The 112,877-nt window shown below is 65.9% G+C and carries 104 protein-coding genes, 1 tRNA gene, 1 pseudogene and 2 riboswitches (1 of these 108 cut by a window edge); of the genes and pseudogenes, 63 read left to right on the top strand and 43 right to left on the bottom strand.

Annotated elements, in window-relative coordinates; genetic code table 11:
- A protein-coding gene (tdh, locus tag LF63_RS10795; protein ID WP_043103707.1) for an L-threonine 3-dehydrogenase crosses the window boundary here: on the bottom strand, positions 1-839 show its 5' portion. It extends 184 nt beyond the left edge of the window; only the first 839 of its 1,023 coding nucleotides appear in the window; the start codon lies at positions 837-839; its stop codon lies off the left edge, out of view.
- A gap of 195 nt (positions 840-1,034) precedes the next feature.
- On the opposite strand from tdh, the gene LF63_RS10790 reads away from it, so the two are divergent.
- The 14 genes from LF63_RS10790 to LF63_RS10725 all read left to right on the top strand — a co-directional run bounded on the left by LF63_RS10790 (position 1,035) and on the right by LF63_RS10725 (position 20,210).
- Entirely contained in the window at positions 1,035-3,206 is a 2,172-nt protein-coding gene (locus LF63_RS10790; protein WP_043101697.1) for a S46 family peptidase, read from the top strand.
- Positions 3,207-3,285: 79 nt separating this feature from the next.
- Positions 3,286-4,230, top strand: a complete 945-nt coding sequence (gene miaA, locus LF63_RS10785) for a tRNA (adenosine(37)-N6)-dimethylallyltransferase MiaA (RefSeq protein WP_043103704.1) — start codon at positions 3,286-3,288, stop codon at positions 4,228-4,230.
- Between the two features lie 237 nt (positions 4,231-4,467).
- Positions 4,468-4,728, top strand: coding sequence for an RNA chaperone Hfq (gene hfq / locus LF63_RS10780; RefSeq protein WP_043101695.1), 261 nt, complete (start codon positions 4,468-4,470; stop codon positions 4,726-4,728).
- 124 nt (positions 4,729-4,852) lie between these two features.
- Positions 4,853-6,163: a ribosome rescue GTPase HflX gene (gene hflX / locus LF63_RS10775; RefSeq protein WP_043101693.1), complete on the top strand. Its 1,311-nt coding sequence runs from the start codon at positions 4,853-4,855 to the stop codon at positions 6,161-6,163.
- A 190-nt stretch (positions 6,164-6,353) separates the two neighbouring features.
- Positions 6,354-7,436, top strand: coding sequence for an FtsH protease activity modulator HflK (gene hflK, locus LF63_RS10770; protein ID WP_043101690.1), 1,083 nt, complete (start codon positions 6,354-6,356; stop codon positions 7,434-7,436).
- A complete protein-coding gene (gene hflC / locus LF63_RS10765; protein ID WP_043101688.1) occupies positions 7,433-8,302 on the top strand; it encodes a protease modulator HflC in 870 nt (289 codons plus the stop codon). The genes hflK and hflC overlap by 4 nt, the downstream gene beginning before the upstream one ends.
- A gap of 13 nt (positions 8,303-8,315) precedes the next feature.
- Positions 8,316-8,501 carry a DUF2065 domain-containing protein gene (locus tag LF63_RS10760; protein ID WP_043101686.1) on the top strand — a complete coding sequence of 62 codons (186 nt, stop codon included), beginning with the start codon at positions 8,316-8,318 and terminating at the stop codon, positions 8,499-8,501.
- Positions 8,502-8,757: 256 nt separating this feature from the next.
- Positions 8,758-10,050 (top strand): adenylosuccinate synthase, encoded by a 1,293-nt coding sequence (locus tag LF63_RS10755; protein ID WP_043101684.1) that lies wholly within the window; start codon positions 8,758-8,760, stop codon positions 10,048-10,050.
- 164 nt (positions 10,051-10,214) lie between these two features.
- On the top strand, positions 10,215-10,466 hold the full coding sequence (locus tag LF63_RS10750) for a helix-turn-helix domain-containing protein (RefSeq protein ID WP_043101682.1): 252 nt from the start codon (positions 10,215-10,217) through the stop codon (positions 10,464-10,466).
- 3 nt (positions 10,467-10,469) lie between these two features.
- Complete coding sequence (locus LF63_RS10745) at positions 10,470-11,819, top strand: type II toxin-antitoxin system HipA family toxin (protein ID WP_043101680.1); 1,350 nt, start codon at positions 10,470-10,472, stop codon at positions 11,817-11,819.
- A gap of 108 nt (positions 11,820-11,927) precedes the next feature.
- Positions 11,928-14,321 (top strand): type I restriction-modification system subunit M, encoded by a 2,394-nt coding sequence (locus tag LF63_RS10740; protein ID WP_043101678.1) that lies wholly within the window; start codon positions 11,928-11,930, stop codon positions 14,319-14,321.
- On the top strand, positions 14,318-15,607 hold the full coding sequence (locus LF63_RS10735; RefSeq protein ID WP_043101677.1) for a restriction endonuclease subunit S: 1,290 nt from the start codon (positions 14,318-14,320) through the stop codon (positions 15,605-15,607). Before LF63_RS10740 ends, LF63_RS10735 begins: the two co-directional genes overlap by 4 nt.
- Positions 15,608-15,617: 10 nt before the next feature.
- Positions 15,618-18,701: a type I restriction endonuclease subunit R gene (locus tag LF63_RS10730; protein ID WP_043101676.1), complete on the top strand. Its 3,084-nt coding sequence runs from the start codon at positions 15,618-15,620 to the stop codon at positions 18,699-18,701.
- A gap of 228 nt (positions 18,702-18,929) precedes the next feature.
- Complete coding sequence (locus LF63_RS10725; RefSeq protein ID WP_052394981.1) at positions 18,930-20,210, top strand: cation:proton antiporter; 1,281 nt, start codon at positions 18,930-18,932, stop codon at positions 20,208-20,210.
- Between the two features lie 352 nt (positions 20,211-20,562).
- Here the strand turns inward: LF63_RS10725 and LF63_RS10720 are convergent, their stop codons facing one another.
- The 3 genes from LF63_RS10720 to gcvP form a co-directional block, all read right to left on the bottom strand.
- Positions 20,563-20,994, bottom strand: a complete 432-nt coding sequence (locus LF63_RS10720; RefSeq protein WP_043101675.1) for a type II toxin-antitoxin system death-on-curing family toxin — start codon at positions 20,992-20,994, stop codon at positions 20,563-20,565.
- Positions 20,995-21,000: 6 nt separating this feature from the next.
- Positions 21,001-21,222, bottom strand: a complete 222-nt coding sequence (locus tag LF63_RS10715) for an AbrB/MazE/SpoVT family DNA-binding domain-containing protein (RefSeq protein WP_043101672.1) — start codon at positions 21,220-21,222, stop codon at positions 21,001-21,003.
- A 380-nt stretch (positions 21,223-21,602) separates the two neighbouring features.
- Entirely contained in the window at positions 21,603-24,476 is a 2,874-nt protein-coding gene (gcvP, locus tag LF63_RS10710; protein WP_043103701.1) for an aminomethyl-transferring glycine dehydrogenase, read from the bottom strand.
- Positions 24,477-24,607: 131 nt separating this feature from the next.
- Positions 24,608-24,704, bottom strand: a riboswitch (glycine riboswitch).
- A 29-nt stretch (positions 24,705-24,733) separates the two neighbouring features.
- Positions 24,734-24,818, bottom strand: a riboswitch (glycine riboswitch).
- A 131-nt stretch (positions 24,819-24,949) separates the two neighbouring features.
- On the opposite strand from gcvP, the gene LF63_RS10705 reads away from it, so the two are divergent.
- Complete coding sequence (locus LF63_RS10705) at positions 24,950-25,384, top strand: VOC family protein (RefSeq protein WP_043101670.1); 435 nt, start codon at positions 24,950-24,952, stop codon at positions 25,382-25,384.
- Between the two features lie 92 nt (positions 25,385-25,476).
- On the opposite strand, the gene LF63_RS10700 is transcribed toward LF63_RS10705, so the two are convergent.
- Positions 25,477-25,561 (bottom strand) — tRNA-Leu (locus LF63_RS10700).
- Positions 25,562-25,684: 123 nt separating this feature from the next.
- Between LF63_RS10700 and rnr the strand changes: the two genes are divergently transcribed.
- From rnr to LF63_RS10680, 4 genes are read left to right on the top strand one after another with little or no spacing between them, the layout of a single operon-like run.
- The gene (rnr, locus tag LF63_RS10695; RefSeq protein ID WP_052394979.1) at positions 25,685-28,144 is read left to right on the top strand and encodes a ribonuclease R; all 2,460 of its coding nucleotides are present in this window, start codon (positions 25,685-25,687) and stop codon (positions 28,142-28,144) included.
- The gene (gene rlmB / locus LF63_RS10690; protein ID WP_043101668.1) at positions 28,141-28,884 is read left to right on the top strand and encodes a 23S rRNA (guanosine(2251)-2'-O)-methyltransferase RlmB; all 744 of its coding nucleotides are present in this window, start codon (positions 28,141-28,143) and stop codon (positions 28,882-28,884) included. The genes rnr and rlmB overlap by 4 nt, the downstream gene beginning before the upstream one ends.
- 14 nt (positions 28,885-28,898) lie before the next feature.
- Complete coding sequence (locus LF63_RS10685) at positions 28,899-29,273, top strand: hypothetical protein (RefSeq protein WP_052394977.1); 375 nt, start codon at positions 28,899-28,901, stop codon at positions 29,271-29,273.
- A 14-nt stretch (positions 29,274-29,287) separates the two neighbouring features.
- A complete protein-coding gene (locus LF63_RS10680) occupies positions 29,288-29,575 on the top strand; it encodes a CBU_0592 family membrane protein (protein ID WP_043101667.1) in 288 nt (95 codons plus the stop codon).
- A 19-nt stretch (positions 29,576-29,594) separates the two neighbouring features.
- Here LF63_RS10680 and phoU read toward each other — a convergent pair whose 3' ends face one another.
- The 8 genes from phoU to LF63_RS10640 all read right to left on the bottom strand — a co-directional run bounded on the left by phoU (position 29,595) and on the right by LF63_RS10640 (position 35,862).
- On the bottom strand, positions 29,595-30,302 hold the full coding sequence (phoU, locus tag LF63_RS10675) for a phosphate signaling complex protein PhoU (protein ID WP_043101665.1): 708 nt from the start codon (positions 30,300-30,302) through the stop codon (positions 29,595-29,597).
- A gap of 47 nt (positions 30,303-30,349) precedes the next feature.
- Positions 30,350-31,162 (bottom strand): phosphate ABC transporter ATP-binding protein PstB, encoded by an 813-nt coding sequence (pstB, locus tag LF63_RS10670; RefSeq protein WP_043101662.1) that lies wholly within the window; start codon positions 31,160-31,162, stop codon positions 30,350-30,352.
- Positions 31,155-32,021 (bottom strand): phosphate ABC transporter permease PstA, encoded by an 867-nt coding sequence (gene pstA / locus LF63_RS10665; protein WP_043101661.1) that lies wholly within the window; start codon positions 32,019-32,021, stop codon positions 31,155-31,157. Before pstA ends, pstB begins: the two co-directional genes overlap by 8 nt.
- A 2-nt stretch (positions 32,022-32,023) precedes the next feature.
- The gene (gene pstC / locus LF63_RS10660) at positions 32,024-32,998 is read right to left on the bottom strand and encodes a phosphate ABC transporter permease subunit PstC (RefSeq protein ID WP_043101659.1); all 975 of its coding nucleotides are present in this window, start codon (positions 32,996-32,998) and stop codon (positions 32,024-32,026) included.
- 109 nt (positions 32,999-33,107) lie between these two features.
- On the bottom strand, positions 33,108-34,127 hold the full coding sequence (gene pstS, locus LF63_RS10655; protein WP_043101656.1) for a phosphate ABC transporter substrate-binding protein PstS: 1,020 nt from the start codon (positions 34,125-34,127) through the stop codon (positions 33,108-33,110).
- A gap of 216 nt (positions 34,128-34,343) precedes the next feature.
- Positions 34,344-34,634, bottom strand: a complete 291-nt coding sequence (locus tag LF63_RS10650; RefSeq protein ID WP_052394975.1) for an FmdB family zinc ribbon protein — start codon at positions 34,632-34,634, stop codon at positions 34,344-34,346.
- A gap of 20 nt (positions 34,635-34,654) precedes the next feature.
- Positions 34,655-35,314: a ribonuclease T gene (gene rnt / locus LF63_RS10645; protein ID WP_043101654.1), complete on the bottom strand. Its 660-nt coding sequence runs from the start codon at positions 35,312-35,314 to the stop codon at positions 34,655-34,657.
- 53 nt (positions 35,315-35,367) lie between these two features.
- Positions 35,368-35,862 carry a hypothetical protein gene (locus LF63_RS10640; RefSeq protein WP_043101652.1) on the bottom strand — a complete coding sequence of 165 codons (495 nt, stop codon included), beginning with the start codon at positions 35,860-35,862 and terminating at the stop codon, positions 35,368-35,370.
- Between the two features lie 268 nt (positions 35,863-36,130).
- On the opposite strand from LF63_RS10640, the gene LF63_RS10635 reads away from it, so the two are divergent.
- A complete protein-coding gene (locus LF63_RS10635) occupies positions 36,131-37,180 on the top strand; it encodes a porin (RefSeq protein ID WP_043101649.1) in 1,050 nt (349 codons plus the stop codon).
- Between the two features lie 115 nt (positions 37,181-37,295).
- On the opposite strand, the gene nth is transcribed toward LF63_RS10635, so the two are convergent.
- A complete protein-coding gene (nth, locus tag LF63_RS10630) occupies positions 37,296-37,937 on the bottom strand; it encodes an endonuclease III (RefSeq protein WP_043101646.1) in 642 nt (213 codons plus the stop codon).
- A 134-nt stretch (positions 37,938-38,071) separates the two neighbouring features.
- Here nth and LF63_RS15295 point away from each other — a divergent pair, with 134 nt between their 5' ends.
- Both LF63_RS15295 and LF63_RS10620 read left to right on the top strand, forming a co-directional pair.
- Positions 38,072-38,674 carry a TetR/AcrR family transcriptional regulator gene (locus tag LF63_RS15295; RefSeq protein WP_152569318.1) on the top strand — a complete coding sequence of 201 codons (603 nt, stop codon included), beginning with the start codon at positions 38,072-38,074 and terminating at the stop codon, positions 38,672-38,674.
- A complete protein-coding gene (locus LF63_RS10620; RefSeq protein WP_043101644.1) occupies positions 38,671-39,702 on the top strand; it encodes an SDR family oxidoreductase in 1,032 nt (343 codons plus the stop codon). The genes LF63_RS15295 and LF63_RS10620 overlap by 4 nt, the downstream gene beginning before the upstream one ends.
- Here LF63_RS10620 and LF63_RS10615 read toward each other — a convergent pair.
- A complete protein-coding gene (locus LF63_RS10615) occupies positions 39,699-40,337 on the bottom strand; it encodes an RnfABCDGE type electron transport complex subunit B (protein ID WP_043101643.1) in 639 nt (212 codons plus the stop codon). The genes LF63_RS10620 and LF63_RS10615 overlap by 4 nt on opposite strands.
- Before the next feature lie 67 nt (positions 40,338-40,404).
- Between LF63_RS10615 and LF63_RS10610 the strand changes: the two genes are divergently transcribed.
- Positions 40,405-40,692 (top strand): hypothetical protein, encoded by a 288-nt coding sequence (locus tag LF63_RS10610; RefSeq protein WP_043101642.1) that lies wholly within the window; start codon positions 40,405-40,407, stop codon positions 40,690-40,692.
- Between the two features lie 271 nt (positions 40,693-40,963).
- Here the strand turns inward: LF63_RS10610 and metG are convergent, their stop codons facing one another.
- Together metG and LF63_RS10600 are read right to left on the bottom strand one after the other, a co-directional pair.
- Positions 40,964-43,033: a methionine--tRNA ligase gene (gene metG, locus LF63_RS10605; RefSeq protein ID WP_043101640.1), complete on the bottom strand. Its 2,070-nt coding sequence runs from the start codon at positions 43,031-43,033 to the stop codon at positions 40,964-40,966.
- 152 nt (positions 43,034-43,185) lie between these two features.
- Complete coding sequence (locus LF63_RS10600; protein WP_081945183.1) at positions 43,186-43,707, bottom strand: DUF2147 domain-containing protein; 522 nt, start codon at positions 43,705-43,707, stop codon at positions 43,186-43,188.
- Positions 43,708-43,879: 172 nt separating this feature from the next.
- Here LF63_RS10600 and apbC point away from each other — a divergent pair, with 172 nt between their 5' ends.
- The 3 genes from apbC to LF63_RS10585 all read left to right on the top strand — a co-directional run bounded on the left by apbC (position 43,880) and on the right by LF63_RS10585 (position 46,194).
- Positions 43,880-44,977 (top strand): iron-sulfur cluster carrier protein ApbC, encoded by a 1,098-nt coding sequence (apbC, locus tag LF63_RS10595; protein WP_043101639.1) that lies wholly within the window; start codon positions 43,880-43,882, stop codon positions 44,975-44,977.
- A gap of 91 nt (positions 44,978-45,068) precedes the next feature.
- Positions 45,069-45,635 carry a dCTP deaminase gene (gene dcd, locus LF63_RS10590; RefSeq protein WP_043101638.1) on the top strand — a complete coding sequence of 189 codons (567 nt, stop codon included), beginning with the start codon at positions 45,069-45,071 and terminating at the stop codon, positions 45,633-45,635.
- A gap of 55 nt (positions 45,636-45,690) precedes the next feature.
- Positions 45,691-46,194, top strand: coding sequence for a hypothetical protein (locus LF63_RS10585; protein WP_043101636.1), 504 nt, complete (start codon positions 45,691-45,693; stop codon positions 46,192-46,194).
- A gap of 49 nt (positions 46,195-46,243) precedes the next feature.
- On the opposite strand, the gene LF63_RS10580 is transcribed toward LF63_RS10585, so the two are convergent.
- On the bottom strand, positions 46,244-46,657 hold the full coding sequence (locus LF63_RS10580; protein WP_043101634.1) for an HIT domain-containing protein: 414 nt from the start codon (positions 46,655-46,657) through the stop codon (positions 46,244-46,246).
- 35 nt (positions 46,658-46,692) lie between these two features.
- On the bottom strand, positions 46,693-48,810 hold the full coding sequence (locus tag LF63_RS10575; protein ID WP_152569317.1) for a diguanylate cyclase: 2,118 nt from the start codon (positions 48,808-48,810) through the stop codon (positions 46,693-46,695).
- Between the two features lie 114 nt (positions 48,811-48,924).
- On the opposite strand from LF63_RS10575, the gene rimO reads away from it, so the two are divergent.
- Entirely contained in the window at positions 48,925-50,241 is a 1,317-nt protein-coding gene (gene rimO / locus LF63_RS10570; protein ID WP_043101631.1) for a 30S ribosomal protein S12 methylthiotransferase RimO, read from the top strand.
- A gap of 111 nt (positions 50,242-50,352) precedes the next feature.
- Positions 50,353-50,874 carry a hypothetical protein gene (locus tag LF63_RS10565; RefSeq protein WP_152569316.1) on the top strand — a complete coding sequence of 174 codons (522 nt, stop codon included), beginning with the start codon at positions 50,353-50,355 and terminating at the stop codon, positions 50,872-50,874.
- A gap of 114 nt (positions 50,875-50,988) precedes the next feature.
- Here the strand turns inward: LF63_RS10565 and greB are convergent, their stop codons facing one another.
- From greB to LF63_RS10550, 3 genes are read right to left on the bottom strand one after another with little or no spacing between them, the layout of a single operon-like run.
- A complete protein-coding gene (gene greB / locus LF63_RS10560) occupies positions 50,989-51,489 on the bottom strand; it encodes a transcription elongation factor GreB (RefSeq protein WP_043101625.1) in 501 nt (166 codons plus the stop codon).
- Entirely contained in the window at positions 51,486-52,760 is a 1,275-nt protein-coding gene (locus LF63_RS10555; RefSeq protein ID WP_052394972.1) for a hypothetical protein, read from the bottom strand. The genes greB and LF63_RS10555 overlap by 4 nt, the downstream gene beginning before the upstream one ends.
- The gene (locus LF63_RS10550; protein WP_043101623.1) at positions 52,757-54,262 is read right to left on the bottom strand and encodes a helicase HerA-like domain-containing protein; all 1,506 of its coding nucleotides are present in this window, start codon (positions 54,260-54,262) and stop codon (positions 52,757-52,759) included. Before LF63_RS10550 ends, LF63_RS10555 begins: the two co-directional genes overlap by 4 nt.
- A 214-nt stretch (positions 54,263-54,476) precedes the next feature.
- Here LF63_RS10550 and LF63_RS10545 point away from each other — a divergent pair, with 214 nt between their 5' ends.
- Positions 54,477-55,901, top strand: a complete 1,425-nt coding sequence (locus LF63_RS10545) for a lytic transglycosylase domain-containing protein (RefSeq protein ID WP_235205307.1) — start codon at positions 54,477-54,479, stop codon at positions 55,899-55,901.
- 64 nt (positions 55,902-55,965) lie between these two features.
- Here the strand turns inward: LF63_RS10545 and LF63_RS10540 are convergent, their stop codons facing one another.
- Positions 55,966-56,412: a hypothetical protein gene (locus LF63_RS10540; protein WP_043101620.1), complete on the bottom strand. Its 447-nt coding sequence runs from the start codon at positions 56,410-56,412 to the stop codon at positions 55,966-55,968.
- A gap of 177 nt (positions 56,413-56,589) precedes the next feature.
- Positions 56,590-57,429: an archaetidylserine decarboxylase gene (gene asd / locus LF63_RS10535; protein ID WP_043101618.1), complete on the bottom strand. Its 840-nt coding sequence runs from the start codon at positions 57,427-57,429 to the stop codon at positions 56,590-56,592.
- Between the two features lie 138 nt (positions 57,430-57,567).
- On the opposite strand from asd, the gene prmB reads away from it, so the two are divergent.
- From prmB to LF63_RS10495, 9 genes and pseudogenes are all read left to right on the top strand, one after another.
- Entirely contained in the window at positions 57,568-58,497 is a 930-nt protein-coding gene (prmB, locus tag LF63_RS10530) for a 50S ribosomal protein L3 N(5)-glutamine methyltransferase (RefSeq protein WP_043101616.1), read from the top strand.
- Positions 58,498-58,560: 63 nt separating this feature from the next.
- Positions 58,561-59,649, top strand: a complete 1,089-nt coding sequence (gene aroC / locus LF63_RS10525; RefSeq protein ID WP_043101614.1) for a chorismate synthase — start codon at positions 58,561-58,563, stop codon at positions 59,647-59,649.
- 69 nt (positions 59,650-59,718) lie between these two features.
- Complete coding sequence (locus LF63_RS10520) at positions 59,719-60,747, top strand: aspartate-semialdehyde dehydrogenase (protein WP_043101611.1); 1,029 nt, start codon at positions 59,719-59,721, stop codon at positions 60,745-60,747.
- Complete coding sequence (locus LF63_RS10515) at positions 60,747-61,031, top strand: hypothetical protein (RefSeq protein WP_152569315.1); 285 nt, start codon at positions 60,747-60,749, stop codon at positions 61,029-61,031. Before LF63_RS10520 ends, LF63_RS10515 begins: the two co-directional genes overlap by 1 nt.
- Before the next feature lie 151 nt (positions 61,032-61,182).
- Positions 61,183-61,603 (top strand): annotated as a pseudogene (locus LF63_RS16500) (type IV pilus assembly protein FimV); the annotation flags it as partial.
- Between the two features lie 75 nt (positions 61,604-61,678).
- Positions 61,679-63,508 (top strand): FimV/HubP family polar landmark protein, encoded by a 1,830-nt coding sequence (locus tag LF63_RS10510; RefSeq protein ID WP_338047264.1) that lies wholly within the window; start codon positions 61,679-61,681, stop codon positions 63,506-63,508.
- 95 nt (positions 63,509-63,603) lie between these two features.
- A complete protein-coding gene (gene truA, locus LF63_RS10505) occupies positions 63,604-64,371 on the top strand; it encodes a tRNA pseudouridine(38-40) synthase TruA (protein ID WP_043101606.1) in 768 nt (255 codons plus the stop codon).
- A complete protein-coding gene (locus LF63_RS10500; protein WP_081945182.1) occupies positions 64,368-65,009 on the top strand; it encodes a phosphoribosylanthranilate isomerase in 642 nt (213 codons plus the stop codon). Before truA ends, LF63_RS10500 begins: the two co-directional genes overlap by 4 nt.
- Positions 65,006-66,028, top strand: a complete 1,023-nt coding sequence (locus LF63_RS10495; protein WP_043101604.1) for a cupin-like domain-containing protein — start codon at positions 65,006-65,008, stop codon at positions 66,026-66,028. Before LF63_RS10500 ends, LF63_RS10495 begins: the two co-directional genes overlap by 4 nt.
- Positions 66,029-66,034: 6 nt before the next feature.
- On the opposite strand, the gene LF63_RS10490 is transcribed toward LF63_RS10495, so the two are convergent.
- The gene (locus LF63_RS10490) at positions 66,035-66,928 is read right to left on the bottom strand and encodes a LysR family transcriptional regulator (RefSeq protein ID WP_043101601.1); all 894 of its coding nucleotides are present in this window, start codon (positions 66,926-66,928) and stop codon (positions 66,035-66,037) included.
- A gap of 122 nt (positions 66,929-67,050) precedes the next feature.
- On the opposite strand from LF63_RS10490, the gene trpB reads away from it, so the two are divergent.
- From trpB to LF63_RS15290, 4 genes are all read left to right on the top strand, one after another.
- Complete coding sequence (gene trpB, locus LF63_RS10485) at positions 67,051-68,259, top strand: tryptophan synthase subunit beta (RefSeq protein WP_043101599.1); 1,209 nt, start codon at positions 67,051-67,053, stop codon at positions 68,257-68,259.
- A 41-nt stretch (positions 68,260-68,300) separates the two neighbouring features.
- A complete protein-coding gene (gene trpA / locus LF63_RS10480; protein WP_221265648.1) occupies positions 68,301-69,068 on the top strand; it encodes a tryptophan synthase subunit alpha in 768 nt (255 codons plus the stop codon).
- Positions 69,069-69,122: 54 nt separating this feature from the next.
- The gene (gene accD, locus LF63_RS10475; protein ID WP_043101596.1) at positions 69,123-69,995 is read left to right on the top strand and encodes an acetyl-CoA carboxylase, carboxyltransferase subunit beta; all 873 of its coding nucleotides are present in this window, start codon (positions 69,123-69,125) and stop codon (positions 69,993-69,995) included.
- 319 nt (positions 69,996-70,314) lie between these two features.
- On the top strand, positions 70,315-71,331 hold the full coding sequence (locus LF63_RS15290; RefSeq protein WP_152569314.1) for a helix-turn-helix domain-containing protein: 1,017 nt from the start codon (positions 70,315-70,317) through the stop codon (positions 71,329-71,331).
- A 369-nt stretch (positions 71,332-71,700) separates the two neighbouring features.
- Here the strand turns inward: LF63_RS15290 and LF63_RS10465 are convergent, their stop codons facing one another.
- Positions 71,701-72,027: a hypothetical protein gene (locus tag LF63_RS10465; protein ID WP_043101595.1), complete on the bottom strand. Its 327-nt coding sequence runs from the start codon at positions 72,025-72,027 to the stop codon at positions 71,701-71,703.
- A 27-nt stretch (positions 72,028-72,054) separates the two neighbouring features.
- Here LF63_RS10465 and LF63_RS10460 point away from each other — a divergent pair, with 27 nt between their 5' ends.
- Both LF63_RS10460 and LF63_RS10455 read left to right on the top strand, forming a co-directional pair.
- Positions 72,055-75,300, top strand: a complete 3,246-nt coding sequence (locus LF63_RS10460; RefSeq protein ID WP_052394966.1) for a YadA family autotransporter adhesin — start codon at positions 72,055-72,057, stop codon at positions 75,298-75,300.
- Between the two features lie 170 nt (positions 75,301-75,470).
- On the top strand, positions 75,471-76,184 hold the full coding sequence (locus LF63_RS10455; protein ID WP_235205370.1) for an OmpA family protein: 714 nt from the start codon (positions 75,471-75,473) through the stop codon (positions 76,182-76,184).
- A gap of 45 nt (positions 76,185-76,229) precedes the next feature.
- Here LF63_RS10455 and LF63_RS16155 read toward each other — a convergent pair whose 3' ends face one another.
- Complete coding sequence (locus LF63_RS16155) at positions 76,230-77,366, bottom strand: hypothetical protein (RefSeq protein WP_052394963.1); 1,137 nt, start codon at positions 77,364-77,366, stop codon at positions 76,230-76,232.
- Between the two features lie 163 nt (positions 77,367-77,529).
- Here LF63_RS16155 and LF63_RS10445 point away from each other — a divergent pair, with 163 nt between their 5' ends.
- From LF63_RS10445 to LF63_RS10420, 7 genes are all read left to right on the top strand, one after another.
- Positions 77,530-77,961: a DUF4399 domain-containing protein gene (locus LF63_RS10445; RefSeq protein WP_043101594.1), complete on the top strand. Its 432-nt coding sequence runs from the start codon at positions 77,530-77,532 to the stop codon at positions 77,959-77,961.
- Positions 77,962-78,028: 67 nt separating this feature from the next.
- The gene (gene gltX / locus LF63_RS10440; protein WP_043101592.1) at positions 78,029-79,435 is read left to right on the top strand and encodes a glutamate--tRNA ligase; all 1,407 of its coding nucleotides are present in this window, start codon (positions 78,029-78,031) and stop codon (positions 79,433-79,435) included.
- Between the two features lie 18 nt (positions 79,436-79,453).
- On the top strand, positions 79,454-79,741 hold the full coding sequence (locus LF63_RS10435; protein ID WP_043101591.1) for a hypothetical protein: 288 nt from the start codon (positions 79,454-79,456) through the stop codon (positions 79,739-79,741).
- A gap of 34 nt (positions 79,742-79,775) precedes the next feature.
- Positions 79,776-80,249 carry a transcriptional repressor gene (locus LF63_RS10430; RefSeq protein ID WP_152569313.1) on the top strand — a complete coding sequence of 158 codons (474 nt, stop codon included), beginning with the start codon at positions 79,776-79,778 and terminating at the stop codon, positions 80,247-80,249.
- 349 nt (positions 80,250-80,598) lie between these two features.
- Positions 80,599-81,042, top strand: a complete 444-nt coding sequence (locus LF63_RS10425) for a MerC domain-containing protein (protein WP_052395234.1) — start codon at positions 80,599-80,601, stop codon at positions 81,040-81,042.
- 46 nt (positions 81,043-81,088) lie between these two features.
- On the top strand, positions 81,089-81,271 hold the full coding sequence (locus LF63_RS15570; RefSeq protein ID WP_235205306.1) for a 30S ribosomal protein THX: 183 nt from the start codon (positions 81,089-81,091) through the stop codon (positions 81,269-81,271).
- A 163-nt stretch (positions 81,272-81,434) separates the two neighbouring features.
- Positions 81,435-82,157, top strand: a complete 723-nt coding sequence (locus LF63_RS10420) for a hypothetical protein (protein WP_043101587.1) — start codon at positions 81,435-81,437, stop codon at positions 82,155-82,157.
- 54 nt (positions 82,158-82,211) lie between these two features.
- On the opposite strand, the gene hutI is transcribed toward LF63_RS10420, so the two are convergent.
- The 4 genes from hutI to LF63_RS10400 form a co-directional block, all read right to left on the bottom strand.
- Entirely contained in the window at positions 82,212-83,444 is a 1,233-nt protein-coding gene (gene hutI, locus LF63_RS10415; protein ID WP_043101585.1) for an imidazolonepropionase, read from the bottom strand.
- A 9-nt stretch (positions 83,445-83,453) separates the two neighbouring features.
- Positions 83,454-85,049 carry a chloride channel protein gene (locus LF63_RS10410; protein ID WP_081945180.1) on the bottom strand — a complete coding sequence of 532 codons (1,596 nt, stop codon included), beginning with the start codon at positions 85,047-85,049 and terminating at the stop codon, positions 83,454-83,456.
- 135 nt (positions 85,050-85,184) lie between these two features.
- Positions 85,185-85,433, bottom strand: coding sequence for a hypothetical protein (locus LF63_RS10405; protein WP_043101583.1), 249 nt, complete (start codon positions 85,431-85,433; stop codon positions 85,185-85,187).
- A 19-nt stretch (positions 85,434-85,452) separates the two neighbouring features.
- The gene (locus LF63_RS10400) at positions 85,453-87,036 is read right to left on the bottom strand and encodes a bifunctional GNAT family N-acetyltransferase/carbon-nitrogen hydrolase family protein (protein WP_043101580.1); all 1,584 of its coding nucleotides are present in this window, start codon (positions 87,034-87,036) and stop codon (positions 85,453-85,455) included.
- Positions 87,037-87,109: 73 nt separating this feature from the next.
- Between LF63_RS10400 and LF63_RS10395 the strand changes: the two genes are divergently transcribed.
- Positions 87,110-88,468, top strand: a complete 1,359-nt coding sequence (locus LF63_RS10395) for a formimidoylglutamate deiminase (RefSeq protein ID WP_043101577.1) — start codon at positions 87,110-87,112, stop codon at positions 88,466-88,468.
- On the opposite strand, the gene LF63_RS10390 is transcribed toward LF63_RS10395, so the two are convergent.
- Both LF63_RS10390 and LF63_RS10385 read right to left on the bottom strand, forming a co-directional pair.
- The gene (locus LF63_RS10390) at positions 88,458-89,117 is read right to left on the bottom strand and encodes a hypothetical protein (RefSeq protein ID WP_043101575.1); all 660 of its coding nucleotides are present in this window, start codon (positions 89,115-89,117) and stop codon (positions 88,458-88,460) included. The genes LF63_RS10395 and LF63_RS10390 overlap by 11 nt on opposite strands.
- A 73-nt stretch (positions 89,118-89,190) precedes the next feature.
- Positions 89,191-90,102: a LysR family transcriptional regulator gene (locus LF63_RS10385; RefSeq protein WP_043101573.1), complete on the bottom strand. Its 912-nt coding sequence runs from the start codon at positions 90,100-90,102 to the stop codon at positions 89,191-89,193.
- A 183-nt stretch (positions 90,103-90,285) separates the two neighbouring features.
- Between LF63_RS10385 and LF63_RS10380 the strand changes: the two genes are divergently transcribed.
- From LF63_RS10380 to LF63_RS10360, 5 genes are all read left to right on the top strand, one after another.
- On the top strand, positions 90,286-91,275 hold the full coding sequence (locus LF63_RS10380) for an aldo/keto reductase (protein ID WP_043101571.1): 990 nt from the start codon (positions 90,286-90,288) through the stop codon (positions 91,273-91,275).
- A gap of 477 nt (positions 91,276-91,752) precedes the next feature.
- On the top strand, positions 91,753-92,178 hold the full coding sequence (locus tag LF63_RS10375) for a YciI family protein (protein ID WP_043103677.1): 426 nt from the start codon (positions 91,753-91,755) through the stop codon (positions 92,176-92,178).
- 61 nt (positions 92,179-92,239) lie between these two features.
- On the top strand, positions 92,240-92,668 hold the full coding sequence (locus LF63_RS10370; RefSeq protein ID WP_043103675.1) for a VOC family protein: 429 nt from the start codon (positions 92,240-92,242) through the stop codon (positions 92,666-92,668).
- Between the two features lie 126 nt (positions 92,669-92,794).
- Positions 92,795-94,060 carry an RNA polymerase sigma factor gene (locus LF63_RS10365; protein WP_043101570.1) on the top strand — a complete coding sequence of 422 codons (1,266 nt, stop codon included), beginning with the start codon at positions 92,795-92,797 and terminating at the stop codon, positions 94,058-94,060.
- 33 nt (positions 94,061-94,093) lie between these two features.
- The gene (locus LF63_RS10360; protein ID WP_235205369.1) at positions 94,094-94,438 is read left to right on the top strand and encodes a YciI family protein; all 345 of its coding nucleotides are present in this window, start codon (positions 94,094-94,096) and stop codon (positions 94,436-94,438) included.
- Positions 94,439-94,489: 51 nt separating this feature from the next.
- On the opposite strand, the gene LF63_RS10355 is transcribed toward LF63_RS10360, so the two are convergent.
- The 3 genes from LF63_RS10355 to LF63_RS10345 form a co-directional block, all read right to left on the bottom strand.
- Positions 94,490-94,885 (bottom strand): DUF1428 domain-containing protein, encoded by a 396-nt coding sequence (locus LF63_RS10355; protein WP_052394960.1) that lies wholly within the window; start codon positions 94,883-94,885, stop codon positions 94,490-94,492.
- 94 nt (positions 94,886-94,979) lie between these two features.
- On the bottom strand, positions 94,980-96,449 hold the full coding sequence (locus tag LF63_RS10350; protein WP_043101568.1) for a DHA2 family efflux MFS transporter permease subunit: 1,470 nt from the start codon (positions 96,447-96,449) through the stop codon (positions 94,980-94,982).
- A 98-nt stretch (positions 96,450-96,547) separates the two neighbouring features.
- On the bottom strand, positions 96,548-97,147 hold the full coding sequence (locus LF63_RS10345; RefSeq protein WP_043101566.1) for a YceI family protein: 600 nt from the start codon (positions 97,145-97,147) through the stop codon (positions 96,548-96,550).
- A 153-nt stretch (positions 97,148-97,300) separates the two neighbouring features.
- Here LF63_RS10345 and LF63_RS10340 point away from each other — a divergent pair, with 153 nt between their 5' ends.
- The gene (locus tag LF63_RS10340) at positions 97,301-98,575 is read left to right on the top strand and encodes an MFS transporter (protein ID WP_200877547.1); all 1,275 of its coding nucleotides are present in this window, start codon (positions 97,301-97,303) and stop codon (positions 98,573-98,575) included.
- A 227-nt stretch (positions 98,576-98,802) separates the two neighbouring features.
- Positions 98,803-100,320: a SulP family inorganic anion transporter gene (locus LF63_RS10335; protein WP_043101564.1), complete on the top strand. Its 1,518-nt coding sequence runs from the start codon at positions 98,803-98,805 to the stop codon at positions 100,318-100,320.
- Positions 100,321-100,341: 21 nt separating this feature from the next.
- On the opposite strand, the gene LF63_RS10330 is transcribed toward LF63_RS10335, so the two are convergent.
- Positions 100,342-101,595 carry an alkaline phosphatase family protein gene (locus LF63_RS10330; protein WP_052395232.1) on the bottom strand — a complete coding sequence of 418 codons (1,254 nt, stop codon included), beginning with the start codon at positions 101,593-101,595 and terminating at the stop codon, positions 100,342-100,344.
- 45 nt (positions 101,596-101,640) lie between these two features.
- Here LF63_RS10330 and LF63_RS10325 point away from each other — a divergent pair, with 45 nt between their 5' ends.
- Complete coding sequence (locus tag LF63_RS10325; RefSeq protein WP_043101562.1) at positions 101,641-102,009, top strand: hypothetical protein; 369 nt, start codon at positions 101,641-101,643, stop codon at positions 102,007-102,009.
- Positions 102,010-102,081: 72 nt separating this feature from the next.
- Positions 102,082-103,752, top strand: a complete 1,671-nt coding sequence (hutU, locus tag LF63_RS10320; protein ID WP_043101560.1) for a urocanate hydratase — start codon at positions 102,082-102,084, stop codon at positions 103,750-103,752.
- A 13-nt stretch (positions 103,753-103,765) separates the two neighbouring features.
- Here the strand turns inward: hutU and LF63_RS15280 are convergent, their stop codons facing one another.
- Complete coding sequence (locus tag LF63_RS15280) at positions 103,766-104,950, bottom strand: GGDEF domain-containing protein (protein WP_052394955.1); 1,185 nt, start codon at positions 104,948-104,950, stop codon at positions 103,766-103,768.
- A gap of 310 nt (positions 104,951-105,260) precedes the next feature.
- Positions 105,261-105,824 carry a DUF1543 domain-containing protein gene (locus LF63_RS10310; protein ID WP_052394953.1) on the bottom strand — a complete coding sequence of 188 codons (564 nt, stop codon included), beginning with the start codon at positions 105,822-105,824 and terminating at the stop codon, positions 105,261-105,263.
- 265 nt (positions 105,825-106,089) lie between these two features.
- Here LF63_RS10310 and LF63_RS10305 point away from each other — a divergent pair, with 265 nt between their 5' ends.
- The gene (locus LF63_RS10305) at positions 106,090-106,431 is read left to right on the top strand and encodes a zinc ribbon domain-containing protein YjdM (RefSeq protein WP_043101558.1); all 342 of its coding nucleotides are present in this window, start codon (positions 106,090-106,092) and stop codon (positions 106,429-106,431) included.
- Between the two features lie 65 nt (positions 106,432-106,496).
- Here LF63_RS10305 and msrA read toward each other — a convergent pair whose 3' ends face one another.
- Positions 106,497-107,009: a peptide-methionine (S)-S-oxide reductase MsrA gene (gene msrA, locus LF63_RS10300; RefSeq protein ID WP_043101556.1), complete on the bottom strand. Its 513-nt coding sequence runs from the start codon at positions 107,007-107,009 to the stop codon at positions 106,497-106,499.
- Positions 107,006-107,470 (bottom strand): peptide-methionine (R)-S-oxide reductase MsrB, encoded by a 465-nt coding sequence (gene msrB / locus LF63_RS10295; protein WP_043101554.1) that lies wholly within the window; start codon positions 107,468-107,470, stop codon positions 107,006-107,008. Before msrB ends, msrA begins: the two co-directional genes overlap by 4 nt.
- A 292-nt stretch (positions 107,471-107,762) precedes the next feature.
- On the opposite strand from msrB, the gene LF63_RS10290 reads away from it, so the two are divergent.
- Positions 107,763-108,458, top strand: a complete 696-nt coding sequence (locus tag LF63_RS10290; protein WP_043101551.1) for a GNAT family N-acetyltransferase — start codon at positions 107,763-107,765, stop codon at positions 108,456-108,458.
- A gap of 34 nt (positions 108,459-108,492) precedes the next feature.
- On the opposite strand, the gene LF63_RS16375 is transcribed toward LF63_RS10290, so the two are convergent.
- Both LF63_RS16375 and LF63_RS10280 read right to left on the bottom strand, forming a co-directional pair.
- The gene (locus LF63_RS16375) at positions 108,493-111,801 is read right to left on the bottom strand and encodes a bifunctional diguanylate cyclase/phosphodiesterase (RefSeq protein ID WP_052394951.1); all 3,309 of its coding nucleotides are present in this window, start codon (positions 111,799-111,801) and stop codon (positions 108,493-108,495) included.
- Positions 111,802-112,018: 217 nt separating this feature from the next.
- Positions 112,019-112,786, bottom strand: a complete 768-nt coding sequence (locus tag LF63_RS10280) for a queuosine precursor transporter (RefSeq protein ID WP_043101549.1) — start codon at positions 112,784-112,786, stop codon at positions 112,019-112,021.
- Positions 112,787-112,877 lie beyond the last annotated feature (91 nt).

The raw sequence follows: 112,877 nt of genomic DNA, 5'->3' as shown, positions 1-112,877 counted from the left end.
AGGCCCTTGAAGATGATCTTGTCCCAGTCCACGCCCGCGCCCTTGGGCAGGATGCCGAGCAGGGCGATCTTGCCGCCGTGGTACATGCACTCGAGCATGTCGTTGAAGGCGTGCGGATTGCCGCTCATTTCCAGGCCGACGTCGAAGCCTTCCATGTGCAGGTCGGCGACGGCGTCCTTCAGGCGCGTCTTGGAGACGTTGACCACGCGCGTGGCGCCCATGTCGGCGGCCAGTTTCAGGCGGTAGTCGTTGACGTCGGTGACCACCACGTTGCGCGCACCGACGTGCTTGGCGATGCCCGCGGCGATGATGCCGATGGGGCCGGCGCCGGTGATCAGCACGTCCTCGCCGACCAGGTCGAATTCCAGCGCGCAGTGCGCGGCGTTGCCGTAGGGGTCGAAGAACGCGGCCAGCTCGGACGAGATCGGGTCGGGAATCGGCCACAGGTTGGAGGCCGGCACCGCCACGTACTCGGCGAACGCGCCGTTGCGGTTCACGCCGATGCCGACGGTGTGCGGACACAGGTGCTGACGGCCGGCGCGGCAGTTGCGGCAGTGACCGCAGACGATGTGACCCTCGGCCGACACGCGCTGACCGACCTCGTAGCCGGTCACGCCCGGTCCCATGTCGACGATGCGGCCGACGAACTCGTGGCCGATCACCAACCCCGGCTTGATGGTGCGCTGGCTCCACTCGTCCCACTTGTAGATGTGCAGGTCGGTGCCGCAGATTGCGGTCTTCTCCACCTTCACCAGCACTTCGTTCGGGCCGATCTCGGGAACCGGCACCTGTTCCATCCAGATGCCTTCGGCGGCTTCGCGCTTCACCAGCGCCTTCATCGTCTGCGACATGCAAAAAACCTCCTGCGTAAGCGGCCATTATACGTGGCCGCGCAATCCCCAGGCTGTTGATGTAAGTACATGACTTTACTCATGTTGTTTCGCAGGCGGCTTTCGGGCATAAGCCATGGTCCAGGCACGAGTCTGGCTTTTTGCAGCCGTCCCGCCGAAGGGACGCGAATTCAGGAGAATACTGTGCGACGACTGTTGATTGCGGCCGCGCTGACCGCGAGCCTAGGCATGACCCAAGCCGCCCATGCCGACGAAGGCATGTGGCAACCCGCCCAGTTGCCGAAGCTGGCCAAGACGCTGAGGGCCGAGGGCCTGAAGCTCGATCCGAAGACCCTGACCGATCTGACCGCCTACCCGATGGGCGCGGTGGTCAGCCTGGGCTTCTGCACCGGCTCGTTCGTGTCGCCGCAGGGCTTGATCGTGACCAACCACCACTGCGGCTACGGCACGCTGCAGTACAACTCGACCGACAAGAAGAACCTCATCAAGGACGGCTTCCTGGCCAAGACCAAGGCGGCCGAGTTGCCGGGCGATCCGAACCTGCACATCTACGTCACCGAGAGCATTCGCGACGTCACCGGCGACATCAAGGCGGCGATCAAGCCGGACATGAGTCCGCTGGATCGCTTCAACGCCATCGACACCGCCGAGAAGACCCTGGTCAAGCAGTGCGAGACCAGCGAGGACTTCCGCTGCGACGTGTACAGCTTCTACGGCGGCTACAGCTACCAGCTGATCAAGCAGCGCGAGATCAAGGACGTGCGCATGGTCTACGCGCCGCCCGAATCGATCGGCAAGTACGGCGGCGACGTCGACAACTGGATGTGGCCGCGCCACACCGGCGACTTCAGCTACCTGCGCGCCTACGTCGCGCCGGACGGCCATTCTGCCGCGTACAGCAAGGACAATGTGCCCTACCAGCCGAAGCATTGGCTGAAGGTCAATCCCAAGGGCCTGGAAGCCGGCGACTTCGCGATGGTGGTCGGTTATCCCGGCAGCACCAACCGCTACCGTCTGGCCGAGGAAGTGTCCGATGCCGTGAACTGGCGCTACCCGACGCTGCTGAAGGTCTACGGCGACCTGCTCGGCATCATCGAGAAGGCCGGCAAGGCCGATCCGAAGGTGGCGGTGACGTACGCCAGCACGGTGGCCAGCATCAACAACGGCCTGAAGAATTTCGAGGGCCAGCTGGCCGGTCTGAACAAGGCCGACGCCGTGGCGGCCAAGCGCGAGCGCGAGGCGAAGCTGGAGCAGTGGCTGGCCGCGCATCCGAGCGCCGAGAACCGCGCCCTGAGCGCCGACATCGGCAAGCTGCGCGAGCTGATCGCGCAGCAACGCGCCGATCGCGAGCGAGACCTCGACACCAACCTCGCCACGCGCGGCCTGCTGGGCACGGCGATCCGTCTGGTGCGTCTGGCCGACGAGCGCACCAAGCCCGACCTCGAACGCGACCAGGGCATGCAGAAGCGTGACGAGCCGCGCATCAAGGGCAGTCTGGAGCAACTGGCGAGGCGCATGGATCCGGGCGTCGATCAGCAGATGCTGGTGTACGGCCTGATGCGCTACGTGAAGCTGCCGGCCGATCAGCGCATGCACGGGCTCGATGCCTGGCTGGACGGCGCCAGCGACCAGGCCGCCATCGAGAAGAAGGTCGCCGCGCTGTACGCCGGCACCTCGATGACCACCACCGAAGGCCGCCTGAAGTGGTTCAACGCCGACTCGAAGCAGATCGCGGCCAGCGACGACCGCATGATCGAACTGGCGCGCGCGCTGATGCCGCAGATCAAGCAGCGCGAGCAACAGGACAAGGCCATCACCGGCCAGTTCCAGACCCTGCGTCCGCGCTACATGGAGGCGATGCTGGCGTGGAATCGTGCCGAGGGCCGTCCGATCTACCCCGACGCCAACAGCTCGCTGCGCGTCACTTTCGGCACCGTGCGCGGCTACAGCCCGAAGGACGCGGTCGAGTACCTGCCGTTCACCACGGCGGAGGGCATTCTCGAGAAGGACACCGGCAAGGAGCCGTTCGACGCGCCCAAGCCCGAGCTGGAGGCGATCCGCGCCAAGGCCTACGACGGCTATGCGTCCAAGCGCATCGGTTCGTTGCCGGTCGATTTCCTCACCGACGTCGACACCACCGGCGGCAACTCCGGTTCGCCGACGCTGGACGCGCATGGTCAGCTGGTCGGTCTACTGTTCGACGGCAACTGGGAATCGGTCAGCTCCGACTGGCTGTTCAACCCGAAGCTGACGCGCTCGATCCACGTCGACGTGCGCTACATGCTGTGGGTGATGCATCACCTCGATCACGCCGACAACCTGCTCGAGGAAATGGGCGTGCCGGCGAAGAAGTAGACGCGCGCGCTGCGCACCAGGAAACGGGCGGCGTTCGCGTCGCCCGTTTTTTGTGGGCGCATTGCCTACAATGCCGCGCATGTCCGCGCTCGATACCCGCCCGCTCGCCATCTTCCTGATGGGGCCGACCGCCACCGGCAAGACCGATCTTGCCTGTGCGCTCGCCGACGCGTTTCCGCTGTCGCTGATCAGCGTCGACTCGGCGCTGGTCTATCGCGGCCTGGACGTCGGCAGCGCGAAACCCGACGCCGCCACGCTGCAGCGCTATCCGCACGCGCTGATCGACATCCGCGATCCGGCGCAGCCGTACTCGGCCGCGGACTTCCGCGAAGATGCGCTGGACGCCATGCGCGCGGCGACCGAGATGGGCAGGGTGCCGCTGCTGGTGGGCGGTACGGGGCTGTATTTCCGCGCCTTGCAGCAGGGGCTGTCGCCGTTGCCGGAAGCCGACCCGGAGCTGCGCGCGCGGTTGCAGGCCGAGGCCGAACGCCAAGGCTGGCCCGCGCTGCACGCGCGGCTGCGCATGCTCGATCCAGCCGCGGCCGAGCGCATCGGCCCGCAGGACGCGCAGCGCTTATCGCGCGCGCTGGAAGTCATCGAACTCAGCGGGCGTCCGTTGAGCGATCTACAGCAGGGCGCGGACGCATCGCCGTTTCCGTGGCGCGTGCTGAAGCTGGCGCTGCTGCCGGCCGATCGCGCGAACCTGCACGCGCGCATCGCGCTGCGCGCCGAACGCATGCTCGAAGCGGGCCTGATCGATGAAGTCCGCGCGCTGCGCGCACGCGGCGATCTGCACCTCGAACTGCCGGCCATGCGCGCGGTCGGCTATCGCCAGACCTGGCAGTATCTGGACGGCACGTTCCCGCGTGACGAGCTGGCGTCGCGCATCGTCTTCGCCACGCGCCAGTTGGCCAAGCGACAGACCACCTGGCTGCGCCGCGTGTTGGATGCGCGCTGCCTCGATTCCGACCGACAAGACGTCGTTGAACAGGCGCACATCTCGCTGCGCGGCTTCCTTGGCTGATCGCACGCAAGTCGCGTGCTCATGGCATATCGAAATATGCCGAATTCGTGCTTGCACGAATTGGGACAAGGTTTAAGATTCTCGTCCGTACCCGTTTCGTTCGGCATCCGTACCGAGCGGAACGGGCGTGTTGCGGCCGGGGTCGCCGAAACGGTTTCGGTGCGCCATTTTTGCCCGGCCGCCCGCAACAGGTCCGATGCAGGTTCGCAGCATCGCGACCCAGGGGAGATAACAACAATGTCCAAAGGGCAATCCTTGCAAGACCCGTTCCTGAATGCGCTGCGTCGCGAGCGCGTTCCGGTGGCCGTGTACCTGGTCAACGGCATCAAGTTGCAAGGCACCATCGAATCGTTCGACCAGTTCGTGGTTCTGCTGCGCAACCAGGTCAGCCAGATGGTGTACAAGCACGCCATCTCCACAGTCGTGCCCAGCCGCAACGTGCGTCTGGACGATCACAACGGACAGAACGGTCAGGCCGACGAGTCCGACGGCGGCTGAACGCCCGCCATCGCGGTTCGCACCGCATTGCAGAAAGCGCCTCCCGCGAGGGGCGCCGGCGTTACACTAGGGGTTCCGCCGCCGACGTTCCGCGTCGCGGCACCGACCGTCAAGGTGAACCCCTCTGTTTGAACGCGAGAAAAAAGGCGAACGCGCCGTCGTCGTCCTGCCGCATGGTCGCGGCGACGTCGACAGCGCCAGTCGCGCCGATGAATTCGTCGAGCTGGTGCGCTCGGCCGGTGCCGAAGTACTGGCCCGGCTGGAAGCGCGCGTCGACCGCCCCAACCCCAAGTTCTACATCGGCACCGGCAAGGCCGACGAGCTGGCCGAGGTCGTGCGCGGCGTCGAGGCCGACCTGGTGCTGGTCGACCACACGCTGACGCCGGTACAGGAGCGCAACCTGGAAGCACATCTGAAGGCGCGCGTGGTCGACCGCGCGGGCCTGATTCTGGACATCTTCGCGCAGCGCGCACGCTCGCACGAAGGCAAGCTGGAAGTGGAACTGGCGCAGCTCAAGCACCTGGCCACGCGTCTGGTGCGCGGCTGGACCCATCTGGATACCCAGCGCGGCGGCGCCATCGGCAATCGCGGCCCCGGCGAAACGCAGCTGGAAACCGACCGTCGCCTGCTCGCCGCGCGGGTCAAGATGCTGACCCAGCGTCTGGCGAAGGTGAACACCCAGCGCGAGCAGCAGCGCCGTGCGCGCCTGCGCAACACGGTGCCGCGCGTGGCCCTGGTCGGCTACACCAACGCCGGCAAGTCGACGCTGTTCAACGTCATCACCACCGGCGGCGTGTATGCGGCCGATCAGCTGTTCGCGACGCTCGATCCGACCGTGCGTCGCATCGAGGATCTGTCCTGCGGTCCGGCCGTGATCGCCGACACCGTCGGTTTCATCCGCGAGTTGCCGCACGACCTGGTCGCTGCCTTCCGCGCCACGCTGTCGGAAGCGCGCGACGCCGACCTGCTGCTGCACGTCAGCGACGCGGCCGACGACGAACGCGAGCTGCTGGCGCGCGTGGTCGACGAGGTGCTGGAGGAAATCGGCGCCGGCGACGTGCCGCAACTGCGGGTGATGAACAAGATCGACCTGACCGACGGCGAGCCTTCGATCCAGCGCGACAGCGAGGGCGTGCCGCAGCAGGTGTCGCTGTCGGCGATGACGGGGCAGGGCCTGGACCTGCTGCGCCAGGCCCTGGGCGAACGGCTCGGCGGCGAGCGCATCCGTGCCGAACTGCAGCTGCCGCTCAGCGCCGGTCGCATGCACGCGCGCCTGACCGCGCTCGGCGCCATCGCCGAGGAGCATGTCGACGCCGACGGCTGGCAGCTGCGCATCGATGCGCCGCGCAGCGTATTGGCGCCGTTGGCTGGCGCCGGCGACGAGGCGTCGCGCGCGCTACGCGCGCTTATTGCGCCGCCGCAGGAACCGGCCTGAACCCGCCGCGAAAGGGGTTTGCAACGTCCCGATCTGGTACCATCCACACTGTTTCGCAGCCCCGGCGGGCGCATCGATCGCGGCCGCCGGATACGACACGACCGCAGCGATGCACGATCCCTTCACGACAAGCAGCCGGCGTGGACGCTATGCGCCGACTCACCGGCTGCCCGCAGGAGACGCCTGAACCATGGCCTGGAATGAACCTGGTGGCGGAAAGCGCGATCCCTGGGGCCGCAACAACGGCTCCGGCGGTGGCGGGGGCAAAGGCCCCGATTTCGAGCAATTCATCAAGCACTTGCGTGCGCGTTTCGGCCGCTTCGGCCGGGGCGGCGGCGGGCTGGTCACGATCATCGCCGCGCTGCTGCTGGCGTGGGTGGTGCTGTCCAGCTACACCGTGATCGACGCGCGCCAGGTCGGCGTGGTGCTGCGCTTCGGCCAGTACTCGCGCATGCTGCCGCCGGGCTTCCATCTGAAGCTGCCGTCGCCGATCGAGCAGGTCAGCAAGGTGTTCACCACCCAGGTGCGCTCGGTGTCCGACAAGGCCACCATGCTGACCAACGACGAGAACATCGTCTCGGTCGACTTCAACGTGCAGTACCAGGTCTCGGACGCGCGCAAGTTCCTGTTCTCGATGACCGACCCGGACGAGACGCTGCGCGAGGCCGCCGAGGCCGCGGTGCGCTCGGTGGTCGGCAACAACAACATGGACACGTTGCTGTCCGGACAGGGCGCCGAACTGGTCGCCAAGACCCGCGAAGCGCTGCAGCAGACGCTGGACGGCTATCAGTGCGGCATCGTGGTCACCGAGGTCAGCTTCCAGAACGTCTCGCCGCCCGATCAGGTGCGTGACGCCTTCGACGACGTCAACAAGGCGCGCGAAGACAAGCAGCGCATCGAGAACGAAGCGCAGGCCTACGCCAGCCAGGTGATTCCGGTCGCCCGCGGCGAAGTGGCGCGCATCGCCGCCGAAGCCGCCGGCTACAAGGCCGAGCGCATCGCCCGCGCCACCGGCGACACCGAGCGCTTCAAGCTGCTGCTGGCGCAGTACAAGGCCGCGCCGCAGGTCACCCGCGAGCGTCTGTGGCTGGAAACCATGGAAACCGTACTGGCCAACAATCCCAAGGTCATCGACGGCAGCAACGGTCGCAACATGATCTACCTGCCAGTGGACAAGCTGTTCGGCGCTCCCACGGACAGCAGTTCGCAACCGTCCAACGTCATCAAGGGCGCGACCATGCAGTCCGGCGCCGCCACGGGAGGTGACCAGTGAAAGTCGCCAGCGCCATCCTCGCCATCCTGATCGTGCTGGGACTGTGGAGTTCCGCCTTCGTCGTGCGCGAAGGCCAGAGCGCCATCGTCCTGCAGTTCGGTCGCATCGAACGCACCAACGATCAGCCCGGTCTGCACTTCAAGTGGCCGTTCCTGCAGCAGGTCATGCGCTTCGACGCGCGCATCCAGACCCTCGACGCGCAGCCGGAGCGCTACTTCACGCTGGAGAAGAAGAGCGTCAAGGTCGACTTCTACGTGAAGTGGCGCATCGCCAAGAACTCCACGTACTACCAGGCCACCGCCGGCGACATCACCCAGGCGCGTCAGCGTCTGGCGCCGATCGTCAAGGACGCACTGCGCTTCGAGGTCAACGCGCGTCCGCTGGACGAGCTGATCTCCGGCGGACGCAAGGACATCACCAAGCGCGTGCGCCAGCTCGCCGACGCCTCGACCCGCAAGTCGCTGGGCATCGAAGTGGTCGACGTGCGCATCAAGCAGATCGATCTGCCCAGCGAGGTCAGCGATTCGGTCTACAAGCGCATGCGCGCCGAGCGCACCAAGCTGGCCAACGAACTGCGTTCGACCGGCAAGGAGGCGGGCGAGAAGATTCGCGCCAATGCCGACCGTCAGCGTCAGGTGCTGATCGCCGACGCCAACCGCGACGCCGCCAAGGTGCGCGGCGAGGGCGACGCGACGGCGGCGCAGATCTACGCCAAGACCTACAGCCAGGACCCGCAGTTCTACAACTTCTACCGCAGCCTGCAGGCCTACCGTCACGCGTTTGCGAACGGCAAGGGCGTGCTGGTGCTGAAGTCCGACTCGGCGTTCATGCGCTTCTTCGACAACGAGGACGGCGGTAAGCGCTGATCGGCGCACCACGATGCCGAAGGATTTCTACGCCGCGTTGTGTCTGGTGCTCGTGTTCGAGGGCTTGATGCTGTTCGCGGCGCCCGCGGCCTGGCAGCGCATGGCGCGTCAGGCTGCGGAGATGGAACCGAAGACCCTGCGCCTGGTCGGCGCCGCGGCCCTCGCCATCGGCGTCATCGCGCTGCGGTTCGTGTTTTAACGGCCGTCGACCGGCAACGGAGAAGACAGAATGGGCATTCAGGCAGGCGCATCGCGACACGGTCGAGTCCGTTCGATGTCGGACGATGTTCGTTACAGCGCAGGATCCGAGGTTCGTCATCCCGGCGAAAGCCGGGACCTAGCGACTGCAGGATCGGACCACAAAGCCACCTAGGGCGGACACCGTCCGCCAAGCACGAAACACAATCTGAAACCGCCCCGCAACGGGCACTTCCAGTCAAAGCGAGAACATCGAGATGGGCAAGTCAGTCGTAATCCTGGGCGCGCAGTGGGGCGACGAAGGCAAAGGCAAGATCGTCGATCTGCTGACCGAGCGCGTCGGCGCCGTGGCCCGCTTCCAGGGCGGTCACAACGCCGGCCACACGCTGGTCATCGACGGCAAGAAGACCGTGCTGCACCTGATTCCGTCCGGCATCCTGCGCAAGGGCGTGAAGTGCCTGATCGGCAACGGCGTCGTGCTGTCGCCGGCCGCGCTGAAGAGCGAGATCGAGGAGCTGGAAGGCAACGGCGTCGAAGTGCGCTCGCGCCTGAAGATCAGCCCGGCCACGCCGCTCATCATGCCGTACCACATCGCCCTCGATCAGGCCCGCGAGAAGGCCGCCGGCGGCAAGGCCATCGGCACCACCGGCCGCGGTATCGGTCCGGCCTACGAAGACAAGGTCGCGCGCCGCTCCATCCGCGTCGCCGACCTGATGTACCCGAGCGAACTGCCGGAGAAGATCAAGACCGCCGTCGAGTACTACAACTTCGTGCTGACGCAGTGGCTCAAGGCCGAGCCGGTCGACGAAGCCAAGGTGCTGGAAGACGCGCTGGAGTGGGGCGAGTACCTGCGCCCGATGATCGACGACGTCGCCACCGTGCTGCACGACCTGCGCGCCGAAGGCGGCAACATTCTGTACGAAGGCGCGCAGGGCGCGCTGCTGGACATCGACCACGGCACCTACCCGTACGTCACCTCGTCCAACACCACCATCGGCGGTGCGCTCGCCGGCACCGGCGTTGGCGCGTGCGACATCGACTACGTGCTGGGCATCTGCAAGGCCTACGCCACCCGCGTCGGCGGCGGCCCGTTCCCGACCGAACTGCACGACGAAGTCGGCAAGACCATCGGCAAAGTCGGCAACGAATTCGGCGCCAGCACCGGCCGCCCGCGCCGCTGCGGCTGGATCGACCTGGTCGCGCTCAAGCGCGCCGTGCAGATCAACGCCATCAACGGCCTGGCCATCACCAAGCTCGACGTGCTCGACAGCGTCGACACCATCAAGGTCTGCATCGCCTACGAATACCGCGGCAAACGCCGCGAACTGGCCCCGCTGGACGCCGACGGCTGGGACGAGTGCAAGCCGGTCTACCTGGAATTCCCCGGCTGGGACCAGCCCACCTCCGGCGTGCGCGAATGGAGCAAGCTCCCCGCCGCCGCCCGCGCCTACCTGCGCGCCATCGAGGAGCTGTCCGGCTGCCGTCTTGCCCTGGTCGCCACCGGTGCGGATCGGGATGACACGATTGTGTTGGAAGATCCGTTTGCTTGAGATATGCATCCAGCGTGATACGAAAAAGCCCCGCTTCGGCGGGGCTTTTTCGTGGCGGCCTCTGGTGCGGCATTGCAGGGAGCGTAAATCAACGTTTATGTTGATATACGCATAATCAACCTGTAGATTGATTATGCCGTTATCAATGTAGAGGTTGACTTCTCATGGACGTCATTCGTGTGCCAGAGCAAGTCGGGGCTGTGCTGAGAGCAGCTCGATTGCAGCAGGGCATGACACAGATCGAAGTGGCCGAGAAAATGGGAATTTCTCCACAGGCCATGTCTCGACTGGAAAAGAACGCCGGTCGTGCTTCGTTCGATCGCATTCATCGACTTTGTCTGGTGCTTGGGCTGGAAGTGGTTCTCAGGCCCAAGAGCGACGCGGCCATGGCAAAGCACACGCCCTCGGAGTGGTAGCACATGGCTTCCCGGGTCAAAGCCCTCGATATATGGATGAATGGTCATCGCGTCGGGCGTTGGGATCGAGGTCGTGCAGGAACGGATCGTCTGACCTATGCGGCAACCTGGATGGCGTCGGCACATGGTCGGCCTCTGTCATTGTCCCTGCCGTTTGCGTTCGGTCACGACTCCGGCGAACCCGTGCCCATCCGGGGCGAGAGGGTCGCCGCGTATTTCGACAACCTCATCCCGGACAGCGAGCGCATTCTGCAGCGGATGCGCGAACGCTACGGCACGCGCTCGACCACCGCGTTTGATCTGCTAAGCGCCGTGGGGCGCGACTGTGCCGGCGCAGTGCAACTGGTGCCGGCCGATGAGGAACCGGACGGTGTGAAGCACATCGATGGGCAAACCCTGAACGACGCCGACGTCGCGAAACTGCTGCGCGATGTGCCCGCAACAAGCCGGTGGACACGAGAAGAAACCGAAGCGTTCCGACTGTCGATTGCCGGGGCACAGGAAAAGACCGCCTTGCTTCGCCACAAGGGGCGTTGGTGCATCCCGCACGGCGCGACGCCCAGCACGCATATCTTCAAGCTGCCCCTGGGCATCGTCGGCAACATGCAAGCCGACATGAAGGACTCGGTGGAGAACGAGTGGCTGTGCATGCAGTTGGCCGAAGAACTGGGATTGCCTGTTGCCAGGACAGAAATCGGCTGCTTCGAGGATCAGAATGTGCTGATCGTTGAGCGCTTCGACCGCAAGCTGTCCAGTGACGGCACATGGTGGCAGCGGATTCCTCAGGAAGACTTCTGCCAGGTCTTCGGCTTGCCGCCAACACGCAAGTACGAGGCAGACGGCGGCCCTGGCATGCAACGCATCATGGATACGTTGCAGGGTTCCGAACAGACCGCACAGGACCGCGCGACCTTCTTCCGCGCGCAACTGGTTTTCTGGCTGATGGCGGCAACTGATGGTCACGCCAAGAACTTCAGCATCCAGCATCTACCGGGAGGGGATTACCAACTGGCGCCGCTCTACGACATCATTTCCACTTACCCGATCCAGGGGCATGGGCCGAAGCACCTCGATCCACGAAGAGCTCGCTTGGCCATGGCAGTTCGAGGAAAAAATGCTCACTACTTGCTGCACGACATCCACCGCTGGCACTGGGTGTCCATGGCGGAAAGATTGGGTTTGCAGGGCGCAGAAGGCATGATCGATGAGCTGATCGATCAGGTTCCCAAGGCGATCCAAAGCGTCGCAAGTCGGTTGCCTACGGGGTTCCCCTCAAGCGTGCTCGGCGTGATTAGCGAAGGCATGTCCGTAGCTGCCAAGCGTATGGCGAATGAACCGGACAGGCGGTGTTGATGAAACCTTGGCCATGGGAACATGGCTCAGATTTTTGCGACTGTGTCCTTGAGTGATTACTTGATGCCACGGTGGTGCAGTAAAGAATCATAGGAATACCGGAACGCCATGAATCAGCAGTCCCACAACCAACTCGTTTCCTTCATCTGGCGCATCGCCGACGATTGCCTGCGCGATGTCTACGTGCGCGGCAAGTACCGCGACGTGATCCTGCCGATGGTCGTGCTGCGGCGTCTGGACACGCTCCTGGAACCGACCAAGGACGCTGTCCTGGAAGAAGTGCGCTACCAGAAGGAGGAGATGCAGGCGCTGGAGCTGGATGATGCGCCGTTGCGCGAAGCCTCGGGCTACGTGTTTTACAACACCAGTCCGTGGACGTTGAAGAAGCTGCACAGCACCGCCACCAACAACCAGCAGATCTTGCTGGCCAACATCGAGGACTACCTTGATGGCTTCAGCAGCAACGTCAAGGAGATCATCACCCGCTTCAAGCTGCTCGATCAGATGCGTCACATGGCGGACAAGCAGGTGCTGCTCGATGTCATCGAGAAATTCGTCTCGCCCTACATCAACCTCACGCCGCATGAGGTCGAAGACCCGGAGGGCAACACACTGCCGGCCCTGTCCAACCTGGGCATGGGCTATGTCTTCGAGGAGCTGATCCGAAAGTTCAACGAAGAGAACAACGAGGAGGCCGGCGAGCACTTCACGCCGCGCGAGGTGATCCACCTCATGACCCACCTCGTCTTCGACCCGATCAAGGATCAGCTGCCGCCGGTCATGACCATCTACGACCCCGCCTGCGGCAGCGGCGGCATGCTCACCGAGTCACAGAACTACATCAAGAACGCGGACGGCCCGATTCAGGCGCAGGGCGACGTCTATCTCTACGGCAAGGAAATCAACGACGAGACCTACGCCATCTGCAAGTCGGACATGATGATCAAGGGCAACAATCCCGAGAACATCCGTGTCGGCTCCACGCTTTCCACCGATGAATTCTCGGCCAACCGCTTCGACTTCATGCTGTCCAATCCGCCCTACGGCAAGAGCTGGAGCAGCGAGGTCAAATACATCAAGGACGGCAAGGACGTCATCGATCCGCGATTCCTGGTCGAGCTGGCCGACTACTGGGGCACCAAGGAAACCGCCGACGCGACACCGCGCACCTCGGACGGCCAGCTCCTGTTCCTGATGGAGATGGTCAACAAAATGAAACCGGTGGGCACCAGCCCGATCGGCTCGCGTATCGCCTCGGTCCACAACGGCTCCAGCCTGTTCACCGGCGACGCGGGCGGCGGTGAATCCAACATTCGCCGTCACATCATCGAGAACGACATGCTGGACACCATCATCCAGCTGCCCAACAACCTGTTCTACAACACCGGCATCACCACCTACATCTGGCTGCTGACCAACGCGAAGCCAGATGCGCGCAAGGGCAAGGTCCAGCTGATCGACGCCAACCTGTTGTACCGCAAGCTGCGCAAGAACCTGGGCGACAAGAACTGCGAATTCGCGCCCGAGCATATCAAGGAAATCACCGACGCCTACCTGGCCTTCGCGCCCATCGAGCGCGAAATCGATGCCAACAACGACCCCGTCGGTATCGCCGTAAAGGTGTTCGACAACGAGGACTTCGGCTACTACAAAGTCACCATCGAACGTCCTGACCGGCGCCGCGCCGCCTTCAGCGCCGAGCGCATCGCGCCCCTGCGCTTCGACAAGTCCCTGCGCGAGCCGATGGCATGGCTCTGGGCCGAGCATGGCGAAAAGGTCTACGAGTCCGGTTTTCTCAAGGGGCAGGTCAAGGGCATCACCCAGTGGTGCGAGGAGCAGGGCATCACCCTCAACGCCAAGCAGCGCGGCAAGCTGACCGACACCAAGCGCTGGACGAACCTGCGCGACCTGCTGGAAACCGCCACTGTGCTGATGGGCGACATCGGCACCGAGGAAACCGCCGACTTCAACGCCTTCCGTACCCGCGTGACCAAGGCGATCAAGGCCCGCAAGCTCAAGCTCTCTGCGCCTGAGAAGAACGCGATTCTCAACGCCGTCAGCTGGTACGACGAGGCTGCCGAAAAGGTCATCGCCAAGCGGCACAAGCTCTCAGGCGCCGATCTGGACGAACTGACCACTCATCTGGGCTGCGCCATCGGCGATCTGGCCGATTTCGGCTGGTACCGCCAGAAGGATGGCAGCTACATGACTTACGAAACCGCCACCGACCTGCGCGATGCGGAAAGCGTGCCGCTGAAGGACAGCATCCACCGCTACTTCCTGGCGGAGGTGAAGCCGCATGTAGAGGAAGCCTGGGTCAACCTTGATAGCGTGAAGATCGGCTACGAGATCAGCTTTAACAAGTACTTCTACCGACACAAACCACTACGCAGCCTGGACGAGGTGACGCGAGATATTCTGGCACTGGAGAAAAAGGCGGACGGGCTGATCGCGGATATCCTGGGTGTCGAAGTGGAATCGGAGCTGGAGTCAGCGGAATGAACCTTGCGGTTTATCCGAAACACAATAGCTTCAAACCATCGGGCTTCGACTGGATTGGAGATGTCCCAGTCCATTGGGACGTCGAGAAGATCGGCTCCATGTTGACGGCGGTTTCCGAGAAGAATCATCCTGACTTGCCGCTGTTGTCGATTACCCGCGAGCAGGGTGTGATCGAACGTGACGTCGACGATCAGGAGAGCAACCACAACTTCATTCCCGATGATCTAAGCGGCTATAAACTGCTTCGCAAAGGTCAGTTCGGAATGAACAAGATGAAGGCGTGGCAGGGGTCATATGGTGTCTCTGCGCATACCGGCATCGTTAGTCCCGCCTATTTCATTTTCGACTTTGTACGTGAGGTTGATCCGCACTTCTTCAACATTGCGATCCGCAGCAAGCTTTACGTTTCATATTTTGGCTCGGCATCTGATGGGGTTCGCGTTGGGCAATGGGATCTAAATCCAGCGCGCATGCGGCAAATCCCGATACTGCTACCCCAGCTCCCCGAGCAACGCGCCATCGCGTCGTTTCTGGATGACAAGTGCGCGAAGATCGATGAGGCCGTGCGGATCAAGGAGGAGCAGATCAAGCTCTTGCGCGAGCGCAGGCAGATCCTGATCCAGCAGGCCGTCACCCGCGGCCTGAACCCCGACGCCCCCATGAAGGACAGTGGCATCGACTGGATTGACCAGATTCCCGCGCATTGGGAAGTGAGGCGCTGCAAGTATCTCTTCCGGGAAGTGAATGAGCGGTCCGAGGAAGGCACCGAAGAGCTCCTATCCGTCTCGCATACAACTGGCGTGACGGCTCGCTCTGATAAGAACGTCTACATGTTTATGGCAGAGGATTACACGGGATCAAAACTCTGCCGGCCCGGAGATATCGTCATTAACACGATGTGGGCGTGGATGGGTGCCTTGGGCGTGTCCGATTTCACAGGGATCGTCAGTCCGTCATATGGCGTTTATCGTCCGTTGCGAAAAGACGCTTTCAATCGGCGTTTTCTGGAGTGGCTGATGCGTACAACGCCTTTCATCGAGCAATACAACAAGATTTCAACAGGCCTGCATTCGTCGCGCCTTAGGCTCTATCCCCACATGTTTTTGAGGCTGCCTATGGCGTTCCCGATCCGGGGCGAACAGGATGAAATTGTCATGCACGTAGAAGAGAAAGCCGGGAAAATCGAGCAGGCTATCTCAATCAAGGAAAGCCAGATCACCACGCTCAAGGAATATAAGACAACCCTGATCAACGCGGCGGTCACGGGCAAGATCAAGGTCATTTAAGGGGAAGGGCATGGTCAGCAACACCAAGGAAATCGCGCTGGAACAGGCCATCGAACGGCACCTGACCGGCACCACCACGGAGGAGCTGGCCACAGGCGGCACCGAGACCGGCCCCTACCGCATTGGCCGGCTCGCTGACTTCGACGCCGCTCTCGCGCTCGACACGCGCCTATTCTGGAAATTCCTGGAAGCGACCCAAGGCAAGGCGCTGGACAAGCTCAAGGACCGCCACCCCGCCGACTGGCAGGCCAAGATCCTTGGTCAGTTCGACAAACTGGTGAAGCGTAACGGCGTGCTGCACGTACTGAAAAAGGGCTTACCCGTTGACGACGCGCACTTCACTTTGATGTATCCGGCGCCTCTGGCCAGTTCTGCGCAAAGGGTTCACGACAACTTCGCTTCCAATATTTGGAGCGTGACCCGGCAGGTGCATCACAGTTTGGCGAACCCGAATGAATCGGTGGATATGGTGCTGTTCCTGAACGGCTTGCCCATTGTCACGCTGGAACTGAAGAACGCCTGGACCCATCAGACCGCCCGTTACCACGGGCAAAAGCAGTACCGCGAACGCGATGCGTCGCAGACGCTGTTGCATTTCGGCCGCACGCTGGTCCACATGACCGCCGATACGGACGAGGTCTGGATGACCACCAAGCTGGCGGGCGGCGCCACCTGGTTCCTGCCGTTCAACAAGGGCCACAACGAGGGCGCGGGCAATCCGCCCAACCCCAATGGCCACAAGACCGCGTATCTGTGGGAAGAGGTCTTCCAGCCCGGAAGCCTCGCCGGGATCATCCAGCACTTCGTGCTGTTGGATGGCGACAAGACTACCCCGCTGGCCAAGAAGGCTCTGATCTTCCCGCGCTACCACCAGCTCGACGTGGTGCGGCAGTTGTTGGGCCACGCTGCTGACCATGGGGTGGGTCAAAGCTACCTGATTCAGCACTCGGCCGGCTCTGGCAAGTCCAACAGCATCACCTGGACGGCCTATCAGCTGATCGAGACCTATCCGCAGCGCCTGGGATTGCCCGGTGCGCGAGCGCTGGATGCACCGCTGTTCGACAGCGTGATCGTGGTGACCGACCGCCGCCTGCTGGACAAGCAGCTGCGCGACAACATCAAGGATTTCTCCGAGGTGAAGAACATCGTCGCCCCGGCGATGCGCTCGGCCGATCTGAAAGCCGCGCTGGAGAACGGCAAGAAGATCATCATCACCACAATCCAGAAGTTCCCCTTCATCATCGACGGCATCGCCGATCTAAGCGATAGGCGCTTTGCTGTGATAATCGACGAGGCGCACAGTGGCCAGAGTGGCCTGACTCACGACAAGATGAATCAGGCCATGGGCGGCGGCGAAGATCCGGATGCGGTCGATCCGCAGGACAAGATTCTTGCCGCCATGCAGGCGCGCAAGATGCGCGGCAACGCGTCCTACTTTGCCTTCACCGCCACACCGAAAAACACCACGCTGGAAAAGTTCTGCACAAAGCAGCCCGACGGTAGCTTCAAACCTTTTCACCTGTACAGCATGAAGCAGGCGATCGAGGAAGGCTTCATCCTCGACGTGCTGACCAACTACACGACCTACAAAAGCTACTACGAGATCCAGAAGTCCATCGAGGACAATCCGCGCTTCGATACGGTCAAGGCACAGAAAAAACTGCGTGCCTATGTTGAACGCAGCCAGCAGACAATCAACACCAAGGCCGAAGTCATGGTGGAGCACTTCGTCGGCAACGTAGTGAACATCAAGAAGCTACGTGGCAAGGCCAGGGGCATGATTGTCACGCAGAACATCGAGACGGCGATCCGCTACTACAAAGCCGTCCAGGCCGAACTCGCGCGCCGCGGGAACCCGACCCAGGCGCTGATCGCGTTCTCCGGAGAGAAGGAAGTCGACGGCATCAAGTACACCGAGGCCGAGATGAATGGCTTCCCCGAAGACAAGACGCGGTTCTATTTCGACGGCTATGACGAACAGGGCAGGCCGATGAAATTGAATGGCCAGAACGTCGAAAACATGTTCCGGCTCCTGGTCGTGGCGAACAAGTATCTGACGGGGTTCGATCAGCCCAAGCTCTGCGTCATGTATGTCGACAAGAAGTTGCAGTACGTCCTGGCTGTGCAAGCACTGTCGCGTCTGAATCGTTCCGCGCCGAAGTTGGGTAAACGCACGGAAGACCTCTTCGTGCTCGATTTCTTCAATTCGACCGAGGACATCAAGAAAGCCTTCGATCCGTTCTTTACCGTGACGAGGCTGTCCGAAGCGACCGATGTGAATGTCTTGCACGATCTGAAGGCGACGCTTGACGAGACAGGTGTCTACGAATGGACCGAAGTGGAGGACTTTTGCACTCGATTCTTCGGCAACGAAGATGCGCAGAAGCTAAGTCCACTGATCGACACCGCAGCTGCACGTTTCAACGAGGAGCTGGAGTTCGAGGACAAGGAAAAGGTCGACTACAAGATCAAGGCCAAGCAGTTCTTGAAGATCTACGGTCAGATGGCGTCGATCATGCCATTTGAGGTACTTGCCTGGGAGCAGCTGTTCTGGTTCCTGAAGTTCCTTGTGCCGAAATTGAAGATCAAGGATCCCAACCAGGATGCGCTGGATGAACTCCTGGAGTCCGTTGACTTGTCCTCGTATGGTCTGCAGCGGACAAAGTTGAATCAAGCCATCGGGTTGGATGATTCAGAGTCCGAACTCGACCCGCAAAACCCCAACCCCAGGGGTTACCGCGGTGACGAAGTTCACGAAGATCCGCTGGATGACATTGTGCGAAGCTTCAATGAGCGCTGGTTCCAGGGCTGGAATGCGACGCCAGAAGAACAGCGAGTGAAGTTCTTCAGCATTGTAGAAAGCGTCCGGACACATCCGGATTTCGAGAAGAAGTTCAGCCAGAACATGGATCCGTATTCCCGGAAACTTGCATTCGACAAAATCATGAGGGATGTGATGCTTCATCGAAGGAAAGAGGAGCTTGAGCTTTATAAGCTCCATGCTCATGACGAAGCTTTCAGGCTGGCGTTGTATCACAGCGTGCAAGAGGCGCTAACAAGAGGAGCGCATGGTCATGCTTCTGGTTCTGACTGACGTGAAAGCATCGACATAGAGGCTTTCACATCAGCGTTCTAAGCCATGTCAGAAGCTTTTTTCGGAGACGGGAAGGCGAGCGATATCCAACTTTGGGATTTGGTTCTAACGTTGCGAAAGAGCTGCCAGGCCAATGGACATTGATCGAAAGAGTGGTGTCAGTGACAAATTTTCCCGACAGTTCGGTTGGCAGCATTCACCGAACTAAGCCGAATCCGGAGCACATACATGTTCAACATCGCTGTCGTCCTGCTGGTGATCACCGCGGGCGTGGCCTACATCAACCATCGCTTCGTGCGGTTGCCGACGGCGATCGGGGTGATGGTGATCGCGCTGGTCGGGTCGCTGGTGCTGGCGCTGCTCAGCGGGCTCGGGTTCGGCGGGCTGCATGCGTATGAGACGTCGTTGCTCCATGCCATCGATTTTCCCGAGGTGGTGCTGAAGGGGATGCTGTCGGTGCTGTTGTTCGCGGCGGCGCTGGGGGTGGATTTCAGCGATCTGCATGCATACCGCTGGCATGTGACGGCCTTGGCGGTGCTGGGCACGATGGCTTCGACGCTGCTGATTGGCGGGGCGGTGTGGCTGGCGTTGGGGTGGGCGGGGCTTTCGCTGTCGCTGCCGTATTGCCTGATTTTCGGGGCGCTGATTTCGCCGACCGATCCGGTCGCGGTGGCGGGCATCATCCGTACGGCCGGTGCGCCGCGCAGTCTGGACGTGATCATCAGCGGCGAGTCGCTGTTCAACGACGGCATCGGCGTGGTGCTGTTCACCATGCTGCTGGGCATGATCGCCGACGGCGGTGCGCCGGACTGGGGTCACGGCGCTGTGCTGCTGGCGCGCGAGGCGGGCGGCGGTCTCGTCTACGGACTCGTGCTGGGCTACATCATCTATCGTCTGCTGCGCACCATCGACAACTACCAGGTGGAGATTCTGATCACGCTGGCCGCGGTGCTGGGCGGCTATGCGCTGGCGCGCGAGCTGGAGGTGTCCGGGCCGCTAGCGATGGTGGTGGCCGGTCTGGTGGTCGGCGAGCACGGTCGCGAGTTCGGCATGTCCGAACTGACGCGCAAGCATCACGACGAGTTCTGGGAGCTGCTGGACTGGATGCTCAACTCGGTGCTGTTCGTGCTGATCGGGTTGGAGTTCGCGGCGGTGACGTTCTCGCTGCAGGTGTTGCTGGTGTCGGCCGGCATGATCGTGGTGGCGCTGCTGGCGCGACTGCTGTGCGCGGGTGCGCCGATGGCGGTGTTGTCACGCTACTTCAACATGCCGCGCGGTGCGTGGCAGGTGCTGACCTGGGGCGGGCTGCGCGGCGCGATCTCGATCGCGCTGGCGTTGTCGCTGCCGGTCGGCCCGTCGCGCGACCTTATCCTGGGCATGACGTATTACATCGTGGTGTTCTCGATCCTGGTGCAGGGGCTGAGCATCGGCAAGGTGGTGCGTTGGGCGACGCGCAAGGGGGCGGAAGCGGGCGAGGGTGAGTCGGTGCGAGAGACGGGTTCTTCCTGAGCTGATGCGCGGTGCGTCGCTTTCGGAAACCAGGGGAAATTCCTCGGCGCGTCATCATGGTGGAAGTCGGATTCCGTGTTTTTGCTGTCCGTGGCTCGAAAGTCACTGGGTTCCTGCTTTCGCAGGAATGACGGCCGTGGGGGCGACCGTGGGAGTGCTTGTGGTACGGGGTTTCGAGATGCTCTCGTGTCCATGTGCGGATGGCGTTTGGACGTGAGGTTGTCTATCCGCACATGGGTCTGTACGACTAGCGCTATGCCATGTCGTCGGGAAATGAGCCGTGTTTGACCTCACGCTGTTCCGTCGCTCGAACTGACCGAGAGTGATGGAGGGGCGTGCCCTGTCCCCGAGATCAGCCCGCGCGGTAGCGGGCAGGGGATTCGTGCACGCTGTCGTCGGTTTCCAGTTTCAGGTGATCGCGCAGCCATGCGGCGAAGTCCGCTTCGCTGAGGCTGCCTTCGGCCAGGCCGATGTATTGCGGATACAGCTCGAGATCGTCCGCCTCCAACCTTGCCCCATTGAGCATGATGAAGGTTTCGCATGCGACGGCGGCAGTGCGCTTGTTGCCGTCGATGAAAGGGTGGTTGCGCGACAACCCGAAGGCTAGACTCGCCGCAAGATCGGCCAGATCGGGCGGCGGATCGCCGTAGGAGTGCAACTGCTGGGGACGCGCCAGCGCCGAGTCCAGAAGGCTCGCGTCGCGCACGCCCGGATTGCCGCCGTGCTCAGCGAGTTGGCGTTCGTGAATCAACAGGGCGAACGGTTTCTTGATCCAGATGATCATGGCGGATCACTGGGCCAGTTTGTGCAGCAAGGTACGCCGCTTGCGCATGACTTCCTCGGCCACGTCCATCTGCGCCGCCAGCTCCGGGTCGTACGCAGTCAGCTTGATGCCGTCAGGTGTCTCCACGGCGTAGAGTTCGTCGCCTTTTTGCAGGCGCAGCCGGGCCAGCAGGTCCTTGGGCAGGATCACGCCGGAGGAGTTGCCGATGCTGGTGATCTTGAGTTTCATGGCGATGCCGCTCGTGAGAGTTATAACGGATGTTATACCTCAAGGTGCTAAGGGTAAAGTTTGATAGGCACGGCCTGGGATTCTTCCCACGCACATCAGGGGCATCGTCGTCGCACTGCAAGCACGACGCATCGTTCGTCATTCCTGCGGAGGCAGGAATCCAGTGACTTCAGTTGCGCGATGAAAGTTGAAGGGCAGAAAGGCGCTGGGTTACTCGCTTCGCTCGCCCCTCCGGGGCCGTCCTTCGGACGTTCTGCGCGCTACGCGCTTGTCCGGCGTTCGCCGGGATGACGGTGGGTGGGAAGTGGTACGAGTGAGCGGCACAAAAAACGCGGGCCCGAAGGCCCGCGCTGTCGGAAAGACTCCGAAGTGTAAAAAACTCACGCCTCGGTTTCGGCTTCCTTGTAGGCGTCCACTGGGATGCACTCGCAGAACACGTTCTTGTCGCCGTAGACGTTGTCGACGCGGGCGACCGGCGGCCAGTATTTCTGCTGCTTGAGCACGGCCAGCGGGAAGGCGGCCAGTTCGCGCGGGTAGGCGTGGGTCCATTCGCTGCCAGTGACCATGGTCGCGGTGTGCGGGGCGTTCTTGAGCGGGTTGTCGTCGCGGTCGAGGCGGCCGTCCTCGATGGCGCGAATTTCGTCGCGGATCTGGATCATGGCGTCGATGAAGCGGTCCAGTTCGTGCAGCGACTCGCTCTCGGTCGGCTCGACCATCAGCGTGCCGGCGACCGGGAAGCTCAGCGTCGGGGCGTGGAAACCGAAGTCGATCAGGCGCTTGGCGACGTCCTCGGCCTCGATGCCGACGCTGTCCTTGAACGGGCGCAGGTCGAGGATGCACTCGTGCGCGACCAGCTTCTTGCGGCCGGTGTAGAGCGTCTTGTAGTGCGGCGCGAGGCGCTTGGACACATAGTTGGCGTTCAGCAGCGCGACCTGGCTAGCCTTGCGCAGGCCGGCGGCGCCCATCATGGTGATGTACATCCAGGTGATGGGCAGGATCGAAGCGCTGCCGAAGGTGGCCTGGCTGACCATGCCGACGTCGCCCTCGCCACCGAACGCGCGCGGCAGGAACGGAGCCAGGTGCGACTTCACTGCGCACGGGCCGACGCCCGGACCGCCGCCGCCGTGCGGGATGCAGAAGGTCTTGTGCAGGTTGAGGTGGCTGACGTCCGAGCCCCACTTGCCGGGCTTGGCGAGGCCGACCAGCGCATTCATATTGGCGCCGTCGGTGTACACCTGGCCGCCGTGCGCATGCACGATCTCGCAGATTTCGACCACGTCTTCCTCGAACACGCCGTGCGTGGACGGGTAGGTCAGCATGATCGCGGCCAGATCGTCGGCGTGCTTCTCGGCCTGGGCGCGGATGTCCTCGACGTCGACGTTGCCGTTGGCGTCGCACTTGGTTACCACGACCTTCATGCCGCACATCTGCGCGGAGGCCGGGTTGGTGCCGTGCGCGGACTCGGGAATCAGGCACACGTTGCGATGGCCTTCGCCGCGCGAGCGATGCCAGGCGCGGATCGCCAGCAGGCCGGCGTACTCGCCCTGCGCGCCGGAGTTCGGTTGCAGGCTGACGGCGTCGTAGCCGGTGCATTCGGCCAGCATCTGCTCCAGCTCGGTGATGAGCTGCGTGTAGCCGGCGGTCTGCGCGGCCGGAGCCAGCGGATGGATGTGCGCGAACTCGGGCCAGCTCACCGGAATCATCTCCGAGGTGGCGTTGAGCTTCATGGTGCAGCTGCCCAGCGGGATCATGGTGCGGTCCAGCGCCAGATCCTTGTCGGCCAGGCTGCGTAGGTAGCGCAGCAGCTCGTGTTCGCTGTGGTGAGTGTTGAACACCGGATGGGTCAGGAACGGCTTGCGGCGCAGCAGCGCGGCGGGCAGGGCGTCCGGGGTGGCCGCGTCCAGCGCGTCGACGTCGCTGATCGTGGCGCCGAACAGGCTGGCCAGGGTCATGACTTCGGCGCGGGTGGTGGTTTCGTCCAGGCTGATGCCGATGCTGTCGGCGTCGATGTCGCGCAGGTTGATGCCGGCGTGGGCGGCCTTGGTGTGGATGGCTGCGGCATCGACGCCGGTGACGTGCAGCGTGTCGAAGAAGTCGCCGCCGACCTCGACACCGGCTCCGCGCAGCGCGGCGGCCAGAATGGCGGCCAGGCGGTGGGTGCGGCGGGCGATGCGTTGCAGGCCTTCCGGTCCGTGATAGACGGCGTACATGCCGGCCATCACCGCCAGCAGCACCTGCGCGGTGCAGATGTTGGACGTCGCCTTCTCGCGGCGGATATGCTGCTCGCGGGTCTGCAGGGTCAGGCGGTAGGCCTTCTTGCCTTCGGCGTCGATGGACACGCCGATCAGGCGGCCCGGCATGGTGCGCTTGTAGTCGTCGCGGCAGGCCAGCCATGCGGCGTGCGGGCCGCCGAAGCCCAGCGGCACGCCGAAGCGCTGGCTGTTGCCGATAACGATGTCGGCGTCCCAGCTGCCCGGCGAGGCGATTAGGGTCAGCGCCAGCAGGTCGGTGGCGACCACTACCAGCGCGCCGCGCGCGTGCACGGCGGACGTCAGCGCGGCGTGATCGGCGATGTGGCCGAAGGTGTCCGGGTACTGCAGCAGCACGCCGAAACCGTCGTCCTCGGCGGCGTCGGCAGCCGGACCGAAGCGCAGCTCGATCTCCAGGCTCTCGGCGCGGGTCTTCAGTACTTCCAGCGTCTGCGGATGCACGCCGTCGGCGACGTAGAACGCGTTCGACTTGGCCTTGGACTTGCGCATCGCCAGGGTCATGGCCTCGGCGGCGGCGGTGGCCTCGTCCAGCAGCGAGGCGTTGGCGATTTCCATGCCGGTCAGGTCGGCGACCATGGTCTGGAAGTTGATCAGCGCTTCCATGCGGCCCTGCGAGATTTCCGCCTGGTAGGGCGTGTAGGCGGTGTACCAGGCCGGATTCTCGAAGATGTTGCGGGCGATGACGGCCGGCGTGTGCGTGCCGTAGTAGCCCTGGCCGATGAAGCTGCGCGCGACGACGTTCTTCTTCGCCAGGCTCTTGATGCGGGCCAGCGCTTCTTCCTCGGTGATCGCGCCGGGCAGGTTCAGCGGCGCAGACGACTTGATGGTGCCGGGCACGATGGCGTCGGTCATGGCTTCCAGCGAATCGTGGCCGATGGCCTCGAGCATCTGCTGGATTTCGGCATCGTTGGGGCCGATGTGACGGGCGACGAAGGCGTCGTGCTGCTCGAGGTCGCGCAGGGAAGGCGTGGCGGGCTGGCTCATGGCGAACGGTCCGGAGATGGCGGCGGTCGATGAAACTCCGCGGATCGTTCCGGTCGTCGTGCCGGCGCGACTCGCCGGACGGCCCGCTTGCGCGGACGTGACGCCAAAACGCATCCTGCGGATGTTTCGTTGCGCGCCCCTCTGTCCTTTTGCCTGAGAGTTTGAAAGCGCGGTGCGCTTCGTGCCCCTTCGGCGCCGGATCGAACCGGTCTCTCCAGAGTGTTCGCGGCGTGCGCGCCGAGGTTCCGGTGCGTCGTTTCGCGGCGGTGGTACGGGAGCCTGAGCGATTACGGGCGTTGCGCCTTCGGCAGCGGGTTGCCCCGCTTCTCCCACCGGGTGTTACAAGCGCGGAGTATACCGTGCGGCGGCGGATTTTTCGCCGGTTGCGGGTGTCTTTTCGCGCGTGCCGGTGTGGACAGGTTCATCGCCCACCCCGCATCATGAACGCCTGACCGCGCCGCCGGAGACGTCCCATGGCCGATGCGCCGTTTGTACTCGCCCAGATCGACCACGTGGTCCTGCGCGTGCGCGATCTTGACCGCATGCGGCGGTTCTACTGCGAGGTGCTGGGCTGCGTCGCCGAACGCTGGCAGGAGGACATCGGTCTGCTGCAGCTGCGTGCCGGCAGCAGCCTGATTGACTTGGTCAGCGTGGATGGCCGGATCGGCCGCCAGGGCGGCGCGGCGCCGGGCAAGGAGGCGCACAACATGGATCACCTGTGTCTGCGCGTGGACCCGTTCCACGAGTCGGCCATCGTGGCGCATTTGCAGGCTCATGACGTGCGTATCGGCGAGTCCGGTCAGCGCTACGGTGCGCAGGGCCACGGACCGTCGCTGTACCTGTACGATCCGGAGGGCAACATGGTCGAGCTGAAGGCGACGCTGGATGCTTCCGGGCGTGACGCTTGAGGCGCCGAATCGCGGATACTAAAAACCCCGCACGAGGCGGGGTTCTCAGGGCGGTATCGGGACTGGATGTGAGCGTCGCGTTACCTTGAAATTGGTGCCCAGGAGAGGACTCGAACCTCCACGGTTTTACCCGCTAGTACCTGAAACTAGTGCGTCTACCAATTCCGCCACCTGGGCAAGGTGCGGGCAACGCCACCGGCGCTGCGAGCCGCGTAAGATAGGCACCTGACGCCCGATTGTCAACATCCGCATGCCGACTTTCTTCATGAACGGCGGCGGATCACCCCACAAGGAAATGTTGTGACCAACAAGAAAACACGACCCGGCAAGGGTTCCGGCAAACAGGCCGGCGCCGCGCCGGGTTCCGCCCCGCAAGGCGGCGCGCCGTCCGATCCTTGGGCCGAGCGCGAGGCGCAGCGCTATGCGCGCCCGATTCCCAGCCGCGAGGCGATTCTGGCGCTGCTGGAAGCGCGCGGCGAACTGATGCGCGAGGAGGCCATCGCCGAGGCGCTGGACCTGACCGACGAAGTCGACCAGCAGGCCCTGGACAAGCGTCTGGGCGCGATGGTGCGCGACGGCCAGCTGTTACGCACCCGGCGCGACGGCTACGGCGTGGCGCGCAAGCTCGATCTGCTGGCCGGCGAAGTGCTCGCCAACGCCGACGGCTACGGCTTCCTGCGTCCGGATGACGGCAGTCCGGATCTGTATCTGTCGCCGTTCGAGATGCGCAAGGTGCTGCACGGCGACCGCGTGCTGGCCAGCATCGTCAGCGTCGACCGTCGCGGCCGCCGCAAGGGCGCCATTGCCGAGGTGCTGGAACGGCGCTTCTCGCGCATCGTCGGTCGCGTGGTGACCGAGCGCGGCATCACCGTGGTGGTGCCCGACGACGACCGCGTGCATCAGGACGTGTTGATCCCGCCCGACCGCTGCAACGGCGCGCGCGCCGGGCAGGTGGTGATCGCCGAGATCACCGAGCCGCCGAACAGCAAGCGCGGCCCCATCGGCGCCATCGTCAGTGTGCTCGGCGAGCGGCTGAAGCCGTCGCTGCTGGTGGAAGTCGCCATCGCCCAGCACGACCTGCCGCACGAATGGCCGCAGCCGGTGATCGGCGAAGTCGAGAACATGCCGGTCGAGGTGCGCGACAGCGATCTGGCCGGGCGCACCGACTTGCGCGGTCTGCCGCTGGTCACCATCGACGGCGACGACTCCAAGGATTTCGACGATGCCGTCTATGCCCAGCCCAAGCGCGGCGGCGGCTGGCGGCTGCTGGTCGCGATCGCCGATGTGGCGCACTACACGCGCCCGGGCACGGCGCTGGATGGCGAAGCCTATGAACGCAGCACCTCGACCTATTTCCCGGGTTTCGTGGTGCCGATGCTGCCCGAGGCGCTGTCCAACGGCCTGTGCTCGCTGAACCCGGACGTGGATCGCCTGTGTCTGGTCTGCGACATGAGCGTCAGCGCGCGCGGCGAGGTCACCCGTTCGCGCTTCTACGAGGGCGTGATGCGCTCGCACGCGCGGCTGACCTACGACGAGGTGTGGCAGGCCGTCGGCGAGCAGCACGCGGCCACGCGCAAGCGTCTGTCCGCGCATCTGCCGGTGCTGGAAGATCTGCACGCGCTGTACAAGGCGCTGGACGGTCAGCGTCGCCGCCGTGGCGCGATCGAGTTCGACACGCACGAAGCCAAGTTCCGCCTCGATGCCAAGGGCGAGGTGAACCAGGTCGAGGTCACGCCGCGCAACGATGCGCACAAGCTGATCGAGGAATGCATGATCGCGGCCAACGTGCAGGCGGCGAAGTTTCTCGAAAGCAAGAAGATTCCCGCGTTGTTCCGCGTGCATGCGTCGCCGCCGGCGGACAAGTACGAGGACCTGCAGGAATTCCTGCGTCAGTACAAGCTGCCGCTGCCGCCGCTGGAGAAGCTGCATCCGGGCGACTACGACAAGCTGCTGAAGAAAGTGCGCGACAACGCCGAATTCGAGCTGATCCAGTCGGTGCTGCTGCGTTCGATGAGCCTGGCCGTGTACCTGCCGCAGAACCACGGCCATTTCGGTCTGTCGCTGGATGCCTACGCGCACTTCACTTCGCCGATCCGCCGCTATCCGGACCTGCTGGTGCATCGCGCGATCCGCTACGCGCTGCGCAAGGGCAAGCCGAAGCACTACACCTACTCCGAAGAGCAGATGGCGAAGATGGCCGCGCACTGTTCGCAGCGCGAACGTCGCGCGGAGGAAGCCGAACGCGCCGTCGACGAGCGCCTGAAGTGCGCCTGGATGGAGAAGCACGTCGGCGATGCGTTCGACGGTCGCGTGACCGGCGTGACGTCGTTCGGCCTGTTCGTGGAACTGGACGGGCACGGCGTGTCGGGACTGGTGCATGTCAGCCAGCTGCCGAACGACTATTATCACTTCGATGTCGAGCGTCGTCTGATGAAGGGCGAGCGCAGCGGGCGCATCTTCCGCCTGGGCGATCGCGTGCGTGTGCAGGTGCTGCGCGCCAGCATGGAAGATCGCAAGATCGACTTCCGCCTGCTGGACGACGGCGCTGGCTCCGGTGAGCGTGACGGCGGCGAGCGCAAGCGTGGCGGTCCCGCGAAGTCGCATCATGCGGATGTCCATCCGTCGCGGGCGTCGAAGAACGCCAAGGCCAAGCCGAAGGCGAAGAGCAAGACCAAATCCACATCCAAGGCGAAAGCCGATAGCAAGAAACGGCCCGCGTCGAAGCGCGCGGCCGGCAAGCGCGGGAGCCGCAAGACATGAGCAACACCACCTGGATCGTCGGCATCAACCCGGTCGACGGCGCTCTGGATAACGATGCCGAGCGGGTGCGCGAGCTGCGCATCGAGCGCGGTGCGCGCAATGCGCGCGTGGCCGAACTGGCCGCGCGTGCGCGTAAGCAAGGTATCGCTGTGACCGAGTGCGCACGCGATCAGCTCGATCGCGTCGCCGACGGCGCGCGGCACCAGGGCGTGGCGGCCAGCTACGCCGCGCCGGAGCCGCTGGGCGAGCAGGAACTGGCCGAAATGGCCGAGCAGGCGGGCCCCGGCGCGCTGTTCCTGGTGCTGGATGGCGTGACCGATCCGCACAATCTCGGCGCGTGCTTGCGCAGCGCGGCGGCGGCCTCGGCGACGGCGGTGATCGTGCCCAAGGATCGCGCCGTCGGCATGACGCCGGTGGTACGTCGCGCCTCGGCCGGCGGCGCCGACCGTGTGCCGCTGGTGGCGGCGACCAACCTGGCGCGTGCCTTGCGCACGTTGAAGGATGCCGGCGTGTGGCTCACCGGCTTTGCCGGCGAAGCCGAGACCGACCTGTACGACATCGACCTCAAGGGACCGTGCGCGCTGGTGCTGGGCAGCGAAGGCGAGGGCATGCGCCGTCTGACCCGCGAGACCTGCGATTTCCTGGCGCGCATCCCGATGCCGGGCGCGATGGAAAGTCTCAATGTTTCGGTCAGCGCCGGCATCGCGCTGTTCGAGGCGCTGCGTCAGCGGCGCGGCTGACGCCGAGTTCGCGGATGCAGGACTGGGCGCCCATTCGAGCCGAAGCGCTGGAAGCGCTGATCGCCGAACAGCTCCTTGCGTGCGAGCCTCGATGGCGGGAATGCTTCGCGCGTTGCCGCATCCCGTTGCGGACAGCGCCCATCCTGCGTTTCGGCCAAACTGAAAGTGTCTTTCTGGTGGCGCGTATGGGCGAGGTCTACCTGTACTACGAAGACGTCGAGGAAGGCTTCAATTTTTCGTCGCTTGCCGAAGACGGCTCGATCCGCACCCCGGGTTTCGAGCAGTGGGAGTTGTCTCATGCGCTGCGGCAGTGGTTGTCTCCGGCGACGTCCCACTCGAGGCTGGCGCGCTCGAAGCCGCAGCGGCATGATGAGGGTGGCCCCATCTAAGCGAGGATGCGCACATGAGCTTTCTACCCTGGCACGTCTGGGTTGGCCTGATCGGCGTGGCGCTGGTGCTGCTGGCGTTCTTCCTGCTGCAGGCGCAGAAGCTGCACGGGCACCGCATGGTCTATCAGCTGATGAATGCGCTGGGTGCACTCGGCGTGCTGATTTCGCTGGTGTTCGGCGAGTTCAACCTGTCGGCCTTCCTGCTGGAAGGCGCGTGGCTGCTGATCAGCATCTACGGCATGATGTTCGGCGTGAAGACGCGCCGGGCGGCGCGCGACGCCAACCGCGACGCGCCCTGGTAGGACGCGTCGCGGCATCGCGTTACTCGTGGGTGACGTGGGGCTCGTCGCCCTTCTTGCGCGGCGCTTCCAGCGGTTCGCCCTTGACCACGAACCAGATGTTCTCGGCGATGTTGGTGGCGTGGTCGCCGATGCGTTCGATGTTCTTGGCCATGAACAGCAGATGCGTGCAGGACGTGATGCTGCGCGGATCTTCCATCATGTAGGTCAGCAGTTCGCGGAACAGGGCGTTGTAGGCTTCGTCGACGTCGACGTCGTCGCGCCAGACCTCGTAGGCCATGTCGGCGTCGTCCTCGCGGTAGGCGTTGAGCACCTTGCGCACCGAGGCGGCGGCCAGCTGCGCCAGATGCTTCAGGCCGTGCGCGGGCGAGACCGGGGCGACCATCGACAGCGGGATCGAGCGCTTGGCCACGTTGGCGGCGTAGTCGCCGATGCGTTCGATGTCGGAGGCCACGCGCAGGGCCGAGAACACCGCGCGCAGGTCGCTGGCCATCGGCGCGCGCAGCGCCAGCAGGCGCACCACGCCGTGGCTGATCTCGTGTTCCATCGTGTCGATGGCGTCGTCGTTGTCGACTACGCGCTGGGCGGCGCGCTCGTCGCGGCGCTCGACCACGTCGATGGATGCTTCCAACTGCGCGACCGCCAGTTCGCCCATGCGCACGATCTCGCCGCGCAGACGGTCCAGTTCCTGGTCGTAGCTCTTGATGATGTGATCGGTGGAGGTATTCATGGCAGCGTCTCGTGTGGTCCGCGCGGTGCGCAGGCAGCGTACTTCAATCAGCCGAAGCGGCCGGTGATGTAGTCCTCGGTCTGCTTCTTGTCCGGCTTGGTGAAGATTTTCTCGGTGTTGCCGAACTCGATCAGTTCGCCCATGTACATGAAGGCAGTGTGGTCGGACACGCGCGCCGCCTGCTGCATGTTGTGGGTGACGATGACGATGGTGAAGGTCTTCTTCAGTTCCTCGATCAGCTGCTCAATGCGGCCGGTCGCGATCGGGTCCAGCGCCGAGGTCGGTTCGTCCAGCAGCAGCACTTCGGGCTTGAGGGCGATGCCGCGGGCGATGCACAGGCGCTGCTGCTGACCGCCGGACAGGCCCAGCGCGCTCTGCTTGAGCTTGTCCTTGACCTCGTCCCACAGCGCCGCGCTGCGCAGGGCTTCCTCGACACGCTCGTCCATCGCCTTGCGCTTGAGCTTCTCGTGATGGCGGATGCCGTAGGCGATGTTCTCGTAGATGGTCATCGGGAACGGCACGGGCTTCTGGAACACCATGCCGACCTTGCTGCGCAGACGGTTCATGGAATAGCGCGGATCGAGGATGTTCTCGCCGTCCAGCAGCACTTCGCCGCTCGCGGTCAGGCCTGGGTAGATCGCGTAGATGCGGTTGAACACGCGCAGCAGGGTGGACTTGCCGCAGCCCGAGGGACCGATGATCGCGGTCACCTTGCGCTCGGGGATGTCCATGCTGATCTGCTTCAGGGCATGGAAACCGTTGTAATGGAAGTCCAGCCCGCGCACTTGGATGCGGGTGCGCGACGCCGTCGTCGTCTGGGCGTCGGCCGTGGTGGTCGGGGTGGCGGCGAAGCTAGTCATGGTTCACCTTCTTGCGCGCGAAGAACAGTCGAGTCAGCAGGGACAGCGCCAGCACGAACAGCGTGATCAGCAGCGCGCCGGCCCAGGCAATGGCGTGCATCGCCGGGTTGGGGTCGTTGGTGTACTGGTAGATGGCGACCGGCAGGCTGGCCATCTTGTCCAGCGGGCCGTAGGCCATGTAGTTGTTGCCGAAGGCGGTGAACAGCAGCGGCGCGGTCTCGCCGGCCAGGCGCGCCAGCGCCAGCAGCACGCCGGTAGCGATGCCCGAGCCGGACGCGCGCATCAGCACCTGCACGGTCAATTTCCACTGCGGGATGCCCAGCGACAGCGCGGCTTCGCGCAAGGTGCCGGGCACCAACTGCAGCATTTCGTCGGTGGTGCGCACGATCACCGGCAAGCCGATCAGCGCCAGGGCGATGGAGCCGGCCAGCGCCGAGAAGCTGACCGAGCCGCCGCTGAGCGAGGTCATCGGCAGCACCACGATCACGTACACGAACAGGCCCAGCACGATCGACGGCGCCGACAGCAGGATGTCGTTGAGGAAGCGGATCATCGAGCCGAGGCGCGTCTTGCGCGCATACTCGGCCAGATAGGTGCCGGCCAGCACGCCGACAGGCGCGCAGATCAGGATCGCCAGCAGGTCCATCAGCAAGCTGCCGACGATGGCGTTGGCCAGACCGCCCTGGTCGGCATAGGCGGTGATCTTGGTGAACAGCGGCACGCCGATGGCGCTGAAGCCGCGGCTGAGCGTGATCCACAGGATCCAGGCCAGGAAGGTCAGGCCGATCAGCGTGGCGATGCCGCTGAGCGTGAGCGCGATGAAGTTGGTGGCGTAGCGGCGGCGGTAGATGGCGGCCATGCTCAGTTGCCCTCCCGACGCGACAGGCGGCGCAGCATCAGGCGCGCGATCATCAGCACGATGAAGGTGACCACGAACAGCAGGAAGCCGAGCGCGATCAGCGCCGAGCGGTGCGTGCCGACCGCTTCGTTGAATTCGTTGGCGATGGACGAGGAGATCGAGGTGCCCGGCATCAGCAGGGAGGCCTGGATGTCGTAGGAATTGCCGAGCACGAAGGTGACCGCCATGGTCTCGCCCAGTGCGCGGCCCAGACCGAGGAAGATGCCGCCGATCACCGCCGAGCGGGTGTAGGGCAGCATGATGTCCCAGACCACTTCCCACTTGGTCGAGCCCAGCGCGTAGGCCGATTCCTTCAGTCGCGTCGGTACGGTCTGGAAGACCTCGCGCATGACCGAGGAGATGAACGGGATGATCATCACCGCCAGCACGATGCCCGCGGTGAGAATGCCCAGGCCCAGCGGCGGACCGTCGAACAGCGCGCCGATGATCGGCAACTGGCCCAGGGTATCGCTGAGCTTGGGTTCGACGTGATCGGCCATGAAGGGCACGAACACGAACAGGCCCCACATGCCGTAGATGATCGACGGGATCGCCGCCAGCAGCTCGATGGCCGTGGCGACCGGCGTGCGCAGCCAGCTCGGCGCGATCTCGCTGAGGAACAGAGCGATGCCGAAGCTGACCGGCACCGCGATGACGATGGCGATGATCGAGGTCACCAGCGTGCCGAAGATCGGACCCAGCGCACCGTACTTGTTCTCGACCGGATTCCAGTCCGAGGTGGTCAGGAATTCCCAGGTATGGCCGAACAGTACTTCGCGACCGCCCCACAGGGTCGACGCGGCGGCGCCCAGCAGCGTCAGCAGCACCAGCAGTGCGCAGCACTTCAGTATCAGACGGAAGAGGCGGTCGTTGCGGGCATCGCGCAAGGCGCGTTGATCGCTGTCGCGGGGTTCGGCGGGGAGGCTGGTGGCGTTCATCGGCAATGCGTTCCGCGTTGCGTGAGACGAAAACGCGACACGCCGGAGGATCCCGGCGTGTCGCCTTGCTTAGCTCGGCATCATCGTAACGATACCGGAGTAGGGGTGCTTACTTCGAGAACTGCGTGTTCCAGTAGTTCTCGATGCGCTTGACCAGGCTGTCCGGCAGCGGCACGTAGTCGAGCGACTCGGCCTGCTTCTGACCGTGCTCGTAGGACCACTTGAAGAAGTCGAACACGACCTTGGTGTTGGCGGCGTTCTTCGGCTTCTTGTACATGATCGCCCACGTGGTGGCGGTGATCGGCCAGGCGTTGGCGCCCGGAGCGTTGGTCATGATCAGGTGGAAGTCCTTGGCGTGCGCCCAGTCAGCCGTCGCGGCGGCGGCCGAGAAGGTTTCGCTGTCCGGCTTCACGGTCTTGCCCGCGGCGTTCTTCATCAGCGCGTAGTTGATGTGGTTCTTCAGCGCGTAGGCATACTCGACGTAACCGATGGAGCCCTTCAGCTGGCCGACGTAGGCGGAGACGCCCTCGTTGCCCTTGCCGCCGATACCCGTCGGCCACTTGACCGCGGTACCTTCGCCCACTTCGCTCTTCCAGGTCGGGCTGACCTTGGACAGGAAGTTGGTGAAGTTGAAGGAGGTGCCCGAACCGTCCGAACGATGCACGACGTTGATGCGCATCGACGGCAGCTTCACGCCCGGGTTCAGCTTGGCGATGGCCGGGTCGTTCCAGTTCTTGATCTTGCCCAGGAAGATGTCGGCCAGGGTCGGGCCGTCCAGCACCATCTGGCCGGTCTTCACGCCCGGCACGTTCAGCGCCGGCACGATGCCGCCGACCACGATCGGGAACTGGCCCAGGCCGTGCGCATTCAGGTCGGACTCGTCCAGCGGCTTGTCGGAAGCGCCGAAGTCGACGGTGCCGGCCTTGATCTGGGCGATGCCGCCGCCCGAACCGATGGACTGATAGTTGATGTGGTTGCCGGTCTTCTCGGCGTAGGTGGCCGACCACTTGGACAGCACGGGGTAGACGAAGCTGGAGCCGGCGCCGGTGACGTCGGTCGCGCCCGCGGCCATGCTGAACAGGGAAGCGGCAGCGACGATGGCGATGCGCGTTTTGATGGAATTGAACACGGTAACTCCTCGGATTCTCGGTCTCAGGCGTTTGCCCGCCTGGCGCCTTTGTAGGCCACGCGTGTTGCAATGAAATGAGTCTAGTGTTTCAGCTGTATGACAGGCCATGAAACAAAGCGGCAAGGTTGTTTCGACACGATGTCATGTTTCATGGTTATAGACATGATTTCATTGCGCTTTTGCGTGCGCTTGCCGCGCATGGTTCATCGTCGCAACTTATTTGCCGTCGTCGGCGATATGCGCCGGTCCCTTGCCCGCGGTCTTCTCGTACACGCCCTTGGCGACCTTGCGGTACTGCGTGAAGCCGTGCTTTTCCAGGTGGCTTTCGCTGGTGCGGTGACTGTTGCCGGCGACCACGGCGGGCGCGCCGATGCGCTGCTGCACGGGTGCGCCGCAATCCGGGCACTGCTGCAGCGGCGCGTCGCTCAGACGCTGCAATACATCGAAGCCCGAGCGACAGCGTTCGCAATGCTGTGCGGTCGATGCGACGTACTCGTAGATGGGCATGGGCTTCGGATGCGGCTTTTTCAGGCGATGGGCAGACCGACGTGGTCGCGTTCGAGATCCTGCAGTTCCTTCCAGCGGTTGACGATGGTGCAGAACAACTGTGCCGTTCGTTCCGCATCATAGAGCGCCGAGTGCGCCTCGCGCGCGTCGAATTCGAATCCGGCGGCCTGCACGGCGCGACTGAGCACGGTCTGTCCGTAGGCCAGGCCGCCCAGGGTGGCGGTGTCGAAGCAACTGAACGGATGGAACGGATTGCGCTTGTGGTTGCAGCGGGCCACCGCGGCGTTGAGGAAGCTCAGGTCGAAGGCGGCGTTGTGGCCGACCAGCACCGCGCGCTGGCAGCCGCTGGCGCGCACGGCCTCACGCACGGGTTTGAACACCATGTCCAATGCTTCGCGCTCGTGCACGGCGGCGCGTAGAGGGTGATCCGGATCGATGCCGGTCACTTCCAGCGCGCGTGGATCGAGGTTGGCGCCTTCGAACGGCTTGACTCGCGCCAGCACCGGCGCGTCGAAGTGCAGCACGCCGTCGCCGTCCATGCGCGTGACCGCCACCGCGATCTCCAGCAGCGCGTCGCGCTGCGAGTCGAAACCGCCGGTTTCCACGTCGACGACCACGGGCAGAAACCCGCGGAAGCGATTGGCCATGCGCGTCACGGGCTGGGAAAGAGCGTTGTCCATCGGCGCAGCATAGCAGCCCGGTCAAGCGCGCCGGGCCGCTTCGCGGGCGGGCTTTACTTCACGCGCGACACGCGCACGCTCTCGCGCGAACCGTCGACGCTGAGCAGCCAGCTGCCGAGGAATCCCTTGCGCAGCGTGACTTTCGGGTTGTCGATGCTGCGCATGGTCATCTGGCTGTCTTCGCTGACTTTCCAGTGCTGGCCGTTGGCGAGCGTGAACACGGTGTAGGCGTCCCAGCCGCGGAAGGCACCGACGATGCTGCTGTGGATGTCGGCGTCGCCCATGTCGTCGCCGGCGGCGCGCGCGCTGCGCGGGACGTAGTCGTCCATCGACGGACCGCGTTCGCCGTGCGTCTGCAGCCAGACGTTCAGCGCCTTCAGCTGGGCGGGAGACAGTTTGTCCAGGCCCAGGCGCATGAACTCGGCGTGCGACATGCGCTCTTCCAGCGGTGCCGGTTTCGGCATCGACTGCGCGTGCACGGTCGTGCACACCGAGAACAGGGAAAGAAATGCGACGAGGAAAAGAGAGAGCGAGCGGGAAGCGGTCACGAAAGAACTCCTTGGATACACGCGTGCGGCGCGCGGCGCGTACGTGGAGCCTGCCAGCGGAACATGACAGTTCCTTTGCAGCGGGGCGGAGGCGCTCGTGCGATGTCGGTGTGTCATCAATTCGTCATCTGTCGCCAACACAACGGTCAAATTTCGCCGTCATGCTGCGCGGCATCACGGCGATTTAACAAGACCGTTGATGCTCACCGAGGGGATGCACGGCGCCGTGCCGTGCACGCCGGCAGATTCAAACGAAGGAGTCCTTCCCATGCGTTGCAAACTCGTCGCCACCGCTATCGCCGTCGCCCTGAGCGCGGCCAGCGTGACCGCCCACGCCGCCACCGGTGACACCACCATCGGCGGCAAGATGTACTTCGATGTCACCCACATCGACCAGAAGAACAGCGACACCGGCAAGACCGACAAGACCGGTACCGGCACGGACGTCAAGCGTTTCTACCTCAGCGTCAGCCATCAGTTCGACGACATCTGGTCGGCCAACCTGACCACCGACTTCAACTACGTGGCCAGCGACGGCGAGACCAACCTGTTCGTCAAGAAGGCCTACGTGCAGGGCAAGTTCAGCGATGCCGCCGTGCTGCGCATCGGTTCGGCCGACATGCCCTGGATTCCGTTCGTCGAGAACATGTACGGCTTCCGCTACGTCGAGAACACCCTCATCGATCGCCTGAAGTTCGGCAACTCGGCTGACTGGGGCGTGCACCTGGGCGGCAAGGTCGGCCAGAGCGGCATGTTCAGCTATGAGGCGGCGGTCGTGAACGGCGGCGGCTACAAGCATCCGGATCGCAGCAAGAGCGTGGACTTTGAAGGTCGCGTCGCGATCATGCCGATCGACGGCCTGGTGGTCGCGGCCGGCGGCTACTCCGGCAAGCTCGGCAAGGACACCCAGACCATGGCTGCGCAGAACACCGCTACGCGCGGCGACCTGCTGGTGGCCTATGTCAGCGAGAAGTTCCGTGTGGGTGGCGAGTACTTCGCCGCCAAGAACTGGAACAACGTGACGAGCCCGCTCAGCGACAAGGCCGACGGCTACTCGGTGTGGGCCAGCGTCGGCATCGCCGACGGCGTGACCGCCTTCGCCCGCTACGACAACGCCAAGCTGAGCAAGGATCTGGATTCGGCCAAGAAGGACACCTACTACAACGCCGGTGTCGAGTTCCAGGTGACCAAGGGCTTCAAGCTGGCCGCCGTGTACAAGCACGAGAAGGGCAACTACACCGCCGCCACGCCGCTGCCGATCCACGTCGCCAACACCAAGACCGACGAAATCGGCGTGTGGGGCGAAGTGAAGTTCTAAGCTTCACGAAGCTGCAACACGGAAGGGCCAGGATGGTCCCGCAGGCAGGACGCCTGCACCAAGCAGATTCCCAGGGACGGAGAAACGGCGGGCAGGCAGCCCGCCGTTTCCTTTTTCAGGCGTCGGCTTTGGTTTTTGACTTGAAGCGGCACAGGTCCGCCAGCACGCAGTGCGGACAATCCGGCTTGCGCGCCTTGCACACGTAGCGCCCGTGCAGGATCAGCCAGTGGTGCGCGTCCTGCATGAACTCCTTCGGCACCACCTTGAGCAGCTTCTGCTCGACCGCGTGGACGGTCTTGCCCGGTGCGAGTCCGGTACGGTTGGAGACGCGGAAGATGTGCGTGTCGACAGCGATGGTGGGTTCGCCGAAGGCGGTGTTGAGCACCACGTTGGCGGTCTTGCGGCCCACGCCCGGCAGCGCTTCCAGCGCCGCGCGGTCGCGCGGCACTTCGCCGTCGTGCTGCTCGATCAGGATGCGGCAGGTGGCGATGACGTTCTTGGCCTTGGCGTTGAACAGGCCGATGGTGTTGATGTAGCGCTTCAGTCCGTCCTCGCCCAGTTTCAGGATCGCCTGCGGCGTACCGGCCTTCGGGTACAGCTTGCGCGTGGCCTTGTTGACGCCGACATCGGTGGCCTGCGCCGACAGGATCACCGCGATCAGCAACTGGAACGGCGTGTCGTATTCGAGTTCGGTGGTGGGCTTGGGATCGAGTTCGCGCAGGCGGCGGAACAGTTCCTCGACATCGGCTCGCTTCATCGGCAGGGTGCGTGATTCAGGGAAACCGCGATTCTACGCTTCCCGCTCGCGCGGCCCAATGATCGCGCGACCGGTCTGTTCGGTGAGGTGGCGAGGTGTTTACCAAAAGAGCTATTTTGGTTAAGTTGGTAAACATGTCCGATTTTCCAAATCACACGCCGCGGCAACAGGCCATCCTGGATGCTGCCATCCGCGTCTTTGGTCATTACGGTTACCGTAAGACAACGGTGGAGCAGCTTGCGGCAGCGGCGGACGTTTCCAAACCGTCCCTGTATCAGCATTTTGCAGGCAAGGAGGCCCTCTTCACCGCCGCGATGCAGCGGTATCTCGAAGAGGGGCTGAAACGTGTCGAGGCGGCGTTGAGCCTGCCCGATACCGATGTGCGCGCGCGCCTGCTGGCAGCGATGGACGCGTGGTTCGGTCGGCATCTGGAAACCTTCACGCCGGCTTCGTTCGACGTCATCACAGCCGGTCATCGCCTGTCGGCCGAGGCCATCGAGGGCTACAAGCAGGCGTTCCGCGCACAGCTTACGCAAGCGTTGGCGACGTCGGTCGAATGTGATGTGGCCTGCACGCCGGCGGAGTTGGCGGATGTCCTGTTCCGGTTCGGGCTGACCTGGAAGGAACCGGACCAGACCCGGGAGCGTTTCCTCGCCTCCGTCGCCCTCTGCATCCGCGCGTGTTGCGGAACGGGTGCGAAGCGCGTGCCCAGCCGCCACCGGGAGAAACAGGCATGAGCCGCGTGCTGGTGACCGGGGTCGGCGGTTTCGTCGGCATGCATGTCGCGCAGCAGTTGCTGGCCGCGGGGCACGAGGTGCGCGGCAGTCTACGTTCGATGGATCGCGCCCGGACGGTGCGTGAGGCGATTTCGGCAGGCGAGACGAATGCGCTTTCGTTCGTTCGCGCCGACCTTGAGCGCGACGCGGACTGGGCGGCGGCGGTCGAGGGTTGCGAGGTGGTGATGCACGTGGCCTCGCCATTCCCGGCCGGCGATCCGAAACACGAAGACGAGTTGATCGTGCCAGCGCGCGAGGGCGCCTTGCGCGTGCTGCGGGCAGCCTGCGCGGCCGGCGTGCGACGCGTCGTCATGACGTCGTCGTTCGCGGCCATCGGCTACGGCCATCCGCCACAGGATGCGCCATTTGATGAGTCGGACTGGACTGACGTCGACGCACGCGGCGTGGGCGCATACATCAAGTCGAAAGCGCTGGCCGAGCGCGCGGCGTGGGCGTATATGGCGGAGGCCTCCGGCGACACGGAACTGACCGTGATCAACCCGACGGGCATCTTCGGGCCGGTGCTGGACCGGAGGCTGTCTGCATCGACGCAGATCGTGCGTCAGATGCTCGACGGTTCGATCGCGCGCTGTCCGCCGATCTTCTTCGGCGTGGTCGATGTGCGTGACGTGGCCGATCTCCATGTGCGTGCCATGTTGGCGCCGGAGGCCGCCGGGCAGCGCTTTCTGGCCGTTGCTGGAGAACCGCTGTCGATGGCGGACGTGGCGGCGATGCTGCGCCGTCGGCTCGGTGCAGCCGCCGAACGGGTGCCCACGAAGCAGGCGCCGGCATGGTTGCTGCGGGTCCTTGCGCTGCGGAACGCCCGGGTTCGTTCGATGGTTCCGAATCTCAACAAGGTGCGTCGGGCCAGCAACGAGCGCGCGCGGCGCCTGCTCGGCTGGTCGCCGCGCTCGAGCGAGGAGGCGATCGTCGCCACGGCGCAGAGTCTGTTGCGTCTGGGGCTGGTCGATGCCGAGGGCGACGACTAGCGCGGGTCGCGTCGCTTGGCCTTGGCGCGGGCGATGGCTTCCTGCACCGCGCTGCGGGTGATGCTCTTGCGGATGCCGTCGTCGCCGGTGTCGGGCGCGGCAGGAGCGTGCATGGCGGCCTTGCGCGCGGCGAGCTGGGCTTCGCGTTCGCGGCGGTCTCGCGCCAGGCGCGCTTCACGCTGGCGGAAGTGTTCGCGCGCGGCGTCGGCGTGGGCCGCGTCGATCTGCGCCAGCGGCATCGGGTCCAGCGCGATGCAGTCGACCGGGCAGGCCGGCACGCACAGTTCGCAGCCGGTGCAGCGGTCGGCGATCACCGTATGCATCTGCTTGCTGGCACCGAGGATGGCGTCGACCGGGCAGACCTGAATGCACTTGGTGCAGCCGATGCAGTCGGCTTCGATCACCCGCGCCAGCGTGCGCGGTTTCTCGACGCCGTGGGCGGGGTCGAGCGGAAGGGCCGCACGCCCCAGCAGCGAGGCGAGCTTGTCGATGCCGGCACGTCCGCCGGGCGGGCACTGATTGATCTCGGCTTCGCCCGCGACGATGGCCTCGGCGTAGGGGCGGCAGCCGTGGTAGCCGCACTGCTCGCACTGCGTCTGTGGCAGCAGGGCATCGATGCGGTCGGCGAGGTTCATGGAATCGTCAGTCACGCGGGCACCGGTCCGTTAGCATCGGTGCATTGTCGCGCAACGGAGCACGAGCATGAAATCGAGATTGTCCATCGCCGTCCTGATCGTTCTCACCATGTGCCTGGTCGGCGGTTCGCTGGTCGCCAGCGGCGCTTTTGCGCATGCCACTTCGGGCGACCAGCCGCGTACCGTCACGGTGTTCGTCGACGCCACGTTCGGCATGCGCAAGAACCACATGGCGCGCAAGCTGACCAAGTCGGAGGCCGAGTACGCCGCCAAGGGCTATCGTTTCGCGCAGATGGTGGCCTACAACGAGAACGGCGACCTGGAAGGCTTCTTCGTGACCTACGTGCGCGACTGAGCGCTCAAACGTCGGCGCAGTACCTGCCAGTCCTGCGGCAGCGGATAACGGGTGCCGTCATGGACTCGTGCGCGTTGCGCACGGTACAGGTCAGGCGGCCGCGATCGATGCGATACGGCATGGCGCCGTCGGGATAGGCCGGCGTCAGCACGGTGTGGATCGCGTCGGTGGCATAGGCGTTCGCGGGCGTCGCGGCGGTGAGCAGCGCGACGCTCGTCAGAGACAGGATCGGGGCGAGTCGAAGGGCATGCGTCCGTGCATGCCGACTGGCTCAGCGTACGCTGGCGCCCGGCTTGGCCGCGGCGTCGACCTCGATCAGGTTGAGGTCCGTGCCGCCTTCGCCGGCGGACAGGATCATGCCCTCGGACAGGCCGAAGCGCATCTTGCGCGGCGCGAGGTTGGCGATGAACACCACGTTGCGGCCGATCAGCTTTTCCGGTTCCGGATAGGCCGCCTTGATGCCTGAGAAGATCTGCCGCGTGCCCAGGTCGCCAGCATCGAGCTCGAAGCGCAATAGCTTGTCGGCGCCCTCGACGTGCTCGCACGCCACGACCTTGCCCACGCGCAGATCGAGCTTGGCGAAGTCGTCGATGCCGATGGTGGCCGGACCCTTGTCCTCGGCGGCGGCCGGGGCGGGAGCGGGGGCCGGCGTCGGCGCGGCGGCGGGGGCGAGGGATTCCTTGGCGTCTTCGATCATGGTTTCGATGTTCTTGGGGTCGATGCGGGTCATCAGCGGCTGGAAGGCCGCCAGCAGGTGGTCGGTCAGCGGTTCGCGCACGTCGGCGAACGCGCTCGTTTCGGTGGCGAGGAAGGTTTCCGCGCGCGCCACCGTGGCCGGCACCACCGGTTTCAGCCAGGCGCTGAGCAGGCGGAACAGGTTGATCGCCATCGAGCAGACTTGGTGCAACTCGTCGCGCAGGCTGTCGTCCTTGGCCATCTTCCACGGCGCCTTCTCGGCGATCCAGGCGTTGGTGTCGTCGGCCACGCTCATCACCGTGCGCATGGCATGCGCGTACTCGCGCTTCTCGAACAGCGCGGCGCAGGCGTCCAGGCGCGCGACGGCGTCGTCGTAGCGCTGGCGCAGTTCCGGGTCGATGCGGGCGGCCAGCTTGCCGTCGAAGAACTTGTGCACGAAGCCGGCGCAGCGGCTGGCGATGTTGACCCACTTGCCGACCAGGTGCGAGTTCACGCGGTCCTCGAAGGCCTTGAAGTCCAGGTCGAGGTCGGCCAGCGTCGGTCCCAGCAGCGCGGCGAGGTAGTAGCGCAGGTAGTCCGGGTCGAGGTGATCCAGATAGGTGCGCGCGTTGATGAAGGTACCGCGCGACTTGGACATCTTCGCGCCGTTCACCGTCAGGAAGCCATGCACGTTGACCGCGGTCGGCGTGCGCAGGCCGGTGCCGTGTAGCATGGCCGGCCAGAACAGGGTGTGGAAGTAGGTGATGTCCTTGCCGATGAAGTGCACCATCTCGGTGCCGGCCGCGGCGGCGGCATCGCGCTCGATGAAGGCGTCCTTGTCCAGGCCGTTGGCATCGGCGTAGTCGCTGAAGCTGGCCAGGTAGCCCACCGGCGCGTCCAGCCACACGTAGAAGAACTTGCCCGGCGCGTCCGGCAGCTCGAAGCCGAAGTACGGCTTGTCGCGCGAGATGTCCCAGCTGCGCAGGCCGTCGGTGAACCACTCTTCCAGCTTGTTGACGACCTCACCCTGCAGAGCGCCGGCTTCGCGGCGTTCGGCCAGCCATGCGCGCAGCATAGCTTCAAAATCGCCCAGGCGCACGAAGTAGTGCACGGACTCCTTCTGCACCGGCTTGGCGCCGGAGATCACCGAATACGGTTCGATCAGGTCGGTGGGCGCGTAGGTCTTGCCGCAGACTTCGCAGGAGTCGCCGTACTGATCCTTGCTGTGGCAGTTCGGACACTCGCCCTTGATGAAGCGGTCCGGCAGGAAGATGTCGCGGTCCGGATCGTAGAACTGCAGGATCGGCTTCGACTCGACATGCCCGGCGTCGCGCAGCGCCTCGTAGATGCGCACGGTCAGCGCCTGGTTGGTCGGGCTGTGCGTGCTGGAATAGTGGTCGTAGCCGATGTGGAAATCGCGGAAATCGGCCTGATGCTGCGTGTTGCTGTCGGCGATCAGTTGTTCGGGCGTGATGCCCTCGCGCTCGGCGCGCAGCATGATCGGCGTGCCGTGGGCATCGTCGGCGCAGACGAAGTGCACCGTGTGCCCGGCCATGCGCATGGCGCGCACCCAGATGTCGCCCTGGACGTGCTCGACCATGTGCCCGATGTGGATCGGACCGTTGGCGTAGGGCAGGGCGCAGGTGGCCAGGATGCGGCGATTCATGCGTGCGGTTCCGGTAAGGCGTGACAAGCGTGGGATTATGGCAGGGAGCGGCGGCCCCGGACCAGCGCGGGCGCGGCGTTGCGTCCTTTCTGAAACGCCAAAGCCCGGGCCGGCAGGACACCGGTCCGGGCTTTGGCGGGAAAGCGCTTCGGTCAGTGTTGCATGGCGTCGCCGGCTTGCGGCGACATCGGCGCGGAGGATGCGGCCGGCATCGATGCCGGTTCCGGCATCTCGGTGCGCAGCCAGACCTGGGTGCGGCCCAGCAGCGAGAACCCGATGTAGCCGCGGACCTTGAGCTTCTGACCGCCGTCGACCAGCTGCATGCTGGCCTTGTAGACCTTGCCGCTCTTGGGGTCGAGGATGCGCCCGCCGTCCCATTCGTCGCCGTCGCGGGTCAGGCCCCAGACGAAGGTCATGCCTTCGATGGGCTGGTTGTGACGCGCGCCGTCGCACTTCTTGCAGATCGGATGCGGGCCGTCGTCGGACTTCAGCACCTGCAGGATCTTGCCTTCGAGTACGCCGTCGTGTTCGGTGATCTGGACGATGGCCTTGGCCTGGCCGGTGTCGTCGTCGATGGTTTTCCAGGTGCCCACGGGCGAGTTGCTGGCGGCCAGGGCCGGCAGGCTGGCGAGCAGCAGGGCGGCGGTGGCGAGGGTTTGGCGCAAGGACAGCATGATGGTCTCCTCCCATACGTGGACGTATGGCAGCGAGCGTGCCCAGTGCCGGCGGTCAGGTCAAGCTGCAACGCGCCATACGGTTCGCCGTGCATCCATGACGCGCGGTCCGCGCCTGGCGGCTTGACGTCTGCGGCATAATGGCGGTCTGACTTTGCACGCACGGCCTCCCATGACAGCTCTCGATCAAGACCGGGTTCGTTCGATCCTGGAACGTGTCGTCGATCCGCATACCGGCCTCGGCCTTGGCGGCTGCGTCCGCGCCGTGGGCGTGGACGGCGCGCGCGTGTCGGTCGATCTGCAACTGGGGTATCCGGCGCACGGCGCGCGGGAGGCGCTGGCGCAGCAGGCGCGCGAGGCGCTGGAGGCCGACGCCGCCGTCGACAGTGCGGTGGTCTCGATCACCAGCCGGGTGCACGCGCATCAGGTGCAGGGCAAGCTGGCGCCGCTGACGGGGGTGAAGAACATCATCGCCGTGGCCTCGGGCAAGGGCGGCGTGGGCAAGTCCACGGTCAGCGCGAATCTGGCGCTGGCGCTGGCGGCCGAGGGCGCGCGCGTGGGCGTGCTGGACGCCGACATCTACGGCCCCAGTCAGCCGCGCATGCTGGGCGCGGAAGGCCGCCCGGATTCGCCCGACGGCAAGACCATCACGCCGAAGACGCCGCACGGTCTGCAGATGATGTCGATTGGTCTGCTGGTCGAGGAAGAGACACCGATGATCTGGCGCGGCCCGATGGTCACGCAGGCGCTGACGCAGCTGCTCAACGACACTCGCTGGGACGCGCTCGATTATCTGATTCTGGATCTGCCGCCGGGCACCGGCGACATCCAGCTGACGATGGCGCAGAAGATTCCGGTGGCTGGCGCGGTGATCGTCACCACGCCGCAGGACATCGCCCTGCTCGACGCGCGCAAGGCACTGAAGATGTTCGAGAAGGTCGAGGTGCCGGTGCTGGGTATCGTCGAGAACATGGCCACCCACGTGTGCACGAATTGCGGCCACGAGGAACACATCTTCGGCGAAGGCGGCGCGGCGCGCATGAGCGCGCAGTACGACGTGCCGGTGCTGGGCAGCCTGCCGCTCGATCTGCGCATCCGCGAACAGGCCGACAGCGGCACGCCGACGGTGGCCGCGATGCCGGATTCGGACCTCACCGCGCGCTACCGCGCCATCGCGCGCAACACCGCAGGGCGGCTTTCGCTGCGTCCGCGGAACAAGTCGCTGGGACTGGGCAAGGTGGTGGTGCAGGGCGCGCCGCCGCAGGCCTGACAGCAAGCTTTCGTATGGCGACGCTGCGCACGAGCAGGTATGTTGCGCGGATCGTCGCCGCACACTTATCAATGCACGGGACTTCGCACACGTGAGCATCAAATCCGACAGGTGGATCCGCCGCATGGCCGAGGAGCACGGCATGATCGAGCCGTTCGAGCCGGGCCAGGTCAAGCAGCGCGACGGTCGCAAGCTGGTGTCCTACGGCACTTCGAGCTACGGCTACGACGTGCGCTGCGCGGACGAGTTCAAGATCTTCACCAACATCAATTCCAGCATCGTCGATCCGAAGGCGTTCGACGCCGGCAGTTTCGTCGACGTTAAGGCCGACGAATGCATCATTCCGCCGAATTCGTTCGCGCTGGCGCGCACGGTCGAATACTTCCGCATCCCGCGCAAAGTGCTGACGATCTGTCTGGGCAAGAGCACCTACGCGCGCTGCGGCATCATCGTCAACGTGACGCCGCTGGAGCCGGAATGGGAAGGCCACGTGACGTTGGAATTTTCCAACACCACGCCGCTGCCGGCGCGCATCTACGCCAACGAAGGCGTGGCGCAGATGTTGTTCCTGGAGTCGGACGAGGAATGCGAGACCAGCTACCGCGATCGTGGCGGCAAGTATCAGGGCCAGCGCGGCGTCACCCTGCCGCGCACCTGAGCCTCGCGTTACACTGCCTCATTGAATTGACGTCGTACCGTCGGAGAACTTCATCATGAATCGACTGACCCGTTGGCTGTCGCCCGCCGTTTTCTTGCCTGTGGTGGTTTTGGCTTTGATGCTGGGAGCATGCAGCAGTGGGGTGAAAGATACCGACGTGACTGCGAAGCTGGAAAAGACTTTTCCGATGACGGTGGAGTCGTATAAGAGTGGTCAGTTCTTGCTGGACGGCGCGGTGCTCTCGGCGGTGGATCTGGGTGGGCATTTCGCCTATCTGCGTGATCAGGGTCAGTTGCCCAAGCGTGTCCTACTCAAGCGCAGTGACGACACCAAAATTCACAAACAGCATCTTCTGGCGATGGCGCGCATTGAACTCGACTACGGAGTTGCCGTCTTTTACGAAAAGAAAGGTGAACTGAAGCGGCTGGTGGTGGCGGATAAAAACGACATTCCGCAATTGCGCGAACACGAGAAGGGCGTGCCGCTGCCCGACGAGTTGAAGGGCACTTCGGCGCGAGGAGGCGACCATCTGCCGACTGGCGACGGTAGTGGGTATTGAGCAGCGGCATGTTGCGCTTTGGTTTGCGGAGCGCAACACGATCCATACATCAGCGCACGAGCTGCTTGGCTAAGAGGTCAAGCAGCTCGTCGGCTTGCGTGTCCGTATAGCGCTGGGGCGCGCCATATCCCCACACCGGGCCGGGCCAGGCCTCGTCGCCGCGCGTTCGCGCCACGACATGCACGTGCAGTTGCTGCACGATGTTGCCCAACGCGCCGATGTTGAGCTTGTCCACGGCCGCGCAGGCGCGCAATGCATGGCCGCAGCGTTCCATCTCGTCCAGCAGTTGCATGCGCTGCGTTCGGTCGAGCTGATCGATTTCGGTCAGCCCTGGCGCGCGCGGCACCAGAATCAGCCAAGGGAAGCGCGCATCGTTCATCAGCCGCACCCGACACAGATCCAGGTCGGCGAGCTGCAGGGTGTCCTGTTCCAGGCGCGGGTCGAGCGTGAAGGTGTCGGGCATCGTCGGTCGTCAGGGACAGAGGGTTGTCGGCGCGGCTACAGGGCCTGGTGTCGAAAGATCCGGTTGCGGCCGTGCGCCTTGGCTTGATACATGGCCCGGTCGGCGGCACCCAGCAGGTACTTCAGGGTACGCGTTTCGCACTGGGAAAGCGTAGCGACGCCGATGCTCACCGTGATCGGCGTCTGCGGTTCGGGGTTGATCGCGGCCAGCGCGCGGGCCATGGCCTTGCGCAGCGATTCGGCGATCTCGGCGGCTTTGTCCGCAGACACGTCGAACAGCGCGACCAGGAACTCTTCGCCGCCGAAGCGGCCCACCGGCTGCCCCGATCCGAGATGCTCGCGCATGGCGTGCGTGCCGACGCACAGGACTTGATCGCCGAACAAGTGGCCGAGCCGGTCGTTGATCTGTTTGAAGTGGTCGAAATCGACCAGCAGCACGGAAACGTCGCGCTCGCGGGCGATGTGGCGTTCCAGCTTCTGCAGCATGTGGCGACGGTTGCAGACGCCGGTCAGCGGGTCGCGCGTCGCCAGCCGGTACAACTTGCGCGACTGCTCGCGCAGCGTGCCGTTGACGTCCTCCAGCGCGCGCCGCGCGGCTTCGACTTCGCGATGCTTGTGCGCCAGTTCGTGATGCAGGCGATAGGCGACGCGGTAGCGATGCCAGATCAGGCCGAGCAGCAGAATCAGCGAGCCGGAAAGCGCCAGGGTCAGGTCGCGAGTGCGGCGGTGCTGCGTCGCGCGGAGCAGGTTCTCGGTGTTGTTGCGGGTCAGTTCGCCGATGCGTTCGTCGTAGCGCTGCCGCTGGTAGGCGCTCTTCAGCGCCGCGATGCGCTGCACGCTGCGGGCGCCGATCAGGCGTTCGCGCAGTTGCATGTAGCGGCGCAGCGCATGCAGCGCGCCGGCGTTGTCGCCGAGCTGTGTGCGGATGCGTTCGCGCACGAACCAGGCGTCGGCCAGCAGCGGCATCATGCGCGCGCCGTCCAGCAGGTTGATGGCCTGTTCGACACGCGCGTTGGCGGACGTCAGCGCGTGTGTGTCCAGCTCGATGCGCGCCAGTTCCAGCAGTGCGCCGGCGATGATTTCGGTCTGCGCCGCTTCGCGTCCGGCCTGCAATGCCATGTACAGCTGCGGTATGGCTTCGCTGCGGTGGCCCAGGCCGCTCAGCGCCCGGCCCAGTTGCAGACGGTCCAGGGCGATGTAGGTGCGGTTGCCGAGGCTCGCGTCGACGCTGAGTGCCTGACCGGCCAGCACCTGCGCCCTCGCGTATTCGCCGCTGTCGTTGAGGAAGACCGCGTAGCTGCCCAGTACGCTGGCCAGCGCGTTGGGCATGGGGCGCTTCCGCGCGGCATCCAGGGCCTTCTCGAAGTGCATGCGCGCCTGGCTTGGATCGTCGAGTTCGCGGTACAGCAGGGCCAGGTTGCGGTAGGCGATGTCCAGGTGCTCGGGCGGCGATTGCCGCAGGCGGATCTGCAGCGCTTCATGCTGCAGCGCCAGCGCTTCCACGAAACGTCCCTGGTCGCGGCGCGTGGTGCCGAGGTTGGCCAGCGATTCGGCTTGTCCGGAACGGTCCTGCAACATGCTCCGCAGCGCTAGGGCTTGTTCGTGGTAGTCGGCGGCCCGGTCCAGCTGGCCGTGGCGCCGTGCCGCGGTGCCCAGCAGGTTGTAGGCCGCGGCCTTGTAGCTGGGCGATGGCACGCGTTCGGTCAGTTGCAGTATCTGCTCGCCGAGAGCGTGCAGTTCCTCGTAGTTGCCATCCAGGGTGCGCAGTTCGCCGCGTGCGTGCAGCGCGGTCAGCTGCATGCGCACGTCGTTCTGCTGTACCGCGAGCGTGTACAGGCGCTGCCAGCATCGTTCGGCATCCTGCGGTTCGCTCAGGGCCGTCTGCAGATGGGCTTCCAGTTGCAACAGGCTGCGCTGGATCGCGGGGAAGCCCTGCAGGCCGCGCCAGCCGATTTCGGTTGCGTGTTGCAGCCGCATCGCGACCGGATGCGCGGCGCGCGCGTACGCGACACTGACGGCGATCGGATCGGAGATCGGATCGGCGGCCTCGCTGACGCCGGAGCACAGCATGCCGAGGCCGATCAGCCAGGCGCGCAGGCGCACGCGATGCGTTTCGCGCCTTGGTGCGGGCAGGGCGAGTGTAGTGTCGTGCACGCAGCATCCCCCCGGAGGGTCGCCTCGATTGTACCTGAGCTTCCGCAACGGGAAGACATGCCAAAAGCCCTGTAGAATAAGCCGTTTGCTGCCCCGCGACCGAAGAATTTCCCCATGTCCAGAGAACACCCCAAAGTCGGCTTCGTGAGCCTCGGATGCCCCAAGGCGCTGGTCGACTCCGAGCGCATCCTGACCCAGTTGCGTGCCGAGGGTTACGAAATTGTGCCCAGCTACGACGCCGCCGACGCCGTGGTGGTCAACACCTGCGGCTTCATCGACGCCGCGGTGCAGGAATCGCTGGACGCCATCGGCGAGGCGCTGCACGAGAACGGCAAGGTGATCGTCACCGGCTGCCTGGGCAAGCGCTCGGAGCTGATCCGTGAGGCCTATCCCGAGGTGCTTGCGATCAGCGGGCCGCAGGACTACGGCAGCGTGATGGATGCCGTGCACACGGCGCTGCCGCCGCGCCGCGATCCGTTCGTCGACCTGCTGCCGGATACAGGCGTGAAGCTCACGCCCAAGCACTACGCGTACCTGAAGATCGCCGAAGGCTGCAATCACAACTGCAGCTTCTGCATCATCCCGTCGATGCGCGGACGCCTGGTCAGTCGACCGGTGAACGAAGTGCTTAACGAGGCCGAGAAGCTGGTGCGCGGCGGCGTCAAGGAGCTGCTGGTGATCAGCCAGGACACCAGCGCCTACGGCGTCGATACGCGCTATGCCGAGCACGCCTGGCGCGACAAGACCTATCGCACCCGCATGACCGAGCTGTGCGAGGGACTGTCCGAACTGGACGCCTGGGTGCGGCTGCACTACGTCTACCCGTATCCGCACGTGGACGAGCTGATGCCGCTGATGGCTGAGGGCAAGATCCTGCCGTACCTGGACATTCCGTTCCAGCACGCCAGCCCGCGCATCCTCAAGCTCATGAAGCGTCCGGGCAACATCGAGCGCACGCTGGAGCGCGTGCAGGCCTGGCGTCGGGCGGTGCCGGAGCTGACGCTGCGCAGCACCTTCATCGTCGGTTTCCCCGGCGAGACCGATGCCGAGTTCGAGGAGCTGCTGGACTTCCTGCGCGAGGCCGAGCTGGATCGCGTCGGCGCGTTCGCCTATTCGCCGGTCGACGGCGCGGCGGCCAATGCGCTGCCCGACCCGATCGACGAGGAGCTGAAGGAAGACCGCCTGGAGCGCTTCATGCAGGTGCAGGCGGAGATTTCCGCCGAGCGTCTGCAGCGCCGGATCGGCCAGACCCTGCAGGTGCTGGTGGACGAGGTCGGCACCGAAGGCGCCTTGGCGCGTTCGGCGGCCGACGCGCCGGAAATCGACGGTCTGGTGCGGATCGCGGACGGTCACGACCTGAAGCCGGGCCAGTTCGTCCAGGTGCGCGTGGAAGGTGCGGATCAGCACGATCTGGATGCGCGTCTGGCGTAGAACGCGCCCGACGTGCGCGGTCGGCGGCGAGCGTTCCGGCGTTCATTCGGGTGTCATGCTCGACGCGGCGGGGTCCGGTACAGTCGGCTTCAATTCCCACGGAGTTTGACCATGCACGCACGCCAAGCCCTTTCGATGTCCGTCCGCCGCGCAGGGTTCCTGTTCGTGGCGCTGCTTATGCTGCTGGCGCCCGCGCTGGGCATGGCGCAGGGCGTTTCGCAGCGCCTGAATGCGGCCGATCGCGCCGAGATCGCCAACTTCCAGCTCAATCAGGACGTGCTGGCGCGACTGCAGGCGGTGACTGCGGACGGTCAGTCCATGCACATCAAGAAGTCGCAGCTGGACATGAGCAAGGTGCACTCGCTGGACGACATGGCCGATCAGCTGGTCGCGGTCGATCCGCGCATCCAGCCGATGCTGGCCAAGCACGGCTTCACGCCGCATCAGTTCGTGGTGGCCAATCTGGCGCTGGTGGGCACGGCGATGGCGGTGCAGATGCAGCGCGATCCGAAAATGGCCCAGTACGTCGAAAGCGACAAGCTGAATCAGCACAACGTCGATTTCTACAAGAGCCACGAGTCGCAGATTCTGCGCATGATGCAGCAGGGCGAGGGCGCCTCGGGCGGGCAGTGATGCGCGGTCGGCGCGTATCTTGATCGACATGGCGCCGGCTTTGCCGATTGCGCTGCGACGGTTTCCCTGCGATGCGCGACCGTCGCTGCGCGATCGTTGCGAACCGCGCGAACGTCAGTCGTAGTCGACGGCCAGCACCACGAAACACGCGGTGCCGCCAGGCAGTTGCGCCTCGATTTCGTCGTCCACGCGCTTGCGCAGCACGGTGCGCGCCAGCGGCGAATCGATGCTGATCCAGCCGCGCTTGGCGTCGGTCTCGTCGGGGCCGACGATGCGGTAGCGGACGATGTCCCCGCTGTCCGCGTTCTCCAGTTCCACGGTCGCGCCGAAAAACACGGCCTCGCGATCCGCCGGCGTGCCCTCGGCGACTTTCAGCGACGGGATGCGCTTGCTGAGATAGCGCACGCGGCGGTCGATCTCGCCGAGCTGCTTCTTGCGATAGGTGTATTCGGCGTTCTCCGAACGGTCGCCCTCGGCGGCGGCGGCCGCCAGTGCCTTGACCACTTCCGGTCGGGTGCGATGCCACAGTTCGTCCAGCTCGGCCTTCAGGCGCTCGAAGCCTTCGCGGGTGATGATCGCCGTCGAGCGCGGCGGCGGCGGTCGCCAGCGGCTCATGCAGGGGCCTCGTTGCGGCCTGGAAGCTGGCCGTGGGCGTGCAGGAATGCCTCGATCTCGGCGCGTTCCGGACGATCGCCGAAGGCCCGCAGCAGCTTGTGCGCCAGCACGCCGGCCTCGGCGACCTGACCCATGCGTTCGGCCAGCAGGCGTGCCGCCAGCAGGCCGTAGTGCGGTGCCTTTTCGTCGCGCGGCCAGCGGTTGGGATAGCCGCGCGCCAGCTTCAATGCGAGTTGCGTCATGCCTTGCGCCGTCGCGGCGTCGGCCAGGCGCGCGGCGCTTTCCGGCTGATCGGGCATGAAGTTCGGGTCCAGATGGAGGCATTCGGTGGTCAGGCGCAGCGCCGGGCGCACCTGATCCTCGCTGAGCAGCAAGGCGAGATGGCTCTGCGCGTAGCTCAGCAGCGCGTTGCGGTCGCCGCGCTGGCGCAGCAGGTTGCGGTGGGCCTCGAACAGGCTTGCAGTGGGGTGGCGTTCGCGTAGCCGGTCGCGCAGCAGGCTTTCGGCGGTGTCGCGCTCGTTGTCGGCGATCAGCTCGGCCACGTCGCGCAGCAGGTTGTCGTCCTCGTTGCGACCGCTGGCGGCGGACAGCGCGTCGGCGTCGGGCTGATGGCCGAGTGCTTCGTGATGCTTGTGGATCAGCACGCCGAGCAGATGGAACTGCAGCAGGCACAGGTAGATCACCAGCGTGAACCACAGTACGTGTCCAAGCCAGCCGCTGGCGACGAGGTAGCCGATGTAGCTGAGGTATTCGAGCAGACCGACGAACACCGGCAGCAGATAGGCCGGTCCGAAAACGTAGATGGCCCGGCCCCAGCGCGCCGGATGCAGCGCGCCGAGCAGGCTGTCCTCGAAGGCCAGCGCGGTGGCGATCACGGGCAGCAGCACGATGAAGATCAGCAGCACCAGCCAGGCCGTCGGATGCGGCATCAGGGCGACGTACAGCGCGACGTAGCCCAGTTTCTGCAGCACCAGCATCGCCACGGCGGGCGCGTAGTCGCCGTACATGGTGATTTCCGGCGGATCGGCGTAGCCGTCGGCGGTGCGGCGCAGGCTTTCCATCGCGTACAGGATGATGCTGGCCCAGACCACTTGGCCGGCCGCGAAGCTGATCAGACCCGGCAGCAGGTCGGTGAGCATGTGCGCGATGCTCAGCGCCACCAGCGTCGGCAGCGCCGCGTTGCGCAGCGGATACAGCGGCGAGCGGAAGAAGCGCTCGCTCAGCGGCGTGCGGGCGTCGACGATGTCGGGATGCGTGGAACGGGCGTTCATCGGCGGCGCGATCCGCCGAGGATGCCGCCGAGCACGCCGCGCAGGATCTGCCGGCCGAGACCGCTGCCGACGCTGCGCAGCACCGACTTGCCCATCGCTTCGAGCATGCCCTGCCGGCGTCCCGTGCCGAGCATGGCGTCGCGCAGCGCGCCGCCCCAGCCGCCTTGCTCGGCCTGTGCCTTGGTCTGCTTCGCGGCCTTCTCGGGTTCGTCGGCGGCCTTTTCGTCGGCACGTCGCGCCAGCATCTCGGCGGCGGAGTCGCGGTTGACCGGCGTGTCGTACTTGGCACCGACGGGCGAGCGCGCTGCGATCTGCTTGCGCTCGTCGTCGGTGATGGTGCCGATGCGGCTGACCGGCGCCACCACCAGCACGGATTCGACCGGGCTGGGCGCGCCGCGGTCGCGCAGCGTGGTCGCCAGCGCTTCGCCGACGCCGAGCGTGGTGATGACTTCGGCCACGTCGACCTTGGGATTGACCGGGAAGGTCTCGGCCGCCGCCTTGATCGCCTTGCGGTCGCGCGGCGTGAAGGCGCGCAGTGCATGCTGCACGCGATTGCCGAGCTGGCCGAGGATGTCGTTGGGCACGTCGTCCGGGTTCTGCGAGCAGAAGTACACGCCCACGCCCTTGGAGCGGATCAGGCGCACCACCTGTTCCACGCGTTGCAGCAGCGCGGGCGGGCATTCGTCGAACAGCAGGTGCGCCTCGTCGAAGAAGAACACCAGCTTCGGCGCCTCGGCGTCGCCGATCTCCGGCAGCCGCTCGAACAGTTCCGACAGCAGCCACAACAGGAAGGTCGAATACAGGCGCGGCTTGAGGATCAACTGGTCGGCGGCGAGGATGTTGATGACGCCGCGACCGGACATGTCCTGGCGCATCAGGTCGGCCAGGTCCAGGGCCGGTTCGCCGAAGAACTGCGTGGCGCCGTCCTTCTCCAGCTGCAGCAGACTGCGCTGGATGGCGCCGATGCTGGCCTTGCTGACCAGGCCGTACTGCGCCGAAATCTCGCTGGCGTGTTCGGCGGCGAACTGCAGCAGCGAGCGCAGGTCGTCCAGGTCCAGCAGCAGCCAACCGTGGTCGTCGGCGACGCGGAACACCACATCGAGCACGCCTTCCTGGGTGTCGTTGAGTTCCATCACCCGCGCCAGCAGGGTCGGGCCCATCTCCGAGATCGTGGTGCGCACCGGGTGGCCGAGGCGGGCGTAGAGGTCCCAGAACACGACCGGATTGGCGCTGGGCGACCAGCCGCTCAGTCCGAGCTTGTCCAGCCGCGCCTTGAGCTTGTCGCCGGGCGCGGGGGCGGGCTGCGAGAGTCCGGCCAGGTCGCCCTTCACGTCGGCCAGGAATACCGGCACGCCGCGCCGCGAGAAGCCTTCCGCCAGCACCATCAGGCTGACCGATTTGCCGGTGCCGGTGGCGCCCGCGATCATGCCGTGACGGTTGCCGAAGCGCGGTTCGAGTTCCACCGCGGCCGTGTCGTTCCTGCCGATCAGTATGTTGTCCATCCAGTTGCCTCCCGGCCCCGTGAGTTTCCGATTCTAGTCGGCTTGCGGTCGATGGAAACCCATCGGTTCACTTGAGCCATGGTCGGAGGCCGGATACCGTAACGGGCTTTACGCCAAGTACGTTGTGTCGTTCATGTTTCGATTGTCCCGGCTTGCCCGTTTTCTGCTTCCGCTCACCGTTTCGGGAATCACCTTGTTGTCCGGCTGCGCTGGCATGACCCAGGCGACGCGAGGTGCCGGCGTTGCCGACGCGAACGCCCCGGTCGACGAACAGCAGGTCAATGCGCTGTACGCCCAGCTCGATCAGGCCAGCGGGCAATACGAGGACGCACTGCAGCTGGTGCGCAGCGGCGACCAGCAGCAGGCCGACCAGACGCTCGACAAGGCGCTGGACCAGCTCAAGGTCGCGGCGGCCAAGTGCGGCGACGTGGCCGGTTGCGATCCGCAGCGCTTCTTCTCGGTGTTCGATCATCTGCTGCGTCTGAAGGACGGCAGCTTCATCGCTGGCGACGAGGGCGACACGCTGCCGGATACGCCCGATGCCGGCGTGACGGGCGATGCGCCGTCGCCGGTGATCCAGGCGCTGCCGCGCGCGCAGCAGAGCGTGACGTTGCTGCGTGGGCACAAGCTGTCGGACCTGATCGCCATGAACGGGCCGGTCAAGGCGGCGCTGGAAGAGTGGCTGACCTGGCTGCGCCCGCAGTTGATGAACGCCTACATCAACTACGAATACATGCGTTACGAGATGTGGCCGGCCTACCGCAAGGCGGACCTGCCCGAAGCGATCCTGTTCGGCATCCTGGCCAAGGAATCCGGCGGCAAGGTGCACGCGGTGTCGCGCTCCGGGGCGGCGGGGCCGCTGCAGTTTATGTACTCGACCGGGCGCCGCTTCGGACTGGGCACGGTCGACGGTTTCGACGAGCGCTTCGACCCGGCGCTGTCGGCCAAGGCCAATGCCGCCTACATGGACGAACAGCTGAAGGTCTTCAACGACAACCTGGAGCTGACCCTGGCGGCCTACAACGGCGGGGAGGGGCGCGTGCGGCGGCTGGTCGACGGTCGCAGCATTAGTTTCTATGACCCGAAGATCTATTTCTCGCTGCCGGCCGAAACGCGCGACTACGTGCCGATGGTGCTGGCGGCGGCCTGGTTGTTCCTGCACCCGCAGCGCTATCACCTGAAGTTTCCGCACGTGGATGCGCGACCGGGCCATATCGAGTTGCAGCGTCCGGCGTCGTTGTCGGAACTGACGGTGTGTCTGGGCGAAGCCGGCGGCAAGCGCGACGGCTGGTTCCGCGTGCTGCGCAATCTCAACCCACGGCTCAATCCGCAGAAGGCGCAGCCGGCCGGTACGCGCCTGAACGCGCCGAAGGTGCTGGAGAAGGCCTACGCCACAAGCTGCGCGGCCGGGCATTGGCCGACCCTGGCGGCCGACCTGCACGCGGCGAGCGATCCGACCATGCCGGCCTCGATGCGCATGCGTCACTACCGTGTGCGTCGTGGCGACACGCTGAGCGGCATCGTGCGTCGACTGGGGTGTTCGAACGTGCACACGGTGGCGCGGATGAATCATCTGCATCCGCCGCGCTATGCGATTCGTGCGGGTCACACCCTGAAATTGCCGCGCTGCACTCGTTGATACGGCAGCGTGAGCATGGCCGGCGTTACTCCGCCGGCCATGCGCAGCATGAACGCCGGGGAGATCAGGCCACGGCGGCGGATGCGGTAGAGGATTCGGCGGCGTCGGCTTCGTCCGCGTTCGCCTGGATCGCGGCGGCGTCGCTGTCGCCGAGGCGTTCCTTGAGCTGACGTACCACGCGCATGACCTGGCGGTGCAGTTCGCTGGCGCCGGGCGCGTCGGAGGTCTGGGTCTCGTGATAGATCACCGCCAGCCACAGGCCGATGCCGCGCATGCGCACCTGCGGGTTGTCCGAGCGGACGCGGGTGATGCCGATATCGGCGCCGGTGCCCCAGGCCGCGGTTTCCTGTTCGGGCGGGGTGCCGTACATCCACGGTGGATCGCAGCGCGCGGCCAGATCCAGCTCGCGGGAAGTGATGCTGGCGACCTGGCGTTCCAGCGGTGCGGGCAGGGCGAAAATGGCCTGCTCGATCTCGCGCAGTTGACGGCCCAGCTTCATGATGCGAGTCATCGCGAGAATGCGATTGACGACTTGTATCGGCTTCACCCCGTAACCCTCCACGTGCCAGCGCCGGTAGGCGCATACCTCTGGCTAGAGTGCGGAGCATAGCCAGTGCGGCACGGTAAATCTATCCCTTTGCGTCACAAACTGACGCACTACGTCAGGTTTCTGGATGTGTGAGATGAATCACGCGTGGCCGATGCGCTGCCGCACCTGGACCGGTTGCTGGGCGTGCAGTGCCGGATCGAGCTCGCCGCCACCCGGCGGCAGCAGCACGATCACGGTCGAACCCATATTGAAGCGGCCCATTTCCTCGCCACGTTGCAGCCGGATGCCGCGCCCGCGGGCATCGCGGTCGACGATGTGGCCGGCATAGGGCGGAATGGTCAGGCCATCCCACACCGTCGACACGCTGGACACCAGGATGGCGCCGACCAGGATGACCGCGAACGGGCCGTGCTCGCCGCGGAAGTGGCAGACCAGGCGCTCGTTGCGCGCGAACAGGCGCGGGATCGCCTCGACCGCAAACGGCGCCACGCTGAAGATGCGGCCCGGCACGTGGCGGGTCGAGATCAGCTCGCCGTCCAGCGGCATGTGTACGCGGTGGTAATCGCGCGGCGACAGGTACACGGTGACGAAGCGACCGTCGCGGTAGGGCGCGGCGGCGGCCTCGTCGGCCAGCAGTTCGGCGGCGGTGTAGGACTGCCCCTTGGCCTGGAAAATACGCCCGTCCTCGATGCGCCCGGCCTGGCTGATGCGACCGTCGGCCGGCGAGACGATGCTGCGCGGGTCGGCATCCAGCGGGCGCGCATCCGGCGTCAGGGCGCGGGTGAAGAAGTCGTTGAAGTGCGCATAGGCGTGCGGATCGGGCTGCGCGGCCTGGCGCATGTCGACGTCGTAGCGGCGCACGATCTGGCCGATCAGGAAATTCTTCCACGGCGTCCACGTCCAGCGCGTCGCCCAGTAGACGATGCGCGACAGGAAGCGGTGCGGCAGCACGTATTGGAGCAGGACCTTGGGTGTCATCCGCGAAGTATAGGGGTTGGGGCGGAGCCTGCGCGATGCGTGCCCGGGTCAGCGAGGCGTTCATGGCGCATCTGCGGGCACTGATCCCGCGCCGCCGCTCCTCTATACTTGTGCGTCGTCTTGCCAGGGCTGCGCCGCGTGACCGCCGAACTTGCCACCATCGTCGATTTCATCCGCTACGGCGCCAGCCGTTTCTCCGCCGCCGAGTTGATGTTCGGCCACGGCCAGGACAGTGCCATCGACGAGGCCACGCAACTGGTGCTCGGCGCGCTGCATCTGCCGCCCGACCTGCCGCCGGCCTACGGCGCCGCGGCCCTCACGGCCGAGGAGCGTGCGCTCGTGCTGGCGCTGATCCAGCGCCGTCTGGACGAGCGCGTGCCCGTGGCCTACCTGATCGGCGAGGCCTGGTTCGCCGGGTTGAAGTTCAAGTCCGACGCGCGAGCGCTGGTGCCTCGCTCGCCCATCGCCGAACTGATCCAGAACGGTTTCTCGCCGTGGCTGGATGGCCGCGAGATCGAGCGTGCGCTGGACATGTGCACGGGTTCGGGCTGCATCGGCATCGCGATGGCCGCCTACGCGCCGGACTGGCGCGTGGACCTGGTCGACGTCAGCGAGGACGCGCTGGCGTTGACGCGCGAGAACATGGCGTTCCAGCAGGTCGACGCCGAGCGCGTGCGCGCGATCCGTTCGGACCTGTTCGACGCGCTGGCGGGCGAGCGCTACGACCTCATCGTGTCCAACCCGCCGTACGTCGGCCAGGCCGAATACGAGGCGCTGCCCGGCGAGTACGCGCACGAGCCGCAGCTGGGTCTGACCTCGGGTGAGGACGGTCTGGATCTGTGCCTGCGCATGCTCGACGAAGGCCCCGACCATCTCACCGAGGATGGCCTGATGATCGTCGAAGTCGGCAACAGCGAGCGCGCGCTGACGGCGCTGCTGCCCGAAGTGCCGCTGGTGTGGCTGGAATTCCAGACCGGGCCGATGGGCGTGTTCGCCATCGAGCGGCGCGACCTGATCGAGCATGCCGGAGCGATCCGCGAAGCTGCCGCAAAGCGCGCAAAGGCATAAGCAGGACTTGCAAGCACGCGTCGAACGACCGACGCTAGCGCATTCGTACTCCGCGATTCGGCCATGTCCAGCAACTCCTTCGGCAAACTGCTCACCGTGACGACCTTCGGCGAAAGCCACGGTCCGGCCATCGGCTGCGTGGTGGACGGCTGCCCGCCGGGGCTGGCGATCGAGGCGAGTGAGTTCGCACCCGACCTGCAACGCCGCGCCACCGGCAAGTCGCGCTACACCTCGCAGCGCCGCGAGGCAGACGAGGTCGAGATCCTGTCCGGCGTGTACGAGGGCGTGACCACCGGCACGCCCATCGCGCTGCTGATCCGCAACACCGACGCGCGCTCGAAGGACTACGCCGAGATCGCGCGCACCTTCCGCCCCGGACACGCCGACTACACCTACTGGCACAAGTACGGCGTGCGCGATCCGCGCGGCGGCGGTCGCAGTTCGGCGCGCGAGACCACCATGCGCGTGGCCGCGGCGGTGATCGCCAAGAAATGGCTGGCCGAGCATCACGGCATCCGCGTGCGCGGGCACCTGTCCGCGCTGGGCGAGTTGACGCCGCGTGCCTTCGACTGGGACGCGGTCGAGGACAACCCGTTCTTCTGGCCCGACGCCGCGATGGTGGCGGAGCTGGAGCAGTACATCACCGCGCTGCGCAAGTCCGGCGATTCGGTCGGTGCGCGCATCGACGTGGTGGCCGAGGGCGTGCCGCCGGGCTGGGGCGAGCCGATCTACGGCAAGCTTGATGCCGAGCTGGCGGCGGCGCTGATGAGCATCAACGCGGTCAAGGGCGTGGAGATCGGCGACGGCTTCGCCGCCGTGGCGCAGAAGGGCAGCGAGCACCGCGACGAGCTGACCGCCGACGGCTTCACGTCCAATCACGCCGGCGGCATTCTCGGCGGCATCTCCAGCGGGCAGGACGTACGCGCCTCGATCGTGTTGAAGCCGACCTCGAGCATCCTGATTCCCGGCCGCAGCCTGGATGTGGACGGCGAGCCGACCGAGGTCGTCACCAAGGGTCGCCACGATCCCTGCGTCGGCATTCGCGCCACGCCCATCGCCGAGGCGATGGTGGCGCTGGTGTTGATGGACCAGGCGCTGCGCCATCGCGCGCAGTGCGGCGACGTCGGCGCGATGACGCCGCGGATCGCCTGAATTGCGCCCCATGTCTTGCCCGATCGCACCGCACGCTTCCCCGAACCGCTTCCCCGAGACATTTCCCTCATGAGTCGCAAGAGCAGCTACACCATCGCCATCGCCGGAGCCACCGGCGCCGTCGGCGAGACCCTGTTGTCCATTCTCGCCGAGCGCGACGTGCCGATCGGCAAACTGGTGCCGCTGGCCAGCGAACGCTCCGCCGGCAGCTGGATCGAGTTCGGCGGCAAGGAAATCATGGTCCGCGATCTGGCCGACTACGATTTCGAGGGCGTGGACATCGCCTTTTTCTCGGCCGGCGGCGCGGTCAGTCGCGAGCATGCGCCGCGCGCGGCCGCGGCTGGTGCGGTCGTGATCGACAACACCTCCGAGTTCCGCAACGACGACGACGTGCCGCTGGTGGTCAGCGAGGTCAACCCGCACGCCATCGCCGAGTACGAGCGCCGCAACATCATCGCCAATCCGAACTGCTCGACCATGCAGATGATGGTGGCGCTGGCGCCGATCCATCGCGCCGTGGGCATCGAGCGCATCAATGTGGCGACTTACCAGTCGGTGTCCGGCGCCGGGCGCTCGGGCATGGAGGAACTGGGTCGCCAGACCGCCGCGCTGCTGGGTTTCCAGGAGTTCAAGCCGGCCAAGTTCAGCAAGCAGATCGCGTTCAACGTGATTCCGCACATTGACGTCTTCATGGACAACGGCTACACCCGTGAAGAGATGAAGATGGTCTGGGAGACGCGCAAGATTCTGGAGGACGCGTCGATCCAGGTGAACCCGACCGCGGTGCGGGTGCCGGTGTTCTATGGCCATGCGGAGGCCGTGCACATCGAGACCCGCGACAAGATCACGGCCAAGCAGGCGCGTGATCTGCTCAAGCAGGCGCCGGGCGTCGTGGTGATGGACCAGCGCAAGGACGGCGGCTATCCGACGCCGGTAGGCGACGCGGCCGGCAAGGATCCGGTTCTGGTCGGCCGCATCCGCGAAGACATTTCCCACCCCAACGGACTGGATTTGTGGGTCGTCGCCGACAACATCCGCAAGGGCGCGGCGTTGAATGCCGTGCAAGTGGCACAGATTCTGATCGAGGAGTACCTGTAATGATTTCAAAACGTTGGGGGTGGGCGTTGCCGATGCTGCTGGCGGCCACGGCAGGCATGGCGCAATCGGGCGCGGCGTCGACCAAGACGCAGCTCAAGCAGATGCAGGACAAGGTGCAGCAACAGCAGGCCCAGGCCAAGGATCTGCAGCAGCAGATCGACGATCTCAAACAGCGCAATGCGGCCGAGCAGGATGCGCTCGACAAGCGCGATCAGGAGATCGCCCGCCTGAAGGCGCAGTTGGCCAAGCAGGGCGCTCCGGCGCCGGCTGCGTCCTCGAAGTAAGCGAACACTTCTCGTTTTCGCCTTCCAGCAGACGCTTTCGGGCGCTGGCGGGTTGGTGAAAATCGTTTTTGTGAACTAAAGTTACGATATTGTTGTAAAGTCGCGTCGAGATTGCTGACGTGTCTTTAACGTCGTGAGTGGGGAGCACTCGATGAACCGGTCCTTGAAGCTGTCGATCCTGGTGGCTTTGGCGTTGAGCAGTACCCAGGCGCTTGCGCTTGGTCTGGGTCAGATTCGTGTCAAATCCGCGTTGAACAAGCCGCTGGTGGCGGAAATTCCGTTGCGCACCGATTATCCGGGCGAGGCGGACAAGCTGCAGGTCTCGCTGGCCTCGGCGGACCAGTTCACGCGAGCCGGTCTGGACCGCATGAGCCTGACGGTGCAGCTGAACTTCAAGGTCACCACGAACGCCGCGGGCGAGAAGGTCATCCGCGTGACCTCCGACGAGCCGGTGCGCGAATCGTTCCTCGACTTTCTGGTTCAGGTCAGCTGGCCGCGCGGCCAGCTGTTGCGCGAGTACACCGTGCTGCTGGATCCGCCGGGCGCCGTGAGCACCACCCGCCTGCAGGGCGNCCGCGCCGTCCGTGCAAGGCGGCGAGTACGGTCCGGTGCATTCCGGCGACACCCTGTGGGGCATCGCCAACCGGATGCGCAGTGCCGACGTCAGCGTGAACCAGATGATGCTGGCGCTGCAGTCGGCCAATCCGGACGCGTTCTACAAGGACAACATCAATGCGTTGAAGCGCGGCGCTGTGCTGCGCATTCCGACGCATGCCGAACAGGATGCGATGACCACGGCGGCTGCGATCGCCGAGGTTCGTCGCCAGAATCAGGACTGGACCGCGGCCGCGCCGCGTCGTCCGACCGTGATGGCGTCTGCGGGCGCGGGCAAGGCGGCGACGCCGCAGCGTCCGGCTTCCGCGAACCTGTCGGGTGCGGGCGGGACGTCCGCAGGCGATCACCTGAAACTGGTGCCGCCGAGCGACGGCGGCGAGAGCACCGGCGCGCGCGCCGGTGTCGCCAACGGCAGCGACAAGGTCACCGTCCAGCAACTGCACCAGGATGTGGCGCGCGCCCGCGAGGCGCTGTCCAGCGCCAAGCAGCAGACCGCGGACCTCGAGTCGCGCCTGAAGAGCCTGAAGGACATCCAGGACAAGAACGACCGCCTGATGAGCCTGAAGAACGCCGAGATCGCCGAGCTGCAGAACAAGCTCGCCGCGGCGGGCAAGCCGGTGCCGGGCGCGTCCAGCGCCATGCCGGCGATGAGCGGCAGCGTGGCCAGTGCGGCCAGCAGCGCCAAGGCGTCCTCGGCGATGACGCCGGCGGTGGCTTCGGTCGCCGCGTCGGGCAGTGCCATGAAGCCTGCGGCCGCGACGACGGCGACGGTCAAGAAGCCGGCCAGCAAGCCGGCCGCGGTCACGCCGGCCAAGCCTGCGCCGCAGCCGTGGTACGCCGCGCTGCTGGGTTCGCTTTGGGCGAAGATCGCGGCGGCGGCGGTGGTCATCCTCGCACTGCTGGCGCTGCTCCTGCGCGGACGCCGCGGCAAGGCCGCTCCGCGTGCCGGCGCGGGTCCCTCGCTGGCCGATCAGTTCGGCGATTCGCCGCTGGGCGACGCGTCGGGCGAAGCGTTCGACGAAGAGCAGGACACGCTGCTGCGCGAACTGGCCGAGAACCCCGAAGACATCGGCCTGCACCTGGAGCTGGTCAGCCTGTATTACGCGCGTCGCGACGTCGATCGTTTCGAGGCGGCGGCCGAGGTCATGCACACGCATGTCAGCGACCCGCAGCAGCCGGAATGGCAGGACGTCATGGCGATGGGCGAGGAGCTCGCGCCGGACTATCCGCTGTTCGCGGGCAGCGCCGAGGCGTATGCGCCGGACATCCCGGACGAAACCGCGATGGACCACGACGTTCATGCCGTGCCGCACGACGCGCAGCACGACAACGAGATGCACGGTGCGTCGGAAGACGCCTCGCACGAGCCGATTTCCGAATATTCCTACGATTTCGACCTGACCTCCGGCGCGCACAAGACCGAGCCGGAGGCCCCCAGCGAGGACGAGTTCGACGCGCTGCCGCCCCTGCCGGGCGAGGATGCGCCCGCACCGTTCGCGCACGTGGAGGACGACATCGAGGGCTTCGATCTGCCCGAGTTGGAGGCCGAGCCCGAGACGCCGTCGCCGGTGGCGCAGAACGAGCCCGCGCATGCCGATCCGGCGCCTACGTTCGATCTCGAGCCGGAACCCGAGGCTCCGTCCGCGGCCGACACGTTCGATCTCGATATCGACGAGGGCGACGATGTGGCGCCGACCGCGGGTCTAGGCGGCGATGCCGTCGACACCAAGATCGATCTGGCCCGTGCCTACATGGACATGGGCGATCCGGACGGTGCGCGCGCCATGCTCGAGGAAGTGCTGGCCGAAGGCAGCGGTCCGCAACGCGAAGTGGCGCAGAAGCTGCTCGACGAACTCGACTGATTTCGTCGCCGACGGCCTTTTCCGACGCCGGCCCGCCTGTGCGGAGCCGGCGTCGTTGTATCCTCGCTCGCTGATTTCGCGATTTTCTATCCCACATGCGCATCGCCCTCGGCATCGAATACGACGGCACCGACTTCATGGGCTGGCAGCGGCTCAGTCACGGGCCGACCGTGCAGTCCGCGGTGGAGCAGGCGCTGTCCACCGTCGCCGCCACGCCGATCGACGTCACCTGCGCGGGCCGCACCGATGCCGGTGTGCATGCGCACTGCCAGGTCGTGCACATCGATACCGAGGTCGAGCGCAGCATGCGCGGCTGGGCGCTCGGCGGATGCGCCAACCTGCCGCGCAGCGTGGCGGTGCTGTGGGCGCAGCCGGTGGCCGACGACTTCCATGCCCGGCACAGCGCACGGGCGCGTCGCTATCGCTACAGCATCCTCAATCGCCCGGTGCGCGCCGCGCTGGAGGCGCGCTACGTGACGTGGGAACGGCATCCGCTGGACGCCGATGCCATGCATGAGGCGGCGCAGGCATTGGTCGGCGAACACGATTTCACCGCGTTCCGCGCGATCGCCTGTCAGGCCGCGCATGCGCGGCGCGAAATGCGTCAGGTGCGCGTGTGGCGCGAGGGCGAGCATGTGCACGTGGAGGTCGAGGCCAACGCCTTCCTCTATCACATGGTCCGCAACATCGTCGGTTCGCTGTTGCCGATCGGTCGCGGTGAGCGTCCCGTGGCATGGATGGCCGAACTGCTGGCCGGTCGCAATCGCGACGTCGCCGGCCCGACCGCGCCCGCCTCCGGACTCACCTTCATCGGTCCGCGTTATCCTGCGGACTGGGGATTGCCCGAGGACGTGACGCTGTGAATCGCACCCGCATCAAGTTCTGCGGCATGACCCGCATCGCGGACGCGGTGGCCGCCGCGGAGTTGGGCGTCGATGCCATCGGCATGGTGTTCACGCCGCGCAGCCGACGCTGCGTCCCCATCGCCCAGGCCAGGGTGCTGCGCGAGGCGCTGCCGCCGTTCGTCGACGTGGTGGCGCTGTTCATGGACGACGATCCGGTTTACATCGAGAGCGTGGTCGAGGCGGTGCGCCCCGATCTGCTGCAGTTTCATGGCGACGAGGATGCGGCCTTCTGCCTGCGGTTCGGACGGCGCTATGTGAAAACGGTGGCGATGGGCGGCGACGTCGATCCGCAGCCGATCATCCGCGCGCATCCGCAGGCGGCCGGTGTGCTGCTGGATGGCCACGCGCCGGGCGCGCAGGGCGGCAGCGGTCAGCGTTTCGACTGGACGCGCATGCCCGGTGGGCGTGTGCGTCCGTTGATCCTCGCCGGTGGGCTGGTTCCCGAAAACGTGGGCGAAGCCATCGCCACGGCGCGGCCCTGGGGCGTGGACGTGGCCAGCGGCATCGAGGCCTCCCCCGGAGTCAAGGACGCGGCGAAAATGCATGCGTTCGTGCAGGCCGTGCAGGCTGCCGACCGCGCCCGGGGAGTGTCGTGACGTCGCCGACACCGCAAGCGATCGAGGAACGCGACGTCGCACGGCAGCCGCCGCTGACGTCGGACGATCTGCGCGATCGCATGCAGCCGCTGGTGCTGCGCGGTCTGGTCGCGGACTGGCCGATGGTGCAGGCGGCACGACGTTCGGATACCGACTTCGCGCGGCTGCTGGCCGAGGCCGATGCCGGCGAGGATGTCGACGTACTGCTGATGGCGCCCGAGGAAGAGGGCGTGGTCGGTTACAACGCGAGTTTCGACGGCTTCAACTACGAGCATCATCGTGTGCCGGTGACGCAGGGCCTGAAGCGGTTGGCGGCCTACAGCCGCGCCTCCGGGCCGGTGCCGGGACTGGCGATTCAGAGCGCACCGCTGGCGCGCTGTCTTCCGTCCTTGCGTGAAAGTCATCGGCTGCCGTTCCTGGCGCCGTCCGTCGAGCCGCGCATCTGGATCGGCAACCGCGTCACCACGCCCGTGCATTTCGACGAGTATCACAATATCGCCTGCGTGGTGTGCGGGCGGCGCCGTTTCACATTGTTCCCGCCCGAGCAGGTGCACAACCTGTACATCGGTCCGCCGGACTTTGCGCCGACCGGCGCGGCGATCGGCGTGGCGCGCCTGGATCGGCCGGACGATCCGCGCTACCCGCGTCTGCGCGAGGCCTTGGCGCACGCCCAGGCGGCGGTGCTCGAACCGGGCGACGCGCTGTATCTGCCGCCGATGTGGTGGCACCACGTGGCTTCGCTGGAGCGCATCAATGCCCTGGTGAACTTCTGGTGGCCGCAGGCGCTGGCCGAGGGCGTTGCGGCGCCGACCGGGCTGGGTGGCCTGATGCACGCGATCCTGGCGTTTCGCGGTCTGCCGCCCGAGCAGCGCGCCGCGTGGCGCACGCTGCTGGATCATTTCGTGTTCGACGACGCCGATCCGCTGGCGCACGTGCCCGAAGCCAGCAAGGGCGTGTTGGGCACGCCGAGCGCCGAGACCGTCGCGGCGCTGCGCGAGCGCGTCCGCAAGTATCTCTGACGGCGATCAGCCGCCATCCAGGGCCTGGCCCAGCCAGGCGCCGAGCGTGGCGAAGCGCGGGTCGTGGCCGCGTTGTGCCGAGACCAGCGTCCAGGCGGCGTGGGTCGGGCGGAAGCCCCATGGCGCCAGCAGGCGACTGTCGCGCAATTCCTCGGCGACCAGCGGCTGCGGCGCGATGGCGACGCCGAGACCGGCGGCGGCCGCTTCGATCAACTGGTACAGGTGCGCGAAGGCCTGGCCGGTTTGCGGCGGCGCGGCGTCGAGGCCGGCGGCTTCGGCCCAGTCGCGCCAGGCCTGCGGTCGGGAGGTCGTGTGCAGCACGGGTTCGTGCAGAAGCGCTTGCTCGGGGCGATCGCGCAAGGTCGGCCAGCCGGCGTAACGCGGGCTAACCACCGGTCCGATACGCTCGGGCGCCAGTTCCATGATGCGCCAGCCGGCCGGCCAGGGCGGGGCGTCGATCAGCAGGGCGGCGTCGAGCCGCTCCAGGCCTTCGCGTCCGCCGGTGTCCTGCGCGGACAGATGCACCGGTAGGTCGGGCAGATCGCCGCGCAGGCGATCCAGGCGCGGAATCATCCAGCGCGCCAACACGCTGCCTGGGCAGCCGAGTACGAAGGCGGCGTCTTCGTTGCGGTCGGCGTACAGCTCGGCGCAGGCGTCGCGCAGCCGGTCGAAAGACGCCGACACCGCCTCGCGCAGGCGCAGTCCGGCCGGGGTCAGCCGCAGACCGCGGCCGACACGGCGGAATAGCGGGACGCCAAGTTGCGACTCCAGCGCACGAATCTGTCGACTGACGGCGCTGTGCGTCACGTGCAGCTCTTCCGCTGCACGGCTGACACTTTCGCTATGAGCAACCGCTTCAAAGGCTCTCAATGCATTGAGGGAGGGCAGGTTGCGGGGCATCAATGTGTAACTTTTTGTTACATGTTGTGTGCGATCATATCGCTTTTTACGGCGTCCGTGCTGCGCTACGGTGATGCGATGTGGGCACCGTTCCCGACACCTTTCCGCGGATCCATCACAGCATGAAGATCGACAATTACCACGCCTGGCCCGACGTGCAGGGTCGCTTCGGCCGCTACGGTGGCAGCTTCGTCGCCGAGACGCTGATGGCGCCGCTGGCGGAACTGACCGAGGCCTACACGCGCCTGCGCAACGATCCCGAGTTCGTGGCCGAGCTGGACCGCGACCTGGCGCACTACGTCGGCCGGCCCAGCCCGTTGTACTACGCCGAGCGCCTGTCGCGGGACGTCGGCGGCGCGCGCATCGTGCTCAAGCGCGAGGACCTGAACCACACCGGCGCGCACAAGATCAACAACACGGTCGGCCAGGCGCTGCTGGCGCGGCACATGGGCAAGCCGCGCGTGATCGCCGAGACCGGTGCCGGTCAGCACGGCGTGGCGACCGCCACCGTGGCCGCGCGGCTGGGCCTGAAGTGCGTGGTCTACATGGGCGCGACCGACATCGAGCGGCAGAAGATCAACGTCTACCGCATGAAGCTGCTGGGCGCCGAGGTGGTGCCGGTCACGTCCGGGTCGAAGACGCTCAAGGATGCGCTCAACGAGGCGCTGCGCGACTGGGTGACGAACGTCGCCGACACCTTCTACATCATCGGCACCGTGGCCGGGCCGCATCCATATCCGATGATGGTGCGCGACTTCAACGCCATCGTCGGCCGCGAGGCGCGCGCGCAGATGCAGGAACAGTTCGGCCGTTTGCCGGACGTGGTGACGGCCTGCGTCGGCGGCGGTTCCAACGCGATGGGCATCTTCCACGCGTTCCTCAACGACCGCGACGTGCGCCTGGTCGGCGCGGAAGCGGCGGGCGAGGGGCTCGCCAGCGGCCATCACGCGGCCTCGCTGGCGGCCGGTCGCCCGGGCGTACTGCACGGCAACCGCACCTACGTGTTGTGCGACGACGACGGCCAGATCACCGAGACGCACTCGATCTCGGCCGGCCTGGACTATCCCGGCGTCGGCCCGGAGCACGCCTTTCTGAAGGACACCGGACGCGCCGAGTACCTCGGCATCAGCGACGACGAGGCGATGGAGGCGTTCCACCGACTGTGCCGTACCGAAGGCATCCTGCCGGCGCTGGAATCCAGTCATGCCGTCGCGCAGGCGATCAAGCTGGCGCGCGAACTGCCCGAGGACGGACTGGTGCTGTGCAACCTGTCCGGTCGTGGCGACAAGGACGTGCACACCATCGCCGCGCGGGAGGGCATCGAACTGTGAGCGCCGCATCCGACCACCGTCTCGATCGCCGATTCGCTGCGTTGAAAGCGAATGGACGCACCGGCCTCGTGCCGTTCATCACCGCTGGCGATCCGGCCCCGGAACTGACCGTGCCGACCATGCATGCGCTGGTCGCCGCCGGCGCTGACGTGATCGAACTCGGCATGCCGTTCTCCGATCCGATGGCCGACGGTCCGGTGATCCAGCACGCCAGCGAGCGCGCGCTGCGTCATGGCGTCGGCGTGGCGGAGGTTCTCGACTGGGTGCGCGCCTTCCGGCGCGACGATGCGGAAACGCCCGTGGTGTTGATGGGCTATCTCAACCCGGTCGAGATCATGGGCGTGGAGCGTTTCGCGACCGCGGCGGCCGCGGCGGGTGTGGACGGCGTGCTGCTGGTCGATTGCCCGATCGAGGAGGACGCCACCGCCGCGCCACTGCGCGAAGCCGGCCTGCGACGCATCCTGCTGACCGCGCCGACTACCGCCGATGCCCGCCTGCAGCGGGCATGCGAGCTGGCCGAAGGTTTCCTGTACTATGTGTCGTTTGCGGGAATTACCGGTGCGGCCCGCCTGTCGGTGGACGCCATCGCCGAGCGCGTGGCGGATATCCGACAGCGTTCGCGGGCGCCGGTAGCCGTCGGTTTTGGGGTGAGGGACGCCGACAGCGCGCGGGCCATCGCGGCCTTTGCCGATGCCGTGGTGATCGGCAGCGCGTTGGTCGAGTCGCTGGCCGGAGCCACGGACGCCGCGCAGGTCGAGCAACGGGTGCGAGCGTTCCTGAAGCCGATCCGCGCCGCGCTGGATCGATGATTCCTGCGGTGGACAACGTGTTGAACGGGTGCGCAGGCATCCCGGAGAGCGAAGATGAACTGGCTGCAGAAATTGATGAATCCGCGCATCCGCACCGATTCCGGCAACGGCAACGGAAAGAGCAAGGTGCCGGAGGGCGTGTGGGAGAAGTGCAAGGGATGCGGTGCGGTGGTGTACCGGCCCGAGTTGGAGCGTCAGCTGATGGTCTGCCCGAAGTGCGGCCATCATCACGCGATCGCTGCGCGCACGCGACTGCAGGCGCTGTTGGACGAAGGCACCTGCGCCGAGCTGTTCGCGGATCTGGAGCCAACCGATCCGCTGAAGTTCAAGGATTCCAAGAAGTATCGCGACCGTATTGTCGCCGCGCAGAAGGCGACCGGCGAGAAGGACGCGCTGATCGTCATGCGCGGCCTGCTGAAGTCGCGACCGCTGATGGCCGCGTCGTTCGAGTTCCGCTACATGGGCGGCTCGATGGGTTCGGTGGTCGGCGAGAAGTTCACTCGCGCTGCGGAACGCGCGCTGGCCGAGCGCATTCCCTTCGTGTGCTTCACGGCCACCGGCGGCGCGCGCATGCAGGAAGGCCTGTTCTCGCTGATGCAGATGGCCAAGACGTCCGCCGCGCTGGGTCGTCTGCGCGCGGCCGGCGTGCCGTACATCTCGGTGCTGACGCATCCGACCACGGGCGGCGTGTCGGCCAGCTTCGCGATGCTGGGCGATCTCAACATCGGCGAACCGAAGGCGCTGATCGGCTTTGCCGGTCCCCGCGTCATCGAGCAGACGGTGCGCGAGACGCTGCCGGAAGGCTTCCAGCGTTCGGAATTCCTGCTGGAACATGGCGCGTTGGACATGATCGTCGACCGCCGCGAGATGCGCGACAAATTGGCCGACGTGCTGGCGCTGCTGACCCGTTCCGAACGGGTGGCCTGAGTCGTCGCGCGGCAAGTGACATCCGGATCGTCGCGTATCGGGGGGTAGGCGACGGCCCGCAGGACGGCATGCAATCGTCTTCATGCGTGTCGCCCTTGAGCTGGACAACGGTAAGTGCTAGGAATGAATACGGTTCGTTGTGCGACGATGTATCGCGGCGGGCGTTTCTCGTTCGTCACGGACCGGAAGAGTGGGTCGCCACGCATCCCTTGCGGGGGTGGCGACTGGGCGAATCTCGGGGAGGGCGCATGTCGGAGGCTGATTCCACAGGAAAGCGTTGCATGATCGCAGCGCGCGCGAACGGCAACGGGAGCGCGACATGAACGCCATCATGAGCAACGAGTGGCGCAGGGACATGCGCGATCCGGATCTTCACGCGTTGGGCAGTCTGCTTCGCGTGTGCGGCATGGCCGTCACGCCGCTGACGCCCGCGCCCATGCGCGCGGTGTTCGGCTCCGACGAGTATGGCGACACCGTACTGTGCAGCGCCCGCTACGACTTCCCTCTGCGCACGCGTTTTCGTCTGCCGGAAGACCGCTTCCTGATCGCCTACGTGCATGAAGCGGGCGAGTCGAGCTGGGTCGGCGGCGAAAAGCTCGAAACCGGCATGGTGCTGGTCGGCATGCCGGGCAGCCGCGGCGAACTGCGGCTGGGCGAGGGCACCAGCTGGAGTCTGCTGGTTTCCTCGGGTGCGCACCTGCGCCGCGAGTTGACGCGACTCGACCACTACGCGGAATCGACTTCGCGTCGTCTGCAGCGTCTGCTCCCGGACCAGGATTCGGAAGCCGGCGAGCGCCTGCGCAGCGCCTTCGACTGCATGCGCCTGCGCTTCATCGAGCAGCGCCACGACATCAATCTGAAGGCGATGCTGGAGAATCTGAAGTCGCATCTGTTCGCCGATGTCGCTTCGCTGTTCCCCGGCGTGCCGGATACGTCCCGCACGCGCCATTCGCACTATCTGGTGCTGCGCCGCGTCGAGAACTTCATCGCGGCCAATCTGCGCCATGAAATCCGCCTGCGCGATCTGTGCGACGCCGGCTCGGCGAGCGAGCGCAATCTGCGCTACATCTTTGAAGAGTTTCTAGGAATTTCTCCTAATCACTACCTCTCCACGCTGCGTTTGTGCGAGGCGAGAAGGCTCCTGAGCGAGGCTCAACCGGAGCACAACACAGTGCGCGCAATCGCATTGGAATGCGGTTTGTGGGACCTCTCGCGCTTCGCTGAAAGCTACCGCCAACTGTTCGGCGAACTGCCGAGCGAGACCCTGAAGGTGCGCAAGGCATCTTTGCCGGAATCGCGCACTCCCTACCTGTCCCCGAGTATCCAATACACCTGAAGGCCGGTTCGTCCGGCGCACGTCGCAGGAAGCGGCGTGTAAGGCTGAAGACGGTTCGCGCCGTTCCTAAGCAAGTGTAACGGCGTGATGCCGCCGACAGTCGGATACGGACCATGACGGTCCGTTGACTCGAGGCAAGGGGGCATCATGGATGAGATAGGCAGGATGCTTGACGGGCGGATCGGCCAAGCTTGGCGCACGCTCGCGCGACACGCACGACGTGTCGTGGAATTTCCCCGGAAGAGTTGCGCGTGCGTCGCACAGGGAAGATGGCGATGGCGTGTTGTGCGATTGGGACTCGCTGTGACACTGGCGCCCGTCCTTGTGATGGGTTTCGTGAACGCAGCCATGGCCAAGGACGGCCCTTCTTCATCGCAGGTATCGTCCGCCGCGCAGAGCGATGATGATGCCGCTCCTGGACATCTCACGCTTGCGGGTGATGCCGATATCCGCGCCGCGCTGGCGGCGCGAGCCGCGTCCTCGACGCGCAGTCTGGCCGGCATGCCTGGTTACGCCGCCTTGCAGACCGTACGCGCGGAGCGGCGACACAATCGCCAGGAAACCGCGCAGATTCGTCATCCGCAATCGCACATGCGGCAGGTGGCCCGCACCGATGCCGGTAAGCAAGCGTTGAGCGAGGGCGAAGACGAGACGCATCCAGCGCTCGAGCCAGCCCGCTTGCTTGCGGATGTGCATGCCGCGCCGTTGTGGGGACCCTTCTCGTTGCAGTGGCGTTTCGTCGGCATGCCGGTCACCTTCGACGTGGGCGATGCGCGTGTGCTGGCTTCTTCCGCGACGACGCCTTCGTCGCTGTCTTCGCAGACGCTGGAACCTACGGCTGTATCGACCGCGAAGGTCGTGGCAGACACCCGCGCGGACGCGTCGCCGTCCACGTCATCGTTTGCCATGACGGGCACGCCGACGGCGGCATCTTTCGGCGCCACACTGCTCGCGGTGACGCCGACGGCGCTGCCGGTCGGAGATTCCCGCAGGCCGCCGCCGCCGGAATCGCCAGCGCCGGGTCTGGTGATCGGCACCGGAGGCTTGACCGGCGCCACCGGCGGCGCCATCGATCCGGTGACCACGGCCTTGCTCGATCCGAACAATCCGTACTACGAGTCGGGCGCCCTGAAGCTGTCAAAGGACAACGTCACCACCGCATATGGCGGCGGCGTCACGATCACCGTGCTGGGCCTTCCGGTCACGGTTCCGATCAGCGTGGAGAACACGCTGACCGCCGCCGACGGCACGGTGTTCGGCACCGGAGCCAACCAGCATCTGACGTTGCTGGGCGGCGTGACCTCGGACAGCTACATCACCAATATCAACAACGGCGCCACCAACGGCGGCATCATCAACAGCTCCGATCCGGCCTGGTCCGACAGCTGCCTGAACGCCGACATCGGCGGTCTGGTCGGCGTCGACGTGCCGTGCTGGGGCGTCAATGCCGCGCAGAACAATCAGGTGCTGATCGGCGACGGTGCCTATGCGAACGGCTCCGAGGAAGTGGTCATCGGCACCGACGCGCGTCATTCGCTGGCGTCGGTGGACGCCAACACCGTGTTTCCGGGCGACGGCAATCGCGACAGCGTCACCGACCCGATGGGCGTACCGGATTCGGATTACCAGAGCCGTCTCGGCCATTCGGTGGTGATCGGCGACAACGCCAACGGCACGGCCAACGCACAGACCATCCTCGGCGCCAATGCCAGTTCCACTCAGCCCAACAGCGTCGCGCTGGGCTACGGCTCGGTCGCCAGTCGCGCGCCGGCGAGCGGGTATACCGATGCCTTCGGTCTGATCGGCATGGCGCAGGATTCGGCCGGTGCGGTGTCGATTGGCGCGGACGGCTACAACCGCCAGATCACGCATCTGGCCGCCGGTCAGCAGGATTACGACGCGGTCAACGTGCTGCAGCTGCGCACCGCGATTTCGTCGGTCGACGCTGCCACCAGCCTCGCCGTCCTGTACGACGACGACGGCACGGGCAATCCGAGCAATTCGGTGACTCTGGTCGGCGACGGCAGCGGTGCGCCGGTGAGCATCCACAACCTGGCGGCGGGCACGGTCGACAGCACGAGTGCGGACGCCATCAACGGCAGCCAGCTATACGACACCAACAGCACCGTTGCGCAGTATCTCGGCGGCACCACGGCCTACGACTCGGCTACCGGTATGTGGACGGCACCGAGCTTCGTCATCACCAGCATCGACGGCAGCGGCAACGGAACCACGTCGACCTACAACAACGTCACCGACGCGTTTGCCGCTCTGGACGGTTCGCTGACCAACGTCAACAGCCGCATCGACAACATCAGCAACGGTGCCGGCATCATGTATTTCCACGCGCATTCCACGGCCGCGGATTCGCAGGCCGTCGGTGTGGGCAGCGTGGCTATCGGCGGCGACGCCGTGGCGACCGGCGACGGAAGTATGGCCGCGGGCAGCGGCGCGCAGGCTGAAACCGTCAACGCGATCGCCATCGGCAGTACGGCCACGGCGCGAGGCGGGCAGTCGGTTTCGCTCGGTGCCGGCAATATTGCCGACGGCAACGGGGCCGTGTCGATCGGCGACCCCAATGTCGCGACCGGCGATGGCGCCGTCGCACTGGGCATGGACAACACTGCCACCGGTAACGGCGCGATTGCCATCGGTCAGACCAACAGCGCCATCGGCGATGGCGCCGTGGCCATGGGGATCAGCGCGCAGTCCAGCGCGACCGGTGCGCTGGCGTTCGGCAACGGCGCCACGGCCTCGGTGGTCGGCGGCGTGGCGCTGGGCAGCGGTTCCGTGGCGGACCGCACCGGCGCCGGCGTGGAGCTGTTCAGCGGTGCGGCGATTCCGGCCGAAGGCGCGGTCTCGGTTGGCGCCTCGGGCGCCGAGCGGCAGATCACCAACGTCGCCGGCGGCACGGCGGATACCGACGCCGTCAACGTGCGTCAGCTCCGCGCCGTGGACAACAAGATCACTGGTCTGAGTGATCTGGCGGTGACCTACGACGACATCACGCGTTCGCAAGTGACCCTCAACAGCGGCGGCGCGGCCGTGCTGGTGACCAACCTTGCGCCCGGCGCGATCACGGCCGTCAGCACCGATGCCATCAACGGTGCGCAGTTGTACTACTGGACCCAGGACACTGGCAACATCTACAGCAACATTCGCCTGTACAACTACATCCAGAATCTCAGCAGCGGCGGTACCGTGAGCGGCCCGTTCGTGGTCAACAACAGCAACGGCCTGCCGCCACCGAACGCCTCGGGCGACAACTCCGCTGCCGGCGGTTCCGGCGCCACGGCCTCGGGTAGCGACAGCACCGCGGTGGGCAACGGCGCGACGGCCAGCGCGTCCAACGCCGTTGCGCTGGGTGCGGGTTCCGTCGCCGACCGCGACAACACGGTATCGGTCGGCGCCGACGGCAACGAACGCCAGATCACCCATGTCGCCGCCGGCACCGAAGCCACCGACGCGGTCAACGTCGAGCAGTTGCAGGCGTCGACCCAGGGCACGGTGCGCTACGACACCACGACGCAGAACCAGGTCGATTACAGCAACGTCACGCTCGGCGGACCGAACGGCGGCACGACCACGATCCACAACGTCGCCGCGGGCACCGCGCCGACCGACGCCGTCAATGTCAGTCAGCTCAACAACGGCATCGATCAGGCGGTGAGCTGGGCCAACCAGTACACCGATCAGCAGGTCGCCGGCTTCAACGATCGCCTCAGCCGGGTCAACCAGCACGCCCAGGCGGGCGTGGCGTCGGCGATGGCGATGGCCGGTCTGCCGCAGGCCTATCTGCCCGGGCGCAACATGGCATCGGTCGCCGCGGGCAGCTTCCATGGCGAGTCCAGCATCGCGGTCGGCGTTTCGATGATTTCCGACAACGGACGCTGGGTCTACAAGCTCAGCGGCACCGCCAACACGCGCGGAGACACCGGCATGTCCGTCGGCGCGGGGATCCAGTGGTGAGCGGGCGCGCACTTCGACATTCGCGAGATATCGCCAGGCCGCTGCGGAAGGTAAGCGTGCGATGGCGCATCGCGTGGTCGCTGTTGGCGTGTGCAGCGTGTCTCGGACTGTATGGTTGCGGCACAGTCAGCAAAGGCATCGCGACCGACGGTAGGAGCGCGCAGCATTTGGTGTTTCCCGATCCGGCCGACGCGATGGTCAAGGGCGGCACCTTTCCGAACGTGGAGAACCTGCGCGCGATGGCGCCGGGCATGACCAAGCATCAGCTGTACACGATGTTCGGTCCTCCGCATTTCCATGAAGGCGTGTGGGGCGTGCGCGAATGGGATTACTTGTTCAACTTCCGCGTGCGCAACGGCGAACATCCGTTCGTGACGTGCGAGTACAAGATCCTGTTCGACAAGCACGATATCGCGCAGAGCTTCTACTGGAAGCCTGCCAGCTGCGCCGACCTGATCGCCGAGCCGGCGCCGGTGGCGGCTGCACGCCATCCCGAGCCGGCGCCCGAGCCGGTGCAGCGTTTCACGTTCTCGACCGACACGCTGTTCGGGTTCGACGCCACACGGCTGACACCGACCGGGCAGCATCAGCTCGATGCGATGCTGGATCGCATTCGACAGTATGGTCGGGTCAGCCGCATGCAGGTCACCGGCTATACCGATCGCATCGGGTCGGCGACCTACAACCTCGATCTTTCGCGCAAGCGTGCGCAGAGCGTGCGCGATTACCTGGTCGGCGAAGGAGTTGCCGATGCCATCATCCAGGCGCAGGGACGCGGCGAACAGGATCCGCTGGTCACGTGCACGAACACGCAGCGTGTGCCGCTGGTGCGTTGTCTGGCGCCCAACCGCCGCGTCGAGGTTGTCGGTGAAGTCGCCCGCTAGGCGGGCGACACGCGCCGGACGATCCGGATCGACGTTGGACGAAGTTCAGGCCGAGGCTTCGCGGGCGTTGCGCGAGAACGAGCGACGCAGACGGCCAAGCACGTTCGAGGTCGAGTTGTCGGTCGGTTCGGCAGCGCCTTCGGGGGCCACGTAGCCCGCCACGTAGTAGGCGTTGATGAAGCCGGCGACGTCACCGACCGGCGACTTGGCGGCGTCGGCGATCTCTTCCAGCGTGGCCGGCTGCTTCATCATCGCCGTGGCGATGCGGAAGTGGCGCGGGAATTCGCGTTCGATCTGCGGCCAGCGCGTCAGACGCCAGGTCGAAGCCGGATCCAGATGCGGCGCCAGTTCGCCATGGCTCGCGCACAGCGCGGCGAACCACAGCAGGCGCACGATCGGCTGCTCGGGACCGGCATGCTGCACGGCGGCGTCCTGTGCGCTGACCGGGCGGATGCGGCTGGCAGGCACGTCCAGCAGCTTCTCGATCGACTTCAGCTGCGGCGGCGCACGGTAGATGTTGTTGATCGGGTCGATGGCCAGCTTCGCGTCGCCTGCCGCGCCCTCGACCAGCACCATGTCGGTGATGGCGCCGTCCAGCAGCAGCGTGCCCAGCGTTTCGTCGCGCGCCGGTTGTGCCGGCGCGGGTTTGACCGTTTCGGTGGCCTGCACCGGTGCGGCGGGTTTCGGCGCGGTCTTGGCCGGCGCGGCCGGTGAGGCGGCGACCGGCGCCGGAGCCACAGCGGGTGCCGGGGCCGGTTTCTCGGCCGGCGTGGGCATCGGGGCAGGCGCCTGCGGTACGGCCTTGGCTTCCGGCTTCGGCGTCGGCGGCGCGCTCGCCGCCTGATGCTTGGCCGGTTCCGGCTTGCGAGCGGCGGGAGCGCCGTTCTGCACATCCAGCAGCATCTGGATCAACTTGTCGCTATTCAGCGGCTTCTGCAGCAGCAGGTCGCAGTCGCGCATGGAAGACTGTTCGGTGTACGCGGCGCACAGGCGATCCTCGGCGACGGCGCGCAGCCAGTCCATGTGGCCCCAGACACTATCGACATCGATGATCAGCAGATCGCTGCTGCCGCCCTCGGACGGGCTCCATTTGCCGAGCTTGGGCGACTCGATGGCGGCAAAAACCTGCTTGGCGTCGGTCTCGGAGAGTCCCGACAAGGCGATGGTGTAGAAAGTCTTCAATGAAATTCCCCCTGCGAATGGCCGCGGAAATCGGCGGCGGCCAAGCGATCAGCTGCACATTGTGGCCTTATTTGCGCGTGGGTCAATGCCGACGACTGGACAGCGGCGTGAATTTGTCCCAGAAAGGGAGTCGTCCACGGCCAGCGTTCGACGGAGGGGTACGATGAAACGAGCTTTCCTGCTAGCGATTCTGACCACGGCATGTACCGCGGCCATGGCGGCGCAACCCGTGCTGCAGGCCACCACGCGGCCGAGCGATGCAAAGGTCTACATCGTGTCGCCGCGCGATGGCGCCACGGTGCCGCGGACCTTTACCGTGCGCTTCGGTCTGCGCGGCATGGGGGTGGCGCCGGCTGGCGTGGAGCGGGCCGATACCGGGCATCATCATCTGCTGATCGACGTGAAAACGCTGCCCGCGGCCGGACAGGCGATTCCTGCCGACGCCCATCATCGGCACTTCGGCGGCGGCCAGACCGAGACCGTGCTGACCTTGTCGCCGGGGACGCACACGCTGCAACTGGAGCTTGCCGACAGCCGCCATGTGCCGTTCGCGACGCCGTTGCTCTCGCGCAAGATCACCGTGCATGTGAAGTAGGGCACGCGAACGCGAGCGGCGCGCGGTCTGGTATCCTGACGGGCTTGTTCCGAGGCCTTTTGCGATCATGAGCGTGCGCACCCGATTCGCCCCCAGTCCGACCGGTTTCCTGCATATTGGCGGCGCCCGTACGGCGCTGTACTGCTGGCTCGAGGCTCGCCATCACGGCGGCAGTTTCGTGCTGCGCGTCGAGGACACGGACCGCGAGCGTTCGACCGACGAGGCGGTACAAGCGATTCTGGACGGCATGCGCTGGCTGGGCCTGGACGCCGACGAGGGTCCGTTCTACCAGACCGAGCGTCTGGATCGGTATCGCGAAGTCGCCGAGCAGTTGCTCGCGGCCGGCAAGGCGTATTACGCCTACGAGACGCCGCAGGAGATCGACGCCATGCGCGAGGCCGCGCGGGCGAAGGGCGAGAAGCCGCGCTACAACGGCTACTACCGCGACCGCAACGAGCCGTATCGCGACGATCCCCACCGCGTGATCCGCTTCAAGAACCCGCAGAGCGGGTCGGTGGTGTTCCACGACAAGGTCAAGGGCCGCATCGAGTGGTCCAACACCGAGCTGGACGATTTCGTGCTGTTCCGCTCCGACGGTTTTCCGACCTACAACTTCGCCGTGGTCGTGGACGACCTCGACATGGGCATTACCGAGGTGATCCGCGGCGACGATCACGTCAACAACACGCCGCGCCAGATCAACGTGTACGAAGCGCTCGGCGCGCCGGTACCGACCTTCGCGCATCTGCCGATGATCCTCGGCGAGGACGGCCAGAAGCTGTCCAAGCGCCACGGCGCCGTCGGCGTGATGCAGTACCGCGAGGACGGCTACCTGCCGCATGCGCTGTTGAACTATCTGGTGCGTCTGGGCTGGTCGCACGGCGATCAGGAAATCTTCTCGATCGAGGAGATGGTCCGTCTGTTCGACATCGCCGACGTCAACGCCTCGGCGGCGCGTTTCGACATGGCCAAGCTGGGCTGGCTGAACCAGCAGTACCTGAAGAACGAGGATCCGGCCCGCATCGCCCCCGAGCTCGAATGGCATCTGCGCCGCATCGGCATCGATCCGTCGACCGGCCCCGCGCCGGCGGAAGTGGTGCCGGCGCTGTGCGATCGCGTGCAGACGCTCAAGGACATGGCCGAGCGCGCGCGCGTCTGGTACGCACCGATTGCCGAGTGGGACGACAAGGCCGTGGCCAAGCACCTGAAGTCGGCCACGGCGTCGGCCGTGCTGGAGGCGGCGCGCGACGGTCTGCGTACGCTCGATGCCTGGCAGCCGGAGCCGATCCATGAACTGGTGCAGCGGATCGCCGAACGGCTGGAGCTGGGCATGGGCAAGGTCGCGCAGCCGCTGCGCGTGGCGCTGACCGGCACCCAGGTGTCGCCGTCGATCGATCACACGATCTATCTTGCCGGTCGCGACGAGGCGATCCGTCGCGTGGAGCACGCGCTGGCGATCAGCCGCGCCGGATGATCGTGCGCGGACAGCGTCATGGGTGAGCTGCTGCAACGCGCGACCCGTGGCGTGGACCTGTCCGCGCCGGATGCCGCCTGGCACATCTTCCACAACCTGATGGCGATGCTGCCGTGGACGGCGCTGCTGTGGTTCACGCTGGTCAGCGCGGTGCTCGGCGCCATCGTCGGCTGGTGGCGCGGGCGTTTCTGGACCGGCATCTTCATCAGTCTCGTCATCGGACCGCTGGGACTGCTGATCCTGTGGGCCTTGCCTTCGCGCCGCGTGCGCCCCACATCGGATGACGAGCCTCCGCCGTCGCAGTGATACGATGGCGTCACGACAAGCCGCTGCGCATCCGATGACTGTTTTCTCGCACAAGCCGCATCACCATGACCACGATGCCGAGCATTTCGTGGAGCAGGTCGTGCGCGCCAGTCGCGAGCGCGGCTTGCGGTTGACGCCGCTGCGTCGGGAAGTGCTGGAGCTGGTCGCCGCTTCCGAGAAGCCGGCCAAGGCCTACGATCTGCTCGACCGTCTGCGCGAACGTCACGGCAACGCCGCGCCGCCCACGGTCTATCGCGCGTTGGATTTCCTGCTCCAGCACGGCTTTATCCACAAGCTCGAATCCGTCAACGCCTACGTGCACTGTCCGCATCCGGCGCAGTCGCATCAGGTGCCGTTCCTGATCTGCGACAAGTGCGACAGCGCGGTCGAGGTGTGCGACGGCCGCGTGGCCGAACTGATCACGGCGCAAGCCGATGCGCTTGGCTTCACGCCGCAGGACCAGACGCTGGAAGTGCACGGCGTGTGCAAGGACTGCCGCGAGTCCTGAGTCCGCGCATTGCGGCATCCCATGTTCTCTTTGAGCCTGCCTGCCCATGAAAGAGGGCGTGGCAGCGAACTGCCACGCCCTGGATCGGCGGAAGCGGGGAGAGAGAGGAGTGCCCCGCCGATGGGTGCCTGTACCGATGCCTGGTTTTGGGGAACGACCGATACATGTTGCAGGCACGGGGAGTGCCTTGGCACGGGGTCTACGTTATAATGTAACAGCAGCAGAGTAAATACTCTGCCTGAGTATTTTTGTTGATCTGCGTTCCGTTGCCGAAACGGCCCGTACTCGCCGAGACGCATGCGTCCCGGGCGGTGTAGGCCGTGCAGCGGTCGCTTCGGAGACGATGGCCATGCAGCATGAGAATCCCGCGATCCGTGAAGCCCCCGTCAAATCGGGCGGCTGGTGGCTCGTGGCCGACCGTCTGGGCGCCGCGGCCTCGTTCCTGTGTGCGGTGCATTGTGCGCTGCTGCCGTTCGTCATCGCGCTGCTGCCGCTGGTCGGGCTGGAGTTCCTGGCCGATCACGCCTTCGAGCGCGGCTTCGTGCTCTTCGCGGCCACGCTCGCCACGATCACGCTGGTGACCGGTCGCCGCAAGCACGGACAGCGCTGGCCGCTGATGCTGGCCGTGCCGGGGCTGCTGCTGCTGGTGCTGGGCGTGACCGTCGTCGACTTGTCGGCGCACACGGCCGTGCACAGTGTGATGGTGACTTGCGGCGGCCTGCTCGTCGCCTCCGCGCATGTGTGCAACTTGCGCCTGGTCTACCGTTCCCACGCCTTGCATCACGCGCACTGAACGCCCCCTCCGCGGGGTGATGCGTTGTGCGGTGCGAAGCACTACCATGACCGTGTTCGTTCACCACCAAGGAGCACTGCACATGGGCAAGGGCGACAAGCGTACCCGCAAGGGCAAGATCTATCGCGGTTCGCACGGCAATACGCGTCCGCGCAAGGGCAAGAGCACGGCGGCGGCTGCCGCTCCGGCGGCTCCCGCGCGCAAGACCGCGCGCAAGAAAGCCTCGTAGGCGAGTTCCGCGAATATATGCATCTGAAAAGGCCCCGCATGCGGGGCCTTTTCGCGTCTGGCGATGCGGTGCGGGACATGCCGCGGATGCGGCGTCGGGGTATGCTCCGCCAGGCCGTGCCCCATGCGGCGCGCGCACTGTGCGGATGTCTCGGGAGAAGACCATGAAGCCGATGTACGGCCAGCGTCTGCTGGCCATCTATGCCGGCGTGCTCACGCTGCTGGTGGTGGCCGCGTTGCTCAGCGGTTTCGTCGGCGCGCCGCAGCGGGCGACGTTCGATGCGTTGACGGTGCACCGCATCGATGTGGTGGAGCCGGACGGTACCTTGCGCATGGTGATCTCCGATCAGGCGCGTTTCCCCGGACTCATCGTCCGGGGTAAGCACTACGCGCACGATCGCCCGACCGCCGGCATGCTGTTCTACAACAACGAAGGCACCGAGAACGGAGGGCTGATCTTTGGTGGTTACACGGACAAGAACGGCAAAGTGAAGTCCTGGGGACATCTGAGCTTCGACCAGTACATGCAGGATCAGGTGTTCACCATCGATGCCAGCGATGTCGACGGCAAGCGCACCGCCGGGCTGGAGCTGATCGACCGCCCGACGTATCCGATCACTGAAATCGTCGCGTTGATGCAGCGCATGCGCGGCATGTCGGACGTGCAACGCGAGGCTGCCCTGCATGCGTTCCAGGCCAGCCATCCGTCTCCGAGCAAGCGGCTGGTCATGGCGCGCGCACCCGACGGCGGCGTCTCGTTGGGCTTGAACGATCGGCGCGGGCATCCGCGGATCGTGCTCGAGGTCGCCGCCGACGGTACGCCGTCGATCCGCATGTTGGATGCCAACGGCACGGTGGTGAGCGCCTTGCGTCCATCGAAGCCGTGATGGCGAGGAAGGCCGGAAGCGAGATGGGATGCCGGGAGCGCGTGGCCGCTCGCGTCAGACCGGGCGGCCGGCGACGTAGGAACGGTGGTTCAGGCGGCCGCCGATCCAGTAGCTCAGTTCGGCGGGGTGGCGCGCGTTCCACATCGCGAGGTCGGCCCGCTTGCCGACGGCGAGCAGACCGCGGTCCCCGAGTCCCAGTGCGCGTGCGGCGTGCACGGTCATGCCGCGCAGCGCCTCGAGCGGAGTAAGCCGGAACAGGGTGCAGGCCATGTTGCCTGCCAGCCGCAGGGAACGCATCGGGGCGGTGCCGGGGTTGAGATCGCTGCCCACGGCCATCGGTACGCCGTGAGCGCGCAGGCTCTCGATCGGCGGCAGCTTCGTTTCCCGAAGCGCGTAGAACGCGCCGGGTAGCAGCACGGCGACGGTTCCGGCTTCGGCCATGGCGCGCACGCCGTCCTCGCTGAGGTATTCGAGATGATCGGCCGACAGGCCGCCGAAGGACGCCGTCAGCGCCGCGCCGCCCTGGTCGGACAACTGTTCGGCGTGCAGTTTGACCGGCAGGCCAAGCGTGCGCGCTTGATCGAACAGACGCCGCACCTGCGCCGGGGTGAAACCGATGGTTTCGCAGAAGGCGTCGACCGCGTCGATCAGTCCCTCGCCGGCGAGCGTCGGCAACATGCGGTCGCAGACCTCGGCGACGTAGCCTTCGGCGTCGTCAGCGCATTCGGGCGGCAGCGCATGCAGGCCGAGGAAGCTGGTGCGCACGGTGATGCCGAGCGCGTCGCCGATGCGCCGCGCGACGCGCAGCATGCGGCGCTCGGTCTGCAGATCCAGGCCGTAGCCGGACTTGATCTCGAGGGTCGTCACGCCGTCGGCCAGCAGGTCGCGTGCGCGGGGCAGGGCCTGGGCGAGCAGATCGTCTTCGCTGGCGGCACGGGTGGCGCGCACGCTCGAGAGGATGCCTCCGCCGGCACGCGCGATGGCCGCGTAGTCGGCGCCCTCCAGCCGCATCTCGAATTCGTCGGCGCGGTCGCCGCCGAAGACCAGATGCGTGTGGCAGTCGATCAGGCCCGGGGTGAGCAGGTGTTGTTCGGCGTCGACGACACGTGCGGCCTGTTCGCGTGTCTGTGGCGATACGTCGTCGCTACGGCCGATCCAGGCGATGCGGCCGTCGATGCAGCCCAGCGCGCCGTCCTCGATCAGGCCATAGCCCGCGTCGCGCTCGGGATCGAGCGTGGCGATGCGGGCATGCAGCAGCAGGAGGTCGAAGCGCGGGCGGTCCGTCATGCGCCCAGCTTAGCGCCGTTCGCCGTCGTCGGGCGGCGCACCGGTATCGGGCGGTGATGCGGCGGATGTCGCCTGGGCCTCGGTCTGCTCGCCGTCGGCGGCGGCCTCGTCCTTGTTGGCCGGTTCGGCGGACACTTCCTCGAACGCGGTGGTCCGGTTGGTGGCTTCCGGCTGCGCCGGTTTGGCGTCGTCGGTGTCAATGCCGGCGAAGTGCTCGCGCTGGCGTTCCTGTTCGGCCTGTTCCTCGGCTTCGCGCAGCTGCTTCTGGCGATCCTCGAAGTCGCGCACCAGGCGCTCGGCGAAGTCCTTGTAGACCGGTGTCGGGCTGAACAACGAGGCGGCAGCGCGGGCCAGCAGGCAGGCGGCCATGATCGGGATGATCATGCTCTGGTTGTCGGTCAGCTCCATCGAGATGACCGCCGAGGTCAGCGGCGCGCCGGTGACGCCGGACAGATACGAGCTCATGCCCAGCAGCACCACCGCGGCCACCGGCACGTGCGGCAGGAAGTGGGCGATGTTGTGGCCCAGGCCCGCGCCGACGGCCAGCGCCGGCGAGAACAGGCCGCCGGGGATGCCGGCCCAGTACGAGACCACGTTGGCGAACAGCTTGTTGATGCCGAACCAGGCGCCGGCCGTGTCCGGGGCGTTCTGCACGAAGGCGCGCGCCTGATCGTAGCCGGTGCCGTAGACGCTGTTGTGCGACATCAGGCCGAGCAGACCGAGCGCGAGACCGCAGCCGACCGCGAACAGCACGGGCCAGCGCGCGCGCACGCGGCCGATGTAGGCCAGCGGGCCGCGGCGGCTGAGCAGCACCAGGCGCGCGAACAGGCCGCCGAGCAGGCCGCCGACGATGCCGGTCGCCAGTACCGCCAGCCAGGCGTTGCCGAACGGCAGGTCGACGTCGACGGCGCCGAAGTAGGAGTAGTTGCCAAGCACGCCCAGCGAGACCACGCCGCCGACGATGACCGAGGTCAGCAGCAGACCGGAGAAGCGGTGCTCGAACGCGCCGGCCAGCTCCTCGATGGCGAACACCACGCCGGCCAGCGGCGCATTGAAGGCCGCGGCGATGCCCGCCGCGCCACCGGCGAGGATGAAGCGCGAGGCCGCCTTGGGGTCGGTGTAGCCGAAGCGCCGGCCGAGCGAATGGAACAGGCCCGCGCCGACGTGCACGGTCGGACCCTCGCGGCCGATGGACGCGCCGACCATCATCGCCAACAGGGTCATGACCATCTTGCTGATGGCGATGGGCAGCGCCAGCATGCGTTCGCGGAAGCCGGCGTCCTCGACGTGCAGCGTGCCGATGACCTGCGGAATACCGCTGCCGCGCGCCGCGCGCAGCTTGCCCTCGGTGGCCCAGGCCAGCAGGCCGAACACCACCGGCGTCACGCACAGCGGCAACCAGGCCTTGTAGGCGACCATGCGCTGGAACAGGCTGAAGGACCAGTCGCTGGCCTTGGCGAAGACGATCGCCGCCAGCGCTACCAGGATGGCGCCGAGCCACAGCGCGATGCGTCGCTTCCAGTGATGCGGCGCGAAGAATTCGTGGCCGAGCAACGCTTCGAGGCGCGGATTGGTGGATTTGCGGGGGGCGGCGGCGTCAGGCATCCCGCCATTATCGCAAATCTTCGGGGGCGCGTCCGTGGCGGATCGCCGCAAATCCGCTTCGGGTTTCGCTTTCAGACAGCTTGCGGGCCGCCGTTCGGGCGAACCGACGTTCGCGCTGACGTCGGTCGCCGCGAATCAGGCGTCGCCGGAAGACGCTTGCGCCACGACGAACCCGGGCGCGGCATCGAAGCCGTCGACCCGGTCCGAAAGGTGCTCGTGATCATGGCTGGCGCCCATGCGTTCCATCGTCTCGGCGGACGGCGACAGGAAGATGTCGATGCGCCGGAGCTCGTTCGGCGTGGCTACGAGCGTGACCTCGGCGAGCCGGCGCAGACTCGTCTCGGCGTCGAATCCGCTGCCGTCGATGCGTCCGTAGATCTTCATGGCGAACCTGCGAGTGCGCTCAATCGTGCGTCGCGCTGGACTTGTTGCGTCGCCGCCAACGGGTCTCGTAGAGGTCGAAGCGACGGTCCTTGAGGTTGGTCACGGTACCCGAGTTGCGGGCGCGGGCCAGGTTCTCCAGGCTCAGGTCGGCGAACAGCACCGTCTCGATGTTCGGCGTCGAGTCGGCGGCCACGCCGTCGCGGGCGAACGGGAAGTCGCAAGGCGTGAGGATGCAGCTCTGGCCGTACTGGATGTCGAAGTTGTAGACGCCGGGCAGGTTGCCGACGTTGCCCGACATCACCACGTAGCACTGGTTCTCGATGGCGCGCGCCTGGCAGCAGTAACGCACCCGCAGGTAGCCTTCGCGCACGTCGGTGCAGAACGGCACAAACAGCATCAGCGCACCCTGGTCGATCAGGTGGCGCGCGACCTCGGGGTATTCGGAGTCATAGCAGATCATCACGCCGATCGGACCGCAGTCGGTCTGGATCATGGTCGTGGTGTCGCCGCCGGTGATGCCCCACACGTTGCGCTCGGACGGCGTCGGATGCAGCTTCTCCTGCTCGTGCATGGTGCCGTCGCGCAGGCAGATGTAGCAGACGTTGTGGATGTCGCCGTCGTCCATCCGCGTCGGATGCGAACCGCCGATGATGTTGATGTTGTAGCGCACCGCCAGGTGACCGAACAGCTCGCGCACCTGCGGCGTCCATTCGCTGAGGCGGCGGATGGTGTCGTTGGGCGACAGTTCCTCGTTCTCGATCGACAGCAGCTGCAGCGTGATCAGTTCGGGGAAGGTGACGAAGTCGGCGTTGTAGTCGGCGGCGATGTCGGTGAAGTACTCGACCTGTTGCGCGAACTCCTCGAACGAGCGGATGCGGCGCTGCTGGTATTGCACCGAGGCCACGCGCACCGTGGACGGCATCGGCAAGCCGCCGGAGGCGTGCGGCACGTCCGGCTGATCGTGCAGGGCCGGGTTGCGCCACACCATGTGCGTGGCGTAGCCCAATGACTGGTGGTCGCCTGGTTCGTAGTTGTGCAGCAGCCCGATCATCTCGAAGCCGTTGCGCAGCTGGAAGCTCAGCGTCGGATCGCGGCGGCGGCCCTCGATCACGGCCTGCACGTAGTTCTCGGCGCTGCTGAAGCGCTTGATCGCCTTGGACAGGCCGGGGATGCGGCCGCCGAACACGATGCCGCGCAGCTTCAGTTCGGTGCACAGATTCTTGCGCGCGGTGTACAGCCGTTGGCCGATGCGCATGCCGCGCATCTTCGGGTGCACGACCACTTCCATGCCGTACAGCCAGTCGCCTTCCGGGTCGTGGCGCGAGCCGAAGCCGCCGCCGGTGATCTCGGTCCACGAGTGCGGCTTGAGCGCGGTGGCTTCGTCGATGCGGAATGTGGCGCAGTAGCCGACGATGTCGCCGTCGTATTCGGCCACGAACTGACCTTCGGGGAAGTGCGCCTGCTGGCCACGCAGCATTTCCGCCGAATGGCCCCACTCGGGCGTGTAGACCAGCGCGGTCAGTTCGACCAGCCGGGGCACGTCGTCCAGGCGCGCCTGTCGGACGAGCAGGCGGCGTTTGTCGCGAGAATTCGTCTTGGTCATGACACGATTATGCCGCACACTGAGGGCCGAATTTTTAACCGCAGCCGGCTCACCGGGTCGGCGAGGAACTCGCATGGACCGGACGACACTGCGTGTCGATCACTTGTGGCGCGATGGCGCCTGGCAGCGCGACGTGCGTATCGGCGTCGAAGAAACGGGCGCGCTGGGTGCGCCGGACGAGCACACCGAGCAGCATCTGGGCTGGGTGCTTCCGGGCATGCCCAACCTGCACTCGCACGCATTCCAGCGCGCGATGGCGGGGTTGGCCGAGCGCCGCGGCCCCGGCGACGACAGTTTCTGGACCTGGCGCGAAGCCATGTACGCGTTCGCTTCGCGGATCGGGCCGGATGCACTGAAGGCGATCGCGGCGCAGCTGTACGTCGAGATGCTCAAGGCCGGCTACACCCACGTCTGCGAATTCCACTATCTGCATCAGCAGCCCGACGGTCGCCCGTATGCCGACGCGGCGGCGATGTCGCGCGCCCTGATCGCGGCGGCCGACGAGGCGGGCATCGGCATGACGCTGCTGCCGGTGCTGTACTTGAGCGGCGGTTTCGACGGCCGTCCGCTCAGCGAGCGTCAGCGGCGCTTCGGTCTGCGTGTGGACGCCTACCTGCAACTGATCGAGACGCTGCGTCGCGAGGAGAACCCGATGCTGCGCGTCGGCGCGGCGCTGCACTCGTTGCGCGCGGTGCCCGAAGCGGCCCTGCGCGAGGTGCTGGCGGCCGAGCCGCTGAAGCAGGGTCCCATCCACATCCACATCGCCGAACAGATTGGCGAGGTACAGGACTGTCTGGCGGTGCGCAACGCGCGCCCGGTGCAGTGGCTGCTCGACCACGCCGCGGTCGACGCGCGCTGGTGTCTGGTGCACGCCACCCACCTGGATCGGAGCGAGATCGCACGACTGGCGGCCAGCGGCGCGGTCGCCGGCCTGTGTCCGACCACCGAGGCCAATCTCGGCGATGGTTTGTTTCCGCTGGCCGAGTACCTCGATGCCGGCGGACGCCTCGGCATTGGTTCGGATTCGCATATCTCCGTGTCGCCGAAGGAGGATCTGCGCTGGCTGGAATACGGGCAGCGTCTGCGCGACCGGCATCGCAACATCGCCGCGCGTCGGCGCGGCGCCAGCGTCGGCGAGACACTGTGGCAGGCGGCGACGGCGGGCGGCGCGCAGGCGGCGGACATGCCGCTGGGCGCGTGTGCGGAAGGTCGTCGTGCGGACTTGCTGGTGCTCGACGACGACGCGCCGCAGCTGGCAGCGCGCGACGCGGCGTCGATGCTCGACAGCTTCCTGTTCGCCGGCAACGCGCCGCTGGTGCGCGACGTGATGGTTGGCGGTGTCTGGGTGGTGCGCGATTTCCGCCACCGCGACGAGGCGCGCATCGCCGCGCGCTACCGCGGCACCGTGGAGACGCTGCGCGCTACAGCGTGAAGTGGAAGCCCCGCAGCGCCTGTTGCAGGCGAGCGAAGGCGTCGTCCTGCGTGAACGGCGGCTTGCGCGGCGGATCGTAGACCTGCGGGTTGGTGCCGGTGACCATCAGGTCGATGGCGATGCACGCGCCATCGTGCACCAGGCGGTAACTGTGCGTGTGCATGTAGTGGTTCATGGCCGCGTCGCCCGCCTCGAAATAGGTGAAGCGCGCGCCATGGATGCTGCGCGTGCCGCTGGCGCCGCGCGCCGTCGACGGCGCTTTCAGGCAATCGTTCACGGACTGCGGATCGCGGCTGGCGCCGATGCGCAGCGCGGCGCGACTGACGTCGTCGGAACCGGGCAGGATCAGCGCCACGACCGGCGTGCCCTTGCTGTCCGGCGAGGCATAGGCTTTCCACGCGTCGTTGCTGATGTAGCCGCCGGTGAAGCTGCGCTGTTCGAGCATGCCTTTCGGGTAGTCCAGGCGGAAGCCAAAGGCGGAGCTGCGGAAATGCGCCAGCGAGGCGTTGCTCGCGCGGGGTGCTGCCGCCAGCTGGGTGGCGGCATGCGATGGCGCCGCGGAGGACACGTGGGCGGCATCCGGCGCGGAGGACGAGCAGCCCGCCAGCAGGATCGGCAGGGCGGCGGCGACAGGAATCCATGAACGCATGATGTGCTCCTTGCGTGACACAGTTTCAGTGTTGGCCCCGGGCTGCGTGAAGGTCAAGCAACGGACGTCCAAATCATTCGCTGCCGTTCAGCTTGGCGCGCACGAAGTCGATGAACACACGCAGCTTGGGCGGCACCTGGAAGCGGCTCGGATAGTACAGATACCAGCCATCGTACGGTGGCAGCCAGGTGTCCAGAACGCTCACCAACCGGCCGCTGGCAAGATCGTCGGCGACGTATTCCTCCAGCAACTGTGCCAGCGCCGTGCCCCGGCGTGCGGCTTCGACGATCAGGGCGTTGTCGTTGACGATCAAATTGCCGTCCACATGCACCTCGAACCAGCGGCCGGCATGGGATCCGCCGCGCTGCGCGAATTCCCACTGGTGGATCGGACCGTCGGGGCGGAAGCGGAATCGGGCGCAGTTGTGGGCCGACAGTTCGCGCGGGTGCATCGGCGTGCCGTGCTGCTTGAAGTACGCCGGCGAGCCGACCACGCGCGAACGGTTGGGACCGCCCAGCGGGATGGCGACGACATCTTTCTGCAGGCGCTCACCCAGACGGATGCCGGCGTCCAGGCCCTCGTCGATCAGGTCCACCAGGCGCGTCTCCACGCGAAGGTCCAGCGTGATGTCCGGGTAAGCGCGCATGAAGTCGGGAATCACGCGGCCCAGCATCAGCGAGTTGGCCATGGTCAGACGCAGCGTGCCGGCGGGACGCTGGCCGTGCTGGCGCGCGTTCTCCATTGCGTCGTCGATCACGTCCATGGCCGGTGCGATGCGGGCGAGGAACTCGCGACCGGCTTCGGTGAGGCCGACGCGCCGCGTGCTGCGGTGCAGGAGCCGCACGCCGAGCTGGCGTTCCAGCTGGCGCAGACTCTGGCTGAGCGCGGAAGGCGTCACGTCCAGCTCGCGCGCGGCGCGGGTGAAGCTGCCGTAGCGCGCGATCAGTTGGACGTTGCGCAGAGCGGCAGTGGGGTCGTCACGCATGGCGGGCCGTCCGGGGGAGCACTATCGAAGCCTATTAATTAGCAAAACTTCACAGAACATCAACAGATATCCGCTTTTTTCGAGGAATGCGTCGCGGGACACTGCATCGGTCCGCCGGTTGCCCGCGCTGTTGAAGGCGGTGTTCCCGGCCCGGTGGTTTCATTTCGACAAGGAGCGCAAGGCATGAAGACACGCACGCTGGGTCCCAAGGGGCCTGAAGTTTCCGCCCTCGGTCTGGGCTGCATGGGCATGAGCGAGTTCTACGGCGCGCACGACGACGCCGAGTCGATCCGCGTCATCCACCACGCGCTCGATGCCGGGCTGAATTTTCTCGACACCGCCGACATCTACGGTCCGCACACCAACGAGGTGCTGGTCGGCAAGGCCATCCGCGACCGCCGCAACGCCGTGTTCCTGGCAACCAAGTTCGGCATCGTGCGCGATCCGGACGATCCTTCCAGGCGCGGCGTCAGCGGTCGGCCCGAGTACGTGCGGGCCAGCTGCGAAGCCAGCCTGAAGCGTCTCGGCGTCGATCACATCGATCTGTACTACCAGCACCGCGTCGATCCGGACACGCCCATCGAAGACACCGTGGGTGCGATGGCCGACCTGGTGAAGGAAGGCAAGGTGTTGTACCTGGGTCTGTCCGAGCCGGCGGCGGCGACCATCGAGCGCGCGCAGAAGGTGCATCCGATCACCGCCGTGCAGAGCGAGTATTCGCTGTGGACGCGCGACCCCGAGGATGGCGTGCTGCAGACCTGCCGGAAGCTCGGCGTCGGCTTCGTGCCCTACAGTCCACTGGGGCGCGGTTTCCTCACCGGCGCGATCCAGAGTCCGGACGATTTCGACGACGACGACTACCGCCGACACAGCCCGCGCTTCCAGGGCGAGAACTTCCAGCGCAACCTGGCGCTGGTGGAGAAGGTGGCCGAACTGGCGCGCGACAAGGGTTGCACGCCGGCGCAACTGGCGCTGGCCTGGGTATTGGCACAGGACGCGCACATCGTGCCGATCCCCGGCACCAAGCGCATCAAGTATCTGGACGACAACATCGGCGCGCTCGACGTTGCGTTGTCGGCCGAGGAGCTGGCGACGATCGATGCGGTGTTCCCGCACGACGCGGCCGCGGGCACGCGCTATCCGCAGTCGATGATGTCGCTCCTGAGCGGTTGATCGGGTGACGGCGTGCGCAGAGTGTTTCCGGTGCACCGGCCACGGTGCGCCGGAAGGCGGCACGTGCGGGGTAACCGTGCGGATATTGCACGGAAGGAATGGACCGCCGTGATCGCGAATGCAGCGCACCTCCTCGTCGATGGCGCAGCGACGATCTCTGTCCATGGCTGACATGCGCAGGACCTGGACAAGGCGATATGCCTCGTCCTTTTTTTTCCTGCACGCGATGCCAATAGGCGAAGGGGTGACGAGACGGATCCCGCATTCGTGCATTCGGTCGCGCGCAAGGCGCGATCGATCGTCCATGCATGCATCGCGTCGATGCTGTTCGGGGCTGGCATGCGTGTCGGCGGCTTTTCTGCACGACATGGCCCGAAAAGATTTTTCGGGCCATGTCGATTTCGCCGTGGTTGCTTCGTCGTATCCATGAACGGCCGCAACGGTCGCTTGTTTCCACTGCACAACGGAGAATTCGATATGCGCGTCATGGTGATGGTGAAAGCCACGGCCGATTCCGAGGCGGGTCGCATGCCCCGCCGGGAACTGTTCGAGGCGATGGACAAGTTCAACGAGGAGCTGGTCGAGGCCGGCGTGGTTCGTGCCGCCGAAGGGCTGAAGCCGAGTTCGTGCGGTGTGCGGGTGGCGTTTTCTGGCGACAAGCGCAGTGTCATCGACGGACCGTTCGCCGAGACCAAGGAGCTGGTTGCCGGTTTCTGGTTGTGGGAAGTGGGTTCGATGCAGGAGGCCATCGACTGGGTGCGGCGCTGTCCTCCGCCGCACGAAGCGGATGGCGAGATCGAGATTCGCCCTCTGTACGAGATGGAGGATTTCGGCGAGGCGATTTCGCCCGACATGGCCGAACGGGAAGAGCGACTTCGCGCACGGATGGAATCGGGGCGCTGATTCGCATGCACTTTCCCTGCAGGAATGCGGGATATCCCATGTCTACTCCAGGAAAACGATGATGTTCATTCACTCCTATCTTTTCTTCGACGGCCGCTGCGAAGAAGCCATCGATTTCTACCGCGAGACGCTTGGCGCCGAAGTTCTCATGCTGATGCGCTACGGCGACGATGGTCCCGGGAAGCAGTCGTGCCCGGACGGCAGCATCCCGCCCGACGACAAGGTGATGCACGCCACCCTGCAGATCGGCGAGACCCAGGTGCTGGCCTCCGACGGTTTCAGCAAGGGGCGGCCCGAGTTCAAGGGATTTTCGTTGTCGGTCACCGTCGACGGCGACGACGAGGTCGAGCGCCGGATCGACGCGCTGGCCGAGGGTGGCCAGGTGACCATGGCGCCGGCGCCGACCTTCTTCGCCAGTCGTTTCGGCATGGCGGTCGACCGTTTCGGCGTGTCCTGGATGGTGATGGCCCCGCTTCCCGAGGAAGCCTGAAATCAGCTGGGTGGCGGCGGTTCGCGTACCGGACCGCCGCCACCGGGAGTGGTCCTGTGGAATGGGCTCCGATTCACGACGGGTGGCGCTTGCGCGTGGCCTCGGAGGGTGCTCTGATCGGTTGCCATGGCAACCGACCCTCACCACGTCATCGAGGTTGTGTGGCGCGAGGAAGCCGCTCGACTGGTGGCCGGCCTCGCACGCATGACGCGCGACTTCAGTCTGGCCGAGGAGCTGGCCCAGGATGCGCTGGTCGCGGCGCTGGAGCGCTGGCCCGATGAAGGCGTTCCGGATCGCCCGGGAGCGTGGCTGATGACCACCGCCAAACGCCGCGCGATCGATCGTCTGCGTCGCGACGCCATGCTGTCGCGAAAGCACGAACAGCTGGTACACGAACTGGAAGCGGCGACGCGTCGCGGCGACCCGCAGGACGAGATCGATCCCGACGACGACATCGGCGATGAGCTGTTGCGACTGGTTTTCACGGCCTGTCATCCGGCACTTTCGACGGAGGCGCGCGTGGCGCTGACCTTGCGCGTGCTGGGCGGGCTGACCACGCCCGAAGTCGCCCGCGCCTTTCTGGTGTCCGAGGCGACGGTGGCGCAACGCATCGTCCGCGCCAAGCGCACGCTGGAAAAGAAGCAGGTGCCGTTCGAAGTGCCTCGCGGGACCGAGCGCAACGAGCGGTTGGCCTCGGTGCTCGAGGTCGTTTATCTGATCTTCAACGAAGGCTATGCGGCGACGGCCGGCGACGATTGGGTGCGTCCGGCGTTGTGCGAAGACGCGCTGCGGCTGGGCCGCGTGCTTGCCAGTCTGGCGCCGCAGGAACCGGAAGTCTCCGGGCTGCTGGCGCTGATGGAACTGCAGGCCTCGCGCATGCAGGCACGCGTGGACGGCGACGGTGAGCTGGTGTTGCTCATGGACCAGGATCGCGACCGTTGGGACCGGCAGGGCATCGAGCGCGGACTCGACGCGCTGGCGCACGCCGAAGCGCTGCACGGGCGGGGGCCGTACGCGCTGCAGGCCGCGATCGCCGCTTGCCACGCGCGTGCATCGTCGCCCGAAGCGACCGACTGGCCGCGCATCGCCGATCTCTACGCGACATTGGCCGAAGTCATGCCCTCGCCAGTGGTGGAACTGAACCGCGCGGTCGCCGAGGCGATGGCCTACGGGCCGCAGGTCGGTCTGGACCGCGTCGACACGTTGACCGAAGATCCTCTGCTGGCGAATTACCATCTGCTGCCCAGCGTGCGCGCAGATCTGCTGTTGCGGCTCGGCTGCCGCGACGAGGCGCGCGCTGAATTCGAGCGCGCCGCGGCGCTCGCGCAGAACGCGCGCGAACGTGCGTTGCTGCAGCGTCGTGCCTGGGCCTGCATGTCCGGCGTGGACTGATGCATACCTACAGGAGTCGTGAACGTGGCCTACATGTTGCTCATTGTCGAACCGCGCGGACAGCGGCGGACCCGGACCGAAGCGGAAGGGCGGCACGTCTACGACCGCATGCTGACCTTCGCAGCGGGACTCAGGGAGCGCGGGTTGCTGCACGCTGCCGAGTCGTTGCGCGACGACGGTGAAGGGCTGCGCCTGCAGGTCCGCGACGGCAAGCAGGTGCTGCGCGACGGTCCGTTCCTGGAATCGAAGGAGATGATCGGCGGTTTCTTCCTGCTGGCCTGCGAGGATCGCGAGCAGGCACTCGCCGTTGCCCGTGAATGCCCGGCGGCTGAATGGGCGACCGTCGAGGTGCGCGAAGTCGCGCCGTGCTACGCCTGAGCACTCGTGGAACGGGCGCTCCGGCGTCCCGTTCCACGGATTGAAAGCGCCTCATTTTCCGGCGTCGGCCTTTGCCGGCGACTCGTCCTGCAGATCGACCATCGACTTGAAACCGCCCCAGAACATGCGCTTGCCGTCGAACGGCAGTGCTTTGGGGTCCATGAATTTTTTCAGTCGCGGGTCTGCCATCACTTTTGCGTTGACGCGGTCGCGTTGCGCGCGCGAACGGTAGACGATCCACGAGAACACCACCACTTCCCCGGGTTTGAGTTTGACGGCCTGCGGGAACGAGGTGTGCTTGCCGGGCTGGACGTCATCGGCGACGCACTCGTGATAGGCCAGCGCGCCGTGCTCGCGCCAGATCGTGCCGGCAAGGCGCGCCATCCGGCGATAGGCGGCAAGGTTCTTTTCGGGAACGGGTAGGACAAAACCGTCGACGTAGCTCATGACGCATGCTCCTGCGTTCGGGCGGCGCCTCCGGCCGCGGCACCGCGATGTCCCTGTTCCTGACCGCGCCGGCCGGTGCGGCGCGGGCGAATCGTCAGTGCGTCGGTGCGGTCTCGGCATCCTCGAACGTCGCGGCTCGGGTGCGGAACATCGCCAGCCCGATGGCCGCGGCCATCCCGGCGCAGCAGGCGCCGGCAAGGAAGGCGAGGTGGTAGCCGCCGTTGAGCGCCTGCACGGGGGGCGTGCCCGAGGACAGCAGATCGGACGAACGTGTGGCCGCCATGCTGGCCAGCACGGCCAGGCCCAGCGCTCCGCCCATCATGAATGAGGTGTTGACCAAGCCCGATGCGAGCCCCGAGCGGTTCGTCGGCACATCGCTCATCGCCGCCATCAGGACCGGATTGAAGGCGATGCCGGCGCCGATGCCGAGCAGCACCATGCCCGGCAGCACGTCGACCACGAAATGGCCGTCCGCCGGCGCGCGAGCAAAAAGCGCCAGACCGATGGCGGCCAAAACCAGGCCGGCCGTCAGCGGTGCGCGGATGCCGAAGCGCATCACCAGCTTCGCGGAAATACCCAGCGAACACACCGCCATGATCAGGTTGGCCGGCAGAAAGGCCAGCCCCACTTTCATCGGGTCGTAGCCGAGCACCAGTTGCAGATACAGCGCGGACAGGAAGAACCAGGCGAACATCGCCGCCGCCCAGAGGACGCCGACGACATTGGCGGTGGCCACGTTGCGCAGACGGAACAGCCCCAGCGGCATCAGCGGCTCGCGCACGCGCGCTTCGATCAACAGGAACGCGATCAGCAGCGCCACCGCCAGACCGAGCAGGCCGAGCGTGCGCGGCGAGGTCCATCCGGCGCCGTTGCCGTTGACGATGGCGTAGACGGCGAGCATCAGCGCAGCGGTGACGGTGATCGCGCCGGCCACGTCCAGGTGCGTGCTGCCTTTCGCGTCGTGCGTTCCCGGCAGCAGACGCGCGGACAGCGCGAATACGGCGATGCCCAGCGGCAGGTTGACCAGGAAGATCCAGTGCCAGCTCAACGCACTGGTCAACAGTCCTCCGAGCAGCACGCCGATGCTGCCGCCGCCGGCGCAGATGAAGCCGAACACGCCCATGGCCTTGGCGCGATCGGCGGGTTCGCTGAACAGGTCCATGATGAGCGACAACGCCACTGCCGAGACCACGGCGCCGCCCACGCCCTGGATGCCGCGGGCGACCAGCAGGACGGTCTGCGATCCGGCCAGTCCGCAGGCGAGCGAGGCGAGCGTGAAGACGACGATGCCGAGCAGAAACAGGCGGCGATGCCCGTACAGATCGCCGAGGCGGCCGCCCAGCAGCAGACAGCCGCCGTAGGTGAGCATGTAGGCATTGACCACCCAGGCGAGTCCGGCCTCGGAGAAGCCCAGCGCACTGCGGATCGAGGGCAGGGCGACGTTCACGATGGTGGTGTCGAGCACGATCATCAGCGTGCCCAGGCACAGGATCGCCAGAGCCAGCCAGCGGCGTCGGCGCAGCGTGTCGAGATGATGCGGTGTGGTGGAGGGTTGCACAGTCATGCGGTCAGTTTCGTTCTCGAATCGTATTTGTCACGTCGACCGAAAGTCATGCCGACGACGCGGAAAGGGACAGGCAATCGATTCTGGCTCGACGGAACTCATTTGTCGCGCAGGGCCTCGACCTGGATGCGCAGCGTCACATTCATGTCGAAGCCGTAATCCTTGCCGGCATCCATGCCGAAACGCGAGCGGTCGAAATGGGCCAGCGCATCGGCGCCGCACAGCTCGCGCTTGAGCATCGGGTGAGGCATGCACTTGAACGAGAGCACCTGCAGGTCCAGCGGCCGTGTCGTGCCGTGCAGGCTCAGGGTTCCGATGACGCGCGTCGGCGCGCCGTCGACGAAGTTCGCCAGTCGACCGGTGTAGTGCGCGGCCGGATAACGGGACGTGTCCAGCAGGTCCTTGGTCCTGGCTTCGGCATTGAGCGCGTCCAGACCGAAATCGATGCTGTCGGTGTCCACGGTCACGTCGACGAGGCCGGTGCCGTGTGCGCGGTCCAGCGTGATATGGCCGTGGCTACGATTGAATTTGCCGCGCCAGACCGACAGGCCGCCCATGTGGTCGGCCTCGAAGCTGGGATAGGTGTGCTGCGGATCGACGGTGTAGCGATCGCCCACGACGCCGGCTTCCGGGCGTGCGATGGCGGTGGTTGCAAGGGCTAGCGAAGCGGCAAGGCAGAGGGCGCTGAGGTGTTTCATGACGGTTCTCCGAGGCAGGCAGTCATGGAGTCGACGAACGAGGGTTCGTGAAATCGACACGGCTGCCGAAACGTCCGCAGCATGTATGCTGCGCAGCCTGTGCGGCACGGTCGTCATTGCGCGGCCGTGCGTGCGATGCGAGCAGCATGCCCCATGTCTTCGATGTCTTCCGAAACCGTTCCCTCCGACGCCTCTCGAACCGATACGCGCATCCGTCACGGCAGCGCCGACTTCCGACGCACCAATCTGGCCCTGTTTGCCGCCGGCTTCTGCAATTTCAGTCTGATGTATTGCGTGCAGCCGCTGATGCCGACGTTCTCGACGACGTTCGGCGTGCATCCGGCCGAGGCCAGTCTGTCGCTGTCGCTGACCACCGGCGTGCTGGCCTTCGCCATGCTGGCGTGCGGCGCGCTGTCGGATGCGCGCGGGCGCAAGCAGGTGATGAAGGTGTCGCTGCTGCTGTCGTCGCTGCTGACGCTGGTCACCGCGCTGACCCCGAACTGGCACGGACTGCTGTTGCTGCGCGCGCTGATGGGGCTGTCGCTGAGCGGCGTGCCCGCCGTGGCGATGGCCTACGTCAGCGAGGAGATGCACGTCGATTCGGTGGGACTGGCGATGGGCTTGTTCATCGGCGGCTCGGCGGTCGGCGGCATGGGCGGGCGTCTGCTGACGGGCGTGTTCACCGATGTGCTCGGCTGGCGCGCGGCGATCGCCTGCATCGGTGCGATCGGTCTGGTCGCCGCACTGGTCTTCTGGCGCACGCTGCCTGAGTCGCGTCATTTCCAGGCGCGGCGGCTGCGTGCCGGCGCGCTGGCGCGCACGCTCGGCGAGCTGCTGCGCGAGCGCGGCCTGCGCTGGCTGTTCATCGAGGGCTTCCTGCTGATGGGCACCTTCGTCACGCTGTACAACTACATCGGCTACCGCTTGCTGGCGCCGCCGTACAGCCTCAGCGTCAGCGCCGAGGGCGCGATCTTCGCGGTGTATCTGGTGGGCATCTTCAGTTCGACCTGGATGGGGCATGTCGCCAACCGCATGGGTCGCCGCAAGTGCTTCTGGAGCGCCTTCGTGCTGCTGCTGGTCGGCATGGCGCTGATGCTGCTGCAGCCGCTGGCGCTGGTGGTGCTGGGGCTGGCGGTGGTCACGTTCGGCTTCTTCGCCGGCCATTCGATGGCGGCCAGCTGGGTCGGCCGGCGCGCGCCGCATTCCAAGGCGCAGGCGTCCTCGCTGTATCTGTTCGCGTACTACATGGGGTCGAGTCTGGCCGGCGTCGCGGGCGGCCTGTTCTGGAGCCGCGACGGCTGGCTCGGCGTGACGCTGTTCACCGCGCTGCTGACCGTCGTCGGCCTGTTCGGTGCGCTGCGTCTGATCGCGATTCCGCCGCTGGCGACGTCGCGCAACACGCCGATCCATGGCGGCGCGGCGCAGTAGCGGGCGAACACCCGCGGTCGGTGTACCGTCGGTCGCGGGCATGCGACAATGCGTCATTCGCGCGCGCCGTTCGGCGCCGCATCGATGGACCGTCCCAGTGTAAGCACGCTACCGACATCGCGCCCGGCCGGGCGTTCTTGCCGTTCGTCTGCCGTACCCGGCGGACCCCTCGTTTTTCCCGTGCGCCGCGTTCGGCTGCGCGGCGAGCATGTGTCCGAGTTTTGTCTATGTCTCTTTCGATCGCTGAAATCCGCAACAACACCCTGTCCGGTCTGACCGTGGCCCTGGCGCTGGTGCCCGAGGCGCTGGCCTTCGCGCTGGTCGCCCACGTCAATCCGCTGACCGGTCTCTATGCCGCGTTCGTGATGTGTCTGGTGACGGCGGTGTTCGGCGGCCGCCCCGGCATGATCTCCGGCGCGACCGGTTCGATGGCGGTGGTGATGGTGTCGCTGGTGGTCGCGCACGGCGTGGAGTATCTGTTCGCCACCGTGGTGCTGCTGGGCCTGATGCAGCTGGTCTTCGGCGCGCTGAAGTTCGGCAAGTTCATCCGCATGGTGCCGCACCCGGTGATGCTGGGCTTCGTCAACGGCCTGGCCATCGTGATCTTCCTGGCGCAGCTGCATCACTTCAAGGAGAAGGGCGCGGACGGCGCGCTGCACTGGCTGCACGGCACGCCGCTGCTGGTGATGCTGGGGCTGGTGGCGCTGAGCATGGCGATCATCTACCTGCTGCCGAAATTCACGCGGGCGATTCCCTCGGCGCTGGCGGCGATCATCGCGGTGGCGCTGCTGACCCAGTTCGGCGGCATCGCCACGCGCACGGTCGGCGATCTGGCGTCGATCAAGGGCGGCTTCCCGCCGTTCCACATCCCCGACGTACCGTGGAACTTCGCCACGTTGCGCATCGTGTTCCCGTATGCGCTGATCCTGTCGATCATCGGCCTGACCGAATCGCTGCTGACGCTGAACCTGATCGACGAAATGACCGAAACCCGCGGTCAGCCCAATCGCGAGTGCATGGCACAGGGCGCGGCCAACGTGCTCAGCGGCGTGTTCAGCGGCATGGGCGGTTGCGCGATGATCGGCCAGAGCATGATCAACGTGAACGCGGGCGCGACCCGGCGTCTGTCCGGTGTGGTCGCGGGCGTCGCGCTGCTGTGCTTCATTCTGTTCGCCTCCGACCTGATCGAGCGCATTCCGCTGGCGGCGCTGGTCGGCGTGATGTTCGTGGTCTCGGAAAAGACGTTCGAGTGGGGCAGCGTGCGCGTGTTCGGCAAGGTGCCGCGCGCCGATGCGCTGGTGGTGGTCGGGGTGACCGCCGTGACGGTGTTCACCGACCTGGCCATTGCGGTCATCGTCGGCGTGGTGATCTCGGCGCTGGTGTTCGCCTGGAAGCACGCCAAGCACATCGCCGTGGAGACCTCGACCGACCGCGACGGCTGCAAGATCTACGCGCTGCGCGGCACGCTGTTCTTCGCCTCGGTCAGCGGCTTCGCCGATCTGTTCACGCCGCGCGAGGATCCGAAGGACGTGGTCATCGAGTTCAAGGACGCGAAGGTCATGGACCATTCCGCCATCGAAGCCATCGACGCGCTCGCCGAGCGCTACCAGAAGGTCGGCAAGCGCCTGCATCTGCGCCATCTCAGCCCGGACTGCGCCGAGCTGCTGCACAAGGCGCGCAAGATGATCGAGGTCAACGTGCTGGAAGACCCCAAGTACCACCTCGCCGACGACCAGCTGGGCTGATCGCCGGCGCAGGCATGCGGGTCAGCGCGCGTCCGGACGCAGCATGTCCTTGACCGCGTCGTAGCTGCCGTCGTTCGGCTGCGCCGGCAGATCGAGCAGGTGCGTCATCAGCGGATAGACGTCCACGTTGGGGAATTCCGGCACCACCAGCCCGTCACGGAACGCTGGGCCGTGGGCGATGAACAGTGCGCGCATCAGCGGGTCGGCGTTGTCGTAGCCGTGCGAGCCGGGCGTGGTCTTGTGCGTGGCCAGCCAGCCGCTGGTGCTGATGTCCCAGCCGGTCTGCGGCGAGCACACGATGGGCGGCACGCGCGGGTTGCTGCCGTAGTGGAAGCGCGCCGGAATGTCCTGCTTCTTCCAGCAGTGCATGTGCGGATGCGGCTTCAGCAGCGCGGCTTCGACGGCGGCGTCGCGGCCGGGCTTGGGAATCAATCCGGCCAGTTCGCCCATCGACGTGATGGTGACGTCCTGCAAGTCGATCAGCTTGTCGAGCAGGATCACGTGGCTGGCCGGCGAGGGCGCCATGCCATGATCGGACACCACGATGATGTTCATGCGCCGGTACAGCCCGCGTTGTTTCAGTCCGGCGATCAGTCTGCCGATGGCGGCGTCGATGCGGTGCATGGCGGCATCGACCTGCGGCGAATCCGGGCCGAAGTCGTGGCCCTCGTGATCGACGCGGTCGAAGTACAGCGTCAGGAACGTCGGTCGCTCGCCCGGCGGCAGATCCAGCCATTGCAGCACCCGATCCACGCGTTGCGTCGGCGTCAGCTTGCCGTTGTAGGGCAGCCAGTGATCCGGTCGGTAGCCGCGGATCTTCGTGCCCGAACCGGGCCAGAACATGGTCGCGGTCTTCAGTCCGTGCTTGTCGGCCGTCACCCAGATCGGCTCGGCCTCGTTCCACCAGCGCGGGTCCGCCACGGCTTTGCGGTTGCCCAGGCTGAAGCGGCCCAGCTTCGGGTCCAGCATGTTGTTGTCGACGATGCCGTGGTGATCCGGATACAGGCCGGTGACCAGGGTGTAGTGGTTGGGAAACGTCAGCGACGGGAACGCCGGCTGCATCGCCTTGGCGCGCACGCCGGTATCCGCCAACTGCTGCAGGTTGGGCGTGAAACCGCGCTGCAGATAGTCGGCACGGAAGGCGTCGATGGAGATCAGCAGCAGCGGCGCCGGACGCGTTTGCGCCGTCGTGGCTGGCGCACGCGGCGCGTTTCCGGCGCAGCCGGCGAGAAGAAGAAAAATCGATAGGAAAGCGATACTTAGCGTTCGTTTCATGGCGTTCATGGCAAGGCAACAAAGGCGGGAGTATGCTGGAACATCATGACAGTACGCATCATTCGACTGTGGGCGTTTTCGGCAACCCTGCTGCTGGCGGGGGCCACGTCGGCGCTGGCGCAGACGCAGGCGATCCAGCGGGCGCGTCAGCAGTCCCAGGTCCAGCAACTGCGCGACACCGTGCGCAGCAACGCGCTCAAGGAACAGCAGCGCCAGCAGACCAGCGCGACCACCGCCCAAGCTTTCCAGAGTCCGCGCGCCAAGGCGCAGCTGCAGTCCGCCGATCAGGCCCAGTACGACCGCTATCGCGCCACGCAGCGCACGGCCGTCGACGATTTCGCCAGCAAGCAGGCCGTGCAATCCGCGAGCGACCGCAAGACAGCCGAGCCCGCACACGCCGCCAGCAGCCACTGACGTCGCCCGGGCTCCGGTCCGGCCGAACGCATGGCCTATACTCCGTGGCATTTGCGTACCCGGAGAATCTGCATGGCCGCACCGACCCGCATCGACACCACGCGCGAGATCCATCCGCCGCGCGGCACCGAGCTTTCCTGCAAGAACTGGCTGATCGAAGCGGCCTATCGGATGATCCAGCACAACCTCGATCCCGAGGTGGCCGAGAACCCGGCCGAGCTGGTGGTCTACGGCGGCATCGGCCGCGCCGCGCGCAACTGGGAATGCTTCGATGCGATCCTCAAGTCGCTGCGCGAACTGAACGAGGACGAGACGCTGCTGGTGCAGTCGGGCAAGCCGGTTGGTGTGTTCCGCACCCATGCCGATGCGCCGCGCGTGCTGATCGCCAATTCCAACCTGGTGCCGGCCTGGGCGAACTGGGAGCACTTCCACGAGCTCGATAAGAAGGGCCTGATGATGTACGGCCAGATGACGGCCGGTTCGTGGATCTACATCGGCTCGCAGGGCATCGTGCAGGGCACCTACGAGACCTTCGTCGAGATGGGCCGCCAGAGCTACGGCGGCGACCTCACCGGCAAGTGGATTCTCACCGCCGGCCTCGGCGGCATGGGCGGCGCCCAGCCGCTGGCGGCTTCGCTGGCCGGCGCCTGTTCGCTGAACATCGAGTGCCAGCAGAGCCGCATCGACTTCCGGCTGCGCACGAAGTACGTGGATGAGCAGGCCGAGAATCTCGACGACGCCCTGGCGCGCATCGAGAAATACACCAAAGCGGGCGAGGCCAAGTCCATCGCCCTGCTGGGCAACGCTGCGGACATCCTGCCGGAGCTGGTGAAGCGCGGCGTGAAGCCCGATGCCGTCACCGATCAGACCAGCGCGCACGATCCGGTCAACGGTTACCTGCCGCTGGGCTGGACGGTCGAGGAATGGTTCGAGCGCCGCCAGTCCGATCCCGAGGGCACGCGCGACGCCGCCAAGCGCTCGATGAAGCAACACGTCGAGGCCATGCTGGCGTTCCATGCGCAGGGCATTCCGACCTTCGACTACGGCAACAACATCCGTCAGATGGCCAAGGACGAGGGCTGCGCCAACGCCTTCGATTTTCCGGGCTTCGTGCCGGCCTACGTGCGCCCGCTGTTCTGTCGTGGCGTCGGTCCGTTCCGCTGGGTCGCGCTGTCGGGCGATCCAGAGGACATCCGCAAGACCGACGCCAAGGTGAAGGAGCTGATCCCCGACGATCCGCACCTGCACAACTGGCTGGACATGGCCGAGCAGCGCATCCGTTTCCAGGGCCTGCCGTCGCGCATCTGCTGGGTCGGTCTGGGACAGCGCCACAAGCTGGGTCTGGCCTTCAACGAGATGGTGCGCAACGGCGAATTGAAGGCACCGGTCGCCATCGGCCGCGATCACCTGGATTCCGGTTCGGTCGCCTCGCCCAACCGCGAGACCGAAGCGATGAAGGACGGTAGCGACGCCGTGTCCGACTGGCCGCTGCTCAACGCGCTGCTCAACACCGCCAGCGGCGCGACCTGGGTCAGCTTCCACCACGGCGGCGGCGTCGGCATGGGCTACAGCCAGCATGCCGGCCTGGTCATCGTCTGCGACGGCAGCGAGGCCGCCGACAAGCGCCTCGAACGCGTGCTGTGGAACGATCCGGGTACCGGCGTGATGCGTCATGCGGACGCTGGCTATGACATCGCCGTCGAATGTGCTCGCGAGCAGGGGTTGAAGCTGCCGATGGCGTGATCGTCGATCGCGATCACGCCTCGTTCGGTTTCAGGCCCAGTTCGCTGCGCCCCTCGGCCTTGGCGTCGTACATCGCCTGATCGGCCTCGCGCAGGGCATGGTCAGGGTCGCCATCGGGGTGCAGCACGGCACGGCCGACGGAAAAGCGCAGGGCGGGGACGTCGGCGTCGGCCAGACGCACCTTCTCGCGCACGTTGCGTACGCGCGTCTCGATGGCGCCGAGGTCCATGTCCTGGGCGACCACGACGAACTCGTCGCCGGCGTAGCGGATCACGCGATCGCCGGTACGGAACGATTCCTGCAGGGCGCGGGCGAAGCGGGTCAGGCTCGCGTCGCCGGCATGATGTCCCTGTACATCGTTGATTTTCTTGAAGTCGTCCAGATCGAAGAACAGCACGGTAGCGCCGGTCTTGCGCGCTTCGTCGAACATGGCCGGCAGGGCGCGGCGGTTGAACACGCCGGTCAGCTGGTCGCGTTCGAGCAATTGCTGCATCTTCCGCTGCGCAGTACGAAGTTCGACGTTGGAGGTGGTCAGTTCGTGCTGGATCAGGCGGTAGGTCGTCAGCAGGCAGCCGAGCGCGATGATCCACTCGGCGCCGGCGTCGAACGAGGAATGCGCCGAGACGAAGATCGACAGCGCCGAGCCGGGGGTTGGCGGCGTCGACCAGATCTGTGAGCCATAGGCGTAGATCGAGACCAGCGAGAGCGCCGCGCGCATGCCGAAGCCGACCGTGACCCAGGCGAAGCGGCCACTCTGCGTCAGCAGGTAGAGGGTGCCGGCACCGAAGCCGAGCGCGATCATGCTTTCCTGCAGCAGCCCCAGCGCCTGCAGCGACCGGCTGGCGTACGCGACCACGATGGCGAAGACCGCGGCGATGACGGTCATCTTCAGATACACGTTGCGCCGCGCGGGGCGGGCCAGGAAGTTGCTCACGCCGACGATCAGCAACAGCACGAACATGGTCTTGCAGAAGGTGTAGCCGATGCCGGCCAGGGTGCGTCCCCAGCTCGATTCGGGTCGCACGATCCAGTAGGTGATGGTGACGCCGAGCGCGCCCAGGTTGAACAGCCAGGCGCCGAGCCAGGCATGCAGTTCGCGTCGGCGAAGGGACAGCGCGAGCGCGATGAAGAACACCGCGATGATGAGGTTGGAGGTGGCCTGGACGATGGTGCTCCAGCGCCATAACAAGAGTTCCATCGAGGAGAGCTCTCCTGCCGGATGCGTCGGGACCGCAAACCTTCGCGTTGTCGCCATCATAGTACGGGGGGCGTCGCCCTAGAAGCCTATTCCCGGCTTTCCGGCCGTGGTGCGGCGGGACGGTGTTGCGGGCATGACGAAACCGCGGCGACCTTGGCCTCGGCGACGGGCGAGCGATCGGATTTCGCGCATGAATCCATGCGTTCGGTGCCGGAAAGCGCTCATTCGGCATGGATGCGCGCGGATGTGCGCGTCTCGGCGAGATGTTGCCGAGTTGCGGTCGTGGCCGGGTCCGTTGCCGCGCTGAAGCTCAGGGGCTTGTCGGCGTTTCGCGGGCGTCGCGGCGGGCGAGCCATTCGCGCACAACTGCGGATGGCAACGGAAAGTAGCCGTTGGTCACCGGCGCGGTGTGCGCCTCGGCGTCGGGTTCGAGGTGCACGTGCCAGCCCTGGATGCGGCCGACCTGCAGGCAGTCGTCGACGTCGTACAGGTCGTCCTTGTGCGGCAGCTCGTGTCCCTGCAGCAGGGACTGCTTGGCGCGCTCTTTGGCTTCGCTCTTGCTGTGCGCGCCGAAGAATCCCCAGGCATGGCGTTCGCCGAATTCGCCTTTGCGGTAGCCGCCGATGTTGACGAAGTACAGGTGCAGGCCGTTGTCGGCGGGCGTTCGCTCCAGGCGCACGCGGTAACCCTCGACGCGGTCGAGCACGGTCCAGGCGTCCACGTGCAGGCCGTGGGCATGGCCGAACCAGCTGTCCAGCAGTTGCGGATAGACGGCTTCCAGAGACGGGCCGACGGCGAAGGCAATATCGTGCAGTTCCACGCGCGCGCCAGGTGCGGTGCCGCCGAGAACGCAGGCGATCAGTGGATCGGTCATGGATAGATGCCCAGCATGGGGACAGCGATGCTATCACGCGTCCTTTCCGTCCACGCGACCGGCTCTTGCGCGATGACCCGTGCAGCCGCGCTGTTCGTGCGGTTGGGGTGCACGAACAGCGCCGGAATGCCGAGACGCAGTGTGTCGGCGTGCCGGCTCGCAGCCGCTTCGCGGCGATGCGATCATGGGAGGATTCCCGCAGGCCATCGCGAACTGCGATGTTGCTTGTTTCTTTCCCTGTCGACGAAAAGGACCGGTTCTCCCGATGAGCATGTTGCCCCTTTGCCCCCAATGCGGTTCCGAATACACCTACGAGGACGGTCACATGTATGTGTGCCCGGAGTGCGCGCACGAATGGTCGAAAGATGCCGTCGAGGACGCCGGGGACGAAGGCCTGAAGGTGGTCGACGCCCATGGCAACGCCCTGCAGGACGGCGACACGGTGAGCGTGATCAAGGATCTGAAGATCAAGGGTTCCTCCTCGGTGGTCAAGGTCGGCACCCGGGTCAAGAACATCCGTCTGGTCGAGGGCGACCACAACATCGATTGCCGTATCGACGGCATTGGCGCGATGAAACTGAAGTCGGAATTCGTGCGCAAGGCATGACGCCGCCAGGACGCCGCGCACTTCGCGACCGAGCGGCGGCGTGATGCGAACAGGCGGAGCGCCGGTCAGCCGGCGTTCTCGTTGCGTTTCGGCAATACCCAATCGGGCCGGATGAAGTGGCAGGTGTAGCCGGTCGGGTAGTGCTGCAGGTAGTCCTGATGTTCCGGTTCGGCCTCCCAGAAATCGCCGGCGGGGGCCACTTCGGTCACGACCTTGCCGGGCCACAGACCGGACGCCTCGACATCGGCGATGGTGTCCTCGGCGATGCGCTTCTGTGTCTCGTCGGCGTAGAAGATCGCCGAGCGGTAGCTGGCGCCGACGTCGTTGCCCTGGCGGTTCGGCGTGGTCGGATCGTGAATCTGGAAGAAGAATTCCAGCATGCGGCGGTAGCTGGTCGCGGCCGGGTCGAACAGGATCTCGATGGCCTCGGCGTGACTGCCGTGGTGGCGGTAGGTGGCGTTGGGCACGTCGCCGCCGGTGTAGCCGACACGGGTGGCGATCACGCCGGGCTGTTTGCGGATCAGTTCCTGCATGCCCCAGAAGCAGCCGCCGGCGAGCAGGGCGCGTTCGGTCGTCATGACGCGTTTTCCTCGTGGTTGTTGTCGAACAGTCTGCGGTAGTCGCCGTAGCCCTCGCTTTCCAGCTGGTCGACGGGAATGAAACGCAGCGCGGCGGAGTTGATGCAATAGCGCAGCCCCCCTTGATCGGCGGGGCCGTCCGGGAACACGTGGCCGAGGTGGCTGTCGCCGTGTCCCGAGCGCACTTCGGTGCGAATCATGCCGTGCGTGGTGTCGCGGCGTTCGATCACGTTGTCGCTCTCCACCGGGCGCGTGAAGCTGGGCCAGCCGCAGCCGCTGTCGAACTTGTCCATGGAAGTGAACAGCGGTTCGCCGGAGACGATGTCGACGTACAGCCCGGCTTCCTTGTGGTCGTGGAAGGCGTTGCTGAACGGACGCTCGGTGCCCGATTCCTGAGTCACGTGGTACTGCTCGGGCGTCAGGCGGGCCAGGGCTTCGGGCGTCTTGCGGTAGTCGGACATGGCGGACCTCATAGGACGACGGGGAGATCTCGAAGATGGGGACGGGAGTGCGTGCGTCCAAGCTTCGCCGGGTGAGCGGACCTTGCACAAGTGCGGCAGCGATCACTCGTCGAATCGACCCAGGTGCGCCGCGTCCGTGTGCGTTGCACTTGCTCCGCCGGCATGCTCCGTCTTCGGGTGCTCCCCGAGTCGACCACCGGTGGCGCGCCGCGTACACGCAGGTGCGGAACGGTCGGCCTGCGGACGCGGCTTTGGCGTAGACTGCATCGCTTGTCCGAACGCGAATCCCCGCATGCACGACGAGGCGCTCGACAATCCGTTCTGGTCTTCGCTGACGAGCTGGCATCGCGCGCTCGCCGTGGGCGAGGGCGAGGGCGACGTGCGGCGTTATCCGGCGGCGTATGCGCCGTTCCTGGGCGTGGCGCACGCTGACGCCGACGCGGCAAAGATCGAGTCCGCGCTCGATGCGCTGGTGGAACCCGATTCGACCTGGCTGCTGCTCGGCGTCGCACCGCGGCTGTCGGCGGCGTGGTCTTTCGAGACGTTCCGGCCGCTGGCGCAAATGGTTTGTGACGCGCCGTTGCCGACGCTCGACGGACCGGAGATCATCGAGCTCGACGCGCGCCATCGCGCCGATGTGCTGGAACTGGTCGCGCGGGTCTACCCGCATTACTTCCGCGAGCGCACGACGGAACTGGGTCGCTACTTCGGCATCTACCGCGACGGTCGTCTGGCGGCGATGGCGGGCGAGCGCCTCGGCGCGGAGCGCGCGAGAGAGATCAGCGCGGTGTGCACTGATCCGGCGTACACGGGGCGCGGCTATGCGCGGCAGCTGATTGCGTTCCTGGTCAACGATCATCTGCAGCGCGGATGGACGCCCTATCTGCACGTCAGCCAGGACAATGAGCGCGCACGCGATCTCTATCTGCGCATGGGTTTCCGCCAACGACGCGAGATCGGTTTCTGGGCCTTGCGCAGAGCGTCCTGACGGCGGTCCGCATGAGCGAGACATCGCAGGTGCGTCAGTACGAATCTCCCGCCATGCGCAGCTCGAACCGGTTCTTGGCGTCGGCCAGCCCGTCGCGCAGCAGTACAAGGAAATCCTCGGGCGGTACCGGTTTGCTGAACAGATAACCCTGCATGTCGATGCAGCCGTGTTGCAGCAGCATGGCTGCTTCGTCGGGCGTTTCCACGCCCTCGGCGATCATGCCGAAACCGAGGGCCTGCGACATCGCGATGATGGCCTGAACGATGGCGTACTTGCGCTGGTCCCCCGACAGGCCGCGCACGAACTCGCGGTCGATCTTCAGTGTGTCGAAGCGATACTGCGCCAGATAACTGAGATTGGAGTAGCCGGTGCCGAAGTCGTCCACGGCCAGGCGCACGCCGAGTTTCTTGAGTTGCCGCAGCAGCTCCACGGCCTGGTCCCGGTGCAGGAACATCTGGCTTTCGGTGAACTCGATCTCCAGGTACTTGGCGGGGATGCCGGTTTCTCTGAGCGTTTCGCGGGTGTATTCGAGCAGGCGCTCGTTGTCTATGTGCGCCAGCGACACGTTGACCGAAACCGGCACCACGCGCTGGCCGCGCTTGAGCCATGTCGCGATCAGCCGGCAGACCTCGCGCATGACCCATTCGTCGATCTGCGTGATCAGGCCGACTTCCTCGGCCAGTTCGATGAAGACGTTGGGCGACACGGCGCTGCCATCGTCGCGCGTCCAGCGCACCAGCGCCTCGGCGCCGATCACGTTGCCTTCCGGCCATCGCACCTTGGGCTGGTAGACGATGTTCAGCATGTTGTTCTGCAGCGCGTGACGCAGCGAGTGTTCGATGGCCAGCCGTTCCTCGGCCTTCTCGCTCATGGTCTGCGTGAAATAGCTGTAGCGCGCGCGGCCGGTCTGCTTGGCGTGGTACAGCGCGGTGTCGGCCTGCTTCATCAGCGTGCGCGTGTCGGTCGAGTCCTGCGGGAACATGGCAATGCCCACGCTGCCGGAGATGTGCAGTTCGCGATCCTCGAACGGGATGATCTGCTCGATGGCGCCGATCGCCTTTTCGGCGAGGCGCGCCGCGTCGCGTGGGTCGCCGAGCCGGTTCAGCAGGATGACGAATTCGTCGCCGCCCTGACGGCTGACCGTGTCGTCGCTGCGCACCGAACTGCGCAGCCGCCGGGCCACCTCGCGCAGCACATGATCGCCGGCCAGATGGCCCAGCGAATCATTGATGTTCTTGAAGTGATCCAGATCGATGAACAGCAGTGCTCCTTGCATGCCCGGGCGCAGGCTGGCCAGCGCATGCGACAGACGATCCTGCAGCAGTACGCGATTGGGCAGGTCGGTCAGGTAGTCGTGTTGCGCCAGATGCGACATCTTCAGCGCCATCGCGCGCGATTCGCTGACGTCGTGAAAGACCATGATGCCGCCGACCACCTCGCCGTTGCGATCGTGGATCGGCGAGGCCGAATCCTCGATCGGCGTCTCCAGGCCGTCGCGGCGGCGCAGCGCACTGTTGGCCTGCAGGGCGACGATGCGGTTTTCGCGGATAGCGACTTCGAGCGGATTGAGCGGCGCTTCGCCGGATTCGATGTCGATCAGCTGCACGACTTCGGCGAAGGATTTTCCGAGCGCTTCCTTTTCTTCCCAGCCGGTCATGTCGATGGCGATCGGGTTCATCATCGTCACGCGCATGCGCGTGTCGCAGGCGATCACGGCGTCGCCGATGGATTCGAGCATCATGTGCGCGCGGTCCATGGCCTCGAACAGCTCGGCCTCGGCTCGCTTGCGCTCCGTGACGTCGACGCCGAGCTTGTACATGCCGCGGACCGTGCCGTCGACGATGTGCGGAATGTAGGTCAGCTCGAAGGTGCGGCCGGCGCGCTCGATCTCCACGTTGGCGCGCTTGCCGGTCAGGCATTCCTGCTGCTTCGGGCGCAGGAACTGGCTGTAGTACGGACCGGCGACGTCGGCAGCGGGACGGCCGATGACCTCGGTCGGGTCCAGTCCCCACATCTGCAGGTAGCGACCGTTGGCGAAGCGGTACACGAGTTGGTCGTCGAGGTAGGCGATCAGTGCCGGCACGTTGTCGGTGATCTCGCGCAGGCGCGCTTCCAGTTCCTTGCGGTTGGTGATGTCGTGCGCCAGCACGAAGAAACCGTCGATGCGGTCGCCCTGGATCAGCGGCGTGTAGCGCACGTCCAGCCGCTGGCCGGTCGGCATGGTGATCTCGAACTGCTGCGCTTCGCCTTGCAGCACGCGCTGGATGCGCGGCGCCAGGCGTTCGGCGGTCTCCGGTCCGAAGATGTCCGTCGGCGTCTTGCCGATGACGTCGGCTTCGCGCAGGTCATACCACTCCAGGTAGCGCATGTTGACGTAGCGGTAGCGACAGTCGTTGTCGAGTTGCCCGATCAGACCGGGAATGTTGTCGGCGACGATCTGCAGGCGAGTCGAGGTGTCTTCCAGGCGGTGCGTGATGCGTTTGCGCTGGGCGAGAATCACGCTCATCAGCAGCGGGCCGGTTACCGCCAGGGCCGAGAAGAAGATCAATTCGGCCTCGTCCAGATGCTCGATGCCGACCGCGGCGTGGATCCATCCGCGGGCCTGCGCGGTGGCCAGGACGAACACCGCCGCGATGTTGAGGCTGCAGGCCAGGGTGGTGCCGAGCATGCCGAGTCGGTAGGCCACGAACAGCAACGGGATCGACCACACCACGAACGGGCTGGTGAGTCGCGTCACGGCCAGCAGCGTGACCAGCAGGGACAGGGTCAGTGTCAGCCAGAACAGTGTCGCGCGGTCGCCAATCGCGAGTCGGCGCAGGCGGGCGCCGTCGTAGGCCAGCAGGGGCGGCAGCAGCACCAACATGCCGACTGCGTCGCCCAGCCACCAGCGCCCGAAGGTCGGTGTCCACGGGGCGTGAAAGTACAGATGCACCACGGAAGCGCCAACCGCGGCTCCGGCCATTGGCGCCAGCATCATGGTCGCGGCGATGCCGAGCAGGAAAAAACGGTCGCCCAGCGCGCTGCCGAGCCGGAGGCCGAATTGACGGCACAGCAGCACGGCGACGGCGACTTCCACCATGTTGGCGGCGCCGTAGCCGAGCGACGCGAGTACGGGCGTACCCATGATCAGGTTCGCGAGCGTGGCCGCGACGAGACCGGCGATCAGCGTCGCGGGCAGCGACCGTAGATACTCGCGCAGCAGCAGCGCGACGAACAGGGCATTGGCGAACCAGGCTTCGGCCACGTACTTGGCCGTCTGCGACCAGGCGATCATGGCGATCGCCAGCATCAGATAGACCGTCGAAGCGACGAGCAGCCGCACGCCCGCAGTCCGGGGCTTCATGTCTGTCACGAACACGATTCCTTTGCGCAGAAAGTTCGGACGAGCACGAGCCGAAGCTAGCATAAAAAATGCCGCAGCGAGGCGGATTTACGGCATGCCGTTCATGTTTCCGGTGCGTGTCGCGGAGCGTGCGCCTCGCGTGGTGCAGCGCGCTCGCCGGGCGCGTCCGCCGTGCCGGATACCGATCCGGCGCTTCGATAGGGACGCGGTCGCGCGTTCAGTCGCGCCGCAGCGACTCGAGCTGCCCTTCGTCGCGCAGACTGAACGGCGTGAAGTGGGTGCCACGGTCGTAGGCGTCCACGCCTTCGCGGCGCTTGAGGAAGCCGACCACGGCGTAGGTCAGCGGCGTGAACACCACTTCTACCGCGACCTTCATCACCCAGTTGAAGACGATCACCTTGATCAGCGTCTGGCCTTCCCAGAGGCCGAGGAACGCTACCGGGTAGAACGTCAGGCTGTCGACGCCCTGGCCGACGATGGTCGAGCCGATGGTGCGCGTCCACAGATGACGGCCCTCGGTCCAGATCTTCATCTTCGCCATCACGTAGGAATTGGCGAAATCGCCCAGCCAGTAGGCCAGCATCGAGGCCGCGACGATGCGGCCGGTGTTGCCGAACACGATCTCCAGCGCCGGCTGCAGCGTGCGGTTGAACGGTTCGCCTGGGCTGGCGGGAATGGCCAGGATGGCCCAGGTCATCAGCGTGGCGAAGGCCAGGCCGCCGAAGCCCGCCCAGATCGCGCGGCGGGCGCGCGAGTAGCCGTATACCTCGGTCAGCACGTCGCCGAAGATGTAGCTGAAGGGGAAGAACAGATTGCCGGCGCCGAAGCTCACCGCGCCCAGCAGGGGCAGGGTGACGATGCCGACCTTGGCCGGGCCGATCAGGTTGGCGCTGAGCAGCACGGCGACCATGCCGCCGACCATCAGGTCGTAGTAGCGGAAGCTGCGCGGCGGCGCGGCGGCGGGAGCGGTCGGGGTGTCGGTCATGGCGGCGGCGGCGAGGAGCGAAGCGCCGAAGATAGCAGTCCCCGGGCCATCTGCCATGCCTCCGGTACAATTTCTGTACCGCGACGTGTAG

Source organism: Oleiagrimonas soli, from assembly GCF_000761445.1.
GTDB lineage: Bacteria > Pseudomonadota > Gammaproteobacteria > Xanthomonadales > Rhodanobacteraceae > Oleiagrimonas > Oleiagrimonas soli.
This window is presented reverse-complemented; position numbering and strand designations above follow the sequence as displayed.

Bases quoted from the DNA above. Each gene is read 5' to 3' on its own strand.
- miaA (WP_043103704.1), top strand. From the start codon at position 3,286: ATGTCCGCGCTCGATACCCGCCCGCTCGCCATCTTCCTGATGGGGCCG.
- hfq (WP_043101695.1), top strand. From the start codon at position 4,468: ATGTCCAAAGGGCAATCCTTGCAAGACCCGTTCCTGAATGCGCTGCGT.
- hflK (WP_043101690.1), top strand. From the start codon at position 6,354: ATGGCCTGGAATGAACCTGGTGGCGGAAAGCGCGATCCCTGGGGCCGC.
- LF63_RS10760 (WP_043101686.1), top strand. From the start codon at position 8,316: ATGCCGAAGGATTTCTACGCCGCGTTGTGTCTGGTGCTCGTGTTCGAG.
- LF63_RS10755 (WP_043101684.1), top strand. From the start codon at position 8,758: ATGGGCAAGTCAGTCGTAATCCTGGGCGCGCAGTGGGGCGACGAAGGC.
- LF63_RS10750 (WP_043101682.1), top strand. From the start codon at position 10,215: ATGGACGTCATTCGTGTGCCAGAGCAAGTCGGGGCTGTGCTGAGAGCA.
- LF63_RS10745 (WP_043101680.1), top strand. From the start codon at position 10,470: ATGGCTTCCCGGGTCAAAGCCCTCGATATATGGATGAATGGTCATCGC.
- LF63_RS10740 (WP_043101678.1), top strand. From the start codon at position 11,928: ATGAATCAGCAGTCCCACAACCAACTCGTTTCCTTCATCTGGCGCATC.
- LF63_RS10735 (WP_043101677.1), top strand. From the start codon at position 14,318: ATGAACCTTGCGGTTTATCCGAAACACAATAGCTTCAAACCATCGGGC.
- LF63_RS10730 (WP_043101676.1), top strand. From the start codon at position 15,618: ATGGTCAGCAACACCAAGGAAATCGCGCTGGAACAGGCCATCGAACGG.
- LF63_RS10725 (WP_052394981.1), top strand. From the start codon at position 18,930: ATGTTCAACATCGCTGTCGTCCTGCTGGTGATCACCGCGGGCGTGGCC.
- LF63_RS10720 (WP_043101675.1), bottom strand. From the start codon at position 20,994: ATGATCATCTGGATCAAGAAACCGTTCGCCCTGTTGATTCACGAACGC.
- LF63_RS10715 (WP_043101672.1), bottom strand. From the start codon at position 21,222: ATGAAACTCAAGATCACCAGCATCGGCAACTCCTCCGGCGTGATCCTG.
- gcvP (WP_043103701.1), bottom strand. From the start codon at position 24,476: ATGAGCCAGCCCGCCACGCCTTCCCTGCGCGACCTCGAGCAGCACGAC.
- LF63_RS10705 (WP_043101670.1), top strand. From the start codon at position 24,950: ATGGCCGATGCGCCGTTTGTACTCGCCCAGATCGACCACGTGGTCCTG.
- rlmB (WP_043101668.1), top strand. From the start codon at position 28,141: ATGAGCAACACCACCTGGATCGTCGGCATCAACCCGGTCGACGGCGCT.
- LF63_RS10685 (WP_052394977.1), top strand. From the start codon at position 28,899: ATGCAGGACTGGGCGCCCATTCGAGCCGAAGCGCTGGAAGCGCTGATC.
- LF63_RS10680 (WP_043101667.1), top strand. From the start codon at position 29,288: ATGAGCTTTCTACCCTGGCACGTCTGGGTTGGCCTGATCGGCGTGGCG.
- phoU (WP_043101665.1), bottom strand. From the start codon at position 30,302: ATGAATACCTCCACCGATCACATCATCAAGAGCTACGACCAGGAACTG.
- pstB (WP_043101662.1), bottom strand. From the start codon at position 31,162: ATGACTAGCTTCGCCGCCACCCCGACCACCACGGCCGACGCCCAGACG.
- pstA (WP_043101661.1), bottom strand. From the start codon at position 32,021: ATGGCCGCCATCTACCGCCGCCGCTACGCCACCAACTTCATCGCGCTC.
- pstC (WP_043101659.1), bottom strand. From the start codon at position 32,998: ATGAACGCCACCAGCCTCCCCGCCGAACCCCGCGACAGCGATCAACGC.
- LF63_RS10650 (WP_052394975.1), bottom strand. From the start codon at position 34,634: ATGCCCATCTACGAGTACGTCGCATCGACCGCACAGCATTGCGAACGC.
- rnt (WP_043101654.1), bottom strand. From the start codon at position 35,314: ATGGACAACGCTCTTTCCCAGCCCGTGACGCGCATGGCCAATCGCTTC.
- LF63_RS10635 (WP_043101649.1), top strand. From the start codon at position 36,131: ATGCGTTGCAAACTCGTCGCCACCGCTATCGCCGTCGCCCTGAGCGCG.
- nth (WP_043101646.1), bottom strand. From the start codon at position 37,937: ATGAAGCGAGCCGATGTCGAGGAACTGTTCCGCCGCCTGCGCGAACTC.
- LF63_RS15295 (WP_152569318.1), top strand. From the start codon at position 38,072: ATGTCCGATTTTCCAAATCACACGCCGCGGCAACAGGCCATCCTGGAT.
- LF63_RS10620 (WP_043101644.1), top strand. From the start codon at position 38,671: ATGAGCCGCGTGCTGGTGACCGGGGTCGGCGGTTTCGTCGGCATGCAT.
- LF63_RS10615 (WP_043101643.1), bottom strand. From the start codon at position 40,337: ATGAACCTCGCCGACCGCATCGATGCCCTGCTGCCACAGACGCAGTGC.
- LF63_RS10610 (WP_043101642.1), top strand. From the start codon at position 40,405: ATGAAATCGAGATTGTCCATCGCCGTCCTGATCGTTCTCACCATGTGC.
- metG (WP_043101640.1), bottom strand. From the start codon at position 43,033: ATGAATCGCCGCATCCTGGCCACCTGCGCCCTGCCCTACGCCAACGGT.
- LF63_RS10600 (WP_081945183.1), bottom strand. From the start codon at position 43,707: ATGCTGTCCTTGCGCCAAACCCTCGCCACCGCCGCCCTGCTGCTCGCC.
- apbC (WP_043101639.1), top strand. From the start codon at position 43,880: ATGACAGCTCTCGATCAAGACCGGGTTCGTTCGATCCTGGAACGTGTC.
- LF63_RS10585 (WP_043101636.1), top strand. From the start codon at position 45,691: ATGAATCGACTGACCCGTTGGCTGTCGCCCGCCGTTTTCTTGCCTGTG.
- LF63_RS10580 (WP_043101634.1), bottom strand. From the start codon at position 46,657: ATGCCCGACACCTTCACGCTCGACCCGCGCCTGGAACAGGACACCCTG.
- rimO (WP_043101631.1), top strand. From the start codon at position 48,925: ATGTCCAGAGAACACCCCAAAGTCGGCTTCGTGAGCCTCGGATGCCCC.
- LF63_RS10565 (WP_152569316.1), top strand. From the start codon at position 50,353: ATGCACGCACGCCAAGCCCTTTCGATGTCCGTCCGCCGCGCAGGGTTC.
- greB (WP_043101625.1), bottom strand. From the start codon at position 51,489: ATGAGCCGCTGGCGACCGCCGCCGCCGCGCTCGACGGCGATCATCACC.
- LF63_RS10555 (WP_052394972.1), bottom strand. From the start codon at position 52,760: ATGAACGCCCGTTCCACGCATCCCGACATCGTCGACGCCCGCACGCCG.
- LF63_RS10550 (WP_043101623.1), bottom strand. From the start codon at position 54,262: ATGGACAACATACTGATCGGCAGGAACGACACGGCCGCGGTGGAACTC.
- LF63_RS10545 (WP_235205307.1), top strand. From the start codon at position 54,477: ATGACCCAGGCGACGCGAGGTGCCGGCGTTGCCGACGCGAACGCCCCG.
- LF63_RS10540 (WP_043101620.1), bottom strand. From the start codon at position 56,412: ATGACTCGCATCATGAAGCTGGGCCGTCAACTGCGCGAGATCGAGCAG.
- asd (WP_043101618.1), bottom strand. From the start codon at position 57,429: ATGACACCCAAGGTCCTGCTCCAATACGTGCTGCCGCACCGCTTCCTG.
- aroC (WP_043101614.1), top strand. From the start codon at position 58,561: ATGTCCAGCAACTCCTTCGGCAAACTGCTCACCGTGACGACCTTCGGC.
- LF63_RS10520 (WP_043101611.1), top strand. From the start codon at position 59,719: ATGAGTCGCAAGAGCAGCTACACCATCGCCATCGCCGGAGCCACCGGC.
- LF63_RS10515 (WP_152569315.1), top strand. From the start codon at position 60,747: ATGATTTCAAAACGTTGGGGGTGGGCGTTGCCGATGCTGCTGGCGGCC.
- LF63_RS10510 (WP_338047264.1), top strand. From the start codon at position 61,679: ATGCGCAGTGCCGACGTCAGCGTGAACCAGATGATGCTGGCGCTGCAG.
- truA (WP_043101606.1), top strand. From the start codon at position 63,604: ATGCGCATCGCCCTCGGCATCGAATACGACGGCACCGACTTCATGGGC.
- LF63_RS10490 (WP_043101601.1), bottom strand. From the start codon at position 66,928: ATGCCCCGCAACCTGCCCTCCCTCAATGCATTGAGAGCCTTTGAAGCG.
- trpB (WP_043101599.1), top strand. From the start codon at position 67,051: ATGAAGATCGACAATTACCACGCCTGGCCCGACGTGCAGGGTCGCTTC.
- accD (WP_043101596.1), top strand. From the start codon at position 69,123: ATGAACTGGCTGCAGAAATTGATGAATCCGCGCATCCGCACCGATTCC.
- LF63_RS15290 (WP_152569314.1), top strand. From the start codon at position 70,315: ATGAACGCCATCATGAGCAACGAGTGGCGCAGGGACATGCGCGATCCG.
- LF63_RS10465 (WP_043101595.1), bottom strand. From the start codon at position 72,027: ATGCACATCCGCAAGCAAGCGGGCTGGCTCGAGCGCTGGATGCGTCTC.
- LF63_RS10445 (WP_043101594.1), top strand. From the start codon at position 77,530: ATGAAACGAGCTTTCCTGCTAGCGATTCTGACCACGGCATGTACCGCG.
- gltX (WP_043101592.1), top strand. From the start codon at position 78,029: ATGAGCGTGCGCACCCGATTCGCCCCCAGTCCGACCGGTTTCCTGCAT.
- LF63_RS10435 (WP_043101591.1), top strand. From the start codon at position 79,454: ATGGGTGAGCTGCTGCAACGCGCGACCCGTGGCGTGGACCTGTCCGCG.
- LF63_RS10430 (WP_152569313.1), top strand. From the start codon at position 79,776: ATGACTGTTTTCTCGCACAAGCCGCATCACCATGACCACGATGCCGAG.
- LF63_RS10425 (WP_052395234.1), top strand. From the start codon at position 80,599: ATGCAGCATGAGAATCCCGCGATCCGTGAAGCCCCCGTCAAATCGGGC.
- LF63_RS15570 (WP_235205306.1), top strand. From the start codon at position 81,089: ATGACCGTGTTCGTTCACCACCAAGGAGCACTGCACATGGGCAAGGGC.
- LF63_RS10420 (WP_043101587.1), top strand. From the start codon at position 81,435: ATGAAGCCGATGTACGGCCAGCGTCTGCTGGCCATCTATGCCGGCGTG.
- hutI (WP_043101585.1), bottom strand. From the start codon at position 83,444: ATGACGGACCGCCCGCGCTTCGACCTCCTGCTGCTGCATGCCCGCATC.
- LF63_RS10410 (WP_081945180.1), bottom strand. From the start codon at position 85,049: ATGCCTGACGCCGCCGCCCCCCGCAAATCCACCAATCCGCGCCTCGAA.
- LF63_RS10405 (WP_043101583.1), bottom strand. From the start codon at position 85,433: ATGAAGATCTACGGACGCATCGACGGCAGCGGATTCGACGCCGAGACG.
- LF63_RS10400 (WP_043101580.1), bottom strand. From the start codon at position 87,036: ATGACCAAGACGAATTCTCGCGACAAACGCCGCCTGCTCGTCCGACAG.
- LF63_RS10395 (WP_043101577.1), top strand. From the start codon at position 87,110: ATGGACCGGACGACACTGCGTGTCGATCACTTGTGGCGCGATGGCGCC.
- LF63_RS10390 (WP_043101575.1), bottom strand. From the start codon at position 89,117: ATGCGTTCATGGATTCCTGTCGCCGCCGCCCTGCCGATCCTGCTGGCG.
- LF63_RS10385 (WP_043101573.1), bottom strand. From the start codon at position 90,102: ATGCGTGACGACCCCACTGCCGCTCTGCGCAACGTCCAACTGATCGCG.
- LF63_RS10380 (WP_043101571.1), top strand. From the start codon at position 90,286: ATGAAGACACGCACGCTGGGTCCCAAGGGGCCTGAAGTTTCCGCCCTC.
- LF63_RS10375 (WP_043103677.1), top strand. From the start codon at position 91,753: ATGCGCGTCATGGTGATGGTGAAAGCCACGGCCGATTCCGAGGCGGGT.
- LF63_RS10370 (WP_043103675.1), top strand. From the start codon at position 92,240: ATGTTCATTCACTCCTATCTTTTCTTCGACGGCCGCTGCGAAGAAGCC.
- LF63_RS10365 (WP_043101570.1), top strand. From the start codon at position 92,795: ATGGCAACCGACCCTCACCACGTCATCGAGGTTGTGTGGCGCGAGGAA.
- LF63_RS10360 (WP_235205369.1), top strand. From the start codon at position 94,094: ATGTTGCTCATTGTCGAACCGCGCGGACAGCGGCGGACCCGGACCGAA.
- LF63_RS10355 (WP_052394960.1), bottom strand. From the start codon at position 94,885: ATGAGCTACGTCGACGGTTTTGTCCTACCCGTTCCCGAAAAGAACCTT.
- LF63_RS10350 (WP_043101568.1), bottom strand. From the start codon at position 96,449: ATGACTGTGCAACCCTCCACCACACCGCATCATCTCGACACGCTGCGC.
- LF63_RS10345 (WP_043101566.1), bottom strand. From the start codon at position 97,147: ATGAAACACCTCAGCGCCCTCTGCCTTGCCGCTTCGCTAGCCCTTGCA.
- LF63_RS10340 (WP_200877547.1), top strand. From the start codon at position 97,301: ATGTCTTCGATGTCTTCCGAAACCGTTCCCTCCGACGCCTCTCGAACC.
- LF63_RS10335 (WP_043101564.1), top strand. From the start codon at position 98,803: ATGTCTCTTTCGATCGCTGAAATCCGCAACAACACCCTGTCCGGTCTG.
- LF63_RS10330 (WP_052395232.1), bottom strand. From the start codon at position 101,595: ATGAAACGAACGCTAAGTATCGCTTTCCTATCGATTTTTCTTCTTCTC.
- LF63_RS10325 (WP_043101562.1), top strand. From the start codon at position 101,641: ATGACAGTACGCATCATTCGACTGTGGGCGTTTTCGGCAACCCTGCTG.
- hutU (WP_043101560.1), top strand. From the start codon at position 102,082: ATGGCCGCACCGACCCGCATCGACACCACGCGCGAGATCCATCCGCCG.
- LF63_RS15280 (WP_052394955.1), bottom strand. From the start codon at position 104,950: ATGGAACTCTTGTTATGGCGCTGGAGCACCATCGTCCAGGCCACCTCC.
- LF63_RS10310 (WP_052394953.1), bottom strand. From the start codon at position 105,824: ATGACCGATCCACTGATCGCCTGCGTTCTCGGCGGCACCGCACCTGGC.
- LF63_RS10305 (WP_043101558.1), top strand. From the start codon at position 106,090: ATGAGCATGTTGCCCCTTTGCCCCCAATGCGGTTCCGAATACACCTAC.
- msrA (WP_043101556.1), bottom strand. From the start codon at position 107,009: ATGACGACCGAACGCGCCCTGCTCGCCGGCGGCTGCTTCTGGGGCATG.
- msrB (WP_043101554.1), bottom strand. From the start codon at position 107,470: ATGTCCGACTACCGCAAGACGCCCGAAGCCCTGGCCCGCCTGACGCCC.
- LF63_RS10290 (WP_043101551.1), top strand. From the start codon at position 107,763: ATGCACGACGAGGCGCTCGACAATCCGTTCTGGTCTTCGCTGACGAGC.
- LF63_RS16375 (WP_052394951.1), bottom strand. From the start codon at position 111,801: ATGAAGCCCCGGACTGCGGGCGTGCGGCTGCTCGTCGCTTCGACGGTC.
- LF63_RS10280 (WP_043101549.1), bottom strand. From the start codon at position 112,786: ATGACCGACACCCCGACCGCTCCCGCCGCCGCGCCGCCGCGCAGCTTC.